119 protein-coding genes and 2 pseudogenes (2 of these 121 cut by a window edge) are annotated in these 110967 nt (G+C 67.1%); 59 read left to right on the top strand and 62 right to left on the bottom strand.

The window, feature by feature from the left end:
- The 3 genes in view from ACNQVK_RS20015 to ACNQVK_RS20005 are tightly spaced (each overlapping or abutting the next) and all read right to left on the bottom strand, a layout consistent with a single transcriptional unit that may run on beyond the window.
- Nucleotides 1–1243 carry the 5' portion of a diol dehydratase reactivase ATPase-like domain-containing protein gene (locus ACNQVK_RS20015; protein ID WP_418030892.1) on the bottom strand. The gene continues 341 nt to the left of window position 1, outside the view, so only the first 1243 of its 1584 coding nucleotides appear in the window; its start codon is at nt 1241–1243; the stop codon falls past the left edge of the window.
- Nucleotides 1240–1599, bottom strand: a complete 360-nt coding sequence (locus ACNQVK_RS20010) for a diol dehydratase small subunit (protein WP_418030891.1) — start codon at nt 1597–1599, stop codon at nt 1240–1242. Before ACNQVK_RS20010 ends, ACNQVK_RS20015 begins: the two co-directional genes overlap by 4 nt.
- A complete protein-coding gene (locus tag ACNQVK_RS20005; RefSeq protein ID WP_418030890.1) occupies nt 1596–3875 on the bottom strand; it encodes a propanediol/glycerol family dehydratase large subunit in 2280 nt (759 codons plus the stop codon). Before ACNQVK_RS20005 ends, ACNQVK_RS20010 begins: the two co-directional genes overlap by 4 nt.
- A 266-nt stretch (nt 3876–4141) precedes the next feature.
- On the opposite strand from ACNQVK_RS20005, the gene ACNQVK_RS20000 reads away from it, so the two are divergent.
- The 5 genes from ACNQVK_RS20000 to ACNQVK_RS19980 all read left to right on the top strand — a co-directional run bounded on the left by ACNQVK_RS20000 (nt 4142) and on the right by ACNQVK_RS19980 (nt 8576).
- Entirely contained in the window at nt 4142–5572 is a 1431-nt protein-coding gene (locus ACNQVK_RS20000) for an APC family permease (RefSeq protein ID WP_418030889.1), read from the top strand.
- Between the two features lie 176 nt (nt 5573–5748).
- Nucleotides 5749–6828, top strand: coding sequence for a PucR family transcriptional regulator (locus tag ACNQVK_RS19995; protein ID WP_418030888.1), 1080 nt, complete (start codon nt 5749–5751; stop codon nt 6826–6828).
- Nucleotides 6829–6903: 75 nt separating this feature from the next.
- A complete protein-coding gene (locus tag ACNQVK_RS19990) occupies nt 6904–7248 on the top strand; it encodes an ArsR/SmtB family transcription factor (RefSeq protein ID WP_418030887.1) in 345 nt (114 codons plus the stop codon).
- Nucleotides 7248–7937, top strand: a complete 690-nt coding sequence (locus ACNQVK_RS19985) for a cation diffusion facilitator family transporter (RefSeq protein WP_418030886.1) — start codon at nt 7248–7250, stop codon at nt 7935–7937. The genes ACNQVK_RS19990 and ACNQVK_RS19985 overlap by 1 nt, the downstream gene beginning before the upstream one ends.
- 21 nt (nt 7938–7958) lie before the next feature.
- Nucleotides 7959–8576 carry a methyltransferase family protein gene (locus tag ACNQVK_RS19980; protein ID WP_418030885.1) on the top strand — a complete coding sequence of 206 codons (618 nt, stop codon included), beginning with the start codon at nt 7959–7961 and terminating at the stop codon, nt 8574–8576.
- A gap of 11 nt (nt 8577–8587) precedes the next feature.
- Here ACNQVK_RS19980 and ACNQVK_RS19975 read toward each other — a convergent pair whose 3' ends face one another.
- The 5 genes from ACNQVK_RS19975 to ACNQVK_RS19955 all read right to left on the bottom strand — a co-directional run bounded on the left by ACNQVK_RS19975 (nt 8588) and on the right by ACNQVK_RS19955 (nt 13524).
- Complete coding sequence (locus tag ACNQVK_RS19975; RefSeq protein WP_418030884.1) at nt 8588–8983, bottom strand: tautomerase family protein; 396 nt, start codon at nt 8981–8983, stop codon at nt 8588–8590.
- Between the two features lie 97 nt (nt 8984–9080).
- On the bottom strand, nt 9081–10337 hold the full coding sequence (locus ACNQVK_RS19970) for a S1C family serine protease (protein ID WP_418034231.1): 1257 nt from the start codon (nt 10335–10337) through the stop codon (nt 9081–9083).
- A gap of 426 nt (nt 10338–10763) precedes the next feature.
- The gene (locus tag ACNQVK_RS19965; protein WP_418030883.1) at nt 10764–11327 is read right to left on the bottom strand and encodes a GNAT family N-acetyltransferase; all 564 of its coding nucleotides are present in this window, start codon (nt 11325–11327) and stop codon (nt 10764–10766) included.
- A gap of 33 nt (nt 11328–11360) precedes the next feature.
- Nucleotides 11361–11771 carry a transglycosylase family protein gene (locus ACNQVK_RS19960; RefSeq protein ID WP_418030882.1) on the bottom strand — a complete coding sequence of 137 codons (411 nt, stop codon included), beginning with the start codon at nt 11769–11771 and terminating at the stop codon, nt 11361–11363.
- Between the two features lie 397 nt (nt 11772–12168).
- Nucleotides 12169–13524: an alpha/beta hydrolase-fold protein gene (locus tag ACNQVK_RS19955; protein WP_418030881.1), complete on the bottom strand. Its 1356-nt coding sequence runs from the start codon at nt 13522–13524 to the stop codon at nt 12169–12171.
- Between the two features lie 139 nt (nt 13525–13663).
- Here ACNQVK_RS19955 and ACNQVK_RS19950 point away from each other — a divergent pair, with 139 nt between their 5' ends.
- The 3 genes from ACNQVK_RS19950 to ACNQVK_RS19940 all read left to right on the top strand — a co-directional run bounded on the left by ACNQVK_RS19950 (nt 13664) and on the right by ACNQVK_RS19940 (nt 15767).
- On the top strand, nt 13664–14680 hold the full coding sequence (locus ACNQVK_RS19950; protein WP_418034230.1) for a TIGR03617 family F420-dependent LLM class oxidoreductase: 1017 nt from the start codon (nt 13664–13666) through the stop codon (nt 14678–14680).
- 69 nt (nt 14681–14749) lie between these two features.
- Entirely contained in the window at nt 14750–15139 is a 390-nt protein-coding gene (locus tag ACNQVK_RS19945) for a TA system antitoxin ParD family protein (protein WP_044518633.1), read from the top strand.
- A gap of 37 nt (nt 15140–15176) precedes the next feature.
- Entirely contained in the window at nt 15177–15767 is a 591-nt protein-coding gene (locus ACNQVK_RS19940) for a zeta toxin family protein (protein ID WP_418030880.1), read from the top strand.
- 8 nt (nt 15768–15775) lie between these two features.
- On the opposite strand, the gene ACNQVK_RS19935 is transcribed toward ACNQVK_RS19940, so the two are convergent.
- The 3 genes from ACNQVK_RS19935 to ACNQVK_RS19925 are packed head-to-tail and all read right to left on the bottom strand — an operon-like array spanning nt 15776 to nt 17726.
- Nucleotides 15776–16132 carry a thiocyanate hydrolase gene (locus ACNQVK_RS19935; protein ID WP_418030879.1) on the bottom strand — a complete coding sequence of 119 codons (357 nt, stop codon included), beginning with the start codon at nt 16130–16132 and terminating at the stop codon, nt 15776–15778.
- A gap of 10 nt (nt 16133–16142) precedes the next feature.
- Nucleotides 16143–16868: a thiocyanate hydrolase subunit gamma gene (scnC, locus tag ACNQVK_RS19930; protein ID WP_044518636.1), complete on the bottom strand. Its 726-nt coding sequence runs from the start codon at nt 16866–16868 to the stop codon at nt 16143–16145.
- Nucleotides 16869–16901: 33 nt separating this feature from the next.
- Nucleotides 16902–17726 carry an SH3-like domain-containing protein gene (locus tag ACNQVK_RS19925; RefSeq protein ID WP_418030878.1) on the bottom strand — a complete coding sequence of 275 codons (825 nt, stop codon included), beginning with the start codon at nt 17724–17726 and terminating at the stop codon, nt 16902–16904.
- A 265-nt stretch (nt 17727–17991) separates the two neighbouring features.
- Between ACNQVK_RS19925 and ACNQVK_RS19920 the strand changes: the two genes are divergently transcribed.
- Together ACNQVK_RS19920 and ACNQVK_RS19915 are read left to right on the top strand one after the other, a co-directional pair.
- Nucleotides 17992–18630 carry an FKBP-type peptidyl-prolyl cis-trans isomerase gene (locus tag ACNQVK_RS19920; RefSeq protein ID WP_418030877.1) on the top strand — a complete coding sequence of 213 codons (639 nt, stop codon included), beginning with the start codon at nt 17992–17994 and terminating at the stop codon, nt 18628–18630.
- Nucleotides 18631–18678: 48 nt separating this feature from the next.
- Entirely contained in the window at nt 18679–19284 is a 606-nt protein-coding gene (locus ACNQVK_RS19915) for a class I SAM-dependent methyltransferase (protein ID WP_418030876.1), read from the top strand.
- Here ACNQVK_RS19915 and ACNQVK_RS19910 read toward each other — a convergent pair.
- Nucleotides 19281–20075, bottom strand: a complete 795-nt coding sequence (locus ACNQVK_RS19910) for a thioesterase family protein (RefSeq protein ID WP_418034229.1) — start codon at nt 20073–20075, stop codon at nt 19281–19283. The two genes, ACNQVK_RS19915 and ACNQVK_RS19910, sit on opposite strands and share 4 nt — an antisense overlap.
- A gap of 203 nt (nt 20076–20278) precedes the next feature.
- Here ACNQVK_RS19910 and ACNQVK_RS19905 point away from each other — a divergent pair, with 203 nt between their 5' ends.
- Both ACNQVK_RS19905 and ACNQVK_RS19900 read left to right on the top strand, forming a co-directional pair.
- Nucleotides 20279–20695, top strand: coding sequence for a hypothetical protein (locus tag ACNQVK_RS19905; protein WP_418030875.1), 417 nt, complete (start codon nt 20279–20281; stop codon nt 20693–20695).
- Between the two features lie 52 nt (nt 20696–20747).
- Nucleotides 20748–22109, top strand: a complete 1362-nt coding sequence (locus tag ACNQVK_RS19900) for a TIGR01777 family oxidoreductase (RefSeq protein WP_418030874.1) — start codon at nt 20748–20750, stop codon at nt 22107–22109.
- Here the strand turns inward: ACNQVK_RS19900 and ACNQVK_RS19895 are convergent.
- Nucleotides 22099–22656 (bottom strand): hypothetical protein, encoded by a 558-nt coding sequence (locus ACNQVK_RS19895; protein ID WP_418030873.1) that lies wholly within the window; start codon nt 22654–22656, stop codon nt 22099–22101. The genes ACNQVK_RS19900 and ACNQVK_RS19895 overlap by 11 nt on opposite strands.
- A 331-nt stretch (nt 22657–22987) precedes the next feature.
- On the opposite strand from ACNQVK_RS19895, the gene ACNQVK_RS19890 reads away from it, so the two are divergent.
- Complete coding sequence (locus tag ACNQVK_RS19890) at nt 22988–24205, top strand: NAD(P)/FAD-dependent oxidoreductase (RefSeq protein WP_418030872.1); 1218 nt, start codon at nt 22988–22990, stop codon at nt 24203–24205.
- Between the two features lie 47 nt (nt 24206–24252).
- Here the strand turns inward: ACNQVK_RS19890 and ACNQVK_RS19885 are convergent, their stop codons facing one another.
- The 4 genes from ACNQVK_RS19885 to ACNQVK_RS19870 form a co-directional block, all read right to left on the bottom strand.
- Complete coding sequence (locus ACNQVK_RS19885) at nt 24253–24732, bottom strand: peptidoglycan-binding domain-containing protein (RefSeq protein WP_418030871.1); 480 nt, start codon at nt 24730–24732, stop codon at nt 24253–24255.
- A gap of 119 nt (nt 24733–24851) precedes the next feature.
- Nucleotides 24852–26216: an NAD(P)/FAD-dependent oxidoreductase gene (locus tag ACNQVK_RS19880; protein ID WP_418034228.1), complete on the bottom strand. Its 1365-nt coding sequence runs from the start codon at nt 26214–26216 to the stop codon at nt 24852–24854.
- A 25-nt stretch (nt 26217–26241) separates the two neighbouring features.
- A complete protein-coding gene (locus ACNQVK_RS19875) occupies nt 26242–27411 on the bottom strand; it encodes an RNA polymerase sigma factor (protein ID WP_418030870.1) in 1170 nt (389 codons plus the stop codon).
- Entirely contained in the window at nt 27412–27819 is a 408-nt protein-coding gene (locus tag ACNQVK_RS19870) for a YciI family protein (RefSeq protein ID WP_418030869.1), read from the bottom strand.
- 233 nt (nt 27820–28052) lie between these two features.
- Between ACNQVK_RS19870 and ACNQVK_RS19865 the strand changes: the two genes are divergently transcribed.
- Both ACNQVK_RS19865 and ACNQVK_RS19860 read left to right on the top strand, forming a co-directional pair.
- Nucleotides 28053–28289, top strand: a complete 237-nt coding sequence (locus ACNQVK_RS19865) for a hypothetical protein (RefSeq protein ID WP_044518651.1) — start codon at nt 28053–28055, stop codon at nt 28287–28289.
- Between the two features lie 26 nt (nt 28290–28315).
- The gene (locus ACNQVK_RS19860; RefSeq protein WP_418030868.1) at nt 28316–29164 is read left to right on the top strand and encodes an SMP-30/gluconolactonase/LRE family protein; all 849 of its coding nucleotides are present in this window, start codon (nt 28316–28318) and stop codon (nt 29162–29164) included.
- Nucleotides 29165–29172: 8 nt separating this feature from the next.
- On the opposite strand, the gene ACNQVK_RS19855 is transcribed toward ACNQVK_RS19860, so the two are convergent.
- From ACNQVK_RS19855 to ACNQVK_RS19810, 10 genes and pseudogenes are all read right to left on the bottom strand, one after another.
- On the bottom strand, nt 29173–30732 hold the full coding sequence (locus ACNQVK_RS19855) for a threonine/serine ThrE exporter family protein (RefSeq protein WP_409549788.1): 1560 nt from the start codon (nt 30730–30732) through the stop codon (nt 29173–29175).
- A gap of 63 nt (nt 30733–30795) precedes the next feature.
- A complete protein-coding gene (locus tag ACNQVK_RS19850) occupies nt 30796–31455 on the bottom strand; it encodes a class I SAM-dependent methyltransferase (protein ID WP_418030867.1) in 660 nt (219 codons plus the stop codon).
- Between the two features lie 187 nt (nt 31456–31642).
- Nucleotides 31643–32671, bottom strand: a complete 1029-nt coding sequence (locus ACNQVK_RS19845) for a DUF2278 family protein (protein WP_418030866.1) — start codon at nt 32669–32671, stop codon at nt 31643–31645.
- A 118-nt stretch (nt 32672–32789) separates the two neighbouring features.
- Nucleotides 32790–33707, bottom strand: a complete 918-nt coding sequence (locus ACNQVK_RS19840; RefSeq protein WP_418030865.1) for an alpha/beta hydrolase family esterase — start codon at nt 33705–33707, stop codon at nt 32790–32792.
- Between the two features lie 214 nt (nt 33708–33921).
- Nucleotides 33922–34935 (bottom strand): alcohol dehydrogenase catalytic domain-containing protein, encoded by a 1014-nt coding sequence (locus ACNQVK_RS19835; protein ID WP_418030864.1) that lies wholly within the window; start codon nt 34933–34935, stop codon nt 33922–33924.
- A gap of 74 nt (nt 34936–35009) precedes the next feature.
- Complete coding sequence (locus tag ACNQVK_RS19830; RefSeq protein ID WP_418030863.1) at nt 35010–35666, bottom strand: maleylpyruvate isomerase N-terminal domain-containing protein; 657 nt, start codon at nt 35664–35666, stop codon at nt 35010–35012.
- A 22-nt stretch (nt 35667–35688) separates the two neighbouring features.
- Entirely contained in the window at nt 35689–36156 is a 468-nt protein-coding gene (cynS, locus tag ACNQVK_RS19825) for a cyanase (RefSeq protein WP_418030862.1), read from the bottom strand.
- A 15-nt stretch (nt 36157–36171) separates the two neighbouring features.
- Nucleotides 36172–38035, bottom strand: a pseudogene (locus ACNQVK_RS19820) (fatty acyl-AMP ligase).
- Between the two features lie 9 nt (nt 38036–38044).
- Complete coding sequence (locus ACNQVK_RS19815) at nt 38045–38488, bottom strand: SRPBCC family protein (RefSeq protein ID WP_418030861.1); 444 nt, start codon at nt 38486–38488, stop codon at nt 38045–38047.
- On the bottom strand, nt 38485–38817 hold the full coding sequence (locus tag ACNQVK_RS19810; protein WP_418030860.1) for an ArsR/SmtB family transcription factor: 333 nt from the start codon (nt 38815–38817) through the stop codon (nt 38485–38487). Before ACNQVK_RS19810 ends, ACNQVK_RS19815 begins: the two co-directional genes overlap by 4 nt.
- Before the next feature lie 103 nt (nt 38818–38920).
- On the opposite strand from ACNQVK_RS19810, the gene ACNQVK_RS19805 reads away from it, so the two are divergent.
- Both ACNQVK_RS19805 and ACNQVK_RS19800 read left to right on the top strand, forming a co-directional pair.
- Nucleotides 38921–39691, top strand: a complete 771-nt coding sequence (locus ACNQVK_RS19805; RefSeq protein ID WP_418030859.1) for a DUF899 domain-containing protein — start codon at nt 38921–38923, stop codon at nt 39689–39691.
- 45 nt (nt 39692–39736) lie between these two features.
- A complete protein-coding gene (locus ACNQVK_RS19800; protein WP_418030858.1) occupies nt 39737–41314 on the top strand; it encodes a class I adenylate-forming enzyme family protein in 1578 nt (525 codons plus the stop codon).
- Here ACNQVK_RS19800 and ACNQVK_RS19795 read toward each other — a convergent pair whose 3' ends face one another.
- Both ACNQVK_RS19795 and ACNQVK_RS19790 read right to left on the bottom strand, forming a co-directional pair.
- Nucleotides 41315–42499, bottom strand: coding sequence for a cytochrome P450 (locus tag ACNQVK_RS19795; RefSeq protein WP_418034227.1), 1185 nt, complete (start codon nt 42497–42499; stop codon nt 41315–41317). It lies immediately after the preceding gene.
- Nucleotides 42500–42563: 64 nt separating this feature from the next.
- Entirely contained in the window at nt 42564–42938 is a 375-nt protein-coding gene (locus ACNQVK_RS19790; RefSeq protein WP_418030857.1) for an NYN domain-containing protein, read from the bottom strand.
- 98 nt (nt 42939–43036) lie between these two features.
- Between ACNQVK_RS19790 and ACNQVK_RS19785 the strand changes: the two genes are divergently transcribed.
- From ACNQVK_RS19785 to ACNQVK_RS19770, 4 genes are read left to right on the top strand one after another with little or no spacing between them, the layout of a single operon-like run.
- Nucleotides 43037–44314, top strand: coding sequence for a GTP cyclohydrolase II (locus tag ACNQVK_RS19785; protein WP_418030856.1), 1278 nt, complete (start codon nt 43037–43039; stop codon nt 44312–44314).
- Nucleotides 44311–45528 carry a URC4/urg3 family protein gene (locus tag ACNQVK_RS19780; RefSeq protein ID WP_418030855.1) on the top strand — a complete coding sequence of 406 codons (1218 nt, stop codon included), beginning with the start codon at nt 44311–44313 and terminating at the stop codon, nt 45526–45528. Before ACNQVK_RS19785 ends, ACNQVK_RS19780 begins: the two co-directional genes overlap by 4 nt.
- Before the next feature lie 9 nt (nt 45529–45537).
- Complete coding sequence (gene upp / locus ACNQVK_RS19775) at nt 45538–46167, top strand: uracil phosphoribosyltransferase (protein ID WP_418030854.1); 630 nt, start codon at nt 45538–45540, stop codon at nt 46165–46167.
- Between the two features lie 34 nt (nt 46168–46201).
- On the top strand, nt 46202–46924 hold the full coding sequence (locus ACNQVK_RS19770; protein ID WP_418030853.1) for a CPBP family intramembrane glutamic endopeptidase: 723 nt from the start codon (nt 46202–46204) through the stop codon (nt 46922–46924).
- A gap of 30 nt (nt 46925–46954) precedes the next feature.
- On the opposite strand, the gene ACNQVK_RS19765 is transcribed toward ACNQVK_RS19770, so the two are convergent.
- The 3 genes from ACNQVK_RS19765 to ripD form a co-directional block, all read right to left on the bottom strand.
- Nucleotides 46955–47737, bottom strand: a complete 783-nt coding sequence (locus ACNQVK_RS19765; RefSeq protein WP_418030852.1) for a hypothetical protein — start codon at nt 47735–47737, stop codon at nt 46955–46957.
- Nucleotides 47738–47793: 56 nt separating this feature from the next.
- The gene (locus ACNQVK_RS19760) at nt 47794–48852 is read right to left on the bottom strand and encodes a M48 family metallopeptidase (RefSeq protein WP_418030851.1); all 1059 of its coding nucleotides are present in this window, start codon (nt 48850–48852) and stop codon (nt 47794–47796) included.
- Nucleotides 48853–48930: 78 nt separating this feature from the next.
- Nucleotides 48931–49551 (bottom strand): NlpC/P60 family peptidoglycan-binding protein RipD, encoded by a 621-nt coding sequence (gene ripD, locus ACNQVK_RS19755; RefSeq protein ID WP_418030850.1) that lies wholly within the window; start codon nt 49549–49551, stop codon nt 48931–48933.
- Nucleotides 49552–49898: 347 nt separating this feature from the next.
- Between ripD and tenA the strand changes: the two genes are divergently transcribed.
- Nucleotides 49899–50582 carry a thiaminase II gene (gene tenA / locus ACNQVK_RS19750; protein WP_418030849.1) on the top strand — a complete coding sequence of 228 codons (684 nt, stop codon included), beginning with the start codon at nt 49899–49901 and terminating at the stop codon, nt 50580–50582.
- 56 nt (nt 50583–50638) lie between these two features.
- Here the strand turns inward: tenA and tpx are convergent, their stop codons facing one another.
- The gene (gene tpx, locus ACNQVK_RS19745) at nt 50639–51130 is read right to left on the bottom strand and encodes a thiol peroxidase (RefSeq protein WP_418030848.1); all 492 of its coding nucleotides are present in this window, start codon (nt 51128–51130) and stop codon (nt 50639–50641) included.
- 62 nt (nt 51131–51192) lie between these two features.
- On the opposite strand from tpx, the gene ACNQVK_RS19740 reads away from it, so the two are divergent.
- Complete coding sequence (locus ACNQVK_RS19740; protein ID WP_418030847.1) at nt 51193–52086, top strand: aminoglycoside phosphotransferase family protein; 894 nt, start codon at nt 51193–51195, stop codon at nt 52084–52086.
- Between the two features lie 26 nt (nt 52087–52112).
- On the opposite strand, the gene ACNQVK_RS19735 is transcribed toward ACNQVK_RS19740, so the two are convergent.
- Together ACNQVK_RS19735 and ACNQVK_RS19730 are read right to left on the bottom strand one after the other, a co-directional pair.
- Complete coding sequence (locus tag ACNQVK_RS19735) at nt 52113–52436, bottom strand: hypothetical protein (RefSeq protein WP_044518674.1); 324 nt, start codon at nt 52434–52436, stop codon at nt 52113–52115.
- A gap of 160 nt (nt 52437–52596) precedes the next feature.
- Nucleotides 52597–53562, bottom strand: coding sequence for an o-succinylbenzoate synthase (locus ACNQVK_RS19730; RefSeq protein WP_418030846.1), 966 nt, complete (start codon nt 53560–53562; stop codon nt 52597–52599).
- Nucleotides 53563–53691: 129 nt separating this feature from the next.
- On the opposite strand from ACNQVK_RS19730, the gene ACNQVK_RS19725 reads away from it, so the two are divergent.
- Complete coding sequence (locus ACNQVK_RS19725; protein ID WP_418030845.1) at nt 53692–53943, top strand: hypothetical protein; 252 nt, start codon at nt 53692–53694, stop codon at nt 53941–53943.
- A gap of 18 nt (nt 53944–53961) precedes the next feature.
- Entirely contained in the window at nt 53962–54624 is a 663-nt protein-coding gene (locus ACNQVK_RS19720; RefSeq protein WP_418030844.1) for an MOSC domain-containing protein, read from the top strand.
- A gap of 26 nt (nt 54625–54650) precedes the next feature.
- Here ACNQVK_RS19720 and ACNQVK_RS19715 read toward each other — a convergent pair whose 3' ends face one another.
- A complete protein-coding gene (locus ACNQVK_RS19715) occupies nt 54651–55304 on the bottom strand; it encodes an HD domain-containing protein (protein ID WP_418030843.1) in 654 nt (217 codons plus the stop codon).
- Nucleotides 55305–55326: 22 nt separating this feature from the next.
- Entirely contained in the window at nt 55327–55869 is a 543-nt protein-coding gene (locus ACNQVK_RS19710; RefSeq protein ID WP_418030842.1) for a cupin domain-containing protein, read from the bottom strand.
- A gap of 101 nt (nt 55870–55970) precedes the next feature.
- On the opposite strand from ACNQVK_RS19710, the gene ACNQVK_RS19705 reads away from it, so the two are divergent.
- Complete coding sequence (locus ACNQVK_RS19705; protein ID WP_418030841.1) at nt 55971–56942, top strand: GlxA family transcriptional regulator; 972 nt, start codon at nt 55971–55973, stop codon at nt 56940–56942.
- Nucleotides 56943–56952: 10 nt separating this feature from the next.
- Here ACNQVK_RS19705 and ACNQVK_RS19700 read toward each other — a convergent pair whose 3' ends face one another.
- Both ACNQVK_RS19700 and ACNQVK_RS19695 read right to left on the bottom strand, forming a co-directional pair.
- A complete protein-coding gene (locus ACNQVK_RS19700) occupies nt 56953–57642 on the bottom strand; it encodes an Rv0518 family GDSL lipase (protein WP_418030840.1) in 690 nt (229 codons plus the stop codon).
- Between the two features lie 155 nt (nt 57643–57797).
- Nucleotides 57798–59012, bottom strand: a complete 1215-nt coding sequence (locus tag ACNQVK_RS19695; RefSeq protein ID WP_418034226.1) for an acyltransferase family protein — start codon at nt 59010–59012, stop codon at nt 57798–57800.
- A gap of 411 nt (nt 59013–59423) precedes the next feature.
- Here ACNQVK_RS19695 and ACNQVK_RS19690 point away from each other — a divergent pair, with 411 nt between their 5' ends.
- Nucleotides 59424–59675: a hypothetical protein gene (locus ACNQVK_RS19690; protein ID WP_418034225.1), complete on the top strand. Its 252-nt coding sequence runs from the start codon at nt 59424–59426 to the stop codon at nt 59673–59675.
- 18 nt (nt 59676–59693) lie between these two features.
- Here ACNQVK_RS19690 and ACNQVK_RS19685 read toward each other — a convergent pair whose 3' ends face one another.
- A complete protein-coding gene (locus tag ACNQVK_RS19685; protein WP_418030839.1) occupies nt 59694–60260 on the bottom strand; it encodes a hypothetical protein in 567 nt (188 codons plus the stop codon).
- Between the two features lie 101 nt (nt 60261–60361).
- On the opposite strand from ACNQVK_RS19685, the gene ACNQVK_RS19680 reads away from it, so the two are divergent.
- The 5 genes from ACNQVK_RS19680 to ACNQVK_RS19660 all read left to right on the top strand — a co-directional run bounded on the left by ACNQVK_RS19680 (nt 60362) and on the right by ACNQVK_RS19660 (nt 66201).
- Nucleotides 60362–61522, top strand: a complete 1161-nt coding sequence (locus ACNQVK_RS19680) for an alkaline phosphatase family protein (RefSeq protein ID WP_418034224.1) — start codon at nt 60362–60364, stop codon at nt 61520–61522.
- Between the two features lie 47 nt (nt 61523–61569).
- Nucleotides 61570–61902 carry a DUF732 domain-containing protein gene (locus tag ACNQVK_RS19675; RefSeq protein WP_044518684.1) on the top strand — a complete coding sequence of 111 codons (333 nt, stop codon included), beginning with the start codon at nt 61570–61572 and terminating at the stop codon, nt 61900–61902.
- Nucleotides 61903–61940: 38 nt separating this feature from the next.
- On the top strand, nt 61941–62405 hold the full coding sequence (locus ACNQVK_RS19670; protein ID WP_211154493.1) for a DUF5078 domain-containing protein: 465 nt from the start codon (nt 61941–61943) through the stop codon (nt 62403–62405).
- Nucleotides 62406–62821: 416 nt separating this feature from the next.
- Nucleotides 62822–63307 (top strand): MmpS family protein, encoded by a 486-nt coding sequence (locus tag ACNQVK_RS19665; RefSeq protein ID WP_418030838.1) that lies wholly within the window; start codon nt 62822–62824, stop codon nt 63305–63307.
- Nucleotides 63304–66201: an RND family transporter gene (locus ACNQVK_RS19660; RefSeq protein ID WP_418030837.1), complete on the top strand. Its 2898-nt coding sequence runs from the start codon at nt 63304–63306 to the stop codon at nt 66199–66201. Before ACNQVK_RS19665 ends, ACNQVK_RS19660 begins: the two co-directional genes overlap by 4 nt.
- Here the strand turns inward: ACNQVK_RS19660 and ACNQVK_RS19655 are convergent.
- Nucleotides 66198–66965 (bottom strand): ArsR/SmtB family transcription factor, encoded by a 768-nt coding sequence (locus ACNQVK_RS19655; RefSeq protein WP_418030836.1) that lies wholly within the window; start codon nt 66963–66965, stop codon nt 66198–66200. The two genes, ACNQVK_RS19660 and ACNQVK_RS19655, sit on opposite strands and share 4 nt — an antisense overlap.
- Before the next feature lie 550 nt (nt 66966–67515).
- On the opposite strand from ACNQVK_RS19655, the gene ACNQVK_RS19650 reads away from it, so the two are divergent.
- Together ACNQVK_RS19650 and yaaA are read left to right on the top strand one after the other, a co-directional pair.
- Nucleotides 67516–68181 (top strand): peptidoglycan endopeptidase, encoded by a 666-nt coding sequence (locus tag ACNQVK_RS19650; RefSeq protein WP_418030835.1) that lies wholly within the window; start codon nt 67516–67518, stop codon nt 68179–68181.
- Between the two features lie 53 nt (nt 68182–68234).
- Nucleotides 68235–68981, top strand: coding sequence for a peroxide stress protein YaaA (yaaA, locus tag ACNQVK_RS19645; protein WP_418030834.1), 747 nt, complete (start codon nt 68235–68237; stop codon nt 68979–68981).
- Nucleotides 68982–69015: 34 nt separating this feature from the next.
- On the opposite strand, the gene ACNQVK_RS19640 is transcribed toward yaaA, so the two are convergent.
- From ACNQVK_RS19640 to ACNQVK_RS19630, 3 genes and pseudogenes are all read right to left on the bottom strand, one after another.
- The gene (locus ACNQVK_RS19640; protein WP_418030833.1) at nt 69016–69933 is read right to left on the bottom strand and encodes a TauD/TfdA dioxygenase family protein; all 918 of its coding nucleotides are present in this window, start codon (nt 69931–69933) and stop codon (nt 69016–69018) included.
- Between the two features lie 34 nt (nt 69934–69967).
- A complete protein-coding gene (locus tag ACNQVK_RS19635) occupies nt 69968–70327 on the bottom strand; it encodes a hypothetical protein (RefSeq protein ID WP_418034595.1) in 360 nt (119 codons plus the stop codon).
- Between the two features lie 130 nt (nt 70328–70457).
- Nucleotides 70458–70775: pseudogene (locus ACNQVK_RS19630) on the bottom strand (ABC transporter substrate-binding protein); the annotation flags it as partial.
- Between ACNQVK_RS19630 and ACNQVK_RS19625 the strand changes: the two are divergent.
- Nucleotides 70675–71043 (top strand): hypothetical protein, encoded by a 369-nt coding sequence (locus tag ACNQVK_RS19625; RefSeq protein WP_418034594.1) that lies wholly within the window; start codon nt 70675–70677, stop codon nt 71041–71043. The pseudogene ACNQVK_RS19630 and the gene ACNQVK_RS19625 sit on opposite strands and share 101 nt — an antisense overlap.
- Here ACNQVK_RS19625 and ACNQVK_RS19620 read toward each other — a convergent pair whose 3' ends face one another.
- The 3 genes from ACNQVK_RS19620 to ACNQVK_RS19610 are packed head-to-tail and all read right to left on the bottom strand — an operon-like array spanning nt 71044 to nt 73568.
- Complete coding sequence (locus ACNQVK_RS19620) at nt 71044–71787, bottom strand: ABC transporter ATP-binding protein (protein ID WP_418030832.1); 744 nt, start codon at nt 71785–71787, stop codon at nt 71044–71046.
- The gene (locus ACNQVK_RS19615) at nt 71774–72661 is read right to left on the bottom strand and encodes an ABC transporter permease (protein ID WP_418030831.1); all 888 of its coding nucleotides are present in this window, start codon (nt 72659–72661) and stop codon (nt 71774–71776) included. Before ACNQVK_RS19615 ends, ACNQVK_RS19620 begins: the two co-directional genes overlap by 14 nt.
- Nucleotides 72639–73568: a TauD/TfdA dioxygenase family protein gene (locus ACNQVK_RS19610; protein WP_418030830.1), complete on the bottom strand. Its 930-nt coding sequence runs from the start codon at nt 73566–73568 to the stop codon at nt 72639–72641. Before ACNQVK_RS19610 ends, ACNQVK_RS19615 begins: the two co-directional genes overlap by 23 nt.
- Before the next feature lie 432 nt (nt 73569–74000).
- Between ACNQVK_RS19610 and ACNQVK_RS19605 the strand changes: the two genes are divergently transcribed.
- The 6 genes from ACNQVK_RS19605 to ACNQVK_RS19580 all read left to right on the top strand — a co-directional run bounded on the left by ACNQVK_RS19605 (nt 74001) and on the right by ACNQVK_RS19580 (nt 80492).
- Nucleotides 74001–74630, top strand: coding sequence for a hypothetical protein (locus ACNQVK_RS19605; RefSeq protein WP_418030829.1), 630 nt, complete (start codon nt 74001–74003; stop codon nt 74628–74630).
- A gap of 270 nt (nt 74631–74900) precedes the next feature.
- Complete coding sequence (locus tag ACNQVK_RS19600; protein WP_418030828.1) at nt 74901–76376, top strand: amidase; 1476 nt, start codon at nt 74901–74903, stop codon at nt 76374–76376.
- A 98-nt stretch (nt 76377–76474) separates the two neighbouring features.
- On the top strand, nt 76475–77368 hold the full coding sequence (locus ACNQVK_RS19595) for a fructose bisphosphate aldolase (protein ID WP_418030827.1): 894 nt from the start codon (nt 76475–76477) through the stop codon (nt 77366–77368).
- 31 nt (nt 77369–77399) lie between these two features.
- Nucleotides 77400–78314, top strand: a complete 915-nt coding sequence (locus tag ACNQVK_RS19590) for an alpha/beta fold hydrolase (RefSeq protein ID WP_418030826.1) — start codon at nt 77400–77402, stop codon at nt 78312–78314.
- A gap of 50 nt (nt 78315–78364) precedes the next feature.
- Nucleotides 78365–79012, top strand: a complete 648-nt coding sequence (locus tag ACNQVK_RS19585; protein ID WP_418030825.1) for an MBL fold metallo-hydrolase — start codon at nt 78365–78367, stop codon at nt 79010–79012.
- Between the two features lie 91 nt (nt 79013–79103).
- A complete protein-coding gene (locus ACNQVK_RS19580; RefSeq protein WP_418030824.1) occupies nt 79104–80492 on the top strand; it encodes an FAD-dependent oxidoreductase in 1389 nt (462 codons plus the stop codon).
- A 7-nt stretch (nt 80493–80499) separates the two neighbouring features.
- Here the strand turns inward: ACNQVK_RS19580 and ACNQVK_RS19575 are convergent, their stop codons facing one another.
- The 5 genes from ACNQVK_RS19575 to ACNQVK_RS19555 form a co-directional block, all read right to left on the bottom strand.
- Complete coding sequence (locus ACNQVK_RS19575; RefSeq protein WP_418030823.1) at nt 80500–81768, bottom strand: competence/damage-inducible protein A; 1269 nt, start codon at nt 81766–81768, stop codon at nt 80500–80502.
- A gap of 35 nt (nt 81769–81803) precedes the next feature.
- A complete protein-coding gene (locus ACNQVK_RS19570) occupies nt 81804–83030 on the bottom strand; it encodes an enhanced intracellular survival protein Eis (protein ID WP_418030822.1) in 1227 nt (408 codons plus the stop codon).
- 74 nt (nt 83031–83104) lie between these two features.
- Complete coding sequence (locus tag ACNQVK_RS19565) at nt 83105–83329, bottom strand: hypothetical protein (protein ID WP_418030821.1); 225 nt, start codon at nt 83327–83329, stop codon at nt 83105–83107.
- A gap of 9 nt (nt 83330–83338) precedes the next feature.
- The gene (locus ACNQVK_RS19560) at nt 83339–86104 is read right to left on the bottom strand and encodes a glycosyl hydrolase 2 galactose-binding domain-containing protein (protein ID WP_418030820.1); all 2766 of its coding nucleotides are present in this window, start codon (nt 86102–86104) and stop codon (nt 83339–83341) included.
- A gap of 146 nt (nt 86105–86250) precedes the next feature.
- Nucleotides 86251–86988 carry a glucose 1-dehydrogenase gene (locus ACNQVK_RS19555; protein ID WP_418030819.1) on the bottom strand — a complete coding sequence of 246 codons (738 nt, stop codon included), beginning with the start codon at nt 86986–86988 and terminating at the stop codon, nt 86251–86253.
- Nucleotides 86989–87090: 102 nt separating this feature from the next.
- On the opposite strand from ACNQVK_RS19555, the gene ACNQVK_RS19550 reads away from it, so the two are divergent.
- Nucleotides 87091–88167 carry a diacylglycerol kinase gene (locus ACNQVK_RS19550; RefSeq protein ID WP_418030818.1) on the top strand — a complete coding sequence of 359 codons (1077 nt, stop codon included), beginning with the start codon at nt 87091–87093 and terminating at the stop codon, nt 88165–88167.
- On the opposite strand, the gene ACNQVK_RS19545 is transcribed toward ACNQVK_RS19550, so the two are convergent.
- Complete coding sequence (locus tag ACNQVK_RS19545; RefSeq protein WP_418030817.1) at nt 88164–88928, bottom strand: HAD family hydrolase; 765 nt, start codon at nt 88926–88928, stop codon at nt 88164–88166. The genes ACNQVK_RS19550 and ACNQVK_RS19545 overlap by 4 nt on opposite strands.
- Before the next feature lie 67 nt (nt 88929–88995).
- On the opposite strand from ACNQVK_RS19545, the gene ACNQVK_RS19540 reads away from it, so the two are divergent.
- The 5 genes from ACNQVK_RS19540 (at nt 88996) to ACNQVK_RS19520 (ending at nt 94004) form a co-directional block, all read left to right on the top strand.
- Complete coding sequence (locus tag ACNQVK_RS19540) at nt 88996–89361, top strand: VOC family protein (RefSeq protein ID WP_418030815.1); 366 nt, start codon at nt 88996–88998, stop codon at nt 89359–89361.
- Between the two features lie 120 nt (nt 89362–89481).
- Nucleotides 89482–90612 (top strand): nitronate monooxygenase, encoded by a 1131-nt coding sequence (locus ACNQVK_RS19535; protein WP_211154515.1) that lies wholly within the window; start codon nt 89482–89484, stop codon nt 90610–90612.
- 41 nt (nt 90613–90653) lie between these two features.
- Entirely contained in the window at nt 90654–91055 is a 402-nt protein-coding gene (locus ACNQVK_RS19530) for a hypothetical protein (RefSeq protein WP_418034223.1), read from the top strand.
- A 127-nt stretch (nt 91056–91182) separates the two neighbouring features.
- A complete protein-coding gene (locus ACNQVK_RS19525; RefSeq protein WP_418030814.1) occupies nt 91183–91758 on the top strand; it encodes a TetR/AcrR family transcriptional regulator in 576 nt (191 codons plus the stop codon).
- On the top strand, nt 91755–94004 hold the full coding sequence (locus ACNQVK_RS19520) for a molybdopterin-dependent oxidoreductase (RefSeq protein ID WP_418030813.1): 2250 nt from the start codon (nt 91755–91757) through the stop codon (nt 94002–94004). Before ACNQVK_RS19525 ends, ACNQVK_RS19520 begins: the two co-directional genes overlap by 4 nt.
- On the opposite strand, the gene ACNQVK_RS19515 is transcribed toward ACNQVK_RS19520, so the two are convergent.
- Nucleotides 93914–94615, bottom strand: a complete 702-nt coding sequence (locus ACNQVK_RS19515) for a hypothetical protein (protein ID WP_418030812.1) — start codon at nt 94613–94615, stop codon at nt 93914–93916. The two genes, ACNQVK_RS19520 and ACNQVK_RS19515, sit on opposite strands and share 91 nt — an antisense overlap.
- A 208-nt stretch (nt 94616–94823) precedes the next feature.
- Here ACNQVK_RS19515 and ACNQVK_RS19510 point away from each other — a divergent pair, with 208 nt between their 5' ends.
- Nucleotides 94824–96086 (top strand): cytochrome P450, encoded by a 1263-nt coding sequence (locus ACNQVK_RS19510; RefSeq protein ID WP_418030811.1) that lies wholly within the window; start codon nt 94824–94826, stop codon nt 96084–96086.
- Here the strand turns inward: ACNQVK_RS19510 and ACNQVK_RS19505 are convergent.
- Entirely contained in the window at nt 96025–96381 is a 357-nt protein-coding gene (locus tag ACNQVK_RS19505) for a hypothetical protein (RefSeq protein ID WP_418030810.1), read from the bottom strand. The two genes, ACNQVK_RS19510 and ACNQVK_RS19505, sit on opposite strands and share 62 nt — an antisense overlap.
- 146 nt (nt 96382–96527) lie before the next feature.
- Here ACNQVK_RS19505 and ACNQVK_RS19500 point away from each other — a divergent pair, with 146 nt between their 5' ends.
- The 4 genes from ACNQVK_RS19500 (at nt 96528) to ACNQVK_RS19485 (ending at nt 99378) form a co-directional block, all read left to right on the top strand.
- Nucleotides 96528–97262 carry a helix-turn-helix domain-containing protein gene (locus tag ACNQVK_RS19500; protein WP_409550015.1) on the top strand — a complete coding sequence of 245 codons (735 nt, stop codon included), beginning with the start codon at nt 96528–96530 and terminating at the stop codon, nt 97260–97262.
- Between the two features lie 76 nt (nt 97263–97338).
- Nucleotides 97339–97950 (top strand): peroxidase-related enzyme, encoded by a 612-nt coding sequence (locus ACNQVK_RS19495; protein WP_418030809.1) that lies wholly within the window; start codon nt 97339–97341, stop codon nt 97948–97950.
- Nucleotides 97951–98002: 52 nt separating this feature from the next.
- Entirely contained in the window at nt 98003–98725 is a 723-nt protein-coding gene (locus tag ACNQVK_RS19490) for a FadR/GntR family transcriptional regulator (RefSeq protein ID WP_418030808.1), read from the top strand.
- Nucleotides 98722–99378, top strand: a complete 657-nt coding sequence (locus ACNQVK_RS19485; protein ID WP_418030806.1) for a sterol desaturase family protein — start codon at nt 98722–98724, stop codon at nt 99376–99378. The genes ACNQVK_RS19490 and ACNQVK_RS19485 overlap by 4 nt, the downstream gene beginning before the upstream one ends.
- Here the strand turns inward: ACNQVK_RS19485 and ACNQVK_RS19480 are convergent.
- Both ACNQVK_RS19480 and ACNQVK_RS19475 read right to left on the bottom strand, forming a co-directional pair.
- Nucleotides 99359–100138, bottom strand: coding sequence for a L,D-transpeptidase (locus ACNQVK_RS19480; protein ID WP_418030805.1), 780 nt, complete (start codon nt 100136–100138; stop codon nt 99359–99361). The genes ACNQVK_RS19485 and ACNQVK_RS19480 overlap by 20 nt on opposite strands.
- 175 nt (nt 100139–100313) lie before the next feature.
- The gene (locus ACNQVK_RS19475) at nt 100314–101738 is read right to left on the bottom strand and encodes a hypothetical protein (protein WP_418030804.1); all 1425 of its coding nucleotides are present in this window, start codon (nt 101736–101738) and stop codon (nt 100314–100316) included.
- Between the two features lie 211 nt (nt 101739–101949).
- Between ACNQVK_RS19475 and ACNQVK_RS19470 the strand changes: the two genes are divergently transcribed.
- Nucleotides 101950–103407 carry a peptide MFS transporter gene (locus ACNQVK_RS19470; protein ID WP_418030803.1) on the top strand — a complete coding sequence of 486 codons (1458 nt, stop codon included), beginning with the start codon at nt 101950–101952 and terminating at the stop codon, nt 103405–103407.
- On the opposite strand, the gene ACNQVK_RS19465 is transcribed toward ACNQVK_RS19470, so the two are convergent.
- The gene (locus ACNQVK_RS19465) at nt 103401–104354 is read right to left on the bottom strand and encodes a threonine ammonia-lyase (RefSeq protein WP_418030802.1); all 954 of its coding nucleotides are present in this window, start codon (nt 104352–104354) and stop codon (nt 103401–103403) included. The two genes, ACNQVK_RS19470 and ACNQVK_RS19465, sit on opposite strands and share 7 nt — an antisense overlap.
- A 96-nt stretch (nt 104355–104450) precedes the next feature.
- On the opposite strand from ACNQVK_RS19465, the gene ACNQVK_RS19460 reads away from it, so the two are divergent.
- From ACNQVK_RS19460 to ACNQVK_RS19445, 4 genes are all read left to right on the top strand, one after another.
- Complete coding sequence (locus ACNQVK_RS19460) at nt 104451–104873, top strand: acyl-CoA thioesterase (RefSeq protein ID WP_418030801.1); 423 nt, start codon at nt 104451–104453, stop codon at nt 104871–104873.
- 49 nt (nt 104874–104922) lie between these two features.
- Nucleotides 104923–105960, top strand: coding sequence for an agmatinase (gene speB, locus ACNQVK_RS19455; protein ID WP_409549726.1), 1038 nt, complete (start codon nt 104923–104925; stop codon nt 105958–105960).
- An 84-nt stretch (nt 105961–106044) separates the two neighbouring features.
- Nucleotides 106045–106272, top strand: a complete 228-nt coding sequence (locus ACNQVK_RS19450; protein ID WP_273736165.1) for a hypothetical protein — start codon at nt 106045–106047, stop codon at nt 106270–106272.
- A 17-nt stretch (nt 106273–106289) separates the two neighbouring features.
- Nucleotides 106290–106619, top strand: coding sequence for a hypothetical protein (locus ACNQVK_RS19445; RefSeq protein WP_418030800.1), 330 nt, complete (start codon nt 106290–106292; stop codon nt 106617–106619).
- Here ACNQVK_RS19445 and ACNQVK_RS19440 read toward each other — a convergent pair.
- The 3 genes from ACNQVK_RS19440 to ACNQVK_RS19430 all read right to left on the bottom strand — a co-directional run bounded on the left by ACNQVK_RS19440 (nt 106561) and on the right by ACNQVK_RS19430 (nt 108939).
- Nucleotides 106561–107463, bottom strand: a complete 903-nt coding sequence (locus ACNQVK_RS19440; RefSeq protein WP_418030799.1) for a cytochrome c biogenesis CcdA family protein — start codon at nt 107461–107463, stop codon at nt 106561–106563. The two genes, ACNQVK_RS19445 and ACNQVK_RS19440, sit on opposite strands and share 59 nt — an antisense overlap.
- 9 nt (nt 107464–107472) lie before the next feature.
- The gene (locus tag ACNQVK_RS19435) at nt 107473–107952 is read right to left on the bottom strand and encodes a protein disulfide oxidoreductase (RefSeq protein WP_110917973.1); all 480 of its coding nucleotides are present in this window, start codon (nt 107950–107952) and stop codon (nt 107473–107475) included.
- Between the two features lie 105 nt (nt 107953–108057).
- Nucleotides 108058–108939: a TIGR03854 family LLM class F420-dependent oxidoreductase gene (locus tag ACNQVK_RS19430; protein WP_418034222.1), complete on the bottom strand. Its 882-nt coding sequence runs from the start codon at nt 108937–108939 to the stop codon at nt 108058–108060.
- Nucleotides 108940–109026: 87 nt separating this feature from the next.
- Here ACNQVK_RS19430 and ACNQVK_RS19425 point away from each other — a divergent pair, with 87 nt between their 5' ends.
- Entirely contained in the window at nt 109027–109467 is a 441-nt protein-coding gene (locus ACNQVK_RS19425) for a DUF6188 family protein (protein ID WP_418030798.1), read from the top strand.
- Nucleotides 109468–109508: 41 nt separating this feature from the next.
- Here ACNQVK_RS19425 and ACNQVK_RS19420 read toward each other — a convergent pair whose 3' ends face one another.
- Entirely contained in the window at nt 109509–109991 is a 483-nt protein-coding gene (locus ACNQVK_RS19420) for a hypothetical protein (RefSeq protein ID WP_418030797.1), read from the bottom strand.
- A gap of 177 nt (nt 109992–110168) precedes the next feature.
- Here ACNQVK_RS19420 and ACNQVK_RS19415 point away from each other — a divergent pair, with 177 nt between their 5' ends.
- Nucleotides 110169–110967, top strand: partial view of a cytochrome P450 gene (locus ACNQVK_RS19415; RefSeq protein ID WP_418030796.1) — the 5' portion only. The gene runs 482 nt beyond the window's last position; the window shows 799 of its 1281 coding nt (coding positions 1–799); its start codon is at nt 110169–110171; its stop codon lies off the right edge, out of view.

The raw sequence follows: 110967 nt of genomic DNA, 5'->3' as shown, positions 1-110967 counted from the left end.
TTTCCAGAAACTGGCGACGCCCATGCTCGTCCTCGACGAGTTGAACGGTGACCGCCGTGACCGCCTCCGCGCGTTTCGCGTACTCCGCCGCGCTTCTGGAGATGTCGAGGGCGCTGGAGGTGGCGGTGGTGAGCAGTTGCCCCGCCCCAGGCAGGACGACGCGGGATCCGTTCGTGACGACGTCCACGGTGCCACCGCCGATGTCCACCACCACGACGTCGTCGGTCACACCGGGCGTGGTCACGGCCCCGACCCGCGCCGCAGCGGCCTCCGAGTCGATTCGGGTGACGTCGACCCCGAGTGCTTCTCCGAGCTCATCGGCGCCGGCCGGCGCGGCCTCGGCACCCCCCATGGTGGCCATCACCACACTGTCGACGGCGACCGTTCCTCGTCGTGAATTTGCCTGTGCCGCAATATCGGCCAAATGTATGGAATGGACCAAGCCGGTCGGTCCACCGACTTCGCAGGCCGAGTCGGACGTCCGCAGGGTTGGCGTGTCGCGTGCCGGTGCAGAACTGTCGAGCGCGACGACGGCGCACGCGCTGTCGAAGAGCCGGTCCGCGACGACGCGGGCGTCAACCCGTTCGTCGTCCCGCAAGCTGAACACATCGGCCAGCCAGAACGGGTCGGTGAGGTGCTGCAGTGGCGCCACGCCCTGGCGCACCTCGACGGCGATCAGCGTCGCCGAAAGCAGCTGCCGCACATCGACATCGTCAACCACCGGCAGGGCGGTCCCGAGCCGGTTCGACACCAGCACCGCCTCGTCGTTCTCCGTCAGCACCGCGACGACGTTGCGGCCGTCCTCGATTGCCGCGTTCACCGCGCCGGCCACCTCCCGGTATCCCCAATCCCGGGTCGCGCAGGCGACGACCGGGCGACCGTCGACCTGGCCGAGATGCTCGACCGGTACGGGCACACCGACGCCGACTGCGTCGCCCGCGGTAGTTGCCGCCGATCGGGTGGCGATGGTGAGGCGTCCGGTGCGCCGCGTCTCCAGCTTGACCCGTTCGACCGACGACCGGACGGGACCGGTTGGGGCGAATGCCGCCCGCTCGATCGCCAGCCCGTGCGCATCGGCCAGGCGTCGTGCCAGCTGTGCGGCGCCCTGGACCGCCCGCGGCGACCCCTTGCCGCCGCGCGTCGGCGTGCGCGCGCTGGCCAATACGTCGAGTTCGGCGCCCGCACCGCAGAGGACCACCTCGGTAGTGGAGTTGCCGATGTCGACGCCGGCCCAGATGGTCATCGCAGCAGGCCGCGCCGTTGGTAGACCTCGGCGGCCTCACGGACGAATTCGGCGCAGATGTGCGCCTGCTGTCCGGCCAACTTCTGTGCAAGATCCTGCAACTCGGCGAACGTGGAGCGACCCGGTCGAAGGGCCTCGTACGCCGACAGCATGTCCTCAGAGCTCAGCGCGGTCATCTCGGCCGCTCGCCGCAGATTCATGGCGAGCTGCGCCGACCCGGTGCGCTCGGCAGTAGCTGCCTGAACGAGCAGGGTCTCTCGGCTGATCCGGATGTCGTCGAGGGCGAGGTCGCCGTTGCGGGCAGCCTCGACGGTCACCTCGGCAACGCTCCGGCCGGAGTGTGAGGAGACGGTCATTGCGTGAACTCCAGTTCGATGTGAGGGTTTGCGTTCTCGTCGCGGTGTTCGGACTGCTCCCGCTCGATGGCGACCATCGACACCACCCTGGTGTGGTACCTCGCGGTGATCGCCTCCTCCGTGTAGGCGTTGCGCATCGGGGCCGGTGTAGCGCCCTTGGCGTGCCGACCGGCGTTGATCCCGATGAGCCGGTACATCTCCGGTGTGATGAGAGGTGCGACGCTGAGCAATTCGAGGTTGGCCAGCGGCGTGAGGTCACGCCGGTGGATGATCGTCGTGCCCTTGGCCTGGAGCCCGACCGCGATGCCGGATCCGGACAACTGAGCCGCGGACTTACCGATGGCCCCCAGGTCGATGCTGTCGGTGATCCGGACCAGGCGCGGCACACACTGCTCCTCCTCGAGCCCGGCCAGAATCTGTTCCAGCGCGTCATAGATGGTCAGACCCGACAGTGTCTGAAACAGCTTGGTACCGAAGGCGGGTGAGACGCCGATGACGACCTCCCGGGGGTCGTCGCCGACCCGGGCGGCGCCGACCGCAACGAGCCGCTCCGGCTGGGCGAAGGTGGCCTGCTCCTTGACCAGATCGGCCACCGACCTCGCCTGCCGTACCGCGTCGATCTGGGCCTGCCGCTCCGCTGACGGTCGATATCCAGTCCCGGGCCCGCGGTAGTCGTTCGGGTCCTGCAGCGCCGACAGCACATTCATCTCCTCGTCGAAGATGGCAGCAGTCTGCAGGTAATCGCCGGTGACTCTGGCCTTGGCCATGCCCAGCACGCGGTCGGCGAGGTCGGTGAAACCGGTCTCGGCGAGCGCGGTGACGACATCGAGCACGGTGAGCCCCGACTGGTCGATCATCCTGGCCGCGCTGAGCACCTTGACCCCGTCGGTCTGCGGCAGATCCTTGGAACCTTGCGCTCCCACAACCGCTTCCACGTGATCGTCGTCGAAGTCGGCGAGGCCGAGATACTCGAAAACCGCTCGCGTGGCTTCGGCAGCCAGCCGCCGCATCGCCTCCAGCGTGGTCGGGTCGACCGACCGCAATCCCCCGTCGACGCCCCAGTCCCGCTGCAGCACCAGGTAGTCGTCGAGATCGTCGGCATTGAAGTTCGAAGGCCCGAACATGTTGTCGTAGGCGGACACGGACCCAAAACCGGAGAAGATGAAATCCGACCCGGACAGCAGCACCGGCAGCGTCCGGCTGGTCCGGCGCATCGTCGACTCGGACATCAAACTGTCGTTGCCGCTGCACGACTCCAGCCCGCGGAGCATGACCATCAGGTTCTCGGCGATCAGTTCGCGAACGCCCCCGGGCACCGAGGCCGTGATGCCGGCACCGTCGATACCGCCGTTTTGCACTCCCTGCGCTCCGATGCCCTTGGCCAGCGCCACGCACCGAGACTCCAAGTAGTTCATGGACTTTCGCTCGGCCTGGCCCATGAGCACCTCGGAGCCGGCCCCACTGGACAATCGCATCTTGATGCCGCGCGAGGCATACGACGAGGTCAGGAACGCCTTGGACCACGGAGTGTCGTCGCCGTCGGTGAAGACCTGCTCGGTGCCGTAGACCGACACCGTCTCGGCGTAGGACACCAGCCCGCGCACACCCAGCTCCAGCTCGCGTGCCTCCTCGACTGAGCACTGGGTCAGGGCACCGGGCGCTGGCACCTGGGACCCGATCAACAGTCCCACCGCGACGGCCGGGGCATCGTCGAGCACCGGCACCGTCGCCTCCAGTTCCCGGAACCCGTAGACCACTGCGGTAGCCGCATCGGCGGCGATCAGCAACGGATCGTCGAGCCGATTGGTGACGTGGGCCTGGTTCGCCGGGGTCCGGCGCGCACGCATCTTCATCATCGCCATCTGGATCTCGACCGGTTGCAGCATCGAGACGACGCGAGCCATCTTGGCCGGGGTCAGACCCGCGCAGACCCGCAGCACCTGCTCACGGGGCACGCTCGAATCCACGATCATCCGCGCCAGATCGGTCTCGTTCATTGCCATCGACCGGGGCGCCTCGGTGTGGTCGATGGCGTACCGCACGATGAACTCGTCGATCGTGTCGAAGCTCGTGGCCGGGGTCGAGTCCATCTCGAGCACGCTGCCGTCGTCGGCCACGACCCAGGACGGTGCCGGGTCGTGGGGCGAAAGGTGCGAGATCATCCCCAGGTCCGGGTCGGGCTCGGCGAACCCGTCGAGGTTGACGCGCTGCTCGTCCAACAGCCGAATGCGTCCCAGCCGATGATCCTGCTCGATGTCGGTGCTGTTCAGGTGCATGCCGCTCGCCGTGCCTCTCTATTGCGTGACGAGGCTCAGCATTGACGGAACGGCGTCGGGGGAACAACGACCCGCGCGCACCTTCCAACAACCTGTTTGATGCGGACGCCACTTCCGTCGCTCGGTGTGACCTGGCCTACAACAAGGTGTTGGAAAGAGGCGCCCGACCACTGGCCGACACCACGTCCTTCTCGCAGACTTCATCCCCGGAACTCGACGAGCGGCGAGTCAGCCGCTCCCGTGCCAGAGGTCAGAGAGGATCGCCCATGTCCCAGGTTGTCGACGCGGACAACACAAGGAGTCGCGACACGTCACCCGACGGCCGCCCCGCCAAACTGCGCGGGAACCTCGGTGTGCCCGCCATCGTGCTGATGGTGGTGGCCGCCGCGGCGCCACTGTCGACCATCGGCGGCAACGTGCCGATCGCGATGGTGCTCGGAAAGACGACGGGTATCCCGGTCGCCTTCCTGGTGGCCGGAGCGGTCTTCCTGCTCTTCGCGGCCAGCTTCGTCGCGATGTCGAAGTACGTCACCAAGCCCGGTGCCTTCTACGCCTACATCCAGATGGCACTCGGCCGCGCAGCCGGGGCCGGGGCCGCCGTGCTCGCCCTGCCGGCATACATGGCGACGCTGTTGGGCGTGGCGGCCTACGACGGCGTCATCCTGTCCGGCCTCATCGAGCGCTTCGGCGGCCCCGAGATCCCGTGGTGGTTGCTGACGGCGCTGGTACTGGCTGCCGTCGCGTGGCTGGGTTACCGCGACATCGATCTCAGCGCCAAGGTGCTGGGGATCTTCCTGGTCTCCGAGGTGGCCATCCTGGTCGTCCTCGACCTGGTCATCGTGCTGCGGGGCGGTGAGCACGGAATCACCGGTGACTCCTTCACCCCGCAAGGCCTGGCAGGTGGGGTCGGAATCGCTCTGTTGTACGCGTTGTGGGGCTTCGTCGGCGTGGAGGCGACCGCGGTCTTCCGCGACGAGGCCAAGGACCCCGACCGGACGGTTCCGCGGGCGACCTACTGGGCTGTCGGCATCGTGGCGAGCTTCTACGCCTTCTCGAGCTGGGCGCTGATCGAGGGCAACGGCGGCCCGGACGCCATCGCGGCCGCCGAGGCCGATCCCGACAACTTCATGGTGAACACCGCCCAGCAATACCTCGGCATGCTGGGGCGCGACCTCACCACCGGCTTCTGGTTCATCAGCGTGTTCGCCTGTGCCCTGGCCTTCCACAACATCGCCTCGCGATACGCCTTTGCGCTGGGACAGAGCGGCGTTTTCTCGAAGCGCCTGGGCGAGGTCCACGGCCGCCACGGCGCCCCGTCGAACGCGTCGCTCGCCATCACCGTCGCTTCGTTCGTGATGATGGGCATCTTCGCCGCTCTCCAGCTGGACCCGGTGCTGCAGATCTTCGGGCCCCTCGGCGGCCTCGGCATCTACGCACTGGCGATCCTGTGGTTGCTGACGACGATCTCGGTGGTGATCTTCTTCAGCCGCCGCGGCGACTCGACCCGCAAAGTGGTGTTGGGCTCGGCGGCCACACTCGCCCTGCTCGGGGCCCTGGTGCTGGTCGTGTCCAATCTGACCCTGATCGTCGGTGGCAGCTCAACCCTCGCAGCGATCTTCGGCGTGATGCCGCTGGTGCTGTTCGGTGGGGGCATGCTGCTGAGTCGGCGCTCGACCGCAGACCTGACCTCGGTGTGATCGACGAGGGCATGCTCGCGGCCTCTCCGGTCCGCGAGCATGCCCCTCACGTGCTGCGGGAACGCCCGCGATTTGCTGGTACCGTCGAGCTCGGGGGTGTGGGTGTGCCGCCGTGGTCTCGCCGACAAGAACGACGAACAAGCGGGCCGCAACGGTAGATCAGGAGAAGGCGCGACATGTCCCAGGACTCGCCGCTGAGCGTGGCGGCGGCCTTGACCGTGGCGCCGTTGGACCGGGGCTCCGTGGTCGCCGGCCATCGCGGCCTGACCCGTGAAGTCGCCTGGGTGGACATCATCCACGCGCCTGCTGAGTCCTTCATCCGCCCCGGCGACCTCGTGCTGTGCACCGGCGCCGATATCCGGCAGCCGGGCAACCGGGAGTTCCTCGCTTATCTCGTGTCCTCCCATGCGGCGGGGCTCATATTGAGCCCTCCCCCCGAGATCACGGTCCGCGAACTCCTCAACTCGCTGGTTCCGCTCGCCGATCGTCATGAGTTCCCGGTGGTACTTCTGCCATGGGAGATCCCCTTCGCCGATGTTCAGAAACGCCTGCTTCCCCTGTTGAGTCCCGCAATTCCCGGCGCACAGGTCGAGATGGCCATCGGACGGCGCCAACATGACGACGCGGGCTGGAACGACCTTGCCGCGGCCTTCGGCGAAGCCCTCGACGAGTTGGCGGTCTCGGCCGGCGTCTCCGTGCACTCTTCGGTCACCGATGACCTCGTGATGTGCCACTTCTCCTCGGCCCCGTCGGCGTCCACCGTTTCCGTGTTGGTCGCGTCCGCTCAGCGGCTGAGTGCGCTTCCCGAAAATCTCGTGAGTTGGGCTTTGCTCCCTCCGGTCCACGGACAGTCCGTCCCGGTGCCGACATCGGTACCGGCGGCCCTGCCCGGCCGGCCGGCCGGCTCGCGTCAATTCGCTGAGGTGCTGCGTCAGGACCCCCAGTCCATGGCGACCATCCTCGAGACCTTGCAGCCGCTCATCGAGTACGACAAGACGCGCCGCGGGCAGCTCGTCCACACGTTGGAGATCCTCCTCAACGAGGCCACCAACATCAGCGCCGCAGCCAGAGCGCTCTATCTCAACCGGCACTCCCTGATCTACCGGATCAAGCTCATCGAGGAACTCACGGGCCTGTCGCTCAAGGACCCCGCCGACCGCTTCCAGTTGGAGGTCAGCGTTCGCGTCCACCAGATCAATGAGGCACGCATCGACGGTCAACGGCCTGGGCCTGTGACAACCGCTTGCTTTCCCTGACGGTCACGGGCAGTCCACTCCCCTTGTGACGTCCCACACCGGCGACGATTCATCCTTTTCTGAATACACCCGAAGATGTACAGTCGGGGCGTGGAGACTCTGACCCAGGTGGCGGTATTGGCTCGGTTCGGGCACGCCCTATCGGATCCGACCCGGTCCAAGGTCCTGCTGGCTCTCAAAGATTCACCCGCCTATCCGGCCGACCTGGCCGAAGCCGCGGGAGTATCCAGGCAGAGCATGTCCAATCACCTGGCCTGCCTTCGTGGTTGCGGCCTGGTGGTGGCAGTTCCAGAGGGCCGCCGCACCCGCTACGAACTTGCCGACCCCAAACTGGCCCATGCGTTGAACGATCTGCTTCATGTGGTGCTGGCAGCCGATTCGGAGCACTGCCCGAACGCCGCGACCGACGGGTGTTGCTGATGGCGTCTGACCTTCGGCAACCGCCCGCTCCCCTTGGCCCGGCGCGACGGGCGTTGCTGCACCGGCGGATCCGATGGTTCGTCGCGGCGACCATCAGCTACAACGTGATCGAGGCGATTGTGGCCATCGGCGAGGGCACCAGGGTGTCCTCGACCGCGTTGATCGGATTCGGGCTCGATTCGGTGATCGAAGTGTCCTCGGCTGCTGCGGTGGCGTGGCAGTTTTCGGGCCCTGACCCGGAAGCCCGAGAAAAGACCGCACTGCGGATCATCGCCGTGTCGTTCTTCGCACTGGCGGGCTACGTCACGGTCGAAGCGATCCGCTCACTGACCGGGGCGGCCGAGGCCCGGCACTCGGCGATCGGCATCGCACTGACCGCGGCCAGCCTGATCGTCATGCCGGTGCTGTCCTGGGCTCAACGCCGGGCGGGCCGTGAGCTGGGCTCTCGATCGGCGGTCGCCGACTCCAAGCAGACACTGCTCTGCACCTACCTGTCCGCCGTGGTGCTCGCCGGTCTGGTCCTCAACAGCCTGTTCGGCTGGAGTTGGGCCGACCCGATCGCCGCACTCATCCTCGCCGGTGTCGCCGTCCACGAAGGGCGCGAAGCGTGGCGCGGCCAAACCTGCTGCAACACAGCCATTCCCGACACCGACGCCGAAGATGACTGCTGCCCGAACTGCGGTGACTGACCGACTGAGGAGATGATGATCATGGCTGTCACGGCACTGATTCTCTATCTGGTTTTCGCGGTGCTGGGGTTCGGATGGCGCAGTTGGGTCCAATACCGACAAACCGGCTCGACTGGGTTCCGGGGCATTCACGGGCACCCCGGCTCGCTCGAATGGTTGGCCGGGGCCGGGTTCATCGTGGCGATCATCGTGGGCGTGGGCGCTCCGGTCGCGCAGCTCCTCGGAGTCCTCACCCCGATCTCCGTCCTGCAGGCTCCGTGGATTCAGGCGCTCGGGACAGTGCTGGCCGTCGCCGGAATCGCCGCCACCGTCCATGCCCAACTGGATATGGGCGAATCCTGGCGAATCGGCGTCGACCCCGAGGAGACGACAACGTTGGTGCGCACCGGTGTATTCGGAATTGTGCGCAACCCGATCTTCACCGCCATGCTCGTGTTCGCCGCCGGGATTACCCTGATGACGCCCAATCCGGTCGCGCTGTCGGCCTTCGTCGTGCTGTTGGCCACGATCGAACTGCAAGTCCGGGTTGTCGAGGAGCCCTATCTTCTCCGCGCCCACGGACAGCCGTATCGCGACTACTGCGCCGGCGTCGGACGTTTCCTACCCGGTGTCGGACGGGACGAGAACTCTGATCGATAGCGCGCAGCCGATCACACGTTGACGTCGAAACCCAGGTTGACATCGCAGGCGGCCTGCCCGCCACGAACGCCCCAGTTCTCCAGCGCGCTCTCCCGCAGCAGGATCGTGATGTGGTCGGAGGGTATGCCGAGATCCTCGAGACGAGTGACGATCTCCCGGTAGAGATTTCGTTTGGCCTGCACCGATCGACCGGCAAAGCAGTCGATGGTGACAAGCGTGTACAGCCCAGGGTCTGTCAGGCCCGGCGAATACGAGAACCGATGTGGTTCATGGGAGAACAACCGGACATGCTTGTCGCCGCGAGGTATCTGGAATGCGGCCACGAGCGCATCGTGCACCGCGTCGATGATCGCGACCTCTTCTGATTCGGCGTACCGTCGCCTGACCTCGATGAGCGTGCTTGGCATCCGGGAATCGTCACACATCCGGCGTCTGCCCGTCATGCCATTTTCGACGGATGAACCCCAGCCCTGAAGTACCGGGCTGGGGCTCATGTTCGGGTCGTCAGGCCTGCAACTGACCCAAAGTGACGTCCACAGTGCTCGATGCCCCGGACTGGTCCTCGTAGGTCAGCGTCACGGTGTCGCCCGGCGCCTTGGAGCGCACCGCGGCGACCAGGGCATCTGGACCGTCGATCACCTGGTCGTCGAGTTTGGTGATCACCGCGCCGTCAGGCAGGCCGGCCGCCGCGGCGGGGCCGCCTTGGACGACACCGGCGACGGCTGCGCCCCGGGTCCCTTTGCCGGAGAGCTGGACACCCAGCGAGGCGTGCTGGACCGTTCCGGTCGAAACCAGTTCGTCGGCAATACGTTTGGCCTGATCGACCGGGATGGCGAAGCCCAGGCCGATCGACCCGGCCTGCCCGCCACCCTGCGAACCCTGGCCGCCGCCCAACGATGCGATCGCCGAGTTCACCCCGATGAGGTCGCCGTTCATGTCGACCAGTGCACCCCCGGAGTTGCCCGGGTTGATCGCCGCGTCGGTCTGAATCGCGCTCATCACCGACTGCTGGCCGCTCTGGCCGTCACCGGTCGCCACCGGGCGGTCCAGCGCGCTGATGATGCCGGTGGTCACCGTCCCCTGCAGACCCAGCGGTGAGCCGACCGCAACGACGTTCTGCCCCACCTTCAGGTCCTTCGACGATCCGATCGAGATCGGGGTGAGCCCGGAGACGTTCTGCGCCTTGACCACCGCGATGTCGTCGTCGGGATCGGTGCCGACGACGGTGAACGGCACCGTGCGCCCGTCGGACATCGTCACGGTCGCCTGCATGGCGCCGCTGGTCCGGCCGGAGCTGTTGGTCGAAGGTCCGTCGGGCGAATACTGGTCGCCACCGGGGAACTGGCCACCGGGAAACAGGCCCCGCGGGAAGCCGGGGTACTGGCCGTCGGGCGACGCCTCGGCGGCCATGGGCCCCTGACCTCCGGCGCCTTTGGCGGCGGAAGCGACGACATGGTTGTTGGTCAGGATCAGGCCGTCTTCACTGAGGACGATGCCGGACCCTTCCTCGCTGCCCTGCCCGGTCTCGATCTGCAGCTTCACCACGCTGGGCAACACCTTGGCCGAGACCTGTTCGACCGACCCGGCCGGTGCTGCCCCCTTCGGCTGCGCAGGAGCTGCTCCGGTGATCGGCGAAGGCTTGCCGACCCGGTCGGCGACCGGCGCCTGGGCGACGGGCGTGGGCTGTCCGGGATGATCCACCACCGCTACCGCCGCGACTGCGCCCGTAGCCATGGCCACCGCGGCCGTGCCGGCAACCAGAACACCGACGCGGGTCTTCTTCTTCGGCTGTGCGGCCTCCGGTCCCAGCGGTGCGTCGACGAGCGGCGCGTCGAATTTCTGGGTCATCTCGGGGTGCAGCCCGTAGTGCGGGTAGGGCTGCTGATAGCCCTTGCGGCTCCAGGGACTTGGATTCCGTTGATCCGCCTCCCGTTTCGCCTCCCATTCGCGGTTGCTGTTGTGTGATGGCATCCCCGACCACTGATTCATTCCGTTTGCTTCTTCCTTGCGACACCGACCCATATGCGCCGCGCCGGCGCCTACGTAGATGGTGCAGCCCCGCACTGAGGGTTTGCTGAGAGTGAGTTCAGCGCCGCCCAAGACTTTTTCGCGCCAAGGGAGCCAATGTGCGGTCTGCGTCACGCGTGCGTACCGTCACACCCTGCCGCGGCGAGCAGAGTGAAAGCCCTACTGCGGCAGGAACGTCCCCAGCCGTGCCGATGCCAGTACCTGTTCGGCGTCGAATTGCTCGAAGGTTCCCAGCTGGGCAAAACCGAGCCGGTCAGCCAGTCGAAGCGCCGCCAGGTTTGCCGTCTGGGTGACGATCACGACCGGTTGGTCGGCGAGTTGCCCTGCGGCGCAGCGCAGTAACGCGCGACAGGCCTCGGTCGCATAGCCCTTGCCCCATGCATGTGCCCGAAAGACATAGCTGAGCTCGAGCTCGTCACCGCCTTCATTCACATGACCGGGCAATTCCGGATCACGGCGGCTGAGTGTCACCATGCCGAACATGTCGTCGGATTCCCGGTCGGCCGCGATGTAACAGCCGTCAGACGCCAACAAGGTTGCCGCGCCCACGGAGGCCACCGTCGCGCGAACCTCCGCCTGGGCGCGCGGCCCGCCGAGGAAACGACGCACCCCCTCATCGGTCTGCGTCTCGATGAACCCCTCGCCGTCGTGGTCGCGGCCCTTTCTGAGCAGCACCCTGTCGGCCTCGATGCGGGTGGCGGTGAACATGGGCCGGTCGTCCATTCGCGCTCGATCAGCTCCGGGGCGACGGTGTGATCATCCCAGCGGATTGAGCACCAATGTGCACAGCCTGGGCAAGTTTCTCAGGGGAATCCAGACCATCACCTGGCGACAGGTTCCTGTGGCCTGGCCGACCGGGCCTCCGCAGACGGGCCAGGCGCCGAGGCCTTGAGTCTGCAACACGTTGCGCGCCACGCGAATCTGCTCCTCGCGGCTCGCCATGGCGGGCGATCCGCTGCCCCCATGGGAAGCCCATGTGGCTGGAGTGAACTGCAGCCCACCGTAGAAGCCGTTGCCGGTGTCGGCCGCCCAGTTGCCGCCTGACTCGCATTGCGCCATCGCATCCCAGTTCGGTTCGGCGCCGGCAGTCGGAACCATCAGGAGGGTCTGAGCCAGGGCGATCGCACCGATGAACCCGAAGACGGTGACGACCTTGCGCACGCGCATGTCGATCCCTTCGTGGCGGCGGGCACTACCTGTGCACGCCGGTAATGGCGGGGCGAAAGACTATTTGCAGCCCATCGTGATACAGAGTTTACCGATGGGGCGAAAGTAAAATAGCCGTGCTAGAGAGTCTAATTATCTTCTTTGAGTTTATTTAATAGTTATGGGCTTCTTGTGGCCGGTGAGGAACGTGAGACCACAGCTGCACGCCCTGTAACTGCAGGTCAGATGTCGACTCAGGCCGTGCCGCGGCCCACGGACGCGCAGGCACGGTTTTATAAAATTTCCCCGCGCCCACTGTGACAATTGCTACCTACTGTGAATTCCGTTTCCACTGCGATAGCAGTGAAAGAATTGAATTCTGTTGCAGATGTGACAATTGTGAAAGTTGAGGTTCCTGTTACAAGTCAGTGTTCACGATGTTGGCGGGGCGGAGCCGCGCGATGATCCCGTCGAGATCGCGGAGGAACATGTCGGGACGGAAGACGTGCCCTCCGGGCACCTCGTGCGCTTCGAACGGGATGCCTGCGCGGCCGAGGAGGTCGCGGAACTCGCGCTGGCCGGCCAGCACCTGCGTCTCGTTCACGCTGTCGAACCAGTTGAGCGGATCGGGACTGGTGCCGGCCACAAGGAAGATCCGCTTGTTGCGATAGCTCTCGATCCGCTCGACCGGGTTGTCGGCACTGACCCTGGCCTGGTCCCAGAACGGAGCGCCGTAGACCGTTCCGCCGCCCAGATCCAGAACCGCCGACGTGATGTTCGCCCAGTGCACCACGAGGCCGAAATCGCGGCGCAGACTCGCCGGACCGGAATGAGCACTGACCGACGCGAAGTGGCCGTAGTACTTCGCCGTGTACTTCAGCGCGCCGAAACCGCCCATCGAGAATCCCCCGACCGCGCGCCCGTCGTACTCGGCGTACGTCCGGAAATTCGCCTCGATCCACGGCAGCAACTGGGCGATGTGGAATGTCTCCCAGTTGCGCGGTCCGACGAATGAGGTGACCGGGTTGGAATACCAACCGGCGTGTCCGCCGTCGGGCATCACCACGATGATCGGCTTGCCTGCCGTCCAGTCGCGGATCCCCAGGAAGTCGAACTGACGGAAATCGTCGGCACCCCCGTGGAACATGTACAGAACGGGATAGGTGCGGCCGCTGGTGTGATAGTCATCGGGAAGGAGAACGTTGACGCCGGGGTTCCAGCCGACGGCAGCGGTCTGGAATCGGTAGTACCACAGGCGCGGATCGTTCTCGTTGCGGTCGACGATCCGCAGGCCGAACCCGTCGCTGCGACCGCTGAAGATGACCAGCGCCTGTCCCGGGGTGATATGGCCGGGGTCGGATATGCCGTTGACACCGGCGATCGGTGGGTAGAACGAGGCGTCACCATAGAACCGTGATGCCAACGCCGACAACGTATCCCCCGGAGCGACCGAGTATCTCTTGAGTTCGGGGACGATGAGCCGTTGCCCCGGGCTGAGGGTGGCGCCCTCGGCGATCCCGTTGGCGGCGGCGATCAACCTGGACAACTCCGCATGCCCGTAGAAACGCGACGCCACGGCCGACAACGTTTCTCCGGGGGCGACGGTGTACCGCGCGTAGTCGGGAAAGACCAGCTTCTGTCCGACGTTGACGACGTCCGGATTGGGAATTGCGCTGGCCGCGGCGATCAGCCGGTACAGCTCCGCGTCTCCGTAGAACCGCAACGCCAACGCTGACAGCGTCTCCCCCGCCACGACCGTATGAATCCTGACCATTGGTCCCCTCCTTCAGTTGCAACACGCTCTGGTTTACGACGAGTCCGGTTGCCCTGATCTCCCGCAAGTCTAGGCGCCCGGTGGCGTGAAACGGTTGACTTCTAAGGCATTACGGATGTTCGGCACGTACGCTCCCCACGTGTACGTCGACGTGATGACCGTTCCGCAGCCGCTGGCAAAAATCGGTGACCTTGCCCGCCGCACCCAGTCCGCCGGATTCTCCGGGCTCCTGCTCACCGAAACGGGCCGCACGGCATATCTCAACGCGGCGGTCGCGTCTCAGGCGGCTCCCGGGCTGGAACTGTCGACCGGTGTCGCCGTTGCCTTTCCGCGCAGCCCGTTCATCACTGCGGCGTCGGCCTGGGAACTGCAGGAAGCAACCGGCGGCAGGTTCCGGCTCGGCATCGGCACCCAGGTCCGCACCCATGTGGTCCGGCGCTATGGGATGCCCTTCGAGCATCCGGGGCCGCGCCTGCGCGACTACGTGCTGGCCGTGAAGGCGTGCTTCGCCGCCTTCCGGACCGGCAAGCTCGATCATCACGGCGATTTCTACGACCTCGACTTCATCACTCCCCAGTGGAGCCCGGGGCCGATCGACGCACCTGATCCCAAGGTCGACATCGCCGCCGTGAATCCGTGGATGCTGCGCATGGCGGGCGAAGTCGCCGACGGTGTCCACATCCACCCGATCGGCGAGCCGGGTTATATCGCCCGCCACGTGCTGCCCAACATCGCCGCGGGTGCAGCCAAGGCGGGCCGCTCCCCCGACGACATCGCCAAGATCGTCCCCGTGATGACGATCGTCGGCGACAGCGAGGAAGAACGCGCCAACGAGCGCGAGTTAGTTCGGGCCAGCATGAGCTTCTACGGGAGCACGCCGAACTATGCGTTCATCTGGGACGAGGCCGGCTTCGACGGCACCACCGCACGCCTACGGGAGAAACAGAAAGCCGGTGACATCGCGGGTATGACGGCGCAGATCACCGACGACCACGTCGCCGCCTTCGCCACCGAATCGACTTGGGACGGACTGGCGGAGGCGTTGAGCGCCAAATATGCCGGAGTCGCCACCCGCGTCGTGCTCTACAACGCGCTCGGCGGGCCGCAACGTTTCGAGCGGTACGGCGAGATCGCCAGGCGGTTGTCGGCGGCATGACGCCAGTCACAACCCGTATATGTAGCATTCTGCTACGCTTGTTTCAGACTGCTACAACGGAGGCTCGCCATGACTGACACCGCAGATCGGGTGACCCGGTTCGCCGCAGACCTCATCGACAGTGCGGCCGCGGAAGGCGCACGTCAGAGCCGGTCGGCCAAGCAGCAGCTCGACCACTGGGCCCGCGTGGGCCGTGCCGTGTCGAGTCGGCACAGTGCGGCCCGCCGCAAGGTGGAAGCCGCCCTGGCAGGTGATATCCCACTTCGGGAGTTGACCGCCGAGGAAGGCGCGGTGTTCGACGCCGAGATCGCCGCGTCCATCGAAGAGAGTCTGGCGCGCGCCGACTACGGCAAGACGCTGGCCGCCCGCGGCATCACCACCGTCGCCCTCGACGAGAACGGCGAGATCGTGCAGTACCGGCCGGACGGCAGCACCGCGGCGCTGGCACACCAGCAGTGATCGCGGCTTGCACTGACACGGACCGTGCCGTCGCGCGGTGAAGCGTCTCGATCTCGTCGTCGGATGCAACGGCGCCGGCAAGTCCACCTTCGTCGAACTCACCCTGTCCCCGCTGCTTCCCGGTAGCCCCTTCGTCAATGCCGACGAGATCGCCAAGCGTCGCTGGCCCGAAGACCCGGCCCCGCACTCCTACGAGGCCGCGTTGGTCGCCGCCGAAACCCGGGCCAAGCTCATCGAGCTCGGCGAATCCTTCATCGCCGAGACCGTGTTCTCCCATTCCTCCAAACTCGAGCTCATCGACGAAGCGCACGCCGCCGGCTACACCGTGATCCTGCACTGCATCCTCATCCCCGAAGACCTGGCCGTGCTACGAGTGCGCCACCGGGTGCAAGCCGGCGGCCACCACGTTCCCGAGACGAAGATTCGTGAACGCTACCAACGACTTTGGGACCTTGTCGCGATCGCCGCGATGCGGGTGGACTCGGCGACGTTCTATGACAACAGCACCATAAGGGGCCCGCGGATCGTCGCCCAGATCGCGGGCGGATTCGTCGTCGGGTCGCCGTCCTGGCCGAAATGGACACCGGCGGCACTGAATTCCCGGTCGGTGGAAGGCAGCGATCACTGACCTGCCGGTCAGGTCCCCTCGAGTCGGTCCCGGACTTTTCGCATCCGTTCGGCCAGTGACTGCTCGTCGATGATGTTCCTGGCGACCAGCGAATGTGTCAGTGCGGCAAGCTGGTTCTCCGGGTACGGCAGTGTCACATACACCTCGTTGACCAGACGGTCCTCATCGTCTCGGCGAGTGAGCAACGGCAGAGTCACTCCCTCGTGGTCGAGTGCGTCGCACATCCCGTCGAGACTCGACTTCCACGGCGGAACCAGGTTGGAGACGCCATACTTCTGCGCCATGCGGGGCCACACCTGCCCGCGCCCGACAAGCTCCTCCAGCGTCCGCACCCTGACTGTCGTCACGTCCTCTTCGTCTGTCATCGGGTGCCCCTCAATATCCTTCGGCCGGCCGGACCGCCGCATGCACCGGACGCTGCGCATTCGTCGTCACGCCGGGCTTCGGCAAGGCGACACCGATCATGCAGTCGCGGGTGACGATCTCGGCGAGTTGCTCCTCGGTCCAGCCCTCGGTTCCGGCGGGACGGACCGGCAGCACCATGAAGCGGCGTTTGGAATTGGAGTCCTCGATACGGATCTCGACATCGTCGGACAGGAAGAGGCCGAATTCCCCGAGTACCTGACGCGGCCAGCGCACGATGCGGCGCCGATAGTTGGGCGTCCGATACCACTCGGGTGAATTGCCCAGAAGCGGCCGCGGATAACACGAACACAAGGTGCAGACGATCACGTGATGCAGAGTCGGGGTGTTCTCGAGCACCTCCAGTGCGGTGAAGTCACTGGGCGTCCCGAAGCCGGTCGGGTGTAGCCAATCGATTCCCACTTCCCGGCTGGCGGCGATGGGATCACGGAGCGCCAGCTGCTTGAAATCCGGATCCACCCAGGCCTTCGCGACGAATCGCGAACCCGGCGCCGGTCCGATCTGTTCGACGAATTCGGTGTAATGCCGATGGTCTTCGGCGGTGAACAGGCCTTTCTCGATCGCCAATTCGCGCAGCGCGATTTCCAAGACCTCGAAATCGGTCACTTCCTCGACCATCGGTGCCGCATGCCGCTCGGATGCGTCGTCATGCGTATGTGCGGCGTCGTCGTGCGTCATGTCGCATTCCTGTTCGTCTGTCGAATGAGCGGTCTAACCCAGCGGCTGCAACCACAATTCGGAGATCTCGGCCTGGAGGGTGTCGCTTTCGGCGCCCGCATAGGGGTCCCACACGTCGGTCATGTTGAAGCGCACGATGTAGAACCATTGAGGTTTCTGCTCTTCGCGGTCGAACGCCTCGTCCTCGGGCACCAGGCTTTCGTAGGACACCTCGACGATCGTCGCGGGCTTGCCCCGCAGATACTCCTGGGTGCGGGTGTAGAAGATCGTCGGAAGGTCCCGCACGCGCACCCGATCACCAACGGCGAACCGAGGGGCCCCGGCCTGGCCGTCGAACCGCTGCGGATCGCCTTTACCGAGCGCCTCGATGTGATGGCGGTTCCTGGAGACCGTTGTCGGGTCACCGACGCTGCATGGCGCTGCCGACAGCGCGTCCACGCCACCGGCTGCCACGCGGGCGCGCACCTCGTCGACCCGCTCCAACAACTCGCGAAGCGTGATGTGGTCTTTCTCGACGAGGCACCGGGCGATGGCCCACACCCACCGGCCGTAATAGGGGAAGCCGTGGTAAATCGTGCGCCCCACGTCGACGTTCCCCAGCCGCCGCCGTTCTTCGGATGTCCAAATGCCACGCCAGCCGAGAACCTCACAGGTGACGAAGGTATTGAGTTCCCATGCCTCTTCTTGCTTTTCCTCGAAGATCGCCGGGGCGTCGGGATCGCCGCCGACGTCGTGCGGATTCTTCATGAAAGCGGAGAACAGCGTGTGGTCTATCTGATCGGGATAGGGCCAGTCCTGGAGCCGATGTAGGGCTGGGCGCAACTGGCTGACAAAGTCACCCATGGAATTGTTGGCCATAATCCGTGTCCTCGAGTGTGGATAAACGGTCTGCCTGCGGCGACGCTATCACGGGCAAACATCACCTGGCGCCTATCGATGAATCTGTCCGCCCAGCCCTTCACCGAATATTTGAATGTTCACAATTCCGTCGGAATTCACCGATCGGGCCGACAAGCGGACCGGCGATCGACAAAAGCCGAATTCGAACCCGCGACAGAGCATGCGGCCGCGATTGCCCGGCTATCGACGGGCACCACCTCGCGCCGCTGTAGCGTGACGAGGCATGAACTCCTTTCGCGTGCCTTCCTCTGTTGCGCTCGTGGCCTGCGCCGCATCGCTGACCATGGCGCTCGCCGCGTGCGGCTCCGACACGGACACCTCCTCGGCCACGTCCTCGCCGAGCACGCCGTCGGTCGCCGAGGTGCTCACGCCCTCGATCGCTGAGACCGCAACCGAGGCCAGCACGTGCCCGACCGCAGCTCCCCAGAACGCGGGCGCCCCCGAATGGACCGTGTCCGGCGCCACCGGCAGCGTTGCGGTCACCGGCTCCACCGACACCGCGGCGCCGGTGGTCAAGGTCGACGGACCCTTCAGCGTGGCCCAGACCCAGGTGCAGACCCTCAAGGCCGGCGATGGACCCGTCGTCTCACCGTCGGCGAACGTCACGGTCTGCTACATGGGCGTCAACGGACGCGACGGATCGGTGTTCGACAGCAGCTACGAACGTGGCGAACCGGTCGACTTCCCGCTCAACGGCGTGGTGCCGGGCTTCCAGAAAGCGATTTCAGGACAGAAGGTCGGGTCCACGGTGGCAGTGGCGATGACCTCTGCCGACGGTTACCCCCAGGGGCAGCCCGCTGCCGGAATCCAGCCGGGTGACTCGTTGGTCTTCGCGATCAAGATCCTCGACGCCCAGGGCTGAGTCCCACCGCCCGGCCCGGGCCCGGCATCCGCTTGCGACAATGCTCATATGGTCGAGCGGAGCATCTGGATGCAAAAGGTCGCGGCCGATCCCGGGCATTCGAACTGGTACATCGAACGCTTTCGTGCCATGGCGCGCGCCGGTGAGGACCTCGCCGGTGAGGCTCGTCTGGTGGACGCGATGGCATCGCGCAAAGCCCGCATCCTGGACGCCGGCTGCGGTCCCGGCCGAGTGGGCGGATATCTGGCCGGGGCCGGACACCAGGTGGTCGGCGTCGACGTCGACCCGGCATTGATCGAGGCGGCCAAGAAGGACCATCCCGGTCCACGGTGGCTGGTCGGCGACCTTGCCGAGCTCGACTTGGCGGCACGGGGTATCGCCGACGCGTTCGACATCATCGTGTCGGCGGGCAACGTGATGACATTCCTCGCCCCGAGCACCCGGGTCCAGGTCCTGACCCGGCTGCGCGCCCACCTCGCCGACGACGGCCGTGCGGTGATCGGATTCGGAGCCGGCCGCGAATACGAGTTCGGTCAGTTCCTCGACGACGCGGCAACGGCCGGTTTCACCCCTGATCTGTTGTTGTCCACGTGGGATGTGCGGCCCTTCATCGAAGACTCGGATTTCCTCGTCGCCATCCTGCGCCCCGCCTAGCTCGAACCGTTCGGGCTGAAGTTGAAATTTGCCACGGCGGTGGACAATCCGGTGCCGATGGGGCCCGACGTGTCGTACAGGGTCGCGCTGCCGGTCGCCACACCGTCGGCGCTGGTGTGGGTCACCGCCGCCATACCGATGTAGGGACCGACCGGGAGCCGGCTCAGTGCCAGCGTGTAGTCCGCATTGATGAAAGCCAAACCGGCCGAACTGAAATTGGTCATCGAACTCGTGACGTCGACGGCCAGCGCCGCCCGCACAAACGGCGAGAGTTGTTCACCGGCAACCAGATCGCGCACTTCGCGCAGCCATGCGTAGCGCGGACCGCACTGCTGCCACGGAAAACCCGCACCGCTCCATTCCGGATCCGGCCCATAGGGCCGGATGAACATGGGCACGGTGTCGTCGAAATCCGTGGGCTCCTCAGGCAGCGGCGGCAGGTCGATCGAGGTGGTCCAGAACTCACCGTCGGGTTGGATACCGCGCCTCAGATACAGGGCCGAGGCGCGGGCCACCAGCTCGCCGTCCTGGGTCATCACCGCATCGACGGCCTGCATCCGCGCTCCGGACCGGACCACCGAGGCGGCGACGCGAACCGGTGCGCTGGCGACCCGACGCAGTATTTCCACGGTGAACCGTGCCGGCTGCAGACCCTCGTCGGTGACGAGTACTTCGACGGCGCGCGCCAGCAGGCCACCGACCACCTGACCGCCAAGGGTGGGGCCCCAGCCGCCGTGCGCGATCTCGTTGGGCACGAACCCGCCGTCACTGATCACAAAGTACGGCGTCATCGCAGTGCGCTCCACAGATACACCTCTCGTCCGGCACGTCGGCCAGTACGGACTCTATTACAGAGATGCCTACAGTTGATACGACGATATCGGGGGCGCCCGATCAGAAATCGAAGACCGGTGACAGACGGCCGTGGTGATGACTATTGCCACCAATGCCCCATCGTTCTACTATCGCTTGTAGTAGTTCGAATGGGGGTCCCATGACGATACCGACAACCGTTCAGACACAACGCTTTCTGCGACTGACCGCATGGACGTTCCTGGCCGGTTGGGGATTGCACGTGCTCGACCACCTGCTCCGGGGAATGTCGGCGTCACCGATGTTCGTCATGGCCGGCGGCATGATCCAGGGTGTGGTCGTCATCGTCGCGGTCACGATGGCCGTGCGCGGCCATCCCATGGCACCCGACGTCGCGATCTTCACCGGTGTCGGCAGTGCGGTGCTGTTCACCTATGCACACCTGCTGCCGAATTTCTGGCCGGATTTCCAGGACAGTTATCTCAGCGGTCCGCGCATCAACGTCACCTGGTTCTCCTGGGTGACGGCCCTTTCCGAGATCGGTACCGGACTGTTGTTCGCCTACGCGGGCCTGCGGGCGAGGCGGGCCGTGGCGTAGCCGCGGTCGCCGAGCCTCCCCCCGACCCGGATCCTGCGGGTAACGTCGGCCGATGGGATTGGTGTACTCCAGCATCATCGACGCACCGCAGGAAGAAGTCTTCGCCTGGCACGGCCGACCGGGTGCGTTCGCCAGGCTGTCACCGCCGTGGCAGGCGATGCAGCTCGAATCCGAGGCCGCCTCGCTGCGCGACGGCCGCGCCGAACTCGCGCTGCCCGGCGGCCTGCGGTGGGTGGCGCAGCACCAGGCCGACGCATACGACCCACCGCGACGCTTCGTCGACCAGATCGCCCGCGGTGGGCTGACCTCCCTGCCTGCGGCACTGGTGATGCGTTGGAAGCACATTCACGATTTCGAAGCCGTCGACGCCACCCACACCCGGATGACCGACCGCGTCGAGACGCCGGTCCCTGGCCATTTCCTGCGTCCGATGTTCGCCTACCGGCATCGCCAACTCGCCGACGATCTCGCGGCCCACGACGAAGCGCGCTCACACGGACTGGCGCCGCTGACGGTCGCGGTCACCGGCGCGTCCGGGCTGGTCGGTTCGGCATTGACCGCGTTCTTGAGCACCGGTGGCCACCGAGTCATCCGGCTGGTCCGCCATGCGGCAGCCAAACCCGATGAGCGGCAATGGAACCCGGACGATCCCCACCCGGAACTGTTCACCGGGGTCGACGTCGTCATCCACCTGGCCGGGGCAACGATCGCCGGCCGGTTCACCGATGGGCACCGCCGCGCGATTCGCGACAGCCGCATCGAGCCGACCCGCCGGCTCGCCGAACTGGTCGCCGACACCGATCGGGGGCCGCGGGTGGTCGTCAGCGCGTCAGCAGTCGGCTTCTACGGGTACGACCGCGCCGACGAGGTTCTCACCGAGACCAGTGATCGCGGCGATGGGTTCCTCGCCGATGTCGTGGCCGACTGGGAGGACGCACTGGCCCCGGCCGAACAATCCGGGGCGCGCGTGGTGCGGATCCGCACCGGGATCGTGCAATCCCCGAGCGGCGGCACGCTCCGACTGTTGCGTCCACTGTTCGCCGCCGGGCTCGGTGGCCGCATCGGCGACGGACAACAGTGGCTGCCCTGGATCGGCATCGACGACCTGGTCGACATCTATCACCGCGCGCTGTGGGACGAGCGACTGTCCGGCCCGGTCAACGCCGTGGCCCCGGAGCCGGTGCGCAACGCTGAATACACCGACACGCTCGGCCGCGTCCTGCACCGCCCGACCGTTCTACCGGTGCCCACACTCGGGCCACGGGTCCTGCTCGGCGATCAAGGTGCGCGCGAACTGGCCTGCGCCAGCCAGCGGGCCGTTCCTGCGGTTCTCACCGCCGCCGGTCACCACTTCCGCCATCCGCACCTGGATCAGGCACTGCGCCACGTATTGGGACGCGCGGTTACGGCGTAGGCGCCGCCGGCGGCGCCGGAGGGCGCTGACCCGGTGAGTTGTACTCGTATCCGGGCGGCGGCGGGCCGTTCAGCGAATAGTAGCCAGGTGGCAGCGCCGGGCCGACCGGACCGGTACCGGGTGCCGGCGCCGTGACCGGTGTCTCCGAACCCGGTGCATTGATCGATACGTAGCCGGGCGGCAGCGGCGGAGGCGGACCAGCGCCAGGGGGCGGCGCGACGCCCTCGGGCGCTCCCCCGGCAGCCTGGAAGCCGCCCGGGTCGTGGGCCTGATGCCAGAGATCCCTGAGCGTGCCGACCGGGCCGGATCCGTACTGGCCGGAGCCGTACACGGGGTTGGCGATCTCGGGTACCTGCGGCGGACCGACCGGTGCGGGCGGCGGCGGGGCGGCCAGCGCCGGATCCGACGGCGCCGGTACCGGGTCGGGCACGATGGGGTCCGCAGCCGCCTGACCGGCGGCGGCGAGCACGGCACCGACGACGGTCAAGCCTGCAATCGCGAGCTTCGCTCCTTTGACGGGGAGCGTGGCGCGGTGCGCTTCGGTCATCTGTCCGGCGGTCCTCTCTGTTACGCCCGCTGAAACGCCTGCTCGGGAGACAGGGTGAGTACCGGGTGGTCCGTGCATCGTCGCACACCCCACCGGTCACGCGCTGGGCGCGCGCGATGAATCACGCCCCGGAGCACCTCGCGATCAGAACGGCGCAAGCAGGAACTCGTCGACGAAACGGATGGTCGGACATCCCGAGTGCGGTCAATCGGACGCTTTTCATCGTCACCGCCATGGCGACGCTGGTGCTCGTGCGCGGTGGACCGAAAGCACCTCTGCTGCCCGGTGATATCAGCGACCCCGAGTTGTCCCCGCGTGGCACGCTGACACCGTGAGCCACGTGCTGATCGTCGGATCGGGTTTCGCCGGGTTGTGGGCCGCCCTCGGAGCCGCCAGACGCGTCGACGAACTCGGAACGGTGGCCGACGGCGTGAAGATCACGGTGGTCAGTGAGCGCCCCTTTCACGACATCCGCGTCCGTAACTACGAGACCGATCTCACCGACTGCCGAATCCCGTTGGCGAAGCTCCTGGATCCCGTCGGTGTCGACCACATCGCCGCCGAAGTCACCGCGGTCGATGTCGAGGCCCGGAATGTGACGGCACAGCGCGACGGGCAATCGCTGGTCATCGACTATGACCGGCTGGTACTGGCCGCGGGCAGCCGGGTCGCGCGACCGTATGTCCCCGGACTGGCCGAGTTCGGATTCGACGTCGACACGTTCGACGGCGCCGCACGCCTCTCAGCCCACCTCGATACGCTGGCCGTCAATCCCCAGACATCGGGTGCGGACACGGTCGTTGTGGTCGGTGCGGGACTCACCGGCATCGAGACGGCCTGCGAACTGCCCACGCGGCTCGCGGCGATCTTCGAGAACTCCCGGGTGCCGAAGGTGCTGCTCGTCGACCACAACCCACACGTCGGCTCGGACATGGGCGCCTCGGCTCGCCCGGTCATCGAAAAAGCCCTGTCCGACAACGGGGTTGACGTTATGACCGGTGTCAGCGTGACCGCCGTCGACATCGGCGCAATGACGTTGTCTTCCGGTCTCACGGTGCCCACGGCAGCCGTGGTGTGGTGCGCGGGAATGCGAGCCAACCCACTGACAGCGCAGCTGCCGGTCACGCCGGACCGGTTCGGCCGGCTGCCGGTCGACGACTACCTGCGCGTCGAGCATGTGCCCGCGGTGTTCGCCGCCGGCGACGTGGCCGCCGCGCAGGTGGACGATGGTCACCTGTCGGTGATGTCGTGTCAGCACGGCAGACCGATGGGCCGCTACGCCGGGTACAACGTGATCGGCGACCTCCTCGGCCAGCCCATGCGCGCGTTGCGAATCCCCTGGTATGTCACCGTTCTCGATCTTGGCCCGGCCGGTGCGGTCTACACCGAGGGCTGGGATCGCGACGTCGTGGCGACCGGCGCAGTGGCCAAGGCCACCAAGAAGACCATCAACACCGAACGGATCTACCCGCCGCTCACCGGCGACCGGCGGGCCCTGCTGGCGGCGGCCGCCCCCGACCTCCAGGACAGGCCGGCCCGCGGCGGGTGACGCCTCAGACGGTCTGCGTGTCCAGGACCAAAGTCGTGTGAGCGGCGTCAGTGGAACGAGAACTGGACGACCGCGTTGTTGCCGCCGCGGCAGGTCACCCAGTCACCCTCTCGGACACACGCCATGGTGTAGGTCTGATGCGTCACCGGACTGAACACGTTGATCTGCACCGAATCCCCTGGAACCCTGAAGTACTCCTGGCGGACATTCTGGGCGAACGGACACGACGTGCTCTGGCTGGCCCAGATGCCGCCGTTGCATTCCTTCATCTCCTCGCCCACCGGGCCGGCGCCCTGGGTGGTGAGATCGTCGAGCTTGGCCAACGTCTCGGCGTCCGCGACACCGTTGACGAACAGTCCGGCCCGCTTCTGGAATTCCCGGATGACAGCTTCGGTCTGCGCGCCGAACTCGCCATCGACCTGCAGGTGTGAATAGGCCGGGTAGTCCAGGTTCAGCAGCGCCTGCAGCGTGGCAACATGCTGTCCCTGGCTGCCGTTCTTCAATGTGACTGTCGGATATGGAGGCATGACAGCGCTCCTCTCATCTCGGTGGCTACGAGCCAACTTCGGATGATCGGAACGTAACCGCGTACGGCGGCCGTGGGCACGCGTAGCCGACTACTCGAAACGCGGTGTGGCGCCGCGCGCTACGGGCCGTGCGGGCGGTCGTCACCGTTCGGTGGCACCTCGGGCGGCGGAGGAGTGAGCGCGTCCCAGGTGGTCCACGTGTAGCGCTGCTCGGGAAGACCGGTCGCTCCGAGCATGAATGCCCGGTGCGCGCGGCGGGCCCGCGCGATGGTGGCCAGCCAGGTGCTCACGGTGCTGACCCGGTTACGGATGCCGGTCAGAAACGCGATGTGCAGGAAACCCCACGCCAGCCATCCGAGAACACCGGCGACCTTGACCGGGCCGACCTGCAGAAGTGCCTGTCCCCGAGCGATGTACGCCGCTGAACCGAGGTCCCGGTAGCGGAACGGCCGTCTGGGCTTGCCTGCGAGTTCCCGACGGATACACGAGGCGACGTGGAGCCCGCCCTGCATCGCGTTCTCGGCCACCCCGGGCAGGTTTTCGCGGCCGGCCAAGTCTCCGATCACGAAAATCTCCGGATACCCGGCGACCGAAAGATCAGGCCCGACAGCGATTCTCCCGCTGCGGTCGGATTCCGCGCCCAGCACCGTGGCGACGTGACGGGCAAAGGGGACGGCCTCCACTCCGGCTGTCCACAGCACGGTTCGTGCCACATACTGCTCGTCGGGACCGCCGGCCTTCGGGCTGACGGTCACCCCATCCCGCCCGACATCGGTCACGTGGACACCCATGTGCAGCTCGACGCCCAGCCGCTGCAGCGACCGGGTCGCCTTCTCCCCCAGTTCCGGGCAGAAGGCCTTCAAGACCCGCTCTCCACCGTCGAACAGCAGCACCCGGGCTTCCTCGGGCTCGATGCTGTGAAACTCGTGGGCCAGGGTGCGGGTTGCCATCTCGCGGATCTGCCCGGCCAGCTCCACCCCGGTGGGGCCGCCACCGGTGACGGCGAACGTGAGCCAACCGTCACGCTCGGGCCCCGGCGGCAACGTCTCGGCGATCTCGAAGGCGGTGAATACCCGCTGCCGGATGTTGGCCGCATCGTCGAGCGTCTTCATCCCGGGGGCCCACTGTGCGAAGTGCTCTTTGCCGAAGTAGGACTGCCGCATGCCAGCGGCCACCACGAGTACGTCGTAGTCGATCTTGAACGTCGTCTCGTCCGGCCGGCGGGCGGTCACCTGACGCAGCTGCGGGTCGATGTCTACCGCCTCGCCGAGCAGTGTGGTGACGTTGCGGTGTCGCTCGAACTCTTCGCGAAGCGGGCGGCTGATCTGTCCGAAGCTCAACGTCCCGGTGGCGCACTGGTAGAGCAGGGGCTGGAACAGATGCCCCGCGGCCCGGTCCAGCAGAGTGACATCGACGTCGGTTCCGCCCAATCGGCGCGCACAGAACAGACCGCCGAATCCCCCACCGATGATCAACACCCTCATCCGACTGTTGCCCACAACTAGGAGGTTAACCGTCCTCCCTGGAAATCTGACCGTGCAGGACAGATGCGCGCAGAGTGAGATGGTTGCGCTCGGCCAGCGATTGCGCCTCCGCCGCCGCCTCCACGTAGAGCCGTGCGGCCGTCGCGATGTCGCCCGCACGCTCGTGCAGGTAGGCCGACGCAGCGGTGTGGCGCGGCAGCGCCGGGTCGAGTTCGGCGAGCACCGCCAAACCCGCCTGCGGCCCATCGGCCTCACCGACCGCGACGGCGCGGTTGAGTCGCACGATCGGGCTGTCGGTGAGCGCGACGAGTTCGTCGTACCACTCGACGATCTGCACCCAGTCGGTCTCCTCGGCCGACTGGGCGTCGGCGTGCAGCGCCGCCACTGCTGCCTGAGCCTGGTATTCGCCGAGCCGGTCCCGAGCCAGCGCGGCTTGCAGTACGTACACGCCCTCGGCGATGAGATCGCGCCGCCACAGCGTGCGGTCCTGCTCCGCCAGGGGAACCAGGGTCCCGTCGGCACGGGTGCGCGCCGGGCGCCTGGCATGGTGCAGCAGGAACAGCGCGAGCAGGCCACTGACTTCCGGATGGTCGGTGGCCCTGGACAATTGGCGGGCCAGCCTGATCGCCTCGGCGGCCAGATCGACATCGCCGGTGTAGCCCTCGTTGAACACCAGGTACAGCACGCGCAGCACGGTACCCAGGTCCCCGGGGCGGTTTAGCCGCACCTCGGTAACAGTGCGCTTGGCGCGGCTGATCCGTTGCGCCATCGTCGATTCCGGCACCAGATAGGCCTGTGCGATCTGACGCGTGGTCAGGCCGCCGACCGCGCGCAGGGTCAGCGCGACCGCGGACGACGAAGTCAGGCTCGGGTGCGCGCACAGGAAGTAGAGCTGCAATGTGTCGTCAGCCGCCGGCGTAGGTCCGGCGGCTGGTTCGGTCGCGACCCGGACCTCACGGTTGCGCCGCGTCACATCGGAGCGGGTGACGTCGAGGAAACGCCGCCACGCCGTGGTGATCAGCCACCCCTTCGGGTCGTCGGGTTGGCGGCTCGGCCACGTCTCCCAGGCCCGGACCAAGGCTTCCTGCACCGCGTCCTCGGCCGTCGCGAAGTCGGCCCCGCGGTGGACGAGGGCAGCCAGGACACCGGGAATCAGATCCCGCAGCTGCTGCTCGTCCACCGCACCGGGGGCCATCTACTCGGTGACGGTCGGCGCGGCCGTCAGGAACGGGCGCACCTCGAGCCACTCGTGGATCGGCTTGCCGCCCGCACCGGGTGCCGCCGACAGTTCTCCGGCCAACGCGACGGCGCGCTCGTAGGAGTCGACGTCGACGATCATCCAGCCTGCGATCAGATCCTTGGTCTCGGCGAACGGGCCGTCGGTCACGGGTGACCTGCCCTCGCCGTCGTAGCGGACCCAGGCGCCCTCCGGGGCGAGGGCCTGGCTGCTGACGTACTCACCGGTGTCCTTCAGCCGGTCCGCGAAGTCGTTCATGTACTGGATGTGGGCCTGGATCTCGTCTGGTGTCCACTGGTCCATCGGGATGGCGTTGACGGACGCGGGCGCGCCTCGGTAATGCTTGAGAAACAGGTACTTGGCCATGTGATTCTCCCTTCAGATTCGCGACCCTAGTTGGTCGCTCACATCTGGGACGGAGCCATCGCGGCGTTCTCGACATCGAAGACCGAAATATTTCTGATCTCGGGGTCAGGCCATGTCGCGCTGGTTCAGGATGACGTATGACCCCGTCGCCGACCTCAAGTGCAGACTCAATCACTTCGTTTGGCTAAGCTTCGGGTATCCAAGTTCAGAGTCAAGCACCGAGGTGGACATTCATGTTCGGAAGCAAGGCAACCCTGGCCACCATCGCGGCCACCGGCCTGATCGGGGCCGCCCTCGGCCTCGGCACCGCCATCGCGGGCGCGGAACCGGATCCGAGCCTCCCGCCGCCGCCGAACGCGCCGAAGAAGCCGGCCGAGACGTGGCAGGGCAAGCCGATGGTCTGGTGGAACCTGCCTGCCGGCGGCCACTGGGGCGTCTGGGTCAACGGCGACTTCCTGCCGTTCACCTGATCGGTTGAACCGGACCTGAGGGCCCGATGACATCCGTTGAGGCCCTCGCCGCAGTCCCGTTCGTCGACGGGATCGTCTACGGCGAGGGGCCTCGTTGGCACGGTGACCGCTTGTGGTTCACCGACGGCCTGGCCGGGCGGGTGCACTCGGCCGGCGTGGCCGGTGACCTCGCAGTCGAGGTCGAACTCGCGCGGGCTTCCGGACTCGGCTGGCTACCCGACGGAACCCTCGTGGTGTCGACGCTGTTCGCAGCGCAGCTGCACCACGCCGACACGCGCGGGAACGTGACCGCGACCTACGACGTCAGCGACCTCGCGTGGTCCACCAACGATCTGCTGGTCGCGCCGGACGGCCGCACGTACGTCGACCTCTACATCGCCGACGGCCGCGGCCTCACCGGCGGAATCGGCCTGGTCGCCCCCGACGGCACGGTCCGGATCGTCGCCACCGGGTTGTCGATGCCCAACGGCCTGGCGTTCCTGCCCGATGACTCGACCCTGGTGGTCAGCGAGACAAACGGCTCGCGGCTGCTGGCGTTCACGGCCGGCCCCGACGGCAGCCTCGGTTCGCCAACCGTGTTCGCCGACCTCGGTCCTGACCGGCACCCCGACGGGTTGTGTGTCGACGCCGCGGGCGGGGTCTGGGTCGGTTGCTATGACACCGGGGAGTTCCTGCGTGTGGTCGCCGGCGGCGAGATCACCCACCGCATCGAGATCGACCGCGGGTGGGCGGTGGCGCCGGCGCTGGGCGGCCACGACGGGCGCACGCTGTATCTCGTGGTCGACGACACCACCCACGAAGGTCTTCTGGCCGGCTCCTCGACGGGCCGGATCCTGCAGGCGCGGGTCGACATTCCCGGCGTGGGGTCACCCTGATCCCGTGATCAGCTGCCGGGCTCGGCGCCCTCGTCTTCCTCTGGCTCTTCGGCCGGAGCTGCTTCCAGCGGGACGCTTTCCGCCCGTGGTGGGTTGACGGCCGAGGTGTTGTCGGCGGGTTGCAGCCGGACCACCTGGCCCACTGCCCGGCGCAGTCCCGGCGGTCCTTCTTTGCGGAAGAACTCACCGATGCGTCCGGCGCGGTACCGCAGTGGCGAGCCGAGCAACTCGCCCATCACCACGCCGCTGCCGAGTGCCAGCGCCGTCGCTGCCGCGGTCAGCAGGTGCGCGAGCCCCTCACCGAAGTTCTCGTCCACGGCGAAGGCGAACACCGCCCAGAACACCGCGAGGCCGGGCAGCATCGGCATGATGCCGGCGGTCGCCGTCACCAGTGCCGGCGACTGCCGGCGAATAGAGATCAACGTGGCCAGGAAACCGACACCGACCGCCGCGATCCCGGTGGCCGCCCACTGGCCGAACCCCGCTGTCCCCAGCCCGATCAGTGTCAGCTCGGCCAGCGCGGCCGCGAGCCCGGCGGTGGGCAACGAACGCAGTGGCGCATAGCTGGCCATGGTCAGGCAGATCCCGGCCAGCGCGGCACCCAGAACCGCCAGGACAATCGGCAGAGGTCCTCTCGGGGTGATGAAGGTGCCGGCCGTGTTGACGTGCAGCTCGATCTGAACCCCGAGCAGCGTGGCGGCCTGCAGTGCGCCGGTGATACCCACGACGATCCCGGCCGTGAGAAAGACCGCGTCGCCGAGCCGCGCGACCGCGGTGACCATGTAACCGGTCAGCGCGTCCTGAACGGCACCGACCAGGGTCATGCCCGACAACAACAGCACGATCCCGGTGGCAACCAGCGCACTGAGTCCCTGACCGGTGTAGCGGTAGGCGGCCAGGGCGATCAACGTCGCGATCGCCGCCCCGACCGCATGCTGGAAGAAGAACGGCGTGCCGATTCGGTTGAGCAGCCGGCCGACCCGGTCGATCAGCGCGGCGGTGAGGCTGGCCAGCAGACAAGTCAGCCAGTTGCCGCCCAGCAGCATCGCGATGCCCAGCGCGAAACCCGCCCATCCGGCCGTCGCGAGCCACCGCGGGAACGGATGCGGGCTCTCGGTCAGATCGTCCATGGCCTCGTGCGCCTCGTCCACGGTGATACCGCCGGAGGTGATGCGCCGCACCAATCGATCGAGCTGGGCGAGCCGCGTGTAATCCGTCGACCTGGTCCGCACCGCCCGCATGATCGTGACCGGCGGGCTGTCCGCGGTGGGCAGTGCCGACACGATGATCGTCGCGACGGTGATGTCGACGACGCAGTCGGTGAGTCGGTAGGCCTGTGCGACGTCCTGCGTGGTGGCCACGACATCGGCGGTACCCGAGCCCGACGACAGCATGACCTCGGCTAGCCGGATGGTCAGGTCGAGAACCTTACGGGTGTGCACGTCACCCATCCCGGCCGACGCGCGACTGCGTCGGCCGGCGACCGGTGCCGGGTCGCGGCGCCCTCTCAGGGCCATGCGCAGCCCGCCGCGCAAGCGGTCCCTGCCGTTCAGACCTTCCTCAGCCATCGTTGAAAAGCGTACTGATGAACGGTCGGGTGCTGGTGGAACCGGGCCCGGCAGGAAGTGTCGTCAGCGAGCGCGGTCGGCGGCCCGGATCACATCCGAGCCGACAAAGGTGAAGATCTGCTCGCCCGGTACCAACGGTTCCGGGTGTGCGGTGAAGCGATGAGCGCCGACGCCGTAGCTCACATCCGGTGGTGACACCCAGACCAGGTCGAACCCGCGCTCGTCAAACCAGTTGAGGATCAAGGGAACTCGGTCGGGGACGGTGCGCCCGCGGGTCCACAACACAGTTCCGCCGGTCTTGGTGAGCTGCGGGAGGAAGCCGATGGCCCGCTCGATGTCCTCATCGGTGATGTTGCCGAAGATTCCGCAGGCCACCACGATGTCGGCGGGCGCCAGGTCCGCGTAGTGGTCGATGAGCGAGGCGTCACCGGTCACCACCTCGACACCGGTCAACCGGTACCTGTTCACCGTCTCGGCGGCGACCGCGGCGTTGCGCGGATCCAACTCGACCAGGCGCGCCCGGACGTCGTCGCGCCGCGGATGCTCTGCCAGCACCTCGAGCAGGTCCCGACCCTGGCCGGCGCACAGGCTGACGATCCGCAGGGGGCCGGCCGGAGCATCGTCGAGCGCTTGTTTGATCAGGGTCTGCACGGCGCGAAGCCGGTGCGACAGCGCCGAATCGGGTCGGTCATAGTCTTCATGCCAGCTGTGCCAGTCCACCACGCGAGAAACCCTATGGCCGGAGCACCGTTGGCCGCGGCCCCGCGGACCGGCCCGAGCCTGCCCTACTTGACCGGGTGCGATCCCGGCCGCTGGGCGAATTCATTTGGCACAGAGCGCTGTTCGATCATTCCCACCGCGCCGATCGAAGCTCGGGCGGGGTTAATCGCTGCGTGATGAATATTGGCGACTACCGCTGGAATCGCACATAGCGGTCCACCGCGCCCGCCTCGGTCTGCGAATACGTGACACTGTCCACCTGAGTGCCGTGATCGTCGACCAGCAGCAGGTTCCCGCCCGAATTGCCCAGCTGGGCACCTGATCCGTCGAGCACGATGACCGCCGACGCGCCGCCGGCCAGCTCGGCGTCCAGCTTGCTCTCCCTGCCGTTGCGGTCGACCAGCCGCCAACCGTGCAATGACACCGGCGTGGTCGCGTAGTTGCCGACCACCACGGCTTCGTGTCCGGGATCCGGGCCGGTCGGATTGATCAGCGCCCGCTCCAGATACGCCAGGCCGGGCATCGCCTGGCCAACAGGTCCGGGCCCGATCAACCGGGACAGCGGTTGCGCCCCGGGGGCCGCATTGCCCTGCGGGTCGGTCGGCACCCGCTGGGTCTGGAACGCCAGCAGGATGCCGACGACCCGGTCGGGGAAGGCCAGCAGAAGCCCGCCGTCATGGAAGGCGCCGTTGTCGCCGCTGTGAGCGCCGACGTTGCCCTGGTTCATGTGGATGTCGTGGACGCCGTGCAGACCGTCGGTGTTACCGAAGTCGGTATCGATCGGCTTGTGCAGGTTGCGGTCGAACTTCGCACCGAAGGCGTAGAGCTCCCCGCCCGCGGCCTGGCATTGGGTCAGGTACAGGCTCAAAAGGTCCTGCAGGTCATCGGCGTTCGCGTTGCCGCTGGGCGGAAGCGCCCGGCCGAGCGTGAAATCGAACATCGGTGCCTTGACATAGTCCAACGATGCCGCCGAGGTGGCCTGGGTGAAGGAAAAGCCCGACGCCACGGCGGCCAGGCCGTTCACGATGGGGTGCCCGACCAGCGGATCCACCACCCAGAAGACGACCTCGCTGCCGTCGTTGGACTCGACGTTGACCGCGACCCGCCACGGTTGTCCGGAGTCGTCGACCGCCCGGATCTGAAGGTGGGGGCTGGATTGCCCGTCCTCTCGCACGAACCGGTCCGGTCGTGCGCGCAGGACGCCGTAACTGATCGCCATGATCGACTCCTCCGTTTCGGTGCGGACACAAGGGCTTTCACATGCCCGCACTCGCAGAACGTATCGGCCCGACGCGACCCGGACACGCGTAGCCGACTACGCGATTCGGCGGCGGTGCCTATCTGCCGTGTGAGGCGAAGAACTGCCCGGAAGCATCCGAGGCGTCAAAAGCCCGGCTGGCCGCTCCGACGGACTGCACGGGAAGGATCTCGGGTACGCCCGGCCAGGTGTGCCCGCCGCCGTCGACCCGCATGAACACCACCGAAGTTCCCGCGGCACACCCGTCGGAGGCGATGCGGTGGGTTTCGGTGCCGTCCCCGGTACTGGGCAGCGCCTCGTCGGACGGAGCCGGGCAGCCGTTGATCTGGCGCCACCGGTCCACCATCGCCGGTCCCGACACCACGGTGCTGCCGCCGCCACGCCCCGTCATCGGCCCCCCGTTGAACGGCACGACGGGGTCCGCCGTCCCATATGTGGCGAGCACCGAAACAGGCCGCGACGGATTGCAGCCCACATTCGTCCCGAGCGTGCCGGCGACCGGGGCGATCGCGGCGAACAGGTCGGCCCGATCACACGCCAGCCGGTTGGCCATGAACCCGCCCGCCGACAGGCCAGTGGCATACACCCGGCCTCTCGGGATGCCGTTCTCCGCCACCAGACGATCGACGAGGGTCGCGATGAACCCGACATCGTCGACCCCTTGACGGTCCGGCACAGAGGCGCCACGGCCGTCAGCCCAGCTGTAATCGATGCCGTCGGGGTAGACCACGGCGAACCCGTAGGCGTCTGCCACCGCGTCGTAATGCGTGAGCGCCGCCTGGTCGGCTCCGGTCGCACCGGCGGCATGCAGGTTGACGACCAGCCCGGAGGGCGGGCCTCCGGCAGGTAGATGGAGCCGATACGTACGCATAGTGCCGCCGTAGTCGATCTGCGCCGACGGTACGGGTACTGCCGACGCAGGCGCGGCCGCGGACCACGAGAGCACGACAAGTGCGGCGGATACCAGCGCTCTGAGACGTCCCGGCGTGAAAAGCACCGGGGCAGAATAGGTATCACGGGCGAACTTTCGGGCAACGCCACGTGACCTACCGGAGAAGATCCCTCCGGCACCCGTCGTGATCCACTTCCACGTCATCCCCGGCCCCCACCGATTCGTCGTCCAGCAAACGAAGCCCCGACGCTACCCGTTCACTGTGACGAGTGGGGCGAGATAACCCGATTCGACGACGACCGGCCAGGACGACGACCGATCAGATCGTCAGGACCATGCGGTAGCGGGCCTGCCCGTGCTGCATCGCGGCATAGGCCTCTGCCGCTTCGTCGAGCGGGCGCTCTTCGATCAGGGCCCTGACCCCCGACAGGACCGCGAAGTGCATCGCCTCCTCGACGTCACGAGCGGTCCCCGAGGGATGCCCGGAGATGCTCAGCGCAGGCTGGATCAGTTGCACGGGGCTGATCGGCAGCGGGTCCGCAGTCACACCGATCGCCACCAGTTCGCCACGCGGCGCGAGCCCGCCCACGGTGTCGGCCATCGCCTGCGAGTTGCCCACCGTGGCCAGCACCACCGCCGCCCCGCCCAGGTCGCGCAGCGCGGCGCTGACGTCCCCGGCGGTCGAGTCGATGTAGTGCCTGGCCCCCAGCGATCGTGCGTCCGCCTCCTTGCCGGGGCCACGGGCGATCGCGACCGTCTCGAAGCCCATCGCGTGGGCGAACTGCAGACCGAGGTGGCCCAGGCCGCCGACACCGAGCACCGCGACCAGGTCACCCGGAAGTGCGCGGGTGTGGCGCAACGCGTTGTACGTGGTCACCCCCGCACACCCCATCGGGGCGGCCTCGGCGAAGGAGAGTTCGTCGGGGATCCGGGCGAGCGCGTTGGCCGGCACAGTCACCGATTCCGCGTAGCCGCCCGGGTAGTGCAGGCTGGGAATCTGCCCCTTCTCACAATGGATGAACAGGCCCTTGCGGCATTGGATGCAGACCCCGCAGTGGCCACCGAACCAGCCGATCGCGACGCGGTCTCCCACCGCGAAATCGGTGACACCCGCGCCGACTTCGGCGATGGTGCCCGCGATCTCGTGGCCGGGAGTCACCGGCCAGCTCATGTCCGGGAACCCGCCGTTGACGATGGCCTGATCGGTGCCGCAGACCCCGCACGCCGCCACCGCTACCCGGACCTGTCCTCGATCTGGTGAGAGCGTTTGGGCGTCAACAAGTTCCAGGGCACTGCCGGAAGACTGGACGTGAACAGCTCGATGTGTAGACATGGAGATCCTTACCGTCGCCGTCGGTGTACCAGGCCATCATCGACCGTTGACGGCCCACTTGGCCAGGGCCGGAATCAGCTGAGGACGAACGGGAGCCGCACGGCCGTCTCACCGAGACCGGTCTGCTCCGAGTCGGTCGGTGCCCGTCGGCCCGTCCCCACCAGCAGAACGTCGCTGTCCGAGAATCCTGCCGGGAAGTGGACACCCGCGATGCCGCAGAGCATCACGCGTGATCTGGCCAGCCCGGTGGCGGGCGGTCCGGCCACGGCCGGCAGATGTGCGACCAGATCGAGGTGGTGCAGCGTCCATTCGAGCACGTAGGCGTCGAGGTAGTCACCGACGGTGAGGACCTGTTCCTTCGTGCTCACCAGCAGGCGCGGGTCCGCGAGATCGGCTGCCCGCCCGGCAGCCGATCCCACGTCGTCCAGATGGAACGTGAGCAGGTCGGGATCCTCGTATGCGGCGGCCAGCCGGACGGTCAACGCATCCAACGGGTCCTCGCCGGTCGGAGGCGCGTCGGCCACCTCCCAGTAGGTCAGCGCGTTGCGGGTGGCTTGGGCGCCGGCCGGGGTGGCCAGCGTGATCAACACGTCCTGGGCGTCAATGATGAGGTGGCACACCAGATCTCGAACCAACCAGCCGGCGCAGCCGGAGGGCTGCTCGAAGTCCTCCGGTCGCAGGCCGGCCACCGCAGCACGCAACGCCGCCCACGATTCCGAGAACAGGCTCACGTCTGCAAGCTAGCAGCGCGCACTACTCTTCCGCGGCAGTCCAGTCGTAAGGCAGGAACTTGCCGTCGAACGTCACCACCACCCGGTCACCGGCAGGGTGCGATTTGCGCTGCACGTCGATGCTGAAGTTGATGGCGCTCATGATGCCGTCGCCGAACTGTTCGTGGATGAGTTCCTTGAGCGCGCCGCCGTAGACCTGGAGCGCCTCGTAGAAGCGGTAGATGGTGGGATCGGTGGGCACAGCCGTCGGCAGTCCACCGCGCATCGGCACCGCGGCCAGCACCGGAATCGCCGACTCGTCCAGGCCGAGCAGGTCCACGATGATCTTGCCGGACTCGACCGGGACCGGATGCTGTCCCAGCAGCGCAGACACCGTCCACACCACGGGCTTGTCCATGGCATCGGCCAACTGCTGCCAGGTCAGGCCCTTGGTCAGGCGGGCTTCCACGATCGCGGCGGTGATCTCGTCTCTGCTCATACCCAGCAGCATGCCTGCGGCGGGTGATCACCGCACGCCCAGTGTGCCCTCCAGATACTCACCGCGACAGGCCACCCGGGCCAGCTTGCCACTTGTGGTCCGCGGGATCGCACCTGCCGGAAGGAATCGCAGATCCGCCACGGTCAGTCCGTGCCGGTCTGCCACCGCGGCGCGAATGGCCTCGACCGCCTCCTGGGGGTCGGCGCGGCTGGTGCCTGCCGCACGTTCGGCGATCACCACCAGCTCCGCGCCGTCACCAGCGGCGTCGGCCTCGGGGCTCACGGTGAACGCCGTGACATAGCCACGCCGGACCAGCGGCGAGGCGTCCGCCACCGTGGCCTCGATGTCCTGTGGGTAGTGGCTGCGCCCGTCGATCCGCACCAGGTCCGCCATCCGCCCGGTCACATAGAACTGCCCCTCGAAATACACCCCGAGATCGCCGGTGCGCAGCCAGGTGACATGTTCGGGGAGCCCTTCGGCGTGACTGCCCGAGGCAAGGCGCGAGTGCAACGGCACCCCGAATGTCTTGCGTGTCTCCACGGGCCGGCCCCAATATCCCCGACCGATGTTGTTGCCGTGCAACCAGATCTCCCCGACCTCGCCGTCGGGTACCTCCGCGGAGAGCCCATCGGCCGTCGCCGCGTCGACGATCACGGCCCACAAGCTGCGGGCCGGATGGCCACACGACACATGGGCGACGGCGCCCTCGGCGTGCGCGTCGACGCGGACCGCTCGGCCGACGGCGAGTTGCTCGCGGTCGAAGTAGACCACCGACGCCTGTTCGGCCGGAGCGATCGTCGAGATAAGCAGCGTCGCCTCGGCGATGCCGTACGACGGTTTGAACGCGGTCGGCGGTAGGCCGTACGGCGCGAACACCTCGTTGAATGCGGTCATCACCTCCGGGACCACCGGCTCGGAACCGATGATGAGCACCACATTGCTCAGATCGATGTCCTCCCCCGCCGCGGGTACGCCGCGCTGGGCGGTCCACTCGTAGGCGAAATTCGGTGCGGCCGTGATGACGCGGCCGTGCTTCGATGCGTCCGACATCGCCCGGATCCACCGCTGGGGGCGCCGGATGAACGCCGTCGGCGACATCAGTGTCGAGTGCCCGCCGTACACCGCGGGAAATCCGATCATGGACAAGCCCATGTCGTGATAGAGCGGTAACCAGCTGAGGCCGTGGGTGTTTCGGTTCAGCAGGTCTATGGACAGGATCATCTGCAGCAGGTTGGTCCCGACCGCACGATGGGTGATCTCCACTCCGACCGGCGGACGTGTCGACCCCGAGGTGTACTGAAGGTGGGAGATGTCGTCGGGATCGACCGGGATCGGGGTGAAACCGTCGCCCTCGGAATCGGGCACCTTGTCGATGAGCTCGACCCGGGGACGCGCGGACTCCGGCATCTTCGCGAGGAACTCCCGCACCGCGGCGTCCCCAGCGGCGGTGGTGAGCACTGTGGTCGGGCGGGAATCGAGCAGCGCTGTCTTCGAGTCGTTCGGCGTGGCCCTGCAATTCCGGCGCGAACAGTGGCACCGCGATGTTCCCGGCCTTGATCGCCGCGAAGAAGCCGACGACATAGTCGAGACCCTGCGGCGCCAGGATGGCGACACGGTCACCGCGCGCGGCGACCTGCTGCAGCCGCGAAGAGACGGCACGGAGCCGCACACCCAGCTCGGTCCAGGTCAGCTCGACGACCTCTTCCTCGGCGTGGCTGTGGTCCAGATAGCGGTAGGCGACCAGATCGCCGACATGTGCGATGTTGCGGTCGATGAGCGATATCAGGGTCGTTCCCGGGGGCAGCACGATACCGCCGGACTCGTCGAGGCAGTCCTCGATGCGGAGCAGGCCTGCCGGAGCCTCGTATTGAACCTGGGTGCCGCTGTCCATGACCGCAGTCTAGGTCGCGGCTCGCGCGAGGAAGGTTGCCAGCTGCTCGAACGTGAGAGTCCATCCACTGTGGAAGCTGCCGAATTCCTCTGGCGGCAAAAGGGAATGCTCGATCGACATCATCGTCTGCCCATCGCCGGCCGGCTCGAATTCGACATTGACGATGCTGACCACGGTCGGATCGACCCAGTCCGAGTTACTCCAGCTGAAACGCAGCACACGGGGCCGCTCGATGGCCAGAAACTGCCCGGTGATCAGTACGCTCGTACCGGAATCGTCCACGTCGAACCGCACGATCCCACCCACCCGGGGTTCCACCGACACCTCGACGCAGTGCACCGGGCGCGGGCACATCCACTCCCGCAGCGACTCCGGGTCGAGCCACTGATCGAACACCACATCGGGGGCCGCGGGCATCAGCCGTCGCACCCGGACCGTCGGCGCGTCGCTCATCGGGAATCCGCCTGCCGCCGCAAACGCGCGGCCAGCGCATCTGCCCGGCTCGACCAGAAGTCGGCCTGCTCGTTCATCCACTGCTGGGCCATCGTCAACCCGTCCTGCCTGAGCGACACCCAGTGCTCACGGCCACGGACTTCGCGCTGCACCAGACCGGCGGCTTCGAGCACCCCGATATGGCGCGAGACGCCGGCGAACGTCATGGGCAGCGGGGCGGCCAGGTCGCTTATGCGGGCGTCGCCTTGACGAAGGGCCTCCAGGAGCCGCCGACGGGTCGGGTCGGCCAGGGCCGAATATGCGCGGTCCAGAACTTGATCTTCAACCACCTTGTTGACTATAGCCGCGGACCGTGGTTCCCTGGAGGAAGGTTATTCAACTGATTTGTTGAACGTTGGATGAGTACCGCACGGACCGACGACGGGAGCAGCCGTGAAGAATCCGATGATCGTGCCTGCCGCCGACTGGCAGGCCGCACTCGATGAAATGCTGGTCAAGGAAAAGGAATTCACCCGGGCACGGGACCGTCTCGCGGCACTGCGCAGGCGCATGCCGTGGACGCCGGTGAACAAGGACTACGAATTCGAAGGTCCCGACGGCAGCGCCACCCTGCTCGACCTGTTCGCCGGGCGTCGGCAGTTGATCGTGTACCGCGCCTTCCTCGATCCTGGTGTTGACGACTGGCCGGAGCACGGTTGTGTCGGCTGTTCGCTGATGGCCGACCACATCGGCAACCTGGCCCATCTCAACGCCCGCGACACCACGTTCGTCTACGCGTCCCGCGGGTCGCAGGCCGACATCACCCGGATCAAGGCGCGCATGGGGTGGAGCCACCCCTGGTACACCATGGTCCCGAGGGCAGGCGCAGAGTTCGACGTGGACTTCGGCGTCGACGAATGGCACGGCACCAATGCGTTCATTCGTGACGGCGACCAGGTCTTCCGCACCTACTTCATCAACGACCGGGGCGACGAGGCCTTCGTCAACACCTGGAACCTCCTGGACATGACCGCGCTCGGCCGGCAGGAGACCTGGGAGGACTCACCGCCGGACTACCCGCAGACCAAGCCCTACGAGTGGTGGTCCTGGCACGACACCTACGGCGAGCATGAGCCGTCGCGGTGGTTCGGTGAACCGAACCCCGACGACCCCCACGATCCACGCCCGCCGCGCGATGGCTGCGCCGCCTGCGGAGGCAACTGACCCACCGCGGGCAGACCCGCAGCACTCATTGGAGAAGATGGGCAGGTGACGCACTCCCCGCTGACCGTCCCCGCTCTGCTGCAGCACAGTGTCGCCGAGTTCGGCGAGTCGGCCTACCTGGTCACCCCCACCGACCGGCTGACCTACCTCGACGCCGACCGACGGTCCGCGCGCCTGGCGCGGCGGCTACTGCACCAAGGGGTCGGCAAGGGCAGTCGCGTCGGCCTGTTCTTCCCCAACGGCGCCGAGTGGGTGACCTGGTGGCTCGCGGTGTCACGAATCGGGGCTGTCGCGGTGCCGCTGAGCACTCTGTACACACCCGCCGAGATCGCAAAGGTGTTGCGGCTGGCCGACATCGGGCTGCTCATCGGTCCCGGCACGGTGCTGAACATCGATGTCGCGCAACGGCTGGAGGCAGCGCTGCCCGAACTGGCGGGACACTCCACGAACCGACTGGCTCTGCGCGCCGCCCCCTATCTACGCCAGATCGCCCTGATCGGGGCCGGCGACCGGCCGTGGACGTCACGCTGGGACGACGAGACCGCCGACGAGGTTCCGGTCGAGGTCCTGGCCGCTGCGGAGGCTGAAGTCTCCCCCGCCGACCTCGCCATCATGGTGCACACATCCGGATCCACCGCCGATCCAAAGGGTGTCTTGCACACCCATGGCACGCTCGTGCGTCAGACCTCGACCTGGCCCGCCGCCATCCGGGCGATCACCGGGTCACAGGACCGGTCCCGGATCCTGTGCGCCATGCCGTTCTTCTGGATCGGCGGACTGCTCGCGGTGACCGGTGCCCTGCACGAACCCGTCACCCTGGTGGTCATGCCGAAACTCGATCCGGAAACTGCACTGGATCTGGCCGAGCGGGAACACATCACCGGGATCGTGGGCTGGCCGGCATTCACCCAGCGGTTGCGCGACCATCCGTCGTTCGCCGACCGCGACCTGAGCAGTGCACCGATGCTGCGTGACGGCCCGCTGGACATTGCCATGACCGATGTGCCCGACGGATTTCCGGTGCACCGCACCATGTCCGAGACCGCAGGCGGCTTCGTCTTCACCGACATGGCCATCGTCGACGAGCACGGCTCCCCGGTCGCATCCGGGGACACCGGCGAACTCCTGGTCCGCGGAATCGGGGTCATGGCCGGGTACAACAAGCGCGAACGGTCGGACACCTTCGACGCCGACGGTTGGTACCACACGGGCGACAAGGTGTACCGGCGCGACGGCGATCCGCGTCTGTTCTATGTCGGGCGCACCACCGATCTGATCAAGGCCGCCGGGGCCAACGTCTCCCCACTGGAAGTCGAGGCCGTCATCGCCGCATCTGCCGGCGTGGCGCAATGCGTGGTCGTCGGCATCGACGATCCGCAACGCGGCGAGGAGGTCTGCGCGGTCGTGGTACCCACCGCGGATCTCGACCTGGCTGCCCTGGCCGCCTACGCTCGGGAACAATTGTCCGCCTACAAGGTGCCGACCCGGTGGGCGCTGACCACCGGCGACTGGATACCTACCCTTCCCAGCGGGAAGTTCGACCGGAAAACCCTGCGGCAGTTGGTCATCGACGAAGAGATCGAGACGGTACGCCTGCAGCCGGCGCACCCGCCGGCGAGCTGATCACGCCGCGCTGAACCGTACCGGCATCGAATGGATGCCGTTCATCAGATTCGAACGCACCCGCTGCACCGGCCCGGTGACCTCCAGATCCTTCATCCGGTGCAGGATTTCGGGGAAGATGGCCGTCGCCTCCACCCGGGCCAGGTTCGCGCCAAGGCAGAAATGCGTCCCTCCGCCACCGAAAGCCAAGTGCGGATTCGGGTTTCGGCCGATGTCGAACCCGTCGGGATCGGCAAAATGCGTCTCATCGCGGTTGGCCGACGGGAAGAACATCGCCACCCGATCACCTTCCGCGACACGAATGCCATGCAGTTCGGTGTCTTTCGTCGCCGTGCGGGTGAATGCGGTCACCGGACTGACATAGCGGAGCATCTCCTCGACCGCCGTGGACAGCAGCCGCGGGTCGGCTGCCAGCCGAGCGAGTTCGTCCGGGTGCTCCAGCAGGGCCAATGTGCCCGCCGAGACCAGGTTGCGGGTGGTGTCTCCCCCGGCATTGATCATCAACAGGAAGAACATGTTGAACTCGAGGTCGGTGAGGTGCCTGCCGTCCACCTCGGCATCGAGCAGCGCGGTCGCTATGTCATCGCCGGGTTCGGCACGCTTGCGTTGCGCCAGCGCGGCGGCGTACTCGAACATCTCGATCTGCGCCTGCAGCACCGTATCTGTGGCTTCGCCGACGTGCTCAGAGTTCATCGTTTCCGTGAGGTGGTACAAACGGCGACCGTCCTCGTGGGAGATGCCGAGGAGTTCGGCGATCACATACGACGGCAGTGCGCCCGCGATGTCGGACACGAATTCGCACTCACCGCGGTCCAGCACCCCGTCGACGATCTCGGCGGCCAGACAACCCAGCCGCTCCCGCAGCTGGGCGACGTGCCGCGGGGTGAAACCCTTGCTGACAAGCGTCCGGAGAGCGCTGTGCCGCGGTGGATCCATCGTCAACATCATGAGCTCGAGCTGATACGAATTCTCCGGCAGCGGAACGTCGAAGAGCACTCCGGTCCGCTGCGAGGACCACGTCGCGCTGTCCCGGGACACCGCGAGGACCTCGTCATAGCCGGTGAGTGCCCAGAAGCCCGCCCCATCCGAGTACGGATGCCAGGCGACAGGCGCCCGGCGCCGAAGTTCCTGAAATGCCTCGAACGGCATACCCGCCTCGTAGACCGCTGGATCGGTCAGGTCCACACCACTGATGCTGACCGCATCGTCGACCATGTCGTGACGGTAGTGCACCGCAGCGCGCGGATGATCAGAATCGCTCGATCAGATCCCGGAATCCGGCGGCAGGCGCCACGATCGCACCCGCATCGCCGACCCTCGCGGCCAGCCCGCTGTCCGATGTCACGACGGTGATCTCGCCGGGTCGAGCAGAAGCGCCGACCAGCCGCACGATCTCGTCGTCGGCGGAGTTCGCGGCGGCCCGCGGAGCGTGACCCACCTCGACGACCGCAGACTCGATCGGCGGTGTCGTCGGCCCTTCGAACACCACCATGACACGGTGTCCCCCGGCCACGGCCCAACGCGCGAGCCGCTCGACCAGACCGGCCATCGCACCGCGCCGGTCCTTCCACCATCCGTCAGGTCGAGTGCCGATGACGTTCATGCCGTCCACGATCCAGCGCACCCAACCGACGGTACGGGCACACCGCATGCAGAACCGGACGAATCGGGGTTGACTGGACTGTCTCAGCCGGGCGCACGCACGGAGGAAGGAGCACCGACATGGTCACCGAATCAGGTGGTGGTGCGCCCGTGGAACCGGCGAAGGCCCGGCATATCCGGTTGACCTCCCACAGTGCGGCGGCGGGCACCCCGACGATCCGGTGGGCGGCGCCGAGCGCTGCCGAGCGCGGTCCGGTGATCGGCACCACCACCACACGCGCGCACCGCAATGTCATCGGCACGCACAGCGGCTCGTACAGCGTCTACCGGGCACTGGCCGTCGCCGCGGGCGCGCTGTCGCCGGAGCACCGCGCCGATCTGACCAACACCTCGCCCACGGACATGATCGGGCCGTATCCGCAGTGGAGCCGACCGGAGGCGATCGTCAGCCTTGATCCGTGGGGCGCGATGGTCTCCGATGCGTTCGCCGCCGAATTGGCCGCCGGCTACGACATCCGGCCGACGATCGCGGTGACCAAAGCTCATGTGATGGTGCCGGAGATCGCCGCGGCCATCGCTGCCGGCCGGCTGCACCCGGATGGCCAAGTGCTGCTGGAAAGCGGTGCGGCACTGGTGACCAAGGCGGCCATCGAGCCGGTGTGGTTCCTGCCCGGGGTGGCCGCCCGGTTCGGTTGCACGGAGACCGCCTTGCGCCGGGTGTTGTTCGAGGAGACCGGGGGGATGTACCCCGAACTCGTCACCCGCGGCGATCTCGAGGTGTTCCTGCCCCCGATCGGCGGGCAGACCCTCTACATCTTCGGCGCACCAAGCGATCTGGCCGATCCGACGGTGGAACTGACCGCACGGGTACACGACGAGTGCAACGGTTCGGACGTCTTCGGATCCGACATCTGTACCTGCAGGCCCTATCTCACGCATGCCATCGAGGAATGCATCGCCGGAGCCCAGCGCGGAGGGGTCGGTTTGGTCGCCTATTCGCGCAAGGAAGGCCGCGCACTCGGTGAGGTGACCAAATTCCTGGTCTACAACGCGCGCAAGCGCCAGCACGGCGGTGACACCGCCGACCAGTACTTCGCCCGCACCGAATGCGTTGCGGGCGTGCAGGATATGCGGTTTCAAGAGTTGATGCCCGATGTCCTGCACTGGTTGGGCGTCCGGAGGATCCACCGCCTGGTGTCGATGAGCAACATGAAATACGACGCGATCACCGGCTCGGGGATCGAGGTCGGCGAACGGGTCAACATCCCCGACGACCTGATCCCGGCCGACGCCCGGGTCGAGATCGACGCGAAGATGGCCGCCGGCTACTTCACCCCGGGCCCGGTGCCCGGCACCGACGAACTCAGGATCGCCAAGGGCCGCGGGCTCACCCCATGACCACAACCCTGGACGGGTCGGCGGCTGTCGCGGCCCTGCGCACCACATCCGCGATCCGCGAACGAGCCCGGTATCTCCTGCAGCGGGCGCGGACCGGCGACTCCCACTGGTTCCTGATCGACGATGACGCCCTGGGCCATGCCGCCGTCGAGGTCGCCGAGGTCACGCGCACCCGCTACCCCACGCTCGCCATCCCCTACCACAGCCGGTGGCGCCATTTCGAGGCCGGCGGCGTGGACCGCCGCGCGGAGTTGGACACGCGCACAACCCATGTGGATTCTGCTGCCCGGGCCCGCTCGATGATCGACCTGGCGGTGGTGAGTGTGTTGCTGGACGCAGGCGCCGGAACCGATTGGCATTACCTCGAACCCGATACCGGCCTTGTCCTCACCCGCTCGGAAGGGCTGGGGGTGGCCAGTTGGCACGCCTTCTGCGGTGGACTGTTCTCCAGCGACCCGGACGATCCGCTGCGGGCCGATGCCACCGCTTTGCACCGCCTCGACGACGAAAGCCTGGCTGCCGCCTTCCAGGTGGACTCCGGCAATCCGTTGCTCGGGCTGGCCGGCCGGGTGCAGCTGCTGCGCCGCCTCGGCACGCAACTGGCCGCTCGCCCTGACGTATTCGGCCCACACGGCCGTCCCGGCGGAATGTTCGACACCGTGGCAGGCCCAACCGTAGCGGCCCACGACCTGCTCTCGACGGTATTGGACACGTTGTCCGGAGTGTGGCTCACCGGTAACACCATCGGTGGTCAACCGCTCGGTGACTGCTGGCGGCACGGAGCGGTTCCCGGTCCCGGCCTCTCGCGTGGATGGATGCCGTTTCACAAGCTCTCGCAGTGGTTGACCTACTCGCTTCTGGAACCTTTCGAATGGGCAGGCGTCGCGGTCACCGATCTCGATGCCCTGACCGGGCTGCCCGAGTACCGCAACGGCGGTCTGCTGCTGGACACCGGTGTACTGCGGCTACGTGATCCCGCACTCGCGCAGTCCGACTGGGCGGTGGATGACGAGATCGTGGTCGAATGGCGGGCACTGACCGTCGCGCTGCTCGATGAACTGGCGCCGCTGGTCCGCGACGAGCTGGCGGCTCCGCAACTGCCGCTGGCCTGCGTACTGGAGGGAGGAACATGGGCGACCGGGCGCGCACTCGCGGCACGCCTGCGCGAGGGCCGCCCTCCGTTGTCCATCATCAGCGACGGCACGGTTTTCTAGGAGGACGCCATGGGCAACCTGCATGTCATCGACCATCCGCTGGTCCAGCACAAGCTGACGCTGATGCGGCAGAAGGATGTGTCCACCAAAGGATTCCGCCAGCTGCTCAACGAGATCTCGATGCTGATGAGCTACGAGGTGCTGCGCGATGTCCCGGTGCACGACATCGACATCGAGACGCCGCTGGAATCCACCACGGGAGCCGTGATCGACGGCAAGAAACTGGTGTTCGTGTCCATCCTGCGGGCCGGCAGCGGCATCCTGGACGGCATGCTCAGCGTGATGCCGAATGCCCGGGTCGGCCACATCGGCCTGTACCGCGATCCGAAGACCCGGGTGGCGGTGGAGTATTACTTCAAGCTTCCGAGCGACCTGCACGAACGGGACGTGGTGGTCGTCGATCCCATGCTGGCCACCGGTAACTCCGCCGTCGCCGCCATCGACCGCATCAAGGAATACGAGCCCCGCTCCATCAAGTTCGTCTGCCTGCTGACGTGTCCGGAGGGCGTCGAGGCGATGCACCAGGCGCATCCAGAGGTTCCGATCTACGCCGCGGCACTGGACCGGGAACTCGACGAGCAGGGCTACATCGTTCCCGGCGTGGGCGATGCCGGTGACCGTATCTTCGGGACCAAGTGACGGTGTTCGGCCGGGGCCAGTAGCCTCTGGCCGCATGGATGCCGTTCAGGAAGCGCCGACCGCACCGGTCTGGCCCGCTCACCGCTGGGGACTGGGTGCCTTCGTCGTCGTCGAGGCCGTCTATCTGCTCACCTCGGCATCCTTCGGTCTGCTGGCGCCCTCGGGTCCCCCGCCGGCCTGGATGATCACGGTGGCGATCGGGGTGCCCACCCTGGTCGCCGCGGCCTGCGCCATGGGAATCGCGAAGTGGCGAGGCAACGGTCCCCGCATCGACTTCCGGTGGCAATGGTCCTGGCGCGCCGTGGGTCTCGGTCTGGCCTTCGGCATCGGCGGACTATTCGTCACACTGCCTGCGGCCTTGCTCTACCAGTCGATCGTCGGACCGGACGCGACCTCGGCCGTGGGAGGCATCTACGAGGGCGTGCGGACCACCTGGCCCCTGGCCGTGGCCGTCCTGCTCCTGGTGGCCGTCATCGCCCCGATCTGCGAGGAGGTGGTGTACCGCGGCCTGCTCTGGGGAGCGCTCGAACAGCGGTGGGGGCGCGTCATCGCCGCGACCGTGTCCACCCCGGTGTTCGCCCTGGCCCACCTGGAACCGCAGCGGGCCCCGTTGCTCCTGGTGGTGGCGGTGCCAATCGCGTTGGCCCGGTTGTACTCCGGAAGTTTGTGGGGCGGCATCATCGCGCACCAGGTGACCAACCTGCTGCCCGGCATGGTGATGATGTTCAGCCTGCTGGGGATGATGCCGACCGGCTGAGCCACTCCAGCCTTTCGCTCCGCGCGCACGCTAGCGCTTGCGGTCACGCACCTTGTACGTCGACGGCCACGACAGGCGGGATTCATCGCCCACCAACGGAGTTCCCGATCCGCCGACCCGAACGTCGTACGCCTCCTGCCCGGCACCGACCTCGCGGTTGGCGTGCTCCTGGGCCAGGTAGTAGAGCTGGTCGATCTCGGCTTCGGAGAACGCCACGAACGTGGTCTTGCGCACGATGTCGTTGATGCCGGCCGTCATGCGGTCGGGCAGGATGCGGGAGGCCAACGCGGCCAGGCCCAGCAGGATGAAGGGGATGACCCAATAGCAGATGAACGACAGCGGAGTCTTGGTGTCCAGAATCGTGGCGTCACCCTGCACGATCGGCGGGATGGCCGAAGAGATCGTCATGCCGGCGAATGCACCCACCCAGATCCAGGTGAGGATCTTGACAATCCGTTGGAACAGATCGCTTTCCACCACTCCGGGCGGTTGGCCCGCCGCCGCGAACTCCAGCACGAACGGCTTACCGATCAGCAGGCCGACCAGGGCGACCAGGAAGATTCCCGCCGTACTCAGCGGCTGGATCCAACGCTCCATGACGTCCTGGCTCAGCACCAGGGTGAGGATCGTGAGCACGATGAAGGTCGCGAGTGCACCGACCTCCAGAGTGCGCCCCGGCGCCCCGGAGATCCGGCTGATCGTGAACGTCGCGACAGCCGTCGCCAGCGCCACCAGCACGGCGACCAGGAACGGCACGTTACCGACGAGTACCCAATAGATGATCCACGGCGCGAAGCCAAACAGGATGCCCACGAGCGCCTAGTCTAGGGGCTTACCGTTGATCCGACGGCAACTACCCACCGGTGCTGCTATTCCTCGCCCTGCCTGTTGTTGCGGCGCCACTCGGAGATCTTGCGGCCCATCGAGTCGGCCGCACTCGTCGCGGCCTGCCCTACTCCGTCGACGACACCGCCCAAGCCGTCCCGGATGCCCCGGATCAACGGATCGTTGGACTGGTCGAAACCGTCCTTGTAGTGCCGCGCCGCCGCGCTGACATCGTCAGCCCAGCTCGCCGTCGCATCATCGGACCGCACCGGATAGTTGCCGGCCATGATCGCGCCGTATCCGCCGGTGTCGACCCACTTGGTCAGGTCCGCCGCCCGGAGCACCGAGAAGGGATGCGTCTGCATCTCCAGGTTGAGCAGTTTGAGCACCCCGTCGCGCATGTCCCCGGTCGCGTCATAGTCACGTGCCTGGGCGAGGAACGCCTGCGAGTCGAGCTTGTCCAGGTGCCGGCCCGCGGCCAGCTTCAGCTCGACCCGGATCGCCATGTCGAAGTCCTGTCCACACAGCAGCCCCGCGCGGTCCCCCGAAAGTTCGGATTTGCGTTGCCATTCCTGCAAAGCGGCGACGATCGCACGCAGTGCCCAGCCACCGATCGGGACGAAGCCGAACGACGACGCCAACCGCATGAGGTGATGGAGCATCGTGCGGTAGACGGCGTGACCGCTGAGCGCGTGGCCGAGCTCGTGACCGATGACGAAGCGCATCTCGTCATGCGTCATCAGCTCGTACATGCCCGACGTGATGACGATGAACGGGTCCTCCATGCCGATGCAGTACGCATTGGCCTCCGGCGACTGGATGATGAACATCTCCGGGCGTACCGGAGCGTCGAGCACCCGCACACAGTCGTCGAGCAGCGCGTCGAGGTCGGCGAACTGCCGCGGACCCACCCGCGCCGAACTGGCCAGATACAACAACCGGTGCTTGCGCTCGCGCAGCATCCCCGACAGCACCTTGAGAACCTGATCGAATCCCTTGAGCCGGCGTAACGCGGTCAGGGCGGTCCGGTCAGCAGGATGTTCCCACGCCCGTGAACTGATGTCGGGAAATACGGTCCGTGTGGTCGCAGGTGTCTGTTCCATCGGTGCGGTGCGCCCTCCTCGTCGACAGCTCAAAGCCTACGGACAGTTGAGCCGCCTCAGGCGCACAAATCTCGGGCGTCAGGCGATGATGCGGACCAGGTAGGGAGTCATGCCCTCACCGCGCACCGGGGTGACCGCGACCGCGGGCTCGGTGCCCTGGATCATCTGGTTGTTCCCGAGGTAGAGCGCCACGCTCTGGGTGCCCTCGGGTCCGTAGAAGATCAGGTCACCGGGCAGCGCCTGGGCGGGCAGCACCTTCTGCCCCACCTTGTACTGCTCGCCGGACGACCGCGGCATCTTCACCCCGGCTCCGCCGAACGCGTAGACGATCAACCCTGAGGCATCGAATCCGACCACATTCGCCGACGGATCGGGCACCGCTGCGACGCCGGGGGTGGTCAGCACGGGTGCCGACACTGCCGGCGTGGACAGGCCCGGGATCAGACCGCCGCCTGCGAGCGGCGGGGTCACCGGGGCCACGCCGGGAGCGGGCAGGGTGCGGGCGACACCACGGGTCGGCCCGTTCACATCGCCGCCGCCGTAGCTGAACGGAACGCCGCGCTGTGACATCGCGCGGGCGATCACGAGATCGACATAGCGCTGGTTGCCGGTTGGGCGTTCGATCGGTGCGGCGCCGGCCAGTCCGGGAGCCGCGACCAGGAATGCCAGACCGAACAGAAGGGCAAAGGTACGTCTCATCGAACATCAACTCTCTCGACCACCAGAAGGCGACTTCGACTGCCGGTCGTTGTCAGTCGAGTCAACCATTTGTACCGCTCGCCGAGCGGTTTGCCCAATTTGCATGGGGCACAAGCTCAATCAGATGCAGTACCGTGACCGAACAGTGACCGCCCACGCCGCCGGCGGTCGTTACCCTCGTGCCGGCCGCTTCGTCACCGGGACCGGTAACAGCGTGTAGTCAGACGGTCCTGGGCAAAGTGGCCGGGACAGGTCCGGTTTGGTCCGCACCGTGGTGAAAAGCGTTGTGGTGCACGGCCCGCCGGGGAGGCACACAACGTTTGCGGGTCACCTGACACCATGGTGGTATGCACCCCGATGCGAAACCGCAATCCTGGTCGGCCCGGCTCTGGGACGCGATCGAGCCGACGTTCTCCGCGATCCTCGCGCACCCGTTTCTGACCGGCCTCACCGACGGGAGCCTGGACGACGGCGCATTCGCCCACTATGTGGCGCAGGATGTGCACTACCTGCGCGACTATGCGCGCGCGCTGGCGATCGTCGCCGCCAAGGCCCCCACCCTGGCCGACACCGCGATGTTCTCCCGGCACGCCGCCGAGGTCTTCGATGTCGAACTGGGGCTGCACAGCGAACTACTCCCCGAGCTGGGGCTGGATGTCGAGGCACTGAACGCGACGCCGGTCACCCCGACCACGCGCGCCTACACCAGCTATCTGCTGGCCACCGTCTACAGCGGCACCTTCGCCGAGGGATTGGCGGCGGTCCTGCCGTGTTACTGGATCTATGCCCGGGTCGGAGCGGCGTTGATGGAACGCGGATCGCCTGATCGGCGGTATCAGCGTTGGATCGACAGCTACGGCGGTGAGGACTTCGCCGCCACAGTCGCCGAGGTGCTCGACCTGACCGATCGGCTGGGACCGACACTGGGCGGGGCGGACGAAGCCGCCGCACGAGCCCATTTCGTGGTCACGTCGAAATACGAATGGATGTTCTTCGATGCGGCCTATCGCCGCGAGCAGTGGCCGATCTGACCGCCTGCCGGTCCCTCACCGGCGCGAGGCGCGCCGGTGAGGACGGGTGACGACGATCAGAGCGCGGCCAGCGCGGCGTCGTAGTCGGGCTCCTGAACGATCTCGGGCACCAATTCGGTGTAGGCCACGTTGCCGTCGGCGCCGATCACGACGACGGCGCGTCCCAGCAGACCGGCCATAGGACCGTCGGCCATGGTGATTCCGTAATCCTCGCCGAAGCTGTCCCGGAAGGCCGACGCGGTGATGACGTTCTCGATGCCCTCGGCTCCGCAGAAACGGTTCAGCGCGAACGGCAGGTCCTTCGACACGCACAGGACCGTGGCGCCGGCGGCAGCGGCCCGTTCGTTGAAGGTGCGCACGCTGGCGGCGCAAATTCCGGTGTCCACCGACGGGAAGATGTTCAGCAGCACCGACTTGCCCTGGAACTGGTCGTTGGTGACGGTGCCGAGATCGGTGCCGGTGACCGCGAAGCTCGGGGCCTGGCTACCGACTGCCGGCAGGTCGCCGACCGTGTTGATGGAGTTTCCCTTGAAGGTTATCTGTGCCATGGGGCACAGTCTGTCAAAACCGGGTACCCGCCGGGCGGGCCGGGGTGCGACGATTGACGGCGATGATCGATCTGCCCGAAGCGGTGCGCGCGATGGGCACGCGGGGACCGCAGTGGCAGTCGTGGGTGGATGGCCTGCCGAGACTGATCCGGGCCCAGTTCGACGAATGGGGCCTGCGTGCCGACGGGCCCGCCCTTCACGGCTATTGCTCGATCGTGCTGCCGGTGCAGACCGGCGAAGGGGCGCCCGCAGTCCTCAAGGCCGCCTTCCCCGACGACGAGTCCGAACACGAACACCTGGCACTGCGCCGGTGGGCGGGTACCGCGGCGGTCCGGTTGCTGCGCGCCGATCCGCACCGCCGGATGATGTTGCTGGAACGCTTGGAGCAGCGAAACCTCAACGAGCTCTGGGATATCGAGGCATGTGAGATCGTCGCCGGGCTCTACGGGCGGCTTCATGTGCCTGCGCTGCCCCAGCTTCGGTCGCTCGCCGAGTACACCGAACGAGGGACCACCGACCTGACCAGACTCCCCCGCAATGCCCCGGTTCCCCGTCGACTGGTGGAGCAGGCGATCACCCTGGGCACCGAATTGGCGGCCGACCCCGACACTGTCGGCACTCTGATCCATGGCGACCTGCACTACGAGAACGTCCTCGCCGGCGACCGCGCGCCGTGGCTGGTGATCGATCCCAAGCCGATGAACGGGGACCCGCACTACGAAGTCGCGCCGATGCTGTGGAACCGGTGGGAAGAACTGGCCGGGTACGTTCGCGACGGCGTCCGGCGCCGGTTGTCGGCCCTGGTCGACGCGGCCGGACTGGATCCCGACCGGGCCAGGGCCTGGGTGATCGTCCGGATGATGCACAACACGATGTGGGAGCTCACCGAGACGCACGAACCCGACACCGACTGGCTGACCACCTGTGTGGCGATCGCGAAGGCCGTGCAGGACTGAGGCGTGCCGAAGCGTCGATCGATGCCTCAGATGACTTTGTAGGTGAGGTCGTACAGTGCGCCCGCTCCGTTGAACTGCTGGGTGAGCTCTCCCCGCCCCAACTCGTCCGAGCGGATGAAGATCGAACCCACGTCAGACATCTCGTCGGTGCGCAGGTCCACCTCCCTCAACACGATCTCCAGGTGGCCGTCGAACGGCAGCAGTCGGTCCAGATCCACTACATCCCCCTGGCACATCGACACAGCCTTGAACTGGAATCCATCAGCTCTGCTGATACTGAGCTCGTCGGTCCCACCGGAGTCCTGGGTCCTCACGGCCCGGAGTTCCGACAGCTTGGCGAACAACGACATGGCATCCTCCGTTGGATCTTCCCGCCAGCGGTAGCTGACGCAGTCGATTCTCGAGTTGCCTGCCCGTCGCACACATGCGTAGTGCGCTACTTGAATCTGTTCGGCCGAAGCTTCCGGGACACATGCCCTGATGAGCGGGCCGGAACCGCATCGGGGCTGATCACGATGCGGATATGGCGCTCTGCAGACGCTCGCGCCACCATGTCAGTCGCTCCGGGTCCGTGACCGCGTACCGCTCGAGGCGCTCGCGCTGCGGAGCCGGAGGCATCGGCGCCACGGGTAGGTAGCCATCGACCGGAACCAGCGAACGCGAATCCGCGACCAGGTCACCGGCGAGAAAACCCCGGGTTCCCAGCTCACAGGCGAATGCCAACCGGGGTAATGCCCCGGCCAGCGCGAGTCCCGCAGCCAGGCCGATCGTCGTCTCCAGCGACGAACTGACCACACAGGGCAATCCGCACGACTCGGCCACCCGCAACGCGCGGCGGGCCCCGCCCAACGGTCCGCTGGCCAGCACGGCGATGTCAGCCGCTTCGCCGAGCCGCATTGCCATCGGGTCGTCGGCGTTGCGGATCGACTCGCCGGCCGCGATGGGCACCTCGACCTGCCGCCTGACCTGGGCCAGCTCCTCGACCGTCCGGCACGGTTGGGCGACGAACTCCAGGCCGCCCGCCGCCCGGTCGAGGGCCGCGATCGCGGTGACCGCGGTGTCCGGATCCCACCTCCCCTTGGCATCGCACCTGATGACACCGCCCGTGCCGAGTCCGTCGCGCACCGCCTGCACCCGCTCGACGTCCTGCGCCAGTCCCCCCGCACCGACCTCGACCGCGGCAGTCCGGCAGCCGGACGCCGCTGCGATCTGGTGCGCGCGGCCGGCCTCGACGGCGGGAACGGTGACCGCGATCGGCACTCGCCCGCGGACGGGATCGGGCCAGCCGACGGTTCCCGGCTCGGTCGCCGCGGTGAGCCAGCGGACCAGCGCGCGCTCGCCGGGCAGCGGGCTGAACTCCCCCCATCCCTGCGGCCCCTCGAGGAGCATGCCCTCGCGAGCGGTGAGGCCGCCGACCCCGTCGGTGGTCGGAATGGCGAACACGGGCGCACGGTCGAAGTCGATCAGGGTCTGCACAACCACGTGACGCTAGCGGACCGGCCCGGCCATGGGCCGACAACGGGACAACTGCCGGTGTCTCCCCCGCGCGCGGCCTAGACTGCGCCCATGGTTCGGGAGCAGGTGCCGCTCATGAGGAGACAACCAATGACGAGCGCAGTGTGGCGCGGAATGTTCACCGTGGTGTCGGCCGCGGTGCTGTCGGCCGGGTCGATGGCGGTGGCCACGATCGTCACGCCGGCCCCCAGTTCGGCGTGCGCGCCGGGAGAAACGGGCGTCACCAACGGATGCGCACCGTTCTGCGTGCCGGGCAGGCAGCTCGACCTCGCGACCGGACTGTGCCTGCCGGTGCCGCCACCCCGAGCCGTCCCGAATGGTGTTGCGACACCCAGATACTGAGCAACTACGCTGGTAGTCATGGCGCAGGTACTGACGGTCAACGTCGCTCACCCACGACCCAACCCGGCCGAGAAGGGCGCCACCACCGGCATCGACAAGCGTCCCGTCGACGGCGCAGTCGCGGTACGCGCCCCCGGCCCGATGCACGGCGGGCTCGGAAGCGGCCTGATCGGCGACACGATCGGCGATCAACAGTTCCACGGCGGTGACGATCAGGCGGTGTACGCCTACGCGCGTGAAGACCTCGACGCCTGGCAGACCGAACTGGACCGTGAGATCGCCAACGGGGTGTTCGGGGAGAACCTGACCACCGCGGGCATCGACCTCACCAACGCCGTCATCGGTGAACGGTGGCGGGTCGGGTCCGACGGGCTCGAGCTCGAGGTGTCCCGGCCGCGCATCCCATGCCGGACCTTCGCCACCTGGTTGCAGATCAACGGATGGGTCAAAACTTTTACCAGAGCGGCGATTCCGGGCGCCTATCTGCGGCTGGTGACACCTGGTTCGGTATCGGCCGGCGATGAGATCGTGGTGACCGACCGGCCCGACCATGACATCACCATCGGATTCGTGTTCCGCGCCCTGACGCTGGAGCCGCAGCACCTGCCCGAGATCCTGCGGGCCGATGCTCTGCCCGAACCGCTGCGGGAACTCGCCGAACGTCGCACCGGCGAGAGCTGACGAGAGGAATTCGCCTGCGGGGCAGGCTATTCCGACCAGCTGTTGTTACGGATCACCTCGACGAAGTCCTCGCGTACGAACGAATCGTCGAAATGGGCCAGCACATCGGCGTTGACGGTGCCGAACGTCGACCCCGGCCGCTGCCGCACCCCGTCGGTGAACGCGTGGAGGATCCGGTTCTTGAAATCCGGCCTCGGATGCGCCGCGGTGACGGCATTCAGATCGTCCGGTGTCAGGTTGTCCCGGCCGATCCCGAGCACATCGGTTTCGACCCCCGCGGTCACCAGAGCGATCTCGGGATCGAGAAACTCCGGGATGCCCGGCGTGGTGTGCAGCGCTATCCCCAGCCAGACCTTGCGCGCGGCGGCCTCGTCGACCCCGTGCTGCAACAGAAAGTCCCGTGCGGCGTCGGCACCGTCGACCTCGAAACGCAGTTGTGAGGTCGTGCGGTACCGCTCGGTCAGCCCGAGGTCGTGGAACATCGCACCCACGTACAGCAATTCCAGATCGGGCGCCAGCCCGCGGCGCACGCCCTGCAGCGCGCCGAAATAGAACACCCGGCGGGAATGGTGGAACAACAGGTCATCCTCGACGTCGCGGATGTACTCGGTGGTCTCCCGCACCAGTGCGGTGTCCGGCAGTTCGATCCCGGCGATGTTGCCGGTCAGTGAAGTCGTCATGGTGTGTCTCCTCAAACTCGGATCAATGGGTGGGCGGGTTCAGGTGATAGCGGGTGACGATGTCGTCGAACCATTCCGGCACCCCGTAGGTGAGGCCGTACTTGTCCGAGAGTTCGATGAACTCGGCGGTGGTGTGCAGGGCCGGACTGTTCGGCCCGGGGGCAGCGGCCGAAGCGAGCAGCTCGCCGAGTTCACGGAAGTAATTCTCGAAACCGTTGCCCGGCGTGATCACCTCGATGATGCGGCCCGGTGTCGTACCCGCGTTCCACATGGCGTGCATCTGGCCACGCGGCTTGGTGATGTAGCCGCCCGGTCCCAGGACGACCTCGCTGTCGTCGGAGCGGAAACCGATCTCACCGGACAACACGATCGAATGCTCGTCCTCGTGGGTGTGCCGGTGCGCGGCGGTGATCATGCCGACCGCGAAGGGATGCTCGACAATCGAGACCAGACCACCGGTTGTGCGACCGGTGAGTTTGAAAACCGCACCGAAACCGGGGATTTCAGCGGTGTCCCCGGCCCCGGGCTGGACCACTGTGACGGTTGCACCTGTGGTGGATGACATGTGAACCTCCTTGTCGCTGTGCAACCAGTCTGCGACGCGCCCCCGGGGATTGCCCATGTCCGATGCGCCACCTTTCCCACAGAAAGCGACACAATGGACGGATGGCAGAGGCTGTGGGGCCACGCGAGGTCGTGATCGTGGTCTTCGACGGGATGAAACTGCTGGACGCCGCCGGACCCGCCGAGGTTTTCGCCGAGGCCAACCGGTTCGGCGCCGATTACCGCCTGCGGATCGCCTCGGTCGACGGTGCCGATGTCACCAGCTCGATCGGCACGAGGTTCGCGGTGACCGATCGCATCGCGGACATCGACGGCGCGGACACCGTATTGGTGTCCGGTGGAGACGATCTGGTGGGCCGGCCGATCGATCCCGGGCTGGTGGCAGCGCTGCGAGGCCTACCCACCCGGACCCGGAGGCTGGCGTCGATCTGCACCGGGTCCTTCATCCTGGCCGAGGCCGGCCTGCTCGACGGGCGCCGGGCGACCACGCACTGGCGACACGCACGGCTGTTGGCGCGTGCGTATCCCACCATCTCGGTCGAGCCCGATGCGATCTTCGTCCGGGACGGAGACGTCTACACCTCAGCGGGTGTCTCGGCGGGCATCGACCTGGCGTTGGCGCTGGTGGAGGCGGATTGTGGAGCCGACCTGGTACGCAACGTCGCACGGTCACTGGTCGTGTACCTCAAACGTGCCGGCGGCCAGTCGCAGTTCTCCACACTGGTCGAGTCAGACGCGCCCGCCGAGTCGGTGTTGCGACGGGTCACTGGTGCGATCGCGGCCGACCCGACCGCGGACCACAGCGTGAAAAGCCTTGCGGCACTGGCCTCGTTGAGTACCCGACAGCTGACCCGGCTGTTTCAGGCCGAACTGGGCACCACCCCCGCGCGCTACGTCGAAACGGTTCGGATCGACGTAGCACGCGCAGCCCTCGATGCGGGACGCCAGGTCGGAGAAACCGCCCGGCTGGCCGGGTTCGGGAGCGGCGAGACCCTGCGACGGGTGTTCGTCAATCACCTCGGGGTGTCACCGAAGGCCTACCGCGACCGGTTCCGCAGCACGTCCGGCGGTTGAGTCCACGCGGTCAGACCCAGCGCGGCAGCTCCTTGCCGATGAGCGGTGCGATCTTGTCGGCCATGTAGGCATGTCCGGCGTCGGTCGGGTGGATGCCGTCGGCGCCGATCAGCTCAGGGCGATCGAAGAACCAGCGCTCGGCGATCGGATCGACGAACGTGGCATTCACCTGCCGAGCCTGGTCTCGCAGGATGTCGCGAACGCCCAGCAGATTCGGCGGCACATCGGGACTCACCCACGGCGGCCCGATCACCAGCATCCGAGCGGCGGGCGCGGATTGCCGGGCCGTGGTCAGCGCATCGTGGCTCAAGCGGGTGACCGCACCCAGATCGGAGTCCTTGTCGTTGCGCGACCCGAAGAAGACGATCAAAGCGTCGTCGGGCTGCACCGCCCGGCTGGTCAGGTCCGCGAAGACGCTGCCGCGGTTGCCGCGGGCCTCGTAACCGGCGCCACCCTCGGCAACCACATCGGCATCCACCTGCACGCCTCGTTGCGCCAACTCCTGCCAGGCCAGCGGAGCCCAGTTCCTCGGCCCCATGCCGCCCTCGGCGACCATGCCCGTGGTGTAGGAGTCCCCGATCACCGCGATGTGGTTGATCTGGGGGTCCAGGCCCGAGGTGACATAACGCCGCTCAGGCGCCTGCGCGAACAGCCCTACCAGGAGGGCGAGCGAGACGATGAAAGCGGTCAGACGACTCACTGCAACCTCCACTCCCAGCGAGACTCAGTTCGTCCCGGACCGAAATACCGGAACAGCCTATGGGGTGAAGCTGGGCGGTAGATAGGCGGTCGATGACACAGCGATAACAAGGGCATAACAACGTGTCGCACAGCGGGTTTGGATGGTTACACCCGTCAGCCCGCGCGCGCTGAAACCTCGTCGGACCGGTCCTGGGACTCGGTGTCGATCCGGTGCAGCTTGGTGTTGGCCTGCTCGACGGGCCGGATGTCGACCATTCGGCGCATCCACCGCCTGGCCGGCTCCTCGACGAGGTGATACAGCGCAATCGCGCCTACCAGGGCGATCGCGAACAGGCCCACAAGGGTCGCCTTACCCGAGAGGGTGGGCGTCAGAGTCACCTCGAACTGCCTGGTGGTCCAGATCCAGGCGGTATGGACCAACTCGTGCACCATGTACAGGCCGAACGAGATCTGACCGCCATAGACCAGAATCCGGGTGGACAGTAACGCCGGGAGACTACCGACGCCGACCGCCAAGGCGACCACCTGCGGGACGAACAGGATGTCGACGATGCCGCCGGCGTCGCCGACGGTGTTCATCGGGTGCTCGTCGAAGAAGTACAGTCCGCCGACGATGACGACGCCCAAAACGATCGACAGGTAGCCCGCGCGCTTCTGGGTCCGCTCCGTCAGGTGCAACTTGCGTACCGCGGCGCAGGCCAGCGCACCGGCGGTGAACTGCATGACGATCCGAGGCAGCCAGCTCCACGGGGTGTAGAAGTGGCCGGTGGCCATCAGGAGCACCACCGGCGGCACGGAGGCGGCAATGGCCAGCAGGACCAGGCTCCGCGCCCGGGTGGCCCGCGCGATCCGGAAGACGACCATGATCAGCGCCCCGAACAGCAGGTATGCCAGCCATTCGGCACTGATCGACCAGGCGGGCCCGTCCCAGCTCGAACCGTCGAAGTAGGGCTGGAACCACAGTTGGACCAGGAAGAGCTGGCGCACGTAGCTGACCGCGTTGTAACCGCTGGTGTCCTCGGGCGGGATGTGGCCGACGTTGAGGGTGAATATCAGCCACAGCGCGGCCAGGTGCAGCGTGACCAGGTACACCGGCCACACCCGGGACAAGCGCAGCCACAAGAAGTGCAGGGTGGCCCGGGCGGACCAGGTCGGTCCCATCCGGTCGATGTAGTTCCAGGTCAGGACGAATCCGCTGAGGATGAAGAACAGGTCGACGCCCTGGGCGCCCCGGTCGAGCACGGGAGCCAGCGCCTTGGTGACGTCGGGTGCCACCTGGTAGAGCAGGGGGCGGAAGTGGAACAGGACCACCCACACCGCCGCAACGATGCGCAGACCCGTCAGGGCCTTGATCTCTGCGCCGCGCACAACACCCTTTTCCGTATCCACTCGGCTGATTCGTCACTTCGCTGTTTTGTCATGTCACCGCCGCGGCCGGCCGGGCGGATCGGGCCCGCGATCGGCGCAACCGGCAGCTCTCGCAGACTAGCAGCGTGCCCTTGCGCGACGCGCTGCCCGCGCGGTGTGCGCTTCCTGGATGGCACCGGGGGGCGGCTCGCGTCTGGCTCGGGTGCCCTTGTGCAGCAAAGCAATTGCCTATTCCGGCGACGACGTCGGACTCGCGGTGGTCAGAGCCGATGCGGCGTGTCCGATTCCTGGCAGTCGGCTGAGTGGCCGGATAGGCTCGGGCGACGTGATCTCTCGGGGAGGTTTGAGATGACCAGCATCATCGGCCGCTGCGCCGCGGGCATCGGCACTGTGTTGGCACCGCTCGGCCTGATGGCGGTGGTCACGGCGGCAGCGCCGGCCGTCAGCAGTGCCGACTGCGGCGCCGGAGAATGGTGGGACCCGGTGGCCAGTGTGTGCCGCCCGCCGGTCGTGCCGTTGGGGTGTGAAAACGGCGCGTGGTGGGATCCGGTGGCCAACACCTGTCGCCCGCCCGTGGTGCCGCCGCCACCGCTGTGCGACAACGGCTGGTGGTGGGATCCTGTCGGGAATGCCTGCCGACCGCCACTGATCCCGCCGGGCTGATCACTCAGCGCCGGGCCATCAAGGCATCGGTACCGAGGATCCGTCGTAATTGCGGGCGTTGTTGTTGAGTGAATCCATCCACGCGCGCAGCTTGGCCTGGCCGACCAACGCCGGGATGGTGCCGCCGCCGGTCGGGGTGTCGGGAGCGGCGTCGGTCGGCTGCCACGGCTGGCAACCACTGGTCTTGAACGCCTTGTCGGTGGCCTCGATCGTGATGACCTGCGGCTTCTTGGTGAACGCGTTGTCGATGATGTCGCCGCCGTGCAGATCGGCCATGCGCTTCCAGTAGCAGGTGCCGCCCTCGACCGGTCCGGCCGAGGCGTAGTTGCCAGGCTGGATATCGGTACCGACCATGAAGAGGCCGTCGTGGTCGATCGCCTTCCCGGCAACGGGCGCCGCGGCTGCCGCGGCGGGGGCACCGGGCGCAGCGGGATCGGCGGGCGCCGGCTCGACCGGACCCGGCGGCGGGCCCGGCGCGGGGACAGGCGCGGGTGCGTCCGGATCGGCGCCGGCGATGCCGCTGAACGCCCCACCTGCGGACACCACCAAAGCGGCGACGAAGATCACGGCTTTCATCGGCTTCATGAAAACCCAGCGTACCGGGTACGGCAGAGTGGTCGGGCCCACTCGCGGGGAGGTATGTATTGCCGGAACCCGTTGAGGTGATCTGTGGCACGCTCGGCGATGTGGAGCCGCCGTGTCCTGATCCCGATTCACCCCACCTGGCCGACGTCGTTCCTTCGGTCCTCGCGGCGATGGGAGCACCCGGATTCGAGGCACGGATCCCGTGGCCCGGCCCCATCCGCGGCGCATGCGTTCTGTTGATCGACGGGCTCGGAGCCGAACTGCTCGCCGCCCACGCCGCTGATGCGCAGGTCCTGACGGCTCTGGCCGACCAGTCGGCCAACCGGACCCTGCACGTCGGGTTCCCGTCCACCACGGCGGCGGGATTGGCGGCGATAGGCACCGGGTGCCGCTCGGGCGAGCACGGTTTCGTCGGCTACTCGTTCCGGGTTCCCGAGGCCGGTCCGGAATTCGATGTCATCAACGCGCTGCGGTGGCGCCCTCATCCGTGGGGGCCGGACCTGCGCGAACGCGTGGTACCCGAGCTGGTTCAACCCTCGCCGACCACTTTCGAGCGCGCCGGGGCAGCCGGGTTCGAGGTCTCCGTGGTCTCGGGCGCCCAGCACGCCGGATCGGGATTGACCCGGGCGCTCCTGCGCGGCGGACGCTATGTCGGCGTGCATGCACTGGGCGACCTCGCCGCCGGGGTCATCGCAGCCGTCGCGGGCAGCGGCTTCTGCTACGGATACCACGCCGACCTCGACCTGGTGGGTCACCTGCACGGACCTGGGTCGCCCGCTTGGCGCATGCAGTTGCGGCAGGTCGACCGGCTGGTGGAATCGGTGCTGGAGGCCCTGCCGTCGGAGTGCCTGCTGACCGTGGTGGCCGACCACGGAATGGTCACCGTGGACCCGGCGGCCGTGGTCGACATCGACGAGTGCGAACCGCTGCTGGACGGTGTGACCGCAGTCGGGGGCGAAGCCCGCGCCCGCCACGTCTATACCGCGGCCGGGGCGGCCGATGATGTCCTGGCGGCATGGCGCGCCACCCTCGGGGATTCCGCGTGGGTGATGTCGCGGGAGGAGGCAATCGGCGCCGGATGGTTCGGCCCGCGGGTACGCGACGACGTCCTGTCCCGCATCGGCGATGTCGTCGCCGCAGCCCGCGGCACGGCGGCGTTGCTACGGCGGACCGTTGAGCCCATGGAGTCAGCGTTGATCGGCCAGCACGGCTCGCTGACGATTGCTGAACAATATGTCCCGCTGTTGTCTGCAATTGGATGAGCAAACCGCACACCCGGAACAGGCTTAGGTGAGCTAAGATTCACCGCATGAAGCTTGCAGGCCTGGCAGTAATTGGTGCCGCAGCGGCTATCGCCTTCGCCGCTCCCGCACACGCCGATCCCGACACCGATTTCGCCAATGAGCTGCACACTTTTGGCATCTACGGGCAGCGCGATTACAACGCCTGGATCGGAAAAATCATGTGCAAGCGATTGCACAACGGCGTCGACCACAATGCCCAGGACTCGGTCGGTTTCGTGAAAAAGCAACTGGCCAAGGACAGCTCCGACGCTCAGTCGTGGCAGTTCCTGGGTACCGCCATCAATTACTACTGCCCCGATCAGCGCTTTATCTACGAACAAGCCGCCACGCGGCCGTAGTCTGATTCCCGACGCCGATCTCAGAGCTTTGGAGCGAGATGTTGAACCGCAAGAGTGTCAGTAACCTGATCCGGACCGGCGTCGCCGCCTGCGCGGTCGCCGGCAGCCTGGCCGGCGCCGGCATCGCAAGCGCCGACGCCACCGACGACTACCCGATCCCCAACCGGATCCTGCGGACCCCCTGCACGGCCGAACAGATCATGGCCGCAGCCCGCGACGTCGAGCCGGTGTACTACGAGCGCTACATGATCGACTACAACAACAAGCCGGTCGCCGATCAGCAGGGCGCCCAGGACCGGATCCACTGGTTCTTCTCCATGGACTACGCCGGTCGCCGCCAGTACTCCGAGAACATGGCCACCAACGCGTTCTTCGAGAACATGTCCTGGCGCTGGCCGAACTGGGCCAAGCTGTTCTTCAACAACAAGGGCGTCGCGGCCAACACCACCGATGTCTGCCAGAACTACCCGCCCAACGACATGTCCGTCTGGGACTGGCACTAGTCGCCAAGCTCGATGAGGACGGGGCCCCGTCGCCGGTCATGCGGCGGTGGGGCCCCGCTCTATTCCCGTTAGCTCCATCACAATCGGCGACTCGGTCAAGGCCCGCTTACTTGTCGCGCAATATGAAAAATTCGCTTCACCTGGCACTGCGCACCTCACGGCAACGTTCGAGGATCATCTGCCGCCGGGCACGGGACGCGCGGAGCCAAGGATGTGTCACCGTTTTGCGACTCATTTAAATAGGCTAATATCTCGCTAAGTTCTGGTTAGCCATTCGGCTAGACAACGAGACGGATCGGGGTGAACATGGTGCACAGGCCCTCCCTCTGGGGCTGCCCTGCCGCCTGCGTGTCGACCTCGTCCGACCTGAACATTGCCCACATTGCCCACACCCGACGGACCGGTGCCCTTTCACGATGATCAACGCGACGACCAACGCGACGAAAACCCCTCGCCGGAAACAGTTCTCACTTTCGGGCCTGGCCAAGAAGTTCTGGATTCCGTTGATCATCATCGCGGTGGTGTTGGTCGGCGGGTTCACGGTGATGCGGGTCCGCACGTTCTTCGGCTCGGGCGACGGCTCCGGTATCTCCAGCGCCAAGGTCGATGACACCAAGCCGTTCGATCCCAAGGTCGTGGTCTACGAGATCTACGGCGAGCCCGGTGCGACCGCCGACGTGAACTACCTCGATCTCGACGCCCAGCCCCAGCGCATCGACGGGGTCTCCCTGCCGTGGACGCTGCGGCTGGAGTCCACCGCCCCGTCGGTGTTCCCCAACATCGTGGCCCAGGGCGACGGCAGCTCGATCAGCTGCCGCATCACCGTCGATGACGAACTCAAGGACGAGAGAACCTCCAACGGCGTGAACGCCCAGACCTTCTGCTTGGTGAAATCTGCATGAGCACCCACGACGCCCCGACCGAAGCCTTCCCGGTCACCGGGCCGCGGCATGCCCAGCACGGCGGGATCGCCAAGTGGATCAGGCGCCTGGCAGTGCCGATCATTCTCGGCTGGATCGTCCTCATCGGCATCCTGAACACCGTTGTGCCCCAGCTCGAAGAGGTGGGCAAGATGCGGTCGGTGTCGATGAGCCCCGACGAGGCGCCGTCGATGATCGCCATGAAGCGCGTCGGCGAGGTGTTCCAGGAGTTCAAGTCCAACAGCTCGGTGATGGTCGTGCTCGAGGGCGAGCAGCCCTTGGACATCAAAGCGCACGACTACTACGACGAGGTCGTCGCCAAGCTCGAGGCCGACAAGAAGCACGTCGAGCACGTCCAGGACTTCTGGGGCGATCCGCTGACCGCCTCCGGTGCCCAGAGCTCCGACGGCAAGGCCGCCTACGTGCAGGTCTACACCGCCGGTAACCAGGGCGAGGCGCTGGCCAACGAATCGGTCGAGACCGTCCAGCAGATCGTCGAGAGTGTCACGCCGCCGCCCGGCGTCAAGGCCTATGTGACCGGCCCGGCCGCGTTGGCCGCCGATCAGCACATTGCCGGTGACCGCAGCGTCAAGATCATCGAAGCGCTGACCTTCACCGTCATCATCATCATGTTGCTGCTGGTCTACAGGTCCATCGTCACGGTGATCCTCACCCTGGTCATGGTGGTGCTGTCACTGTCGGCGGCCCGCGGCGTCGTCGCCGCGCTGGGTTACTACAACATCATCGGCCTGTCGACGTTCGCCACCAACCTGTTGGTGACCCTGGCCATCGCCGCGTCCACCGACTACGCGATCTTCCTGATAGGCCGATATCAAGAGGCCCGAAGTGTCGGCGAGGACCGGGAACAGTCCTACTACACGATGTTCCACGGCACGGCCCACGTCGTGCTCGGCTCAGGCCTGACCATCGCCGGCGCGACGCTGTGTCTGCACTTCACCAACCTTCCGTATTTCCAGTCGCTGGGCATCCCGCTGGCCATCGGCATGGTCACCGGCGTTGTCGCCGCCCTGACGCTGGGTCCGGCGATCATCTCGGTGGCCAGCAGGTTCGGTAAGACGCTGGAGCCCAAGCGGGCCATGCGCACCCGCGGCTGGCGCAAAATCGGTGCGGCCGTGGTGCGTTGGCCCGGACCGATCCTGATCGCCACCATCGCGCTCTCGCTGATCGGTCTGCTGACCCTGCCCGGGTACATGACCAACTACAACGACCGCAAGTACCTGCCTGCGGATCTGCCGGCCAACACGGGGTACGCCGCATCGGATCGGCACTTCTCACAGGCCCGCATGAACCCCGAACTGCTGCTGATCGAGAGCGATCACGATCTGCGCAACTCAGCGGACTTCCTGGTGATCGACCGCATCGCCAAGCGAATCTTCCAGGTGCCCGGCATTTCTCGGGTCCAGGCCATCACGCGCCCGCAGGGAACGCCGATCGAGCACACCTCGATCCCGTTCCAGATCAGCATGCAGGGCACCACCCAGATGATGAACATGAAGTACATGCAGGACCGCATGAAGGACATGTTGGTTCAGGCCGACGAGATGCAGAAGACCGTCGACACGATGACCAAGATGCTCGCGTTGACCAAGGAAATGTCGGACACCACGCACAGCATGGTCGGAAAGATGCACGGCATGGTCGTCGATGTCGCCGAAATGCGGGACCACATCGCCGATTTCGACGACTTCCTCCGCCCGATCCGCAACTACCTCTACTGGGAACCGCACTGCTTCGACATCCCGGTGTGCCAGTCGATGCGGTCGGTCTTCGACGCCCTCGACGGCATCGACACCATGACCGACGACATCCAGAAGTTGATGCCGGACATGGATCGTCTCGACGAGCTGATGCCGCAGATGGTCACGATCATGCCGCCGATGATCCAGACCATGAAGAACATGAAGACGATGATGCTGACCATGCAGGCCACCATGGGCGGTCTGCAGGATCAGATGGAAGCGATGATGAAGAACCAGACGGCCATGGGCCAGGCGTTCGACGCTTCCAAGAACGACGACTCGTTCTATCTGCCGCCGGAGACCTTCGAGAATCCGGACTTCAAGCGCGGCATGAAGATGTTCCTGTCCCCCGACGGGCACGCGGTGCGGTTCATCATCAGCCACGAGGGTGATCCGATGAGCCCCGAGGGAATCTCACACATCGATGCGATCAAGAACGCCGCCAAGGAGGCCATCAAGGGCACTCCGCTGGAGGGTTCCAAGATCTACCTCGGCGGTACCGCGGCGACCTTCAAGGACATGCAGGAAGGCGCCAACTACGACCTGATGATCGCCGGAATCGCCGCGCTGTGCCTGATCTTCATCATCATGTTGATCCTCACGCGCAGCGTGGTGGCCGCCGCGGTCATCGTCGGCACCGTGGTGTTGTCCCTGGGCGCATCGTTCGGCCTGTCGGTGCTCATCTGGCAGCACCTGATCGGGCTGGAACTGCACTGGATGGTCCTCGCGATGGCGGTCATCGTTCTGTTGGCCGTGGGTGCGGACTACAACCTGCTGCTGGTCTCCCGGTTCAAAGAGGAGATCCACGCGGGCCTGAACACCGGCATCATCCGCGCGATGGGCGGGACCGGGTCGGTGGTCACATCGGCGGGCCTGGTGTTCGCGTTCACCATGATGTCGATGGCGGTCAGCGAGCTGGCGGTGATCGGCCAGGTGGGCACCACGATCGGCCTGGGTCTGCTGTTCGACACCCTGGTGATCCGGTCCTTCATGACTCCGTCCATCGCAGCGCTGATGGGCAAGTGGTTCTGGTGGCCGCAGCGGGTGCGTCAGCGTCCGCTGCCTGCGCCGTGGCCGACGCCCGCTCAGCGTGAGCCGCAGGACTCGCTGGTCTAGTCAGCCTGCTCCAGCCCGGACTTCAGGCTGGACAGCTTGAGTGGCCAACCGTGCGCGATCAGTTCCCGCACGACGCTGCCCGGGTCGAACCCGTCGTGGGTCACGGTGAGCTTCACCTGATCCTCGACGGGTTCGATGTCGAACGACACGCGTGACCGGCGCTCGGCCGCGGCGGCGCCGATGGCCTCCTCGCTGAGATCCGCGGCGATCTGCTGCAGTTCGGGTGTGAACGCGTGGAAGGTGAAGGCCAGCCGCTGGTAGGGATCAGACTCCACGACCACCTGCTCGGGGTCCTCGATCCGCAGCCCGTCCTCGACCCAGATGTAGCTCGACCCCTTCTGCCACTCGGATTCGATGGCGTGGCCCATATAGCTGCCGGAGAACGCCGGATTGGTGATCGCCTGCCACAGCCGTTCCGGGGTGGTGCGGATATAGGTCGTGTACACGAAGGCCGTGGCGGGGCCCTCCAATACCGTCTTGAGATCCGCGAGGGCGTGCTCCCTCGTGGCGTCGTAGCGGTCGATCCAACGCTCGGCGATGGCATTGATGGGCTCCGCGTTGAGGTAATGCAGCTTTTGCCGTCCCTGGCGGGCTGTCGTGACGAGGTTGGCCACCTCCAGCACCGCCAGGTGCTTGCTGACCGACTGCCGGGCCATCGACAGGCCGCTGCAGAGCTCTCGCAGACTCTGCCCGTTCCGCTCATTGAGGGTGTCCAGGAGTCGCCGCCGGCTCGGGTCTGCGAGTGCTTTGAAGACTTCGTCCACCCTCGCCGTCCTTTCTCGTGCAGCCGCTCCGTCGCCTCCTGTAAATAATGCAGCCAATTGGCTGCATGTCAATTCCCGTCGATGCCGCAGACTGGCGCCGGAACCGGGAATCGGAGTTCCGGATCGGCGTCGGCCAGCCACCATGAAAAGGGTGGCAGCGTTGCCGGAATCACCGCCTCCCCCTCGGTGCATATCCGGGACGCTGCGTTGCGCCCGCTCACCGATACCCACGGCACCCCCGACACCGGAGCCCACGGCCTCGTCGCTCGAAATATCCTTCACATCAATGTAATTCGACACCGATTTGCACAATGCAAGCCAAATTCAGACGGTTCGATTCGAAGGACAAGTCCAGTGCCGCAGCACTATTGGTGATTGATCGATACGTCCACCCAGCCCCTGGCAAACATGCGCCGCTGGCAACCGAATAACCCGGGCAGGCAGGCACACTCAATCCCAAAATGCGTGAAGCAGTCCATATGCGGCACCCGTTGTGAACGGAGTCACATATTTTGCCCGCTCAAAATCTGCTCTGCTAGCGTCCCGCCGCATGTTTGCTATCGCGACGCTTATGGCGCTTGTCCAGCAGGTTTCGGGCACGCCGTACATCTCCGGTGGAGACTCCCCATCCGGCACCGACTGCTCGGGCCTGGCTTCCTGGGTCAGCAACATGGCCACCGGTCGCCCGGTCTACGGGGACCGCTTCAACACCGGTAACCAGGAGCGCGCGCTCCTGGCCCGTGGCTTCAAGTACGGCACCCAGCCCGGCGCCCTGGTGATCGGCTGGAACAGCGGCCACACCGCCGTCACGCTGCCGGACGGCACGCCCGTCTCCTCGGGCGAGGGCGGCCACGGTGTGCGGGTCGGTGGCGGCGGCGCGTACCAGCGCCAGTTCAGCCACCACATGTACCTGCCCATGGCAGCTGAGGCACCGCAGGATGCGCCTGTGGACGCTCCTCTGCCGTTCGATGCTCCCCCGCCGCCCCCGGCCCCGATCGACCCGATGGCCGCCCCGGCCCCGATCGATCCCTTCGCACCGCCGCCCCCGGCCGACCCGATGGCCGCCCCGGCCCCGATGGACCCGTTCGCGCCGCCGCCCCCGGCCGACGCGATGCCGCCGGCTCCCCCGATGGACGGTCCCGCACCGATCGTGCTGGACGTGCCGCCCCCGCCGGCGCCCCCTGCGCCCGAGGAGCCGGCTCCTATCGCCATCTGAGATCACACCTGTCGGTGGTCAGCGCGACACGATCAGTCGGATAACGTCTGGCTGTGATCGTGCTGCTGCCACCGTCGGAGACCAAACGCACCGGCGGGGATGGCCCCCCGGTGCGTTTGGACAATCTGAGCTCGCCGCCACTCACTCCGCTGCGCGAGTCGCTGATCGGCGAACTCGTCGAACTCGCCGCCGACCCGCAGGCATGCCGCAAAGCCCTGGGTATCTCCGCGGGCCAGGACGCTGAAATCGAGCGCAACGCCGCCCTGTGGGATGCACCCACGATGCCGGCGATCGAGCGGTACACCGGGGTGCTGTACGACGCCCTCGACATCGGATCGCTACGCGGAACCGCCGCCTCGAGAGCCCGCAGCCGGTTGGCTGTCGGATCGGCACTGTTCGGCCTCCTGCGCGCCGACGACCAGGTGCCCGCCTACCGGCTGTCCGCGTCCTCCAAGTTGCCCGGGCAACCGGGCCTGGCCAAGCGCTGGCGCCCGCTCCTGGAGCCGGTGCTGGCCGACTTGGCCGACCAAGAGCTGATCGTCGACCTTCGCTCCGGCTCCTACGCGGGGTTGGGCCGCATTCCCGGTGCCGTCCGCGTGCAGGTTCTGGCCGAACACGCCGATGGTCACCGCAGCGTGGTCAGCCACTTCAACAAGGCCCACAAGGGTCATCTGGCGCGGGCGCTGGCCGGCTCCCGGGCCGAGCCGAGCGATGCCGCCGCCGTGGCGGCGGTTGCCCGCCGCGCCGGGATGAACGTGGAACGCGACGGCGATGAACTGACCGTCGTGGTGCCGGCCTGACGGACTTACAGATCGCCCTGGACGGCTCGCCGACTCAAGCAGCCTCGAACGGCTCGCCGTCCAACGCCCTCGATGGCCGGCCATCCGGCCCCAGCGGCACATCCCCCACGAGCGTCACGCGATACAACCGGCGGTCGTGCTCGCCGGTGAGATCCGACGGCGCGAGGTGGACGGTCGAGCGGTTGTCCCAGAACGCGATGCTGCCCGCCTCCCACTTGAACCGCACGGTGTACTCGGGCCGCACCAACTCGTCGTAGAACAGACCCAAAAGGCGGCGACTCTCGTGCGGCGACACGTCGACGATATGGCTGGTGAAACCCGGGTTGACGTAGAGCGCCCGCTCCCCTGTCTCGGGATGCACCCGCACCGCGGGATGCTCGGTCAGCAGCGGACGCCGGTTCACCCGGCGCTCATAGTCTTCGGTGGCCGTCGTACCGTCCGGGGGCGCGAACCGGTGCACCGCCCGCAGCCCGTCGGCCAATCGCTGCAAGGGTGCCGACAATCCCTCATACGCGGCAACGGTGTTCGCCCATTGGGTATCACCCCCGTACGGCGGGATCACCTCGGCCCGAAGAATCGACGCGGCAGGCGGATTCACCGCCGCGGTCACATCGGCATGCCAATTCGCCTTGTCGTAGCCCCTGCTGCTGCCATAGCGCGCCTTGAACCGGTCGGCGAAGATCGGGTAGATCGTCGGGTACTCCGGGTCGGGGATGGAGTCGAACAGCGGATGCGCCGGTGTCGGTGAGCCGAAGGCCCGCGCCAGCCGCAGGTGATCGTCGTGACCGATGAACTGGTCGCGAAAGAACACCACCTTCCACTTGAGCAGTGCGGCACGGATCTCGGCCACCTGTTCGGTGAGTAGCGGTGCGGTGAGGTCGATTCCGTGGATTTCGGCGCCGATCCACCCGGACTGCGGCCGGATGGTCAGTGCGGATGCCAATTGAGTCATCTGTTGTCCCCTCTGTTCGGTATGGCAGAAATCGCTACGATTTCAGCGATTTCGGTGTGACACTGTCGAGTTCGTTCTGCGCGTTGACGATGTCGTTGTAGCGGCCGTCCACGTACGGCTTCACCTCGACCCGGCCCTTGATGGTCCCGGTCTCGTGCAGGCCGTCGGCCACCGTCTGGAACAACGCGGTGGAATCGGCATCGATCGGGTAATACGAGGCGATCCCGTCCTCCTCGTACAGCTTCTTGCCCTGGTCGAACGTGATGCCCTGCACCTTGACGTAGTACTCGTCGATCCACTGGTCGGCATGGGTGTCCTTCCAGTTGTTGGCCGCGACGAGCCAGGCCGACGTAATCGCCGATCGCCGCCACCTTGGCGGGGTCGTCGAGCACATCACGGCGCACGATCAGGGTCTGAATGCCGGTGTTGATGCCCTTGCCGTCGCCGAGGATCGGTGGCTCGCCCAATTGGTAGTACTGGTTGCCCAGCACGATGGCGGCTTCCACGGCACCGGCGGCAAATGTCGGAACCACCTCTGCCCCAGCCAGTTCCACGGGCTGGACATCGGTTCTCAGGTCCAGGCCATGGCGCTTGAGCAGTCCGGCGGTGACCATATGGCGACCCGAACCCGGCGGGTAGGCCACCCGCTTGCCACGAAGATCCTCGATCGTCTTCACTCCGCTGTCGGGGCGTGCCACCAGGTAGTAGCCACCGCTGGTGCCGGGGTTCGCCTGCAGCCCGATGGTCACCAGATCGGTGACGCCACTATCCACCGCAATCGGAACCGGCGCCTCGCCGATCGATCCGACGTCGGCCGCACCCGAGCGCAAAGCCTCGATCACCGCCGCACCGCCGCTGAAATCGGCGAAGTCGACCTCGTACGGTGTCCCCTGGCCGGCGTTGGCCAGGTTCCACGGCAGTGACTGTGTCCCGTTCTGCTCGGCGATGACCAGCTTGGTGCCGGCCGGAACCTCGGTCTTCGCGGCGATCTTCACCGTGTCGATGGCACCGCCTGCCTCGTCGTCGGACAACCCGCACGCGCTGAGCAACAACGGGATCAGCAACAGCGCAGCGGAACCCCGCCGCGCCCGACCACCAAATGGCATGTGACTATTCCTTGTCTTCGGATACACCGAGTTCGGACAGCAATCGCTTTCGCAGCGTGGCGAATTCGTGGGTGTCCCGGGCCCTGGGCTTCGGCACCGTGACGTCGACGTCGAGAGAGATGACACCGTCGGTCAGGACGATCACGCGATCGGCGAGCAGGATCGCCTCATCGACGTCATGGGTCACCAACAGGACCGCCGGGGTGTGCCTGCGATACAGGTCCATCAGCAGCCCGTGCATCTTGATCCTGGTGAGGGCATCGAGTGCGCCGAAGGGTTCGTCGAGCAGCAGCAGCTGCGGTTCGCGCACCAAGGCCCGGGCCAGGGCGACGCGCTGCGCTTCGCCGCCGGACAACGTGCGCGGCCACGCCTTTGCCTTGTCCGCCAGATTGACCTCGCCCAGCGCCGCCAGCGCCCGTTGTTGTACGACGCCGTTGGCGGGCAATCCGATCGTCACGTTGGCGAGCACCCGCTGCCACGGCAGCAGCCGGGAATCCTGGAAAACGATCGCGCGCCGCTCGGGCACCCGCAGATAACCGTCCACGTCACTGTCGAGCGCACCCAGCGCCCGGAGGAAAGTGCTCTTGCCGGAGCCGCTCCGGCCCAACAGGGCGACGAATTCGCCTGCCCTGATCTCCAGATCGAGGCCGTCGATGATGACGTTGTCCCCGAACCGCTTCCGGATGTCGCGGGCGATCACCACCGACGACGTGCCGACAGTGGTTGTGAGCGTGTCAGTCTCCGTCATAGGCCCGCCTCCAGGTGAGCAGGCGACCCTCGAGGAACCGGACCACGAGAATCGAGATCAGCCCGAGAATCGCGTAGACCGCGATCAACACGAAGACGATGTCGATCTGGAAGTATTCGCGGGCGTCGGTCATCATCCGGCCGAGACCCTTCTTGGCGTTGATGGTCTCTGCGAAGATCAACGACAACCAGGACGCCGTCAGGGCCAGGCGCAGGCCGACCAGAAACCCGGGCAGCGATCCGGGGATGATGACCCGGTAGATCATCTCGGCCCGGCCTGCGCCGAAGGATCGCGCCGCCTCCACCAGTGCGGCATCGACGCTGCGGATCGCGCTGAAGGTGTTGATGTAGATCGCGACGGCGACGGCCAGCGTGATCAGCAGGATCTTCGGGACCTCGCTGATGCCGAACCACACGATCAGCAGAGGCACCAGTGCGAAGTTCGGAACCGCGCGCAGCACTTCCATATTGGCGTCGACGAAGTTCTCCCCGATCCGGGACAATCCCGAGATCAGGGCCAGCCCGAGTCCGAGCACGATACCGAACGCCAGCCCATATCCGACCCGTAGCAGGCTGGCGGTCAGATGGTCTTGGAACGTTCCGTCGGCGATCAGCGTCCAGGCCGCATCGAGGACCCGGGTCGGTGGCGGCACGGTGCGCTCGTCGAAGATCCCGACCGTGGACAACAGTTGCCACAGGCCCACCAACAGGACCGGGCCAAGAAGCCGCTGCGCCGCACGTGGCACCACGGGCTTGCGCTGCACCCGCCGCACCGCCGCCCGGGGATCGACGAGCCCGATCGGTGCGTCGGTGCGTGGGGCTCCCCCCGGCCGCGACAACAGGACGGACATCTCAGGCGGCCCCGAAGTAGTCACCCGAAATCGACTCCGAGGCAACACCATCGGGACCCACCGGAACGTCGCCCACCAGAGTGATGCGGTGCAGCACCCGGTCGCCTTCGACATGCTCGAAGTCGCGCGGGGCCAGGTGCAGCGCGGCCCGGTTGTCCCAGAACGCCACGCTGCCCGGCTCCCACTTGAACCGCACCGAGTACTCGGGCCGCGCGATCTCCTCGAACAGCAGATCCAGCAGGTGTCTGCTCTCCCGGGGCGAGAGGTTGACGATCTCGCGCGTGAAGGACGGGTTGACGTAGAGCACCTTCTCCCCCGTCTCCGGGTGTACCCGGACCACCGGGTGGATGGTGGCGAGCGGATTGCTGCGCACCAGATCGCCGATCTTCTCGGTGCTCCGGTCGGCCGACGTCGTCGAGCCGAAACGGTGCTCGGCGCGCAGTTCACCGACGAGGGTCTGCACCGATGGCGACAGACCCGCATATACGGCAGCAACATTGGCGAACTGGGTGTCGCCGCCGTAGGCGGGCACCTGCTCTGCCCGCAGTATCGAATGCGACGGTGGGTTGATCAGCGGGGTGACGTCGGCGTGCCAGCCGGGGCCGTTCGGACTTTGCCGCTTGCGGTATTTGGTGCCGTAGCGGTGGTCGTAGGCGGCCGGGGACACCGTGTGGATCTGCGGGAATCCGGCTGGGGCAGAGTCGCCCTCGTAGGGATGGCCGGGCGTCACCTCGCCGAACTGGGCACCGAACGCGATCTGGGCTGCGTGGTCGAGATCCTGTCCGCGGAAGAACACCACCTTCCACCGGTGCAGTGCGGCCCGGATCGCAGCGACCTGTTCGGATGGCAGCGGTGCCGACAGGTCGGCCCCGTCGATCAACGCACCGGTATGTCCCGACAGCGGACTGATCGTGAGTCCGGACGAAGACAATTCGGTAGAAGACAATTGAAATGAAGACAGTTCAGTAGTAGACATCGCCATACTTCCCTCGAAAGCGGCTGCTCATATCGGCGATTCGACGCTAACGAGGTTCGTCTCGGGGCTTACCGGTTTGAATCGGCGTGACGTGAATGCCTGCGGCGGGCGTGAACCCGAAGCGGCGTTGCCGGCCGCGTTCCGAACAGACGCCCCAAATCGCTTCTGCCTGCGGCGCACTGGCCCAGTGCCGGGATATGAGGACGAATCTCACTGTTGCCGAGCAAATTTCACCTCGACCGCGCGACAGTCCCACACCGGAAGCGGATTTCACCGAATTCCCGGGTGTTACCCACAGCGTCCCACCTCATCGTGCACAATATGAGCTCGCGTCAGCGCCCGTCGCCTGTGCCACGCCCATCACACCGCCGTTCCCCGGGAGCAAGCTTGGTCACCTGCCTAGTTTCGACACCGCATGCGCCGTATCAGCCGGCTCGCCGTGGACGGCACCGGAAGGCACCGGAACGACGTTGGCTGCCCGTCGGCGTCGGCGTGGCCGCCGCGGCCGTGATCAGCTCCATGCTCACCGCATTCGTCATCCTCACCACGCTTGCCTCCAAATTCTCGTCCAGGGATTCGGTGTATGCCGTCGGCGCCAGGACCTATGAGGTGAAACCGAACCGGCAGCCGCTCCGAAGCTTCTCCGAGCGGGTCGCGGCTCCGGCCATCGCAGCGTTCGCGTCGGACGGCTCGGGATTCGTCGATTCGGCGGCACGGTGCCGCGACACCCAGTCGGCCAGGGCCATCGGCCGGACCGAACGCTCGCTCGTGGTGATCTGCCTGGACCGCACGGGCCGGCTCGAATACCACGGCGTCCGGCTCTCCGACCAGGCCGCGCTGGCGGCATCGGCCGATGCCACCTCCGGCCGCCGATTCGTGGCGCGCAATTACCAGGTCGACTACGCGGTCTCCCCGACCGAGTTGCTCGTCACTTCGGGTAGTGCGGTCCTCAAGCGCGAACCGATGGTCGAGTACCGGGAGATCCTGTCCACGCCGGTCGTCGTAGCACCGCGGTAACCGCGCTAAGCTGGCCGCTCATCGGCCATGCGGCGGGAGATCGATGTCCACATTCTGGCGGTACTTACGTATCCAGGCCATGGTGTTCGTCGCCGGTATCGTCGGGCCGATCTTCTTGATCGTTTACTTTGCCGCACAACCAGATCCGACTCTCAAGTGGATGTACTTCACGGGTCTGGTCGTCACCGCGATCGAGGTTCTGCTAGCGCTCGAGTTGACCCGTATCAGTGCACCGACAGACACCCCCAGCGATCTCCGGAGTGATGTGAGATGGATTCGTCGTCCGCCTTCGAACTAGCCCGCACCGACGGGGTCGGGCAGGCAGCACTGGCGGCCGCCGGTGAGATCAGTGCCGTCGAGCTACTCGACGCCGCGATCACCCGGGTCGAGGCGACGCGCAGTCTCAACGCGGTGATCACCGACCTGTTCGACAGAGGCCGCTCACAAGCCGCCGCACTCGATGCGTCCGGCGTGCTGCGCAACGGGCGGGCCGGGCCTCTGACCGGGGTGCCGTTCCTGCTCAAGGATCTCGGCGCAGCGCTGGCCGGTACCCGCGAAGCGATGGGGTCACGCGCGTTGCGCGACCATGTCTCAACGGAATCCGCCTGGACGGTGGATCGGTACCTGGATGCCGGCCTGGTCGTGTTCGGCAAGACCAACACCCCGGAATGGGGCAACCACTGCACCACCGAGCCGTTACTGTTCGGCCCCACGGTGAACCCGTGGTCCGCCGTCGTCACCCCGGGTGGATCCAGCGGCGGATCGGCGGCAGCGGTGGCCGCAGGAGTGGTACCCGCGGCCTCGGGCGGGGACGGCACGGGCTCCATCCGGGTACCGGCCTCATGCTGCGGCGTCGTCGGCCTCAAACCACGCCGAGGACGATCCTCGTTCGCCCCTGACGGCGGCCACGGACTCGAAGGCCTGGTGAACAGCCACGCACTGACCCGCACGGTGCGCGACAGCGCGGCCCTGCTGGACGTCATCGCCGGCTCCGCACCCGGCGATCCCTACAGCGCCGCCATCCCGGCGTTCTCCTTCCTCGACGCAGCCGCACGAACACCGTCGGCTCAGCGCATCCTGATCGCCACCTCGTCGCCGTTTCCCACCGACCGGATCGACCCCGAGGTGGTGTCGGCAGTCGAAGCGGCCGGCCGGGTGCTGGAAAGCCTCGGGCACCACCTCACCCCCGGGGCTCCCACGATCGATGCGGACGCGGTCGCCGACGCCATCGCGGTGCTGCACACCGTGAGCAACGCGCAGCTCCACGATCTGGCCCGGGCCCATCTGGGCCGGGCGCCCCGCGAGGACGAGTTCGAGCCCAGCACCTGGGTGATGATCCGCGAGGGCTTCACCACGACGGGTCTGGCCTATGCCGACGCCATCTCGGACATCCACGCCCAGACCCGCCGGTTCGCCGCGGGCATGGCAGGTCACGACGTGCTCCTGGTGCCGACGCTGCTGACCGGTCCGCCGCCGTACGGGCTGCTGAATCAGCCCCGGGGCACCACCCGGGCCTTCTTCGACGTCGAGTTCGCCACCACCGGATGGACCGCCCTGGCCAACGTGACCGGTTGGGCTGCGATTTCCCTGCCATTGGGTCAGACCCGCGACGGCCTGCCGATCGGTGTACAGCTGATGGCCCCCGACGAAACGATCCTGCTCAGCCTGGCCGGTCAGCTCGAGCAGGCCACGCCGTGGGCCACCCGCACCCCGGCTCGATGGGTGGGCGCTACCGCCGCGAAGTAGCCGCATATCCTCTGAGTCGAACTGTGCGCAACCGGCGGTGTGCGCCCTCAACAGCACAACAACATCAGGACGCCGTCTTCAAAGGAGTAGACAACCTCATGGTGAACCAGCAGCAGGCCGACAAGATGACCACGGGCAAGGGCTTCATCGCCGCGCTCGACCAGAGTGGCGGGTCCACCCCCAAGGCCCTGCGTCTCTACGGTGTCGAGGAGAGCGCCTACTCCTCCGAGGAGGAGATGTTCGACCTGATCCACCAGATGCGCTCGCGCATCATCACCTCCCCGGTGTTCAACGGTGACCGGGTGCTGGCCGCGATCCTGTTCGAGCAGACCATGGACCGCTCCATCGAGGGCAAGCCCACCGCAACGTTCCTCTGGGAGGACAAGGGCGTGGTTCCGCTGCTGAAGATCGACAAGGGCCTGGCCGACGTCGCTGACGGCGTACAGGTGATGAAGCCGATGCCCGGTCTGGACGATCTGTTGGCCCGCGCTGCGAAGAACGGCATCTTCGGCACCAAGGAGCGCTCGGTGATCGGCGCGGCCAACGCCGACGGGATCGCAGCGGTGGTCGCCCAGCAGTTCGAGGTGGCCAAGCAGGTGCTCTCGCACGGTCTGATCCCGATCATCGAGCCCGAGGTCACCATCTCGATCTCCGACAAGGCCGAGGCCGAGGACCTGCTCCGCGACGAGATCACCAAGAACCTCGACGCGCTGCCCGTCGACCAGAAGGTCATGCTCAAGCTGACCCTGCCGACCCAGGCCAACCACTACCAGTCGCTGGTCGAGCATCCGAAGGTGATGCGGGTGGTGGCGCTGTCCGGTGGCTACTCACGCGATGAGGCCAACAAGCTGCTGGCCGAGAACACCGGTGTGATCGCCAGCTTCAGCCGCGCGCTGACCGAGGGTCTGTCGGCCCAGCAGAGCGACGACGAGTTCAACGCCACGCTGGACAAGTCGATCCAGTCGATCTACGACGCGTCCGTCGCGGGCTAGTCGCGGACCCGGCGAGGCAAGGCGCACGCAGATGGTCATCCCGATCGATCGCCCCAAACTGGAGGGCAATGTCGCCGTGGGCGACGGTCGGCAGCTCGGGTTCGCCGAGTTCGGCGACCCGCAGGGCCGTGCGGTCTTCTGGCTGCACGGCACCCCGGGTGCGCGCAGGCAGATCCCGACCGAGGCCCGGATCTACGCCGAGCAGAACCACATCCGGTTGATCGGGGTGGACCGGCCGGGCATCGGTTCGTCCACACCGCACCAGTACCACCGCGTGCTGGATTTCGGTGCGGATCTGCGTACCATCGCCGACACGCTGGGCATCGACAAGATGGCCGTCATCGGCTTGTCCGGCGGCGGCCCCTACACGCTGGCCACCGCGGCCGCCATGCCCGACCGGGTGGTGGCGGCCGGGGTGCTCGGCGGCGTGGCCCCGATGGTCGGGCCCGACGCGATCAGCAGTCCGCTGATGCAACTCGGGGCGGTGGTCGCGCCCATCTTGGAGGTGGCCGGTGCGCCGATCCGGTTGGCCGCCTCCGGGCTGATCCGGCTGATCCGCCCGGTCGCCTCTCCGGCCCTGGAGATCTACGCGCGGATCTCCCCCGAGGGCGACCGGCGCATGCTCGGCCGGCCCGAGTTCAAGGCCATGTTCCTCGACGACCTGCTCAACGGCAGCCGCAAGCAGCTGGCCGCGCCCTTCTACGACATCGTGGTGTTCGAGCGCGACTGGGGTTTCCGCCTCGACGAGGTCAAGGTTCCGGTGCGCTGGTGGCACGGCGACCACGACCACATCGTGCCGTTCGCCCACGGGCAGCATGTGGTCTCCCGGCTGCCGGACGCGGTCATGACCGAGCTGCCCTACGAAAGCCACCTGGGTGGGCTGGGTTGCGCCGAGGAGATCATGGGCACGATGATCTCGACATGGGACAAGGCGAAGTCGGACTGAGCTCGCCCGAGGCTTGACCTCAACCATTGTTCAGGGCCGAGGCTGTGGTCATGGCAACTTCCATGACCCAGATCCGGACCGACCTGTGGGAAACCCGCACCGACACACCGTTTCCAGGTTTGACCACACATGCCTACCTGTGGACACGGGGCGGGCACAACGCGCTGTTCTACTGCCCGGCCGGCGACGCGGATTTCGCCACGCTGGATTCACTCGGCGGGGTCGACGACCACTATCTGTCGCACCAGGACGAAGCAGGCCCGATGCTGGCCCGCATCGCCGGGCGCTTCGGCTCCCGGCTGCACGCGCCGGCCGCCGAACGCGACACGATCGAACCGCACAGCCCGATCGACGTACCGCTGTCCTCCCGGTACGTCGATGACTGTGGTGTCGAGGTGATCCCCACCCCCGGCCACACTCCGGGGAGCACGAGCTATCTCGTCGAGGGCGCCCAGGGCCGGTATCTGTTCACCGGGGACACCATGTTCGTCGCCGCCGACGACCGGTGGTCGACGTTCGTGATCCCCGGCGTCGGCGACGCCGCGGCGTTGGCCGACAGCCTGCACCTGCTGGCGAGCCTGCGGCCGGACGTCGTCATCTCCAGCGCCTACGGGGCGCGTGCGGTCACCGTCCTCGATGCGGGTGCCTGGCCGGCCTGCGTCGACGAGGCGTTGCGGTCGATACCGGTGACCCGGTGATGTTCGAGTAGCGCACTACTCTAGGCCCGGCCCCGGCCTGCTCCGATACTTCGAACAACTGGCGACGTGCCAGCAGGTCCGGAGGTCGGCAATGGCAACGATCGGCAAACACGCGATGGTGCTCGGCGCGAGCATGGGCGGGCTGCTGGCCGCCCGGGCGCTGGCCGATTTCTTCGACACCGTCACACTCGTGGAGCGCGACGTCCTGCCGGACGGTCCGGTTCAGCGGCGCGGCGTCCCGCAAGGCCGGCATGCCCACGGACTGCTCAGCGGCGGACTGCAGGCGCTTGCCGAACTGTTTCCCGGCCTCCCCGAGGAGTTGGCGGCCGACGGAGCCACAGTGCTCGACGGGGCGAATCTGTCCCTCATCTCGCTGACATTCGGCGGCCACAGGCTCAATCTCGACGGGGAACCGTCCAGACCGATCGCGTCGTATCTGGCCAGCAGACCGTTTCTGGAGGCGCATGTCCGGGACCGGGTGCGCGCGATGGCAAACGTCGACATCCTCGACGGGCACGACGCGGTCGAGTTGTTGATGGATGACACCCGGCGCGTGACCAGCGTCCTCGTGGCCCCTCGCAGCGGTGGTACCGGACGGGCGATAGCCGCCGACCTGATCGTCGACGCGATGGGCCGCGCCGGACGCACACCCGCGTTCCTGGAGAGCGCCGGATTCGGACGGCCGGCCGAAGACCGGATCGCGGTGCAGGTGGCCTATTCCAGCCAACTGATGCGCTTCGGCGACGAAGCTCCGCGCGACCGGCTCACTCTCGTCGGAGCTGTTCCCGAAAGACCCTATGGTGGTTCACTTTTCGCCTACGAGGACAACACCTGGCTGCTCACCACGGCCGGGATGAACGGTCAGGAACCACCGGCCGATCTGCCCGGGATGATCGCCTTCGTCGAGGATCTGTTCCCCGCCGAAACCATCACGGCATTGCGCAGCGCCCAGCCGGTCGGGGCGGCGGCCACCTTCCGTTATCCGGCGAGTGTGCGGAGACGCTACGAGCGCATGCCCAGCTTCCCCGAAGGCCTCCTGGTGTTCGGCGACGCGATCTGCAGCTTCAATCCGGTGTACGGACAGGGCATGTCGGTGGCCGCGCTCGAGGCGCTGGCGTTGCGCGACTGCCTGGTCCGGGGAGCCGACGATCTGGGCCGCCGATTCCTGCGGGCCGCTGCCGGCTGCGTCAACACGGCATGGCAGATGGCTTGCGGCGCCGATCTGGCCCTGCCGCAGATCCCTGGCCCCCGGCCGGTGTCGGTGCGGCTGGCCAACTGGTACACCGAGCGGGTGCTCACGGCCGCCGAGGACGATCCGGTGGTCACCGAGGCGTTCTTCCGGGTGATGAACCTGGTCGATCCACCCAGCCGGCTGATGCATCCGGCCATCGTGCGGCGGGTGGCGGCCGGCTCGTCCCGCCGAAACCGCACACGACGGCCGGCGGCGCCCGCCGAAGCCGCCGTCGCACCGCTGGGCTGACGACGGGTCAGTCGCCGCCGTCTGTGAGCGCCCGGCGCAGCAGGTGCATCGCCACCGTCGTGGCCCGCTCCCTGATATCGGATCGGTTGCCAGGGAGGCGGAGGGTGCGGGTGATCGCCGCCGATCCGGCCCGGACCGCGAAACACACGGTGCCGACAGGCTTCTCCGGGCTGCCGCCGTCCGGACCCGCGATACCGCTGATGGCCACCGCGGTATCGGCACCGAAATGGTGCAACGCGCCGGTGACCATGGATTCGACCACCGGTTCGGATACCGCGCCGTACTCGGTGATCAGCACCGGATCCACGTTCAAAAGTTCGGCCTTGGCCTCGTTCGAATAGCTGACCACCCCACCGGCGAAGTAGTCCGAGCAGCCGGGGATGTCGGCCAACCGGGCGGCCAGCAGTCCCGCGGTGCACGATTCCGCGGTGGCGATCCGGTGCCCGGCCAACAGGCCGGCCACCTGCTCGTCCACCGTCGTGCCGTCCTCGGAGTACAGCGCGGCACCGTGGCGGTCGCGCAGCAGCGTCAGCAGCTCCTGGTAGGTGCCGGCGGCGTCGGGCTCGTACCGGGTGACGATCTCGAGTTCACCGCGGCGCAGGCAGGTGGTGATCTCCAGTGCGTCGAAACCCGCGATCGATGCCTCTGCGTCGCGCAGAGTCTCGGCCAGGCCGGATTCGGCGAGCCCGAACATCCGCACCATTTCCTGCCGGTAGCGGGTACGGCCCGAAATAGCCTGTTGCACAGCCTCGGTGGCGACAGCTGTGTGCCACATCGGCTGCAACTCGCGCGGCGGGCCGGGCAGGACGACGACCGTCGGGCTGCCGCCCACCACGACGCCGGGGGCAGTGCCCACGGGCGCGAGGACCTCCGCACCGACAGGCACCATGGCCTGCTTGCGGTTGGCGGCGCGCACCGCGTCGAAATCCACGCCGGGACGGTCGCCGATCAGCTTGCGCAGGATGGCGGCGATTCGCTCCTCCATGGCCTCGTCGAGAACGAGTTCACGACCGCAGAACTCGGCGACCGTCGCGACGGTGAGATCGTCGGCGGTCGGCCCGAGCCCGCCGCTCGTCACGATCAGGTCCACACCCTCGGCGGCCAGGAACCGCAACTGTGCCTCGATGTCCCGGGGACGGTCACCGCAGATGGTGATGTGGGCGAGTTCGACCCCGAGCTCGAGAAGCTGGTCGGCCAGGCACGGACCGTTGCGGTCCTGAACCCTCCCGGTGAGTACTTCTGTTCCGGTAACGACGATGCCTGCACGCGCGCTCACCCGTTGAACACTACGCAGCGGGCGCGCGCCGACGCTCAGAAGCCGTAGCCCAGTTCGGCCGGAACATCACTCGCGAAGGCCGCACCGAGCCGCTGCACCATCTCTGAGTCCTTGCCGCGCAATCGGTTTGCGGCGAGAAACGACTCGGGGCGGTGGGCGCCCAGATAGAGGCTGCCGAGCACGTCCAGGTCGAGTTCGATGTCTGCCGGAGCGTCGGTGGGCGTACACCGGGCCCGGCCGTCGCGAATCTGCAGGGCGTACCGGCCGCCGTCGTCACGGAAACCGTCGGTGACGTCCAGCACGGTGTCGAGGTCGGCCTGGTAACGGCGGGCCTCAAGGGCAGCCGGGACGTCCATGATCCGGACCCACATGTCGTCGCTGCTCGAAGTCACCCGGGCCAGCCGCGAGTTGGTCAGCAGATAGGGCACGACCTCGCCGGGATGGGTCCAGATGCTCACCTTCTCCATGAGGTCCATCCCCAGCAACGCCCGCCAGAGCGCGATGTGGGCGTCGGGGGTCACCGCGGTGACCTCGCGTACCCGCAGCGTCCGGGACTCCTCGCCGTGCACCCGGTACAGCGCATAGCCGTCGGGATGCAGGAATGCGAACCACTCGGAACCGCCGTCGCGGGTGTTCTCCCGATCGGCCAGGACGTCGTCCCACAGGGGCGTCGGGCACGCCAGACCGCCCGGCGTCCGCAGTCGCCAGCGGTCGTAGATCTCGGCCAGGGCATCGCGGTGTTCGGCGGGTTTGACCAGGCGAACACCGCCCGGGTCGGGGACCGAGGAATGGAACTGGGCGAATCTGCGCTCGATCGTCATCAGGTGCACGGTGGTGGCCGGGCCGTAGCCGAACCGGCCGTAGATTCCGCCTTCGCTCGCGGTGAGCGCGGCGATCGGATACTTCGCATCGGCGATCCGCTGGTGCAACTCGGTGTACATCGACCGCAGGATCCCCCGCCGCCGATGAGTGGGAGCGACAGCCACGTAGCTGATACCCGCCGCCGGCAGCACCCCGCCGCCCGGAACGGTCAGGGTGAGATCGAGGTAGATCGACTGGCCGACGATGTCGCCGTCGCTGCCACCGTCACGCATCACCACGCCGCCGTCGGCGGGCACCATCTGCTGCCACGCCGACATCGAATCGGGGTGGTTGACCTCGCCGAATGCGGTGTTGCCGAGCAGTGCCATGCCTGCCCAGTCGGCGTCAGTGACGCTGTGCAGAGTGAGAGTTGTCGCCGGGGAGGACACGTTGTCGATCACGGAATCCGACGGTGCCACACCGTCACCGGACAATGCGACCGAATTTCGGCCCACGCGATCCGGCAGCTAGCGAATCAGCGCTTGAGCCACGCGTTCACGGTCGCCAGTTCGCGGGTGTAGGTGGTCATGATGTCGTCCTGGTACAGCGTCGCCCCACTGATCGTGGTCGGGCCCTGCCACACCACCCTGATCCGGTTCGCGCCGCGCTGGTAGACGTCCACCCGGTCGAGGTCACGGTGCACCCATCCGCCGCTCTCGGCCAGCTGTCCTACCTCATGGCGCTCATCGGGTGTGGTCATCAGCCGATCCTATCGCCGTGCCCGCTGGTCGATCGGCACCACCGTCGGCGCACTGTTGTAACCGCCGACCCGGACCCAGTTGGGTCCATGCTCCGAACCGGGGACCGTGCCGGTGACCTCCACCGTCTCCCCCGGGTAGACGGTGACGTAATTGTCGGAGTACTCGATCGGCAGGATCTCGTCACCGTCGCGGGTGGTGGTGATCTCGGCGCGTTCGAAGAACGCGATCTGCCGGCCGGGGTTGTGCAGCTGTATCAGCACGCTGGCACTGCCGTCGGCCGATTCGGTCCGGTGCGCGGTCACCTGCAGCTGTGCCGGCGCCATCGTGTTGAGCGGGGTCATGTCGGCCCAGCTGCTCTGTACGAGGTCGAACGCCTGGTCGTTGACCGGTGGGCCGACATCGTCGAGTTGCTGCGACTGCCAGTAGGTGTTGTCGGCCACGACGGCGCCGTTCTCGTCGAGCAGTTCACAGCGGACGAACACCACCGGGGAGTCGGCTGCCAGCCGCGGCAACGACAACCCGGGCACGACGCCGTTCGACGGCACGGCCGGCACATCGGAACTCCGGTCGTCGCGCATCCGCCCGGCCAGGTCGTAGGTCCGCACCCGCACCCGCAGGCCCGTCCGCTCCTGCGGGGACTGATTGACCACAGACACATGGGCGGTGTCGTGATCGCCGGTGGCATAGGAGTCGAACACCACCGACAGCGGACGCAGCCCCTTCTTGGCCCCGTAGTAGGCGCCGCCGGGCCGCAGGTAGTAGTCGAAGAGATGACCGAAGAACGACGGCCAGTGATTGTTGAGCATCCAGTAGATGGTCATCTTGTGGTTGTCCCACCCGCCGGCCGCGAACGCCTCGAACTGCGCGCGCGTCGACTCGTAGTGGGCCAGTTGCGCTTTGCGGGCGAATTCCTCTGCGCCGCGCGAGGATCCGTAGCGCTGGACCACCGCGGTCCGGATGCTCTCCAGCGCGGCGTTGCTCGGGTTGGCCCCGGCGTGGAAGTACCAGGCCTCGTTGATCGGCCAGAGTTTGTCCGGCGGGATGAACTTCTGCAGGCTGGCGAACGGCGGGATGTGTTCGTTGTCGCCCTGTTCGGCATTGGAGCCGCGGGTGGCCTGGTACTGGCCGCTGAACCAGTAGCTCGGCGGGCGCCACGTGTACGGGCCGGCCATGTGGATGCCGTCCCAGTCAGGTTCCCCGTTGGCGTCGCGGGCCAGGGACGACACCGTGTCGACGACGGTGTTGGGCCAGTGCAGATCGCGCAGGATCCCGTGATATCCCTCGAGCACCGGTGCCGGGGGCTTGCCGTCGCTGCCGTTGGCCCAGAGGAACGCCGACGCGTGCCCGCGCAGAGACAGGATCTGCGAGCGCATGCTCTCGTCGGCCACCCGCCGATCCTCGTCATCCCACTGCCACCACTTCTCCCACTGGTTGCAGCACATCCAGCCGTACATCAGCGGGATGCCGAGCTCGTCGGCGCGCTCGATGATGTTGTCGCCCGGGAACTTCCCCTCCAGCCGCAGCATGTTCAACCCCAGGTCCCGGACGTATCCGAGGATGGCGTCCTCACGCTGCGGGTCGTACTGGAACAACAGGTCGGGCGTATATGCCGCCCCCCGCACCAGGAAGTCGCGCCCGTTGACCGTCAGGTAGAAGCTGCCGCCGCGGCCCAGGTCGGGGAACTGCTCGTCGTTGTCGCGGTGCTGGGCCACGGTGCGGATACCGAACCGGGAATCCACGGTGTCGGTGGCCCGGCCGTACCGCAGGAACTCCAGCCGCAGGTCGTACAGATCGGGCCTGCCCATGGTGTAGGGCCACCACAGGTCGGGGTTGCTGACCCGCAGGGCCGCGAAAGTGTCCGGGTCGAACCGGATTTCACGGCTCTCCCCTGGCGCCAGGCTGACCGGTTGATCCACCGAGATGGGCGGTTTACCGGGCCGGCTGATGCGGGCCCGGACCACACCGCGCATCGGTACGTCGGCCGTGTTTCGGATTTCGGAGTAGACGGTGAGCCGGGCAGAGTCGGTGGCGGGCAGCGGTAGCTCGGTGGTGACCAGTGGGTCACTGAGCACGACCTGCCCCGAGTAGCTCAGGTAGACGGGTTTGAAGATGCCCGCATTGCGGTCGGCCACATAGGAATTGCCCCGCAGTGGGTTCTTGTCCGGGCCCTGGTAACCGATGCGGTTCCAGTTGAGCCAGTCCCACCAGCTGTCGGCCAGCTCGACGCCGTCGATGTCCTGTAACGCCTGTTCGGGCGTCACCCTGACCGCCAGCGTGTTGACGCCCCCGGGGTTGATCCATGGGGTCGCGTCGATCTCGTGGATCGTGTGCATGCCCACCAGCAGTGAATTGCCCGCGATCATCGTGCCGTTGAGCCACACCTCGGCGCGGTAGTTGATGCCGGGGAAATCGAGCCGGTAGCTGGAACTGCCCTGCGGCGCGGTGAAGGTCGTGCGGTACCACCAGTCCTGCCGGAACAGGTCGTCCGGCACGTCGGCCAGGTTGTCCCCCACGTACAGGTCCGGATAGGTGCCGTCCTCCTGCAGCGCCCCCAGCACGGTGGACGGCATCTGTTTGACCGGGTGCCAGTCGGCATTCACCTCGCCGGGCGTGGACATCGCAGCGCCGTCGGCCGTCGTGGTGCGCGCCGAGGCCAGCTGCCAACCCTGCGCCAGTTCTATCCGCCCCGACGGCGGCTCCGGCTTGGCGAACGGCGGGAAATCGGCCGCGCACAGCGAGAACAGCAGCACTGCGGCGAGGACGAAGCCCACCATTCTGGCCCGAAGACTCAGGCCGGCGCGGCGATTCCGGGCGGAAATGGGCAGCTCCTCAAAGACCGGTGTGGCACCGCGTCCATGAGTCGATGCCCTGCCGGGTCATTCTGCCGTGGCCGGTACCGCCGCGTGCGGCCGGTGCGCCCTCAGAGCTTGTGCGGGACGTCGTTGACGAGGCCACCGTCCATGACGAACTCGGCGCCGGTGGCGTAGCGGGATTCATCGCTGGCCAGGAACACCACGAAGCTGGAGACCTCGTCGGGCTGTCCGGGCCGGCCCAGCGGAATGGTGAGCATGTCCTCGGGGAAGTGCTCGGTCATCGGGGTCCGGATGAATCCGGGGTGGATCGAGTTGACCCGGATCTGCTTGGGACCCAGCTCCAGCGCCGCGGACTTGGTCAGACCGCGCACGGCCCACTTGGAGGCCACATACGGGTGCACCATGGCCGCACCGCGCAGTCCCTCGATGGACGAGACGTTGATGATCGAGCCGCCGCCCGCGGCCTTCATGGCCTTGACGCTGGCCTGCATGCCCAGGAAGGTGCCGGTCAGGTTGACGTCGAGCACCTTCTGCCACTGGGCCATGTCGAACTTGCCGATCTGGCCGATCGCGACGATCCCGGCGTTGTTCACCAGCACATTGAGCAGGCCGAACTCCTCGGTCGCCGTTGCGACTGCGGCATCCCACTGGTCGGCATCGGTGACGTCGAGGTGGACGTAGCGCACGGCGTCGCCGAGTTCGGCGGCCAGCGCCTTGCCCTCGTCGTCGAGGATGTCGCCGATCACCACCTTGCCGCCCTCGGCGACCAGAGCGCGGGCGTGCTCCGCGCCCATACCCCGCGCGCCGCCACTGATGAGTGCCACTTTTCCATCTACCCGTCCCATGACGGCTGAGGCTACCGCCTGCGGCGCGAAATTAGAACTTGTTCCAATTTTGTCGCCGGATCGGCATACTGCGATTAGACCGCACACCTTGAGGAGACCTGTATGGCCATTCGCGTGGCGATCGTCGGCACCGGAAACTGCGGCCGGTTGGCCCTGATCCAGCTCATCGACGACCCCCGGTTCGAACTCGTCGCGGTGGGCACCTCGACCGAGGCGAAGGTCGGCCTGGACGCCGGCGAACTGGCCGGACTGGACGGCGTCACCGGGGTCACCGCCACGCTGGGCATCGAAGCCGCGATCGCCGCCAAACCGGACTGCCTGGTGTACTGCGCGATGGGCGACACCCGACCGGTCGAGGCAACCCGCGATGTGATGGCGGCGCTGTCCGCCGGGATCAACGTGGTGGGATCCGCCCCAGGCGGTCTGCAATTCCCTTGGGGCGCCATGCCACAGAAGGCCATCGACCGCGTGGAGGATGCTGCGCGGAGCGGGAATTCGAGTGTGTACATCACCGGGGTCGATCCCGGGTTCGCCACCGACCTCGTCCCCTTCGCCATCGCCAGCACATGTCAGCGCATCGACCAGATCAAGACCATGGAGATCGCCGACTACGCCACCTACGACGGCGCCGAGGTGATGTCGATCGTGATGGGCTTCGGCAATCCGATGGATCAGCCCGGCATGCTCTTCTACCCCGGCATCCTCAGTGCCGCCTGGGGCACCGCGATCAAGATGCTGGCGGCCGGCCTGGGCGTCGAGCTCGAGGAGATCACCGAGAGCTACGAACTGGAACCCGCGCCGGAGGACATCGAGGTCGCCACCGGCGTGATCGCCAAGGGCACGGTGGCCGCGATGCGGTTCGAGATCAACGGCATGGTCGACGGCAAACCGCTGATCGTCGTCGAGCACATCACCCGGGTGCGTGAAGACCTGCGCCCGGATTGGGCCCAGCCGGCCCAACCGGGTGGCTCCTACCGGGTCGAGATCAGCGGCGAGCCGTCCTACGTCGTGGACATCTGCCCGACCAGTAGCCGCGGCGACCACAACTACGCGGCGATCCTGGCCGCGGCCGGCCGGATCGTCAACGCCATCCCCGATGTGGTGGCCGCCCCGGCCGGCATCCGAACCACGCTGGACCTCCCGCTGGGTACCGGCAAGGGGCTGTACAGACTCGGCTAGGCGCCCGGCCGTAGTCGACCCTCGCCGCGGCGGCGGCCACCGGGCCTGGGCAGCGTCAGCACCGGCCAACCGTGGTCGTTGGCGGCCGAGGCCAGCCCGGGCCGCGGGTTCACCGGCCGCGGATGGCCCACCAACCGCATCAGTGCACCGTCCTCATCGCCGTCGGCATAGAAATAGCTGTGCGCGAGGTCGATCCGCCCTCCCTGGCAGAAGTCCTGCACCGCGGCGGCTTTGCGGGCACCCCAGATGATGGGCTCGACGATCCCACCGGTCAGCCGGCCCTCGCCGTCGGTGGTGAAGTGATTGCACAGCACATGGTCGATCCCGAGGTGGCGCGCCACCGGCTCGGCGTGGATGGTCAGGGCCGAGGAACTCAACACGACGGTGTGGCCGCGGTCCTGGTGCCGACGAACCACCTCCCGCATGTGGGGATAGACCCGCTGCGCGATCCGGTTCTCGAAGAGGTACTCCCCCAGCTCGTCGAGTTCGGGCAGGGATTCGCCGCGTAGGTACCCGGCCGCCCGCACCAGGAGCCGCTCGAACGGCATCCGGCCGATCCGGTAGCGCACGGAGGCCTCGACGATTCCGAGGATCTCGCCGGCAGCGGCCTGCCGCCGCCGGATGCGATGACCGGCGTGCGCGGTCGCGGTGAATCCGTCCACCAACGTGCCGTCGAGGTCGAAGAAGGCTCCCACCTGCGCACCGCCCGGACCCACTCCGATTTCCTCGAGCGACTCAGGTGGCGACAACGTGCGGCCCATGGGGCTACTAAACCAAGCCGCCACGACACTCGGCCAGTCGAGACCAGATCAGGACTAGAACAGAGGGATGTCCGCACAAACACATTCCGTCGGGATCAAGGACGTCGCGGCCGTCATCGCCACCGGACGATTCGAGGAGGCGAAAGCCTGGTACACCCGCCTCCTCGGCCGGGAACCCGACCTGGAACCCGTTCCAGGTGTCGCGGAATGGCAGCTGACGGCGACCGCGTGGCTACAGGTCGTCACCGATCCCGCCTGCGCAGGGCGATCGGCCGTGCGATTCGGGGTCGACGATCTGGACACCATCTCCGCAGCACTGCGCGACGATGGCGTGACCGTGACAGAACCGCAGGTCATCGCAAATATGGTCGCCGTCATCGACGTCGCGGATCCAGACGGAAACGAAGTGTCGTTCGTAGCCGAGCTCGCGTGAATCTGCCGGGTCGCGACCCAAAACGATCTAAGGTGGTACTAAACTAGAACACGTTTCACTTCTGTCCGGGCCACAGCGGCCGAGGACTCCCAAACCGCACCTCCATTGAAGGAGCTCAGAATGCACACCGCACTCTGCGACGAACTCGGGATCGACGTCCCGATCTTCGCGTTCACCCACTGTCGTGACGTTGTGGTCGCCGTCAGCAAGGCCGGTGGTTTCGGCGTGCTGGGCGCCGTCGGATTCACCCCCGAGCAGCTCGAGATCGAACTGAACTGGATCGACGAGCACATCGGCGATCACCCGTACGGCGTGGACATCGTCATCCCGAACAAGTACGAGGGCATGGACACCAACATGTCCGCCGACGATCTCAAGGGCATGCTGCAGTCGCTGGTGCCCCAGGAGCACCTGGACTTCGCCAAGAAGATCCTCGCCGACCATGGCGTGCCGGTCGACCACAGTGACGACGACGCCCTGCAGCTGCTGGGCTGGACCGAGGCCACTGCGACACCTCAGGTCGAGATCGCACTGAAGCACCCCAAGATGACGCTGATCGCCAACGCCCTGGGCACCCCGCCGAAGGACATGATCGACCGCATCCACGCCGAGGGGCGCAAGGTCGCGGCGCTGTGTGGGTCGCCGTCACAGGCCCGCAAGCATGCCGACGCCGGCGTCGACATCATCATCGCCCAGGGCGGCGAGGCCGGCGGCCACAGCGGCGAGATCGGTTCGATCGTGCTGTGGCCCCAGGTGGTCAAGGAGGTCGCCCCGGTTCCGGTTCTGGCCGCCGGAGGTATCGGCAGCGGCCAGCAGATCGCCGCGGCGCTGGCACTCGGCGCCCAGGGCGCCTGGACCGGCTCCCAGTGGGTGATGGTCGAGGAGTCCGAGCACACCGAGCAGCAGCACGCCGCGTACGCCAAGGCCACCAGCAAGGACACCGTGCGCAGCCGGTCGTTCACCGGCAAGCCGGCCCGCATGCTCCGCAACGACTGGACCGAGGCCTGGGAGAACCCGGACAACCCGAAGCCGCTCGGCATGCCGCTGCAGTACATGGTGTCCGGCATGGCCGTCGCCGCCACGCACAAGTACCCCAACGAGAGTGTCGACGTCGCGTTCAACCCGGTGGGCCAGGTGGTCGGCCAGTTCAAGAAGGTCGAGAAAACCTCCGCGGTGATCGAACGCTGGGTGCAGGAGTACCTGGAGGCGACGGGCAACCTCAATGCCCTCAATGAGGCCGCCGGCGTGTGATCGAGGCCGCCGGCAGCGGGTTCCTGATCGCCGTCCTGTGGATGGACCTGATCTTCGATGTCCAGGTCCTGGCCCATCGCAGGTCGGCCGAGTTGCCGGAACCCGTGCTGGCGTCCATCGCCGGTTACTACCACCGGGCCACCACCACATCGCGCCCGATGAGTCTGCTGATCGCCGCCGTCATGGTGATTCTCTTGGCGGCGTTGGCTTTTCACGCAGTCGACGGCACCGGGCCGGGTTGGCTCACGGCGGTACTCGCGGTGCTCGCCGGTGGCCCCGTGCTGCTGGCCTTGCTGCACACCGTCCCCCTGGCCGTGAAACTGGGCCACCGCAGGGGCACAGTCATCGAACAGTCCCGGCGGGCGCGCTCCGTCTGTCGCGACCATCTGCTGTGCCTGACGAGCATGTCGGCTTTTCTGACTTTGTGGTTGGCCGCTACTTAGGTCATCAACGCGGCGGATTGCAGTCACTATCAGGCAGCAATCCGCCGCGTAAGTCGCAAGTGGTGGGCGTAGACCGATGCCCATCGATTATGTATGGTTGCATACATAGCCGGTGAAAGGGCGTCGGATGGCTGGTCCTCGTGAACGCATGGTGGCCTCGGCCGCATTGCTGATCCGGGAGCGCGGTGCGCACCCGACCGCGATCGCCGACGTACTGGCCCACAGCGGCGCCCCGCGCGGCTCGGCCTATCACTACTTCCCCGGTGGCCGGACCCAACTCCTCTGCGAGGCAATCGATTACGCCGGCGATTATGTGGTGTCCCGGCTGGCCAAGGCCGACAGTGCCGCGGCTCTGCTCGACGGCCTGATCGCGATGTACCGCAAGCAACTCCTCAGCTCCGGCTTCCGCGCCGGCTGCCCCGTCGTCGCGGTGGCGGTCGAGGCCGGCGACCCGCAGCAGGCCGAAGCTCCCGACCCGGTCCTGGAACGCGCCGGGGCCGCGTTCACCCGCTGGGCCGCGCTGATCGCCGACCGCCTGCGCGGCGACGGAGCCGACCCGGACCGCGCCGATCAACTGGCGATGCTGATCCTGTCCGCCATCGAGGGCGCGATCGTCGTCGCCCGTGCCACCCGTGACGTCACGCCGCTGGATCAGATCCACGGTCAACTACGTGAGCTCCTGCCGGAAGGAACATCGTCATGACCGTCGACCAATGGCAACCCACCGCCTGCATCCTCTGCGAATGCAACTGCGGCATCGTGGTGCAGACCGAGGACCGCGCCATCACCAAGATCCGCGGCGACAAGGACCATCCGGCGTCGCAGGGCTACACGTGCAACAAGGCGCTGCGACTCGACCACTACCAGAGCAACGCCAACCGGCTGACCTCACCGCTACGGCGTCGTCCTGACGGCAGCTATGAGGAGATCGACTGGGACACCGCGATTTCCGAGATCGCCGCCGGGTTCCTCGCCATCAGGGAGCAGCACGGCGGCGACAAGATCTTCTACTACGGCGGCGGCGGGCAGGGCAATCACCTCGGCGGCGCGTACAGCGGGGCCTTCCTCAAGGCGATCGGGTCGCGGTACCGGTCGAATGCCCTGGCGCAGGAGAAGACCGGCGAGGCGTGGGTCGATGCCCACCTCTACGGCGGGCATACCCGCGGCGAGTTCGAGCACGCCGAGGTCTCGGTGTTCGTCGGCAAGAATCCCTGGATGTCGCAGAGTTTCCCCCGGGCCCGGGTGGTGCTCAACGAGATCGCCAAGGATCCGGACCGCGCGATGATCGTCATCGACCCGGTGATCACCGACACCGCCAAGCTCGCCGACTTCCATCTGCGGGTACGACCGGGCACCGATGCCTGGTGCCTGGCCGCGATGGCCGCGGTGCTGGTGCAGGAAGACCTGTGCGACGAAGACTTCCTGGCCGCACACGTCAACGGTGTCGAACCGGTCCGGGACGTGCTCCGGCAGGTCCCGATCGGCGACTACGCACTGCGGTGCGGAGTCGAGGAGTCACTGTTGCGCCAGGCGGTGCGCCGGATCGCCGCAGCCGGCAGCGTGGCGGTGTTCGAGGATCTCGGCATCCAGCAGGCCCCCAACAGCACACTGTGTTCCTACCTGAACAAGATGCTGTGGATCCTCACCGGGAACTTCGCCAAACCCGGTGGGCAGCACCTGCATTCGTCGTTCGCCCCGCTGTTCGGCTCGGGCGGGGTCGGCCGTAGCCCGGTCACCGGCGCCCCGGTGATCGCCGGCCTGGTTCCGTCGAATGTGGTGCCCCAGGAGATTCTCACCGATCACCCCGACCGGTTCCGCGCCATGATCGTCGAGAGCAGCAACCCCGCGCATTCGGTCGCCGATTCGGCGGCGGTGCGGACCGCACTCGAGTCGCTTGAGCTTCTGGTGGTCATCGACGTCGCGATGACCGAGACGGCACGGCTGGCCCACTATGTGCTTCCCGCCGCCAATCAGTTCGAGAAGCCCGAGGCGACGTTCTTCAATCTCGAATTCCCGCACAACACCTTCCATCTGCGGCACCGGCTGTTCGAGCCGCTGCCCGGCACCCTGCCCGAACCGGAGATCTGGGCACGCCTGGTCCGCGCCATCGGCGCGGTCGACGACGCCGAGCTGGACCCATTGCGGCGCGCCGCGCGGGAGGGGCTGGACGCCTATGCCGCCGCGTTCCTCGGCGCGGTCGGCGCCAATCCCGGGCTCGGCCGGGTGCTGCCGTACGTGCTGTACGAGACCCTCGGACCGGTACTGCCAGAAGGGTTGGCCGGGGCTGCCGCGCTGTGGGGCCTGGCCCAGAAGACGGCGATGACCTACCCCGAGGCGGTACGCCGCGCCGGGCACGCCGACGGCAACGCCTTGTTCGAGGCCATCCTGGCCGCCCGGTCCGGGCTCACGTTCACCGTCCACGAATACCGGGACGACTTCGCCTTGATCGGCCACGCGGATCGCAAGATCGCGCTGGACATGCCCGAGATGCTCGACGCGGTCGGAGCGCTGCCGAGCATGCCCACGGCGCTGACCACCGAGGAGTTCCCCATGGTGCTGTCCGCCGGTGAGCGGCGCGCCTACACCGCCAACGACATCATCCGCGATCCGGGCTGGCGCAAACGAGACACCAACGGCGCCTTGCGGATCAGCGTCGACGATGCCGAGGCCATCGGGCTGCTCGACGGTGACCGGGCCAGGATCACGACAGCGGCGGGCAGCGCGGAGGCCACCGTGGAGATCAGCGACGCGATGCTGCCCGGGCACATCTCGCTACCCAACGGGTTCGGCCTGGATCACACCGACGGCGACGGGCGTGCCGTCGTGCCCGGGGTCGCGCCCAACGAACTCACCTCGTCTCAGTGGCGCGACGAGTACGCGGGCACACCGTGGCACAAACACGTGCCCGCCCGGGTCGACCGGATTCCGGTCGCCAGCGTGCCGGCCTGATCAGCCCGCCCTGGGCCGTCAGGGCAGGGGCGCGGGCGGGGCCGGAACCGGACCGGCCGGGCCGGCCACCGGAACGGGACCACCAGGGCCGGCCGGCGCCACGGCGCCACCCGGGCCGACGGACGGAACCGGAGCGCCCGGCCGGCGGACACCGGTGCCTCCCCCGGCGCCTGAGGCGCGGTCGGAACGTTCGGGCCAGGCACCTGGCCGGGCACGGGCGTGTTCATGCCACGCTGCGCGAGCCCGAGTACCAGTGCTTCCTTGCCGCTGATCTCCTGATTCTGCACGGCGTGCCACAGATCCTTGAGATAGCTCAAGTTGGGGGTTTCGGTGCCCTGCCCGGTGGGATCCATCGTCGCTCCGGGCGGCAGGGCATCGGGACTTGCCAGGTGAGGCGTCTCTCCCGGGGCTACGGCAACCGGCGCCGCCGGATCTCCGGCCGCGGCCAGAACCGCCGGTGCGGGCGCGGGCGCAGGCGCCGGCGCGGGGGCGGGCGGCACCACCGGATTGGGCGGCTCCGCGGCCGCCGCGGCGGCCATGGCCAACGCCACGACGGGACCCGACACACAGCCCGTCACGACGATCCCGAACCTACGGATGTCGACTCGCATTCTCGATGGCCTCCTGCTGTTGCTCCAGGGACAGATGGTAACGCTGACTGCATCGTTGCGCTCGTCCAACCGTTACAACGCAAGAATCGGAACACGTTCCAATACGAACAATGTGGGAGTTTCCGAAACCCGCTCCATAGGGCCCCACCTGTGGTGTAGCAATGGCATTACGCCACTACACAACGTCGTCGCGAGGAGCGCCAACGCCATGCCGACTCTGCACCTCCCGCCCGGATTCGACTTCACCGATCCCGACATCTATGCCGAACGACTGCCTGTCGAGGAACTCGCCGAGATGCGCAGGATCGCGCCGATCTGGTGGAACGAACAGCCGGTGGGCCAAGGGGGGTTCGACGACGGCGGGTTCTGGGTCGTCACCAAGCACAAGGACGTCAAGGAGGTGTCCCTGCGCAGTGACGTGTTCTCCAGCCAGGAGAAGACCGCCCTACCGCGCTACCGGGAGGGCACCGTCCAGCAGCAGATCGACCAGGGCAAGTTCGTGATGCTCAACATGGACGCCCCCCATCACACGCACCTGCGCAAGATCATCTCGCGAGCCTTCACACCCCGCGCGGTCGAACTCCTGCGTGCGGACCTCGCCGAGCGAGCCCGCACGATCGTCGAGACAGCAGCCGCCGAAGGCTCGGGCGACTTCGTCGAGCAGGTGTCCTGCGAACTTCCGCTCCAGGCGATCGCGGGGTTGATGGGCGTACCGCAGGAGGACCGCAAGAAACTGTTCGACTGGTCCAACCAGATGGTCGGCGACCAGGACCCCGAGTTCGCCACCAACGATGCGATCAGCGCCTCGGTCGAGCTGATCATGTACGGGATGCAGATGGCGGCCGAGCGGAGCAAGAACCCCGGCGACGATCTGGTCTCCAAGCTGCTGCAGGCCGACGTGGAGGGGCACAAGCTCTCCGACGACGAGTTCGGCTTCTTCGTCATCCTGCTCGCGGTGGCCGGCAACGAGACGACCCGGAACTCGATCACCCAGGGAATGATGGCGTTCGCCGATCACCCAGACCAGTGGGAGTTGTTCAAGCGGGAGCGCCCGGGCACCGCCGCCGACGAGATCGTTCGGTGGGCCACCCCGGTGACGTCATTCCAGCGGACCGCGCTGGAAGACACCGAACTGGCCGGTGTGCAGATCAAGAAGGGGCAACGGGTGGTGATGTTCTACCGCTCGGCCAACTTCGACGAGGAAGTGTTCGACGATCCGTACACCTTCAACATCTTGCGGGATCCCAACCCGCACGTGGGATTCGGCGGCACGGGCGCGCACTACTGCATCGGTGCCAACCTCGCCAGGATGACGATCGACCTGATCTTCAACGCGATCGCCGACGGGATGCCCGATCTGACTCCGCTGGCGGCGCCCGAACGGCTCCGATCCGGCTGGCTGAACGGCATCAAACATTGGCAGGTTGACTACCGCGGCGGCGCTGGCGCGAAACCTCCTGTGTCGCAGTAGGGCTCGGATAGTCGATGATGGATCGCCAGTAGTCCTCCGGGATCTCGGTGTTCGACCGCAGCACGATCGCCAGACCGGTTGCCATTGCGATGCCGAGTAGCCCGAGCCACAGGCCGGCCAGCGCGATCGCAATCCAGAGCACCGTCGTCAAAGTGGGCCACGGCGACGCCAGGGCGAGCACCGGCGCGAAGAAGAATCCCGTGCCGATGTAGGCGGCCGACCCGGCCCGGTCGGCCGCCATCACGAAGTGCAGCCACCGTGGAATCGACTGGGGCCACTGCGGTGAATTGCGCATCTCTGCCTCCTTCGTCGGACGACCTCCACAGTGACGCGGATCGGGTAATCGGTGCAATTACCTGTCAGGTAGTGGTTATCTCCCGCCGCGTGAGTGAGACTCGGGTGGTGACGAGTGCGGCAACCCAGACACCGATCGGGTCACTGATGCGCGACTGGCGATTACGCCGCCGGATCAGCCAACTGGACCTGGCCATCGAGGCCGACGTGTCGGCGCGTCACCTCAGCTTCATCGAGACCGGCCGATCCGTGCCGAGCCGGGCGATGGTGCTCCGGCTGGCCGAGGCCCTCGAGGTCCCGCTGCGGGACCAGAACCAACTGCTGCTCGCCGCCGGGCTGGCACCCGTGTACGCCGAACGGACGCTGGAGGATCCCGAGATGACCGCAGTGCGCGACGGGGTGACCCGAGTGTTGGACGCCTACAACCCATTTCCCTGTGTCGTCGTCGACCGCACCTGGAACCTGTTGCAGGCCAACGCAGGCACCGCAGTGATGCTCGAAGGTGTCGCTCCGCATCTGTTGGACCGGCCCAATGCGTTGCGAATCACCCTGCATCCCGAGGGCATGGCCCCGCGCATCCGGAACCTGGCCGAATGGCGCCACCACCTGATCAGCCGGCTGCGCCGCGAGGTCACCGTCAGCGGATCGGCCGAACTCGCCGACCTTCTCTCCGAGATCGAGTCCTACCCGGGAGGAATGGAACCCGTCCGCGATCTCGGCGGAGTCGTCGTCCCCCTGGAACTGACCGCACCCGACGGCACCGTGCTGACCTTCCTCAGCACTGTCACGACATTCGGCACCGCGCTGGACCTCACCGCCGCGGAACTCAGCATCGAGGCGTTCCTGCCCGCCGATGCCGAGACGGCCGCCGCACTCCGCTGAACGCGGCCGCGCAAGGGTTCGCCTCGGCGGTGTCGAAATCCTTGTCCGGCAACGCCGCCTGCATCAGGCTCCGCGTATGACCGCCACCGCTGACGCTCCCCAGTCCCTGACCCCATCGCGCATCTCACGGTTACGGGTACCCGAACTGGATGAGCTGAGCACCGCGGGTGTGCGCGGCTTCTTCAGCCGGCAGCAGCGCGAGGAAGGGCTGACCTCCAACTGGTTTCGTGCGCTGGCCCTCAACGAGGGTGACCTCGAACGGCTCAACGGCTACCTGCTGCCGTTGCTGGGTGCCGACGGGCGGGGCGGATTGAGTGCGCGTGAGCGCGAGGTGATCGCCACGGTGGTATCCGGGGAGAACCGCTGCGCGTACTGCCACACCAACCATGCCAACAAGCTGGGGAAAGTCGCCGGCGACTGGTCGTTCGGACAACGGGTCGCGATCGACCATCGGCAGGTGGCCGAGCTCACCGAGCGGGAGCGCGCCCTGGGCGACCTCGCCGTCCTGGTCAACAACCATCCGCAGGACATCGGCGACGCCCACTTCGACACGTTGCGCGCCCTCGGACTCGACGACCATCAGATCCTCGAGGGCATCTCGATCGCGGCTTTCATCGGCGCGACCAACCGAATCGGCATCGCCCTGTCGGTTCCGCCGAACCCGGAGTACACCGGCATCCCGCGATAATCAACTGGTATGACCACTTGACCTCTGACCGTCAGAGGGGCAGCATGGCCCTATGGCGTTACAACCGGTCAACCGCAGATCCGTACCCGAGGACGTCTTCGAGCAGATCGTCGCCGAAGTGCTCAGCGGCCAGATGCAGCCCGGCGAACCGCTGCCCAGTGAACGTCGGCTGGCCGAGGTGCTCGGGGTGTCCCGCCCGGCCGTACGTGAGGCGATCAAGCGGCTGACCGAGGCCGGGCTGGTCGAGGTTCGGCAGGGCGACTCCACCACCGTGCGAGACTTCCGCAAGCATGCCGGCCTCGACCTGCTGCCCAGGCTGCTCCTGCGCGCAGGCGAACTCGACGTCAGCGTGGTCCGCAGCATCCTGGAAACCCGCCTGCACAACGGGCCGAAGGTTGCCGAGCTGGCCGCCCGGCGGGCCACCGCCGACCTCGCCGCCCAACTCGGCCGCACCGTCGATGCCCTGGCGGCCGAACCGGATCCGGTCGAGCAACAGCGCCAGGCGCTCGCCTTCTGGGATCTGATCGTCGACGGCGCGGACTCGATCGCATTCCGGTTGATGTACAACACCCTTCGGCAGACCTACGAGCCCGCGCTCCCGGCGCTGGCCACGATGATGGCCGCCGAGGTCGGCCGTCCCGACGCGTATCGGCGGATCGTCGAGGCCATCGAAGCCCGAGACCCGGCGACTGCCCGGCGCGCGGCTCAGGACCTGCTGGAGCCGGCCACCGATGCCCTCATGGGAGCGCTCGAGGCCCTGGAGGAAACCCGATGACGCGCAACGCTTTCAGCTTGGGTGACGCGGCCCGGGAATTCGTCAGGCACCCCTCCCCCTGGATGATCGGCACCGCGCTGGTCGTCAGCGTCGCAGCGCGGTGCGCCGTCGGGGACTGGCAACTCACCGACGTGCTCGTGCCCGTGGTGATGCTCGTGACGTTCCCGTTCTTCGAATGGATCGTCCACGTCTTCGTACTGCACTGGCGGCCAAGGCGGTTCGGCCCGATCACACTGGATTCGCTGCTGGCTCACGACCACCGGCTGCACCACGTCGACCCGCGTGACATCCCGCTGATCTTCGTACCGTGGCGAGCCCTGCTGTGGATCCTGCCCGTCGCCGTGGCCCTCGCCCTGCTGGCATTCCCTCGTCTCGGCCTGGGACTGACGTTCCTGTCACTGCTGACCGTGATCGGCCTGGCGTACGAGTGGTGCCACTACCTGATCCACAGCGACTACAAGCCGAAAACCGGTGTCTACCGTGCAGTTTGGCGCAACCATCGGCAGCACCACTACAAGAACGAGCACTACTGGTTCACGGTGACCACCGCCGGAACCGCCGACCGGGTGTTGGGGACATACCCCGACCCGGCGACGGTATCCACCTCACCGACGTCGAAGAACCTGCACGCGGCTACGACTGCACAACAATAGGGTCGCCCACGTGCACCGTGTTGAAGTACCAATCGGCGTTGTCGGGGCTCAGGTTGATGCAGCCGTGGCTGACGTTGGCATAGCCCTGGGATCCCACCGACCAGGGCGCCCCGTGGACGTAGACGCCGCCCCAGGTCACGCGGACCGCATCGTAAACGGTGAGCTTGTAGCCCTCCGGGTCACTCAGCGGAATACCGATCGTGCGCGAATCCATCACCACGACAGGCTCTTTGGACAGTGCGGTGAAGGTACCGACCGGGGTCGGGTGCTTCGGCTTGCCCATCGAGGCCGGCATCGTGCGGGCCACCGCGCCGTCGATGCTCACGGTGAAGGTGTGGGCGTCGATATCGGCAACGCCCAGCACCTGTGATCCGGTTTCGAAGCTGGTCTTGGCGCCGCCGGCGGATACGGAGATGGTCGAGTGGGCCGGCCAGAACTGGTCGGGCTTCCACTGCATCACGTCATCGCTGAGCCAGCTGAATGTGCCAGTGGGCGTGTGCGGTGAGCTGATCTGCAGGCTGCTCTGCGCCGCGTCGCGATCGGCCACCGGCTTGTCGAAGGTCACCGTCAACGGCATGGCGACACCGACCACGGAACCCGCGGCCGGCTCGATGGTCGCGCCCGGCTCGGGCGTGCGCACCGCGGCAGATGCGACATCGACCGTGCTCGCCGCGGCCAAGGTGGCGACTCCAATCGCCGCAAACACTTTCAGTACCGACGCTCGAACGGTTCCGAATGACGACGAGGGGGCGCTCAGCATTCCACCAGTGTAGGTGCTCGCCGGAACTGCACCCCTCAGGCGCAGCGTGACGGTGGCAGATCGGTGTCGGCGGTAGCGCGATGGGTTGCCCATGGTGAACACATCGATGCGACTTGTCAGAACGTTTCACCGCAGGATCGGCGGTCTTGCACCGGTCTCAGCAACGTCACAGGGATCAAGGCGCGGCGGGTACCGGCGCCTGCGATTCGGGCGCGGCCGGGACGGCCTCAGGTGCGGGAGGCGCTGCTTCCGGCACGGGTGGTGCCGTTTCGGCCGCCGGAGCCTGTGCGGCCGTCTGCTGTACCGGTGCCGCCTCGGGCGCCGGACTCGGCGGAGGCGGCGCCACCTCAGCGGCCGGCGGCGGTGGCGGCGGTGGCGGCGGTGGCGGCGGAGGCGCTTCCGATGCCGGGGACAGTGCCGGTGACACCACGGTCTCGGCCGGCGGCGCCTCGCCCGCGGGCAAGGGCCCCTGGCCCGCCTCGGGCGGAGGCGCGCCGGGGTGCTCGCGCATCTGCGGTGACTGCTCCGGTGGCACCGGCCCCAGCTCGGACCCGGGAGGCGCGAGCTGCTCGCCCGGTATGGCGCCGGGCTCGGTTGGCGCCGTGACGCTTTGGTCGGCTGAGTATTCCGGCCCGACGTCCTGCACCACCGACTCGAGGACAGGCGGGGGCTCAGGTGGCGGGGCAGGCGGTGCGGGAGCCGCGGGCGGCTGCTGCACAGCGGCCGAGTCGCCCGATGTGCTCACCACCGGACGGGTACTCCGGTGCGGAGCCGGCTCCGAACCGGGCACCAGCTGCTGACCGATGGCCAGCGCCAGCGAGACCCCGAAGACCAGGACTCCACCGAGCAATATCGCCAGCGGCGTCAATTGTGTGGCGGGCCAGCGCCAACCGGTCGGGGCCACACTCTCGTCGGATGCCCGGCGGCCCCGTCGCACCGCGGCCAGCGCGGCACCCCTGGCCAGTGGCAATCCGGGTTCGGCCGGCGTGAACACCGGCACCTGAAGGGCCTGCTCCAACTTTGGCAGCACCGAGTCCAGGTCGACGGCGGATCCCACGACCACGAGCCCGTCGGGACGTGGATCGGCCGCGTCGAACATGTCGGACAGCCAGGTCGTCAGGCCCGCCACGGTCTCGATACCCCGGCTGACCGTCGTCTGTACGGGAGTACCGTCGCTGACCGTCATCGCTTGCACCACATCGGGTTCCAGGACGCATACGGCGGTCGTGCCGAATCCGACGATTCCGGCGATGCGACGCGCCAGCGCATCCGTGGCCTGCGGCAGCCGAACCGGAACCACTGAGGCGTACCCGGCCTCGGCCAGCTTCTTCATCAGCACAGCGGCCTCTGCCGCGGCGGCCGAACTCCACGTGACACCGATCGTTGTCAGCTGCCGATCGTGTTCTGCCGCAACCTTTTCGGCGCGACGAACGGCAGACACCACATCGGCACAGATCTCGCCGGTTCGTGACGGCGTATAGCCACGAATGTCAAAGGCGTCATGGTCGACGGTCGCCCCGTCAGCCTCGCTGCCCTCGACCAGGACCAGACCGACGGTGGACGGTGTCAACGAAACACCGAGCACCGCCTCCACATGCACCCCCGAAAAGTGTGGCCGTCGTCCAAACGTTTCACGGTGACATTACCGGGTGGCAGCATCATAGCCATCCCCTGTACCTTCGTCGCCCACGTTCGACATGCAGCGAAATGTGCTGTGCCACAGAAGCGCCTGTACACAACGGAGTTCTAGTTTGCCGCCCCGGCCGTCAATTCCGGCCGACCGGGCCGCTCCCGTGGCAAGGTAATGGCCCATGCAGCAAGTGCAGGACTCCCCACACCACCGCACGTTCTTCGGCCATCCCATCGGGCTGGCCAATCTGTTCGGGGTGGAATTGTGGGAGCGCTTCTCGTTCTACGGGATGCTCACCATCCTGGGCTACTACCTGTACTACACCGCGGCCGATGGCGGCCTGGGGCTCCCGAAGAGCACCGCAACCGGCATCGTCGGCGCCTACGGAGGCCTGGTGTACCTGTCCACCGTCCTGGGCGCGTGGGTCGCCGATCGACTGCTGGGCATGGAGCGCACGGTGTTCTACGGCGGGGTGGTCGTGATGGCCGGCCACATCGCACTCGCCGTCGTTCCGGGCCTGGCCGGCGTCGGCGTCGGCCTCGTCCTGGTCGCCCTGGGATCCGGTGCACTGAAGGCCAACGCGTCCTCGCTGCTGGGCACGCTCTACGACAAGAACGACCCTCGTGCCGACGGCGGCTTCACCCTGTTCTACCTCGGGGTCAATCTGGGCGCCTTCGTCGGACCGCTGGCGACCGGACTGCTGCAGACGCGCGCGGGCTTCCATTACGGGTTCGGCGCGGCGGCCTTCGGGATGGCGTTGGGCCTCACCCAGTATGTGTTGTACCGGCGCAATCTCGGGAGCCACGGACGCATCGTGGCAAACCCGTTGCCGCCCCGGGCAATCTGGAAGGCCATCGCCATCGTCATCGCACTCGCCGGGGCCGTGGCGGTGCTGTTCATGACGCACCTCGTCGGGCTGGCGAACCTGTCGCAGTTCACCACCGGCGTGATCGTGGTGGCCTCGGTGGTGTATTTCGCGGTGATGCTGACCAGCTCCAAAGTGTCCGACACCGAACGCATCCGGGTCCGCGCATTCATCCCGCTGTTCATCGCCAACGCGGTGTTCTGGTCACTGTTCCAGCAGACGTTCACGGTGCTGGCGGTCTATTCAGACGAACGGGTCAACTGGTCGGTCTTCGGCTGGACCGCACCGTCGAGCTGGATCGGGTCGATCGAACCGGTCTGGATCATCCTGCTCTCGCCGTTGTTCGCGCTCATGTGGACCCGGCTGGGCAACCGGGCACCGACCACTCCGCGCAAGTTCGCCTACGGCGTGATCGGCATGGGTGCGGCGTTCCTGCTGTTCCTACCGATGGCAGCGTCCATCGGCAAGGTGGTGCCGGCACTGCTGGTGGCCGGCATCATGGTGGTGTTCGCGGTGTCTGAGCTCCTGCTGTCGCCGATCGGTCTCTCGGTGACGACAAAGCTTGCGCCAGAGGCATTCCGGGCCCAGATGATGGCGCTGTTCTTCTTCTCCGTCGGACTGGGTACGGCCATGTCGGGCGTGCTCGCGCAGCACTACGATCCCGCGCACGAGTTCGCCTACTTCGGCACACTCGGGGCGGTGGCGATCCTCGTCGGCGTCGTGGTCCTGCTGATGTCGGCACGCATCAGCAGGCTCATGGAGGGGGTTCACTGACTCCGGGACAGGATCTCGGCCAGCAGCGGTGGCTCGATGTTACCGCCGGACACGATCACCACCGCGGGCCCGGGCGGCGCCGTCACGTTGCGGTAGCCCGCCAGTGCCACCGCACCGCTGGGTTCGGCGACCAGGCGCGCGCGGTGAGCGAGTTCCCTCACCCCTGAACGGATCTCATCTTCGGACACGGTGATGACATCGTCGAGCACACGTTGCAGATGGGCGAACGTCAACGCCGACGGTGTCGAGCGCAGTCCGTCGGCGATGGTCCGGTTACGCTGCGCAACCGGCCAGTCCACCCGGTGGCCGGCGGCCAGGCTTTCGACGGTGTCCGCAGCGAGTTCCGGCTCGACGCCGAAGATCTTGGCCTGCGGGCACATCGCGCGGATCGCGGTACCCACACCCGAGGCCAGTCCGCCGCCGCTGATCGGGATGAATACGGATGCGACGGCGGGCAGGTCCTGCGCGATCTCCAATCCGATGGTGCCCTGGCCGGCGATCACGTCAGGGTGATCGAAGGGCGGTATCAGCACACCGCCGGTGCGCTCGACCAGTTCGGCGGCAACCGTTTCGCGTTGCCCGGCAGCGCACAGCACCACCTGCGCCCCGTGATCCCTGGTGGCCCGCACCTTCACGGCCGGCGTCTCCTCGGGCATCACGATGTGGGCGGCGACGCCATACGCCGCGGCCGCATACGCCACCGCCTGCGCATGATTGCCGCTGGAGTAGGCCACCACTCCCCTGGCCCGTACACCGGGATCGAGCCGTCCCAGCGCGTTGAACGCACCCCGGATCTTGAAGGCGCCGATCGGCTGCAGATTCTCGGGCTTGAGCCACAACGGCCGACCGGGATCTCCCCATCCGGCCGCCAGGAGCGGGGTTCGCACGATGTCCGGGTCGATCCGCCGGGCCGCGGCGTCGATGTCGTCGAGGGTCACCAGCTTCACGGCACAAGTCTCTCCTGCGGACCGGACCGGCGAAAGCCCGGGCCGCGTCCGGCCCGTTACCGTGGAGCGGCAGACCCCCGGCCTTGGAGTGCTCACGTGACCCAGTACAGCTTCGGCATCGTTCCGCGTTACGCCGAGATCGATCAGCAGGGCGTGGTGTTCAACGGCCACTACCTCACCTGGTTCGACGAGGCGTGTACCGGGCTGTTCGACCACCTGCGGGTGAGCTATGCCGACCTGATTGCCGATGGCATCGACATGCAGGTGGTGCACACCGAGATCGATTTCCGGGCGCCGGTCCGGTGGCGGGAGTCGGTGCGCGTCGCCGTGCGGTGCGAGCGCATCGGCACCACCAGCTTCACCCTGGGCTTCACCGTGCTGGGCACCGACGCCTCCGGCGACGAGCGGCCCCGGGTGTGCGGGAGCAATGTCTACGTTGTCGTCTCTACCGATGACTGGTCCAAGCGGCCCGTCCCCGAAGGCGTTCGCACCGCACTGAGTTCCGTTGCCGGCCAATGAATCTTCCGAGCCGACCGTGCCGCCGCGCCGGTGGCGGTAATGTCAGCTCATGGGCGATCAGCACGATCACCGACCCCAGCGTGAGTTGCCGCCCGGCATGGCCGAGCAACTGGACCTGCCGCACTCGGGCATGGTCTCCTTCGGGCACCGGCCGTTCCTGACCGAGACCGCCCAGCTCGACGCCTGGCAGCCCGATGTGGCGATCGTCGGTGCGCCGTTCGACATCTCGACAACCAACCGCCCAGGCGCCCGGTTCGGTCCCCGCGCGATCCGGGCCACGGCCTATGAACCGGGCACCTACCACCTCGACCTCGGTCTCGAGATCTTCGACTGGCTCGAAGTGGTCGATTTCGGTGACGCGTACTGCCCGCATGGGCAGACCGAGGTATCGCACGCCAACATCCGCGAGCGGGTCCACGCGGTGGCCTCACGCGGCATCGTTCCGGTGGTGCTCGGTGGAGACCATTCGATCACCTGGCCGTCGGCGACGGCGGTGGCCGATGTGCACGGCTACGGCAACGTCGGCATCGTGCATTTCGATGCGCACGCCGACACCGCCGACAACATCGAGGGCAACCTGGCCAGCCACGGCACCCCGATGCGTCGGCTCATCGAATCCGGTGCGGTGCCCGGCACTCATTTCGTCCAGGTCGGGCTGCGGGGGTACTGGCCGCCGCAGGACACCTTCGAATGGATGCTGGAGCAGGGCATGACCTGGCACACCATGCAGGAGATCTGGGACCGCGGCTTCAAGGAGGTGATGGCCGACGCGGTCGCCGAGGCCCTTGACAAGGCCGAAAAACTCTATGTCTCAGTCGATATCGATGTCCTCGACCCCGCACATGCGCCCGGCACCGGCACTCCCGAGCCGGGTGGGATCACCAGCGCGGACCTGTTGCGGATGGTCCGGGAGTTGTGTCGCACCCACGACGTCGCCGGCGTCGACGTGGTCGAGGTGGCGCCGGCCTACGACCACGCCGAACTCACGGTAAACGCCGCCCACCGGGTGGTGTTCGAGGCCCTGTCAGGGATGGCCGCCCGGCGCCGCGACGCCTCCCAGACTCCGCCGGGCCCGCCCGCACGATGAGTGGCACAAAATTCGCGTTGAAACACCAGTTCCCGGGTAGCACAATCGGTATGCACGGCGATACCGGTCGGTGAGGGGGCAATCATGACGCACGCCAACGGTGGCGGATTCGATGACGACGCTTTCGACGACGACGCCCCGGAGGCCGACGTCGTCGAACAACTGATACCGGTCGGCGTCGATGACGAGGACGACGCGATGTCGGATCTGCGTCGGGTACGGATCTCGACGGACACCGACGCCACCGAGGCGGACCTGATCGATCAGGCCATCGTGGTGCCACTGGACGACGAGTCCGACTTCGACCGCTGACAGGAAGGATGCCCGGCATGCGCTTGCCCGATGCACTCGACAGCATCACCGCCGATACCGCGACCACCTCACGGGTTTTCGGTGACCCATACGTGACGCCCGACGGAGCGACGGTGATACCGGTCAGCAAGGTCCGGCACCGCCCCGACGGGCGATCCCATTCCAGGGCACTGGGGATTTTCGTCGTCAAGGACGGCAAACCCACGTGGGTTCCTGCCGTGGACTCCACGCGAATCGCCTTGATGGGCGAACTGATCGGGTTGGTGGCAGCGACATTGGCCACGGCCGCTATGGTGCGTCGTCCACCGTGGCCGGATGTGCGCGGCGAGTTCTCGCGGCGAATCTGACCCGCAGTCCACGCCACCCGAGTCCCAGGGCCACCAACACCAGCAGGGCGAGCACCCACGGCCAGGCCCCGTGCCGGTGCACCCAACCGGCGATCGCGCCCTGGACGCGTCCGGCGGCGGCGATCACCGGATCGTCGGGATTTCCTGCGGCACTGAATAATTGGATCTCATACCAGCCGTAATACGCGACATATGCGCCGACGGCGATCAGCAGCGCTCCGCTGATCCGGCTGATGTAGGGAACCACCCGCCGCAGCCGGTCGATCACCACCGTGCTGGTCAGCGCGGTAGCGACGGCCAGCACCCCGACGACGAGGGTGAAACCCGCGGCGTACGCGGCGAACACCGCCACCCGGTGCACCGCCGTGTTCGATTCCAGGGTCGCCCCGGTGACCGCCAGGAACGGCCCCACGGTGCACGACAGCGACGCGAGCGCGTACCCGACGCCGTAGCCGGCCATCGAACCGAGCCGTGCGGTCGGAGCCCAACCGGTCCGGCCCGCTACCGCGTCCGGCAGCAACAGCCCCAGCCTGCGGCCGGCCAGCAGCCAGCAGCCGAGGACGACCAGGACGATACCGATGAGCAATGTGACGTACGGCAGGTAGCGCTGGACGGTGTTCGCTGCAGCCACCGTGAGCAACCCGAATGTGCCGAACACCGCCACGAATCCGGCGGTCATCATCAGCGTGGCGACCAGCGCCCGTCCCAATGCGGGCAGCGGTCCGCGCGGCGAGGTACCCCGTACCACCAGCGCAAGGTACCCGGGCAGCAGGGCGAACCCGCAGGGGTTGAGCGCCGCGACCAGTCCGGCTCCGAACGCCAACCCCACCAGATTGTCTGGCACGCCGGATGACTAGCTCTTCAGGGCCGCGACCCGATCGGCCAACTCTTGCTGCGGCATGGCCGACGTCGGGTTGTTGACGAACGTCGATGACCCGTCGGCGCGGTAGAAGACGTAGGCGGGTTGCCACGGCACGTTGTACCGCGCCCAGATCGACCCGTCGGCATCGTTGAGGTTGGGGAAATTGAGGTGGTACTTGTCGACGAAACCCTGCATGGCCCCCACGTCGGAATGGGCCGCCACGCCGACGAAGCTCACCTGTGGATTGGCCGCGGCAACCTGACTCACCGAGGGCGCCTCGGCGTTGCAGAACGGGCACCACGGCGTCCAGAACCACAGCACCGCGGGCCGCCCGGCCAGGCTCGACCCGTTGAACGGGGCGCCCGACAAGGTCGTCCCGGTGAACTGCATTCGATCATCAGCGGCCGCAGTCGGCGCTGCGACCAGTGCGAACACCATCGCGACCGCACAGAACAGGCCTCGCATCCTCATGACAGTCTCCTTCGGTCAAGTCGCAGCACACGCGTGGCCTGCGCATACCCCCTAACACGGCGGTCGACACGCGGAAGTTCAAACGACGGAGAGATTCGTGCAGCGTCAGTTCTGCCGCGGCAACAGCTCGGCGGCGAACCGGTCCACGAAGGCGGCGCGGTCGGCCGGACCCGCCGCCCTGATCACGAACTTGGTCAGGCCGGCGGCCTGGTAGCGATCGAGTTGGCGGTGCAGGTCGGGCCAGTCGGCCGCGATCAGTTCCTCGGGGTCGACGTCGGGTCTGCGGCGACGGACCGCGGCGAGCAGATCCGCCGGCAGTGCGCCGTCCCCGACGGCAAGGCTGATGCCGAAGTGGTCGGGCTCGATGGTGCGGCCCGCCGCAACCGCCTCGGCCTCGATGCGCCGGCGCGCCGCGGCCGCCTCGTCGGGGGTGAGAAAGCTGCCCAGCCACCCGTCGCCGAATTTGCCGATCCGGGTCAGGGCCGCCGGCGCCGACCCACCCAGCCAGATGTCGATCGGGGTCGCCGGTACCGGTTGTACCTGCGCGGAGCGGACGGTGAAGTACTCGCCCTCGAACGACACATCGCCGCCGCGCAGCGCGGCTCGCAGCAGGTCAAGGGATTCGTCGAAGACCGCGGCCCGCCGGCCGTCGGGAACCACGAAGATGTCCCGCTCGGGTGGCAGCGCCGAATGCAGCCCGAATGCGGGCAGCACCCGCTTGGGCGCCAGCGCCGCCAGAGATGCCAATTGTTTGGCCACCAGAACCGGATGACGTCCCGGCAGGATCGCTACCGACGTCCCGACCTTCAATCGCCGGGTGCGGGCCAGCGCGTAGGCCATGCCGACGAACGGATCCACCGCCGGGGTGTAGACCAGTTCGGAAAACCACACCGAATCGACCCCGGAACTCTCCAGGTGATCGATGACGCCGTCCAGCTCGTCCGGGGTGGTTTCAGCGCCGAGTCCCACGCCGAAGCGGACCTTCATCTCCGGATGTCCCATGCCATTCATATTCGACCCAACACCGGAGATACGCCTCTTGTGCCCGGTCGTTCGGCGGTTCAGAGTAAGACAATGAGCGAACAATGGATTCAAGGGTGCTTGGTCCAGCGGATCACGTTTCGTGATGGCCTGGTGCTCAACCTCGACGACTACAACGAACTGGTCATCTCGGTTCCGCTGGAACTGACGCTTCCGGCGACCGGTACCGACGATTCCGAAGTGGTGTCGCTCGACCCGCGCGCCCTGCGCAACGAGGTCCGCCCGCTGTTCGATTTCGCCGGACAACGCTGCACGCATGCCGACTGGGAGAACGACGGCAGCCTCCACCTTGGTTTTTCCGACGGCCACCGGATCGATGTGCGGCCCGACGACCTGCAGACCTCGTGGGAGCTGTACGGGAAGTACCACGGCTACGCCGCGTGCCTGCCGCACGGGCGGGTCCGCGTCGTCCGTCACGATCAGGATGACTCCGATCAAGACGGCGACGACGTCCCCACCCGTGAGAGCGGCTGAACCGGCACACGACGCGGCCGCTGGTACCTACCGGCAGGGCATCAGCCGACGCCGACCCCGATGATCGGGATCCAGACGCCGAACAGCCAGACACCCCACTGCCGGAACCCGTTGTCCCACACCGGGTTCAAGTCATAGCCCCAGTAGTTGACCCGCGGCGGCAGCGGTCCGCCGTTCCAGTGCATCGGTGGTGGCGGGCCCCAACCCCACGGCGGCGGGCCCCTGCGGTCGTCCCACCAGTCGTGCCGGTTGTTCGCCCACCAGGGGCCCTTGTCGTCCCAGTGATCGCGGTGGTCGAAATCCGGGCCACGATTGCCGAAATCGCGCCCACGATCGTCGAAATCACGGTCATGGCCGGGCGGCCCGCCGTTGCAGAACGGGAAGCAGTCGTCGTTGCCGTGCCCCGGCTTGAGCGGGACCGGCACCGCGGGCGATGCCGACGCCGCAGGAGCCCCCAGCCCCGCAGCGCCCATTCCGAACGCACCGACCGTCAACGCAGCCGCCACGAACTTGGTCAGTTTCATACCTGGACCTCCTACAGTCGTGACCCCGGCGCCGGCCATCCCCCAATGGCCCGGCGCCGCAACGCCTTGCAACTCGCCGCTGGACCGAGCGGCGAAACGTGCACCCCGGTGGGGTATCGCCTCGACGGATCCGGGCGTTACGCGTTCTCCGGTCGGCTCCGGCTCTAACCTGGCGGTGTGGGTATCGCACCGCGGGTCAATGGGGCGCCTCCTCCCGACGTGCCGCGCTCGGAGATCGAACTCGGTTCGTGGCAGTTCTGGCGCGAGGACGACGACATTCGCGACGGAGCGTTCGCGGCGCTGCGCCGGGACGACCCGATCTCGTATCACCCGGCGTGCGTCCTCGACGGTTTTCCCGAAAGCCCGGGGCACTGGGCGGTGACCAGGTACGACGACGTCTTCCAGGCCAGCCGCCACCCGGAGATCTTCAGCTCCGCGTCGGGGATCACCATCGGTGATCAAACTGCGGAATTGGCCGAGTATTTCGGCTCGATGATCGTGATGGACGATCCCCGCCACACCCGCCTGCGCAACATCGTGCGCAGCGCGTTCACCCCGCGGGTCGTGGCCCTGATCGAGGATTCCGTCCGTGACCGGGCTCGGCGGCTGGTCGCCGACATGGTGGCCAGAAATCCCGACGGCAACGCCGAACTCGTCACCGAACTCGCCGGCCCGCTACCGCTGCAGATCATCTGCGACATGATGGGGATCCCCGAACCGGACCATCAGCGGATCTTCCACTGGACCAACGTGATCCTGGGGTTCGGCGACCCTGATCTGACCACCGACTTCGACGAGTTCCTCCAGGTGGCGATGGACATCGGCGCGTATGCGACCGCACTGGCCGACGAGCGCCGCGCGGTGCCCACCGAGGACCTCACGACGAGCCTGGTCCAGGCGGACGTCGACGGCGAACGGCTGACCTCCGCGGAGGTGGCCTCGTTCTTCATCCTGCTGGTGGTCGCGGGCAACGAGA

Origin of the sequence: Mycobacterium sp. 134 (assembly GCF_048282715.1) — a bacterium.
Lineage (GTDB): Bacteria > Actinomycetota > Actinomycetes > Mycobacteriales > Mycobacteriaceae > Mycobacterium > Mycobacterium septicum.
Note: the sequence above shows the minus strand (reverse complement) of the source record. Positions and strands in the feature narration are given on the sequence as shown.

Coding starts and splice junctions, on each gene's coding strand:
- ACNQVK_RS19550 (WP_418030818.1), top strand. CDS start 87,091: ATGGCCATTCGCGTGGCGATCGTCGGCACCGGAAACTGCGGCCGGTTG.
- ACNQVK_RS19870 (WP_418030869.1), bottom strand. CDS start 27,819: ATGGCCAAGTACCTGTTTCTCAAGCATTACCGAGGCGCGCCCGCGTCC.
- tenA (WP_418030849.1), top strand. CDS start 49,899: ATGCACCCCGATGCGAAACCGCAATCCTGGTCGGCCCGGCTCTGGGAC.
- ACNQVK_RS19880 (WP_418034228.1), bottom strand. CDS start 26,216: ATGAGGGTGTTGATCATCGGTGGGGGATTCGGCGGTCTGTTCTGTGCG.
- ACNQVK_RS19975 (WP_418030884.1), bottom strand. CDS start 8,983: ATGCCAAGCACGCTCATCGAGGTCAGGCGACGGTACGCCGAATCAGAA.
- ripD (WP_418030850.1), bottom strand. CDS start 49,551: ATGAGACGTACCTTTGCCCTTCTGTTCGGTCTGGCATTCCTGGTCGCG.
- ACNQVK_RS19620 (WP_418030832.1), bottom strand. CDS start 71,787: ATGACGGAGACTGACACGCTCACAACCACTGTCGGCACGTCGTCGGTG.
- ACNQVK_RS19560 (WP_418030820.1), bottom strand. CDS start 86,104: ATGGTGGGCTTCGTCCTCGCCGCAGTGCTGCTGTTCTCGCTGTGCGCG.
- ACNQVK_RS19945 (WP_044518633.1), top strand. CDS start 14,750: ATGACTGACACCGCAGATCGGGTGACCCGGTTCGCCGCAGACCTCATC.
- ACNQVK_RS19670 (WP_211154493.1), top strand. CDS start 61,941: ATGTTGAACCGCAAGAGTGTCAGTAACCTGATCCGGACCGGCGTCGCC.
- ACNQVK_RS19650 (WP_418030835.1), top strand. CDS start 67,516: ATGTTTGCTATCGCGACGCTTATGGCGCTTGTCCAGCAGGTTTCGGGC.
- ACNQVK_RS19510 (WP_418030811.1), top strand. CDS start 94,824: ATGCCGACTCTGCACCTCCCGCCCGGATTCGACTTCACCGATCCCGAC.
- ACNQVK_RS19520 (WP_418030813.1), top strand. CDS start 91,755: ATGACCGTCGACCAATGGCAACCCACCGCCTGCATCCTCTGCGAATGC.
- ACNQVK_RS19480 (WP_418030805.1), bottom strand. CDS start 100,138: ATGCTGAGCGCCCCCTCGTCGTCATTCGGAACCGTTCGAGCGTCGGTA.
- ACNQVK_RS19785 (WP_418030856.1), top strand. CDS start 43,037: ATGGTCACCGAATCAGGTGGTGGTGCGCCCGTGGAACCGGCGAAGGCC.
- ACNQVK_RS19895 (WP_418030873.1), bottom strand. CDS start 22,656: ATGACCGAAGCGCACCGCGCCACGCTCCCCGTCAAAGGAGCGAAGCTC.
- ACNQVK_RS19665 (WP_418030838.1), top strand. CDS start 62,822: ATGATCAACGCGACGACCAACGCGACGAAAACCCCTCGCCGGAAACAG.
- ACNQVK_RS19910 (WP_418034229.1), bottom strand. CDS start 20,075: ATGACGCCGTACTTTGTGATCAGTGACGGCGGGTTCGTGCCCAACGAG.
- ACNQVK_RS19960 (WP_418030882.1), bottom strand. CDS start 11,771: ATGCGCGTGCGCAAGGTCGTCACCGTCTTCGGGTTCATCGGTGCGATC.
- ACNQVK_RS19690 (WP_418034225.1), top strand. CDS start 59,424: ATGGCGGTGGTCACGGCGGCAGCGCCGGCCGTCAGCAGTGCCGACTGC.
- ACNQVK_RS19580 (WP_418030824.1), top strand. CDS start 79,104: ATGGCAACGATCGGCAAACACGCGATGGTGCTCGGCGCGAGCATGGGC.
- ACNQVK_RS19875 (WP_418030870.1), bottom strand. CDS start 27,411: ATGGCCCCCGGTGCGGTGGACGAGCAGCAGCTGCGGGATCTGATTCCC.
- upp (WP_418030854.1), top strand. CDS start 45,538: ATGGGCAACCTGCATGTCATCGACCATCCGCTGGTCCAGCACAAGCTG.
- ACNQVK_RS19925 (WP_418030878.1), bottom strand. CDS start 17,726: ATGGCCAACAATTCCATGGGTGACTTTGTCAGCCAGTTGCGCCCAGCC.
- ACNQVK_RS19835 (WP_418030864.1), bottom strand. CDS start 34,935: ATGTCTACACATCGAGCTGTTCACGTCCAGTCTTCCGGCAGTGCCCTG.
- ACNQVK_RS19760 (WP_418030851.1), bottom strand. CDS start 48,852: ATGGAACAGACACCTGCGACCACACGGACCGTATTTCCCGACATCAGT.
- ACNQVK_RS19905 (WP_418030875.1), top strand. CDS start 20,279: ATGACGATACCGACAACCGTTCAGACACAACGCTTTCTGCGACTGACC.
- ACNQVK_RS19705 (WP_418030841.1), top strand. CDS start 55,971: ATGGCAGAGGCTGTGGGGCCACGCGAGGTCGTGATCGTGGTCTTCGAC.
- ACNQVK_RS19425 (WP_418030798.1), top strand. CDS start 109,027: ATGAGCGAACAATGGATTCAAGGGTGCTTGGTCCAGCGGATCACGTTT.
- ACNQVK_RS19710 (WP_418030842.1), bottom strand. CDS start 55,869: ATGTCATCCACCACAGGTGCAACCGTCACAGTGGTCCAGCCCGGGGCC.
- ACNQVK_RS19555 (WP_418030819.1), bottom strand. CDS start 86,988: ATGGGACGGGTAGATGGAAAAGTGGCACTCATCAGTGGCGGCGCGCGG.
- cynS (WP_418030862.1), bottom strand. CDS start 36,156: ATGCTGCTGGGTATGAGCAGAGACGAGATCACCGCCGCGATCGTGGAA.
- ACNQVK_RS19780 (WP_418030855.1), top strand. CDS start 44,311: ATGACCACAACCCTGGACGGGTCGGCGGCTGTCGCGGCCCTGCGCACC.
- ACNQVK_RS19715 (WP_418030843.1), bottom strand. CDS start 55,304: ATGACGACTTCACTGACCGGCAACATCGCCGGGATCGAACTGCCGGAC.
- ACNQVK_RS20005 (WP_418030890.1), bottom strand. CDS start 3,875: ATGCACCTGAACAGCACCGACATCGAGCAGGATCATCGGCTGGGACGC.
- ACNQVK_RS19525 (WP_418030814.1), top strand. CDS start 91,183: ATGGCTGGTCCTCGTGAACGCATGGTGGCCTCGGCCGCATTGCTGATC.
- ACNQVK_RS19595 (WP_418030827.1), top strand. CDS start 76,475: ATGGTGAACCAGCAGCAGGCCGACAAGATGACCACGGGCAAGGGCTTC.
- ACNQVK_RS19965 (WP_418030883.1), bottom strand. CDS start 11,327: ATGGACGACCGGCCCATGTTCACCGCCACCCGCATCGAGGCCGACAGG.
- ACNQVK_RS20010 (WP_418030891.1), bottom strand. CDS start 1,599: ATGACCGTCTCCTCACACTCCGGCCGGAGCGTTGCCGAGGTGACCGTC.
- ACNQVK_RS19470 (WP_418030803.1), top strand. CDS start 101,950: ATGCAGCAAGTGCAGGACTCCCCACACCACCGCACGTTCTTCGGCCAT.
- ACNQVK_RS19995 (WP_418030888.1), top strand. CDS start 5,749: ATGTCCCAGGACTCGCCGCTGAGCGTGGCGGCGGCCTTGACCGTGGCG.
- ACNQVK_RS19530 (WP_418034223.1), top strand. CDS start 90,654: ATGGACCTGATCTTCGATGTCCAGGTCCTGGCCCATCGCAGGTCGGCC.
- ACNQVK_RS19990 (WP_418030887.1), top strand. CDS start 6,904: ATGTACAGTCGGGGCGTGGAGACTCTGACCCAGGTGGCGGTATTGGCT.
- ACNQVK_RS19640 (WP_418030833.1), bottom strand. CDS start 69,933: ATGACTCAATTGGCATCCGCACTGACCATCCGGCCGCAGTCCGGGTGG.
- ACNQVK_RS19720 (WP_418030844.1), top strand. CDS start 53,962: ATGGCGCAGGTACTGACGGTCAACGTCGCTCACCCACGACCCAACCCG.
- ACNQVK_RS19495 (WP_418030809.1), top strand. CDS start 97,339: ATGACCGCCACCGCTGACGCTCCCCAGTCCCTGACCCCATCGCGCATC.
- ACNQVK_RS19725 (WP_418030845.1), top strand. CDS start 53,692: ATGACGAGCGCAGTGTGGCGCGGAATGTTCACCGTGGTGTCGGCCGCG.
- ACNQVK_RS19955 (WP_418030881.1), bottom strand. CDS start 13,524: ATGGTCAGGATTCATACGGTCGTGGCGGGGGAGACGCTGTCAGCGTTG.
- ACNQVK_RS19935 (WP_418030879.1), bottom strand. CDS start 16,132: ATGACAGACGAAGAGGACGTGACGACAGTCAGGGTGCGGACGCTGGAG.
- ACNQVK_RS19585 (WP_418030825.1), top strand. CDS start 78,365: ATGGCAACTTCCATGACCCAGATCCGGACCGACCTGTGGGAAACCCGC.
- ACNQVK_RS19500 (WP_409550015.1), top strand. CDS start 96,528: ATGCGCGACTGGCGATTACGCCGCCGGATCAGCCAACTGGACCTGGCC.
- ACNQVK_RS19505 (WP_418030810.1), bottom strand. CDS start 96,381: ATGCGCAATTCACCGCAGTGGCCCCAGTCGATTCCACGGTGGCTGCAC.
- ACNQVK_RS19445 (WP_418030800.1), top strand. CDS start 106,290: ATGCGCTTGCCCGATGCACTCGACAGCATCACCGCCGATACCGCGACC.
- ACNQVK_RS20000 (WP_418030889.1), top strand. CDS start 4,142: ATGTCCCAGGTTGTCGACGCGGACAACACAAGGAGTCGCGACACGTCA.
- ACNQVK_RS19660 (WP_418030837.1), top strand. CDS start 63,304: ATGAGCACCCACGACGCCCCGACCGAAGCCTTCCCGGTCACCGGGCCG.
- ACNQVK_RS19740 (WP_418030847.1), top strand. CDS start 51,193: ATGATCGATCTGCCCGAAGCGGTGCGCGCGATGGGCACGCGGGGACCG.
- ACNQVK_RS19920 (WP_418030877.1), top strand. CDS start 17,992: ATGAACTCCTTTCGCGTGCCTTCCTCTGTTGCGCTCGTGGCCTGCGCC.
- ACNQVK_RS19855 (WP_409549788.1), bottom strand. CDS start 30,732: ATGGCTGAGGAAGGTCTGAACGGCAGGGACCGCTTGCGCGGCGGGCTG.
- ACNQVK_RS19885 (WP_418030871.1), bottom strand. CDS start 24,732: ATGCCTCCATATCCGACAGTCACATTGAAGAACGGCAGCCAGGGACAG.
- speB (WP_409549726.1), top strand. CDS start 104,923: ATGGGCGATCAGCACGATCACCGACCCCAGCGTGAGTTGCCGCCCGGC.
- ACNQVK_RS19985 (WP_418030886.1), top strand. CDS start 7,248: ATGGCGTCTGACCTTCGGCAACCGCCCGCTCCCCTTGGCCCGGCGCGA.
- ACNQVK_RS19625 (WP_418034594.1), top strand. CDS start 70,675: ATGGTCACCAGATCGGTGACGCCACTATCCACCGCAATCGGAACCGGC.
- ACNQVK_RS19485 (WP_418030806.1), top strand. CDS start 98,722: ATGACGCGCAACGCTTTCAGCTTGGGTGACGCGGCCCGGGAATTCGTC.
- ACNQVK_RS19675 (WP_044518684.1), top strand. CDS start 61,570: ATGAAGCTTGCAGGCCTGGCAGTAATTGGTGCCGCAGCGGCTATCGCC.
- ACNQVK_RS19685 (WP_418030839.1), bottom strand. CDS start 60,260: ATGAAGCCGATGAAAGCCGTGATCTTCGTCGCCGCTTTGGTGGTGTCC.
- tpx (WP_418030848.1), bottom strand. CDS start 51,130: ATGGCACAGATAACCTTCAAGGGAAACTCCATCAACACGGTCGGCGAC.
- ACNQVK_RS19545 (WP_418030817.1), bottom strand. CDS start 88,928: ATGGGCCGCACGTTGTCGCCACCTGAGTCGCTCGAGGAAATCGGAGTG.
- ACNQVK_RS19735 (WP_044518674.1), bottom strand. CDS start 52,436: ATGTCGTTGTTCGCCAAGCTGTCGGAACTCCGGGCCGTGAGGACCCAG.
- ACNQVK_RS19600 (WP_418030828.1), top strand. CDS start 74,901: ATGGATTCGTCGTCCGCCTTCGAACTAGCCCGCACCGACGGGGTCGGG.
- ACNQVK_RS19490 (WP_418030808.1), top strand. CDS start 98,003: ATGGCGTTACAACCGGTCAACCGCAGATCCGTACCCGAGGACGTCTTC.
- ACNQVK_RS19450 (WP_273736165.1), top strand. CDS start 106,045: ATGACGCACGCCAACGGTGGCGGATTCGATGACGACGCTTTCGACGAC.
- ACNQVK_RS19430 (WP_418034222.1), bottom strand. CDS start 108,939: ATGAAGGTCCGCTTCGGCGTGGGACTCGGCGCTGAAACCACCCCGGAC.
- scnC (WP_044518636.1), bottom strand. CDS start 16,868: ATGACGCACGACGACGCCGCACATACGCATGACGACGCATCCGAGCGG.
- ACNQVK_RS19590 (WP_418030826.1), top strand. CDS start 77,400: ATGGTCATCCCGATCGATCGCCCCAAACTGGAGGGCAATGTCGCCGTG.
- ACNQVK_RS19860 (WP_418030868.1), top strand. CDS start 28,316: ATGACATCCGTTGAGGCCCTCGCCGCAGTCCCGTTCGTCGACGGGATC.
- ACNQVK_RS19420 (WP_418030797.1), bottom strand. CDS start 109,991: ATGAAACTGACCAAGTTCGTGGCGGCTGCGTTGACGGTCGGTGCGTTC.
- ACNQVK_RS19540 (WP_418030815.1), top strand. CDS start 88,996: ATGTCCGCACAAACACATTCCGTCGGGATCAAGGACGTCGCGGCCGTC.
- ACNQVK_RS19770 (WP_418030853.1), top strand. CDS start 46,202: ATGGATGCCGTTCAGGAAGCGCCGACCGCACCGGTCTGGCCCGCTCAC.
- ACNQVK_RS19900 (WP_418030874.1), top strand. CDS start 20,748: ATGGGATTGGTGTACTCCAGCATCATCGACGCACCGCAGGAAGAAGTC.
- ACNQVK_RS19980 (WP_418030885.1), top strand. CDS start 7,959: ATGGCTGTCACGGCACTGATTCTCTATCTGGTTTTCGCGGTGCTGGGG.
- ACNQVK_RS19635 (WP_418034595.1), bottom strand. CDS start 70,327: ATGTGCTCGACGACCCCGCCAAGGTGGCGGCGATCGGCGATTACGTCG.
- ACNQVK_RS19815 (WP_418030861.1), bottom strand. CDS start 38,488: ATGAGCGACGCGCCGACGGTCCGGGTGCGACGGCTGATGCCCGCGGCC.
- ACNQVK_RS19535 (WP_211154515.1), top strand. CDS start 89,482: ATGCACACCGCACTCTGCGACGAACTCGGGATCGACGTCCCGATCTTC.
- ACNQVK_RS19865 (WP_044518651.1), top strand. CDS start 28,053: ATGTTCGGAAGCAAGGCAACCCTGGCCACCATCGCGGCCACCGGCCTG.
- ACNQVK_RS19845 (WP_418030866.1), bottom strand. CDS start 32,671: ATGGCGATCAGTTACGGCGTCCTGCGCGCACGACCGGACCGGTTCGTG.
- ACNQVK_RS19915 (WP_418030876.1), top strand. CDS start 18,679: ATGGTCGAGCGGAGCATCTGGATGCAAAAGGTCGCGGCCGATCCCGGG.
- ACNQVK_RS19515 (WP_418030812.1), bottom strand. CDS start 94,615: ATGCGAGTCGACATCCGTAGGTTCGGGATCGTCGTGACGGGCTGTGTG.
- ACNQVK_RS19565 (WP_418030821.1), bottom strand. CDS start 83,329: ATGACCACACCCGATGAGCGCCATGAGGTAGGACAGCTGGCCGAGAGC.
- ACNQVK_RS19435 (WP_110917973.1), bottom strand. CDS start 107,952: ATGAGGATGCGAGGCCTGTTCTGTGCGGTCGCGATGGTGTTCGCACTG.